This window comes from Phaeovulum sp. (assembly GCF_030684035.1).
GTDB lineage: Bacteria > Pseudomonadota > Alphaproteobacteria > Rhodobacterales > Rhodobacteraceae > UBA6213.
Map to the genome: position 1 here is coordinate 1 of NZ_JAUXPI010000062.1, position 89,498 is coordinate 89,498.

General features: G+C 64.9%; 93 protein-coding genes, 6 tRNA genes and 1 other RNA gene. 36 read left to right on the plus strand and 64 right to left on the minus strand.

Features of this window, described 5'->3' with window-relative positions; all coding sequences use genetic code 11:
• Window positions 1-402: 402 nt before the first annotated feature.
• The 3 genes from Q8J98_RS13935 to Q8J98_RS13945 form a co-directional block, all read right to left on the minus strand.
• Complete coding sequence (locus Q8J98_RS13935; protein WP_305294906.1) at window positions 403-1,167, minus strand: phosphatidylcholine/phosphatidylserine synthase; 765 nt, start codon at window positions 1,165-1,167, stop codon at window positions 403-405.
• Window positions 1,168-1,177: 10 nt separating this feature from the next.
• Window positions 1,178-1,876 carry a phosphatidylserine decarboxylase gene (locus tag Q8J98_RS13940; protein WP_305294907.1) on the minus strand — a complete coding sequence of 233 codons (699 nt, stop codon included), beginning with the start codon at window positions 1,874-1,876 and terminating at the stop codon, window positions 1,178-1,180.
• Window positions 1,877-2,045: 169 nt separating this feature from the next.
• On the minus strand, window positions 2,046-2,873 hold the full coding sequence (locus Q8J98_RS13945) for a hypothetical protein (protein ID WP_305294908.1): 828 nt from the start codon (window positions 2,871-2,873) through the stop codon (window positions 2,046-2,048).
• A gap of 145 nt (window positions 2,874-3,018) precedes the next feature.
• On the opposite strand from Q8J98_RS13945, the gene Q8J98_RS13950 reads away from it, so the two are divergent.
• Window positions 3,019-3,996: an NAD-dependent epimerase/dehydratase family protein gene (locus tag Q8J98_RS13950; protein ID WP_305294909.1), complete on the plus strand. Its 978-nt coding sequence runs from the start codon at window positions 3,019-3,021 to the stop codon at window positions 3,994-3,996.
• Window positions 3,997-4,023: 27 nt separating this feature from the next.
• Here Q8J98_RS13950 and Q8J98_RS13955 read toward each other — a convergent pair whose 3' ends face one another.
• Together Q8J98_RS13955 and Q8J98_RS13960 are read right to left on the minus strand one after the other, a co-directional pair.
• The gene (locus tag Q8J98_RS13955) at window positions 4,024-4,620 is read right to left on the minus strand and encodes a methyltransferase domain-containing protein (RefSeq protein ID WP_305294910.1); all 597 of its coding nucleotides are present in this window, start codon (window positions 4,618-4,620) and stop codon (window positions 4,024-4,026) included.
• The gene (locus Q8J98_RS13960; RefSeq protein ID WP_305294911.1) at window positions 4,617-5,288 is read right to left on the minus strand and encodes a class I SAM-dependent methyltransferase; all 672 of its coding nucleotides are present in this window, start codon (window positions 5,286-5,288) and stop codon (window positions 4,617-4,619) included. The genes Q8J98_RS13955 and Q8J98_RS13960 overlap by 4 nt, the downstream gene beginning before the upstream one ends.
• 365 nt (window positions 5,289-5,653) lie before the next feature.
• Here Q8J98_RS13960 and Q8J98_RS13965 point away from each other — a divergent pair, with 365 nt between their 5' ends.
• The 6 genes from Q8J98_RS13965 to Q8J98_RS13990 are packed head-to-tail and all read left to right on the plus strand — an operon-like array spanning window position 5,654 to window position 11,855.
• Complete coding sequence (locus Q8J98_RS13965) at window positions 5,654-7,246, plus strand: ABC transporter substrate-binding protein (RefSeq protein ID WP_305294912.1); 1,593 nt, start codon at window positions 5,654-5,656, stop codon at window positions 7,244-7,246.
• Complete coding sequence (locus Q8J98_RS13970; RefSeq protein WP_370868020.1) at window positions 7,243-8,304, plus strand: ABC transporter permease; 1,062 nt, start codon at window positions 7,243-7,245, stop codon at window positions 8,302-8,304. Before Q8J98_RS13965 ends, Q8J98_RS13970 begins: the two co-directional genes overlap by 4 nt.
• Window positions 8,301-9,203 (plus strand): ABC transporter permease, encoded by a 903-nt coding sequence (locus Q8J98_RS13975; protein ID WP_305294913.1) that lies wholly within the window; start codon window positions 8,301-8,303, stop codon window positions 9,201-9,203. The genes Q8J98_RS13970 and Q8J98_RS13975 overlap by 4 nt, the downstream gene beginning before the upstream one ends.
• Window positions 9,200-10,027, plus strand: a complete 828-nt coding sequence (locus Q8J98_RS13980) for an ABC transporter ATP-binding protein (RefSeq protein ID WP_305294914.1) — start codon at window positions 9,200-9,202, stop codon at window positions 10,025-10,027. Before Q8J98_RS13975 ends, Q8J98_RS13980 begins: the two co-directional genes overlap by 4 nt.
• Window positions 10,027-10,776: an ABC transporter ATP-binding protein gene (locus Q8J98_RS13985; RefSeq protein ID WP_305294915.1), complete on the plus strand. Its 750-nt coding sequence runs from the start codon at window positions 10,027-10,029 to the stop codon at window positions 10,774-10,776. The genes Q8J98_RS13980 and Q8J98_RS13985 overlap by 1 nt, the downstream gene beginning before the upstream one ends.
• An 8-nt stretch (window positions 10,777-10,784) precedes the next feature.
• Window positions 10,785-11,855, plus strand: a complete 1,071-nt coding sequence (locus Q8J98_RS13990; protein ID WP_370868096.1) for a dipeptidase — start codon at window positions 10,785-10,787, stop codon at window positions 11,853-11,855.
• An 8-nt stretch (window positions 11,856-11,863) separates the two neighbouring features.
• On the opposite strand, the gene Q8J98_RS13995 is transcribed toward Q8J98_RS13990, so the two are convergent.
• From Q8J98_RS13995 to ccmI, 18 genes are all read right to left on the minus strand, one after another.
• Window positions 11,864-14,542, minus strand: a complete 2,679-nt coding sequence (locus tag Q8J98_RS13995; RefSeq protein WP_305294916.1) for an ATP-binding protein — start codon at window positions 14,540-14,542, stop codon at window positions 11,864-11,866.
• Between the two features lie 3 nt (window positions 14,543-14,545).
• The gene (locus Q8J98_RS14000) at window positions 14,546-14,854 is read right to left on the minus strand and encodes a hypothetical protein (RefSeq protein WP_370868021.1); all 309 of its coding nucleotides are present in this window, start codon (window positions 14,852-14,854) and stop codon (window positions 14,546-14,548) included.
• On the minus strand, window positions 14,851-15,228 hold the full coding sequence (locus tag Q8J98_RS14005; protein ID WP_305294917.1) for a response regulator transcription factor: 378 nt from the start codon (window positions 15,226-15,228) through the stop codon (window positions 14,851-14,853). Before Q8J98_RS14005 ends, Q8J98_RS14000 begins: the two co-directional genes overlap by 4 nt.
• A gap of 89 nt (window positions 15,229-15,317) precedes the next feature.
• A complete protein-coding gene (locus Q8J98_RS14010) occupies window positions 15,318-16,619 on the minus strand; it encodes an XRE family transcriptional regulator (protein ID WP_305294918.1) in 1,302 nt (433 codons plus the stop codon).
• Between the two features lie 413 nt (window positions 16,620-17,032).
• A complete protein-coding gene (locus tag Q8J98_RS14015; protein ID WP_305185721.1) occupies window positions 17,033-18,016 on the minus strand; it encodes an ABC transporter substrate-binding protein in 984 nt (327 codons plus the stop codon).
• A 50-nt stretch (window positions 18,017-18,066) separates the two neighbouring features.
• Window positions 18,067-18,915 (minus strand): ABC transporter permease, encoded by an 849-nt coding sequence (locus tag Q8J98_RS14020; RefSeq protein ID WP_305185722.1) that lies wholly within the window; start codon window positions 18,913-18,915, stop codon window positions 18,067-18,069.
• Window positions 18,912-19,808 carry an ABC transporter permease gene (locus tag Q8J98_RS14025; protein ID WP_305185723.1) on the minus strand — a complete coding sequence of 299 codons (897 nt, stop codon included), beginning with the start codon at window positions 19,806-19,808 and terminating at the stop codon, window positions 18,912-18,914. Before Q8J98_RS14025 ends, Q8J98_RS14020 begins: the two co-directional genes overlap by 4 nt.
• A gap of 24 nt (window positions 19,809-19,832) precedes the next feature.
• Window positions 19,833-20,624, minus strand: coding sequence for an ABC transporter ATP-binding protein (locus Q8J98_RS14030; protein WP_305294919.1), 792 nt, complete (start codon window positions 20,622-20,624; stop codon window positions 19,833-19,835).
• Window position 20,625: 1 nt separating this feature from the next.
• Window positions 20,626-22,077, minus strand: a complete 1,452-nt coding sequence (hydA, locus tag Q8J98_RS14035; protein ID WP_305294920.1) for a dihydropyrimidinase — start codon at window positions 22,075-22,077, stop codon at window positions 20,626-20,628.
• A gap of 85 nt (window positions 22,078-22,162) precedes the next feature.
• Window positions 22,163-23,413 (minus strand): Zn-dependent hydrolase, encoded by a 1,251-nt coding sequence (locus Q8J98_RS14040; RefSeq protein ID WP_305294921.1) that lies wholly within the window; start codon window positions 23,411-23,413, stop codon window positions 22,163-22,165.
• 191 nt (window positions 23,414-23,604) lie between these two features.
• Window positions 23,605-25,239, minus strand: a complete 1,635-nt coding sequence (locus Q8J98_RS14045) for an NAD(P)-binding protein (protein WP_305294922.1) — start codon at window positions 25,237-25,239, stop codon at window positions 23,605-23,607.
• On the minus strand, window positions 25,236-26,255 hold the full coding sequence (locus tag Q8J98_RS14050; RefSeq protein WP_305185729.1) for a thiamine pyrophosphate-dependent enzyme: 1,020 nt from the start codon (window positions 26,253-26,255) through the stop codon (window positions 25,236-25,238). The genes Q8J98_RS14045 and Q8J98_RS14050 overlap by 4 nt, the downstream gene beginning before the upstream one ends.
• Window positions 26,252-27,523 (minus strand): transketolase C-terminal domain-containing protein, encoded by a 1,272-nt coding sequence (locus Q8J98_RS14055; protein ID WP_305294923.1) that lies wholly within the window; start codon window positions 27,521-27,523, stop codon window positions 26,252-26,254. Before Q8J98_RS14055 ends, Q8J98_RS14050 begins: the two co-directional genes overlap by 4 nt.
• Complete coding sequence (locus Q8J98_RS14060) at window positions 27,520-28,113, minus strand: 2-oxoacid:acceptor oxidoreductase family protein (RefSeq protein ID WP_305294924.1); 594 nt, start codon at window positions 28,111-28,113, stop codon at window positions 27,520-27,522. Before Q8J98_RS14060 ends, Q8J98_RS14055 begins: the two co-directional genes overlap by 4 nt.
• Before the next feature lie 422 nt (window positions 28,114-28,535).
• A tRNA-Arg gene (locus Q8J98_RS14065) sits at window positions 28,536-28,612 on the minus strand.
• 69 nt (window positions 28,613-28,681) lie between these two features.
• Window positions 28,682-28,915, minus strand: coding sequence for a DUF1289 domain-containing protein (locus Q8J98_RS14070; protein ID WP_305294925.1), 234 nt, complete (start codon window positions 28,913-28,915; stop codon window positions 28,682-28,684).
• Complete coding sequence (gene ruvX, locus Q8J98_RS14075; protein WP_305294926.1) at window positions 28,912-29,388, minus strand: Holliday junction resolvase RuvX; 477 nt, start codon at window positions 29,386-29,388, stop codon at window positions 28,912-28,914. Before ruvX ends, Q8J98_RS14070 begins: the two co-directional genes overlap by 4 nt.
• The gene (gene ccmI / locus Q8J98_RS14080; protein WP_305294927.1) at window positions 29,385-30,902 is read right to left on the minus strand and encodes a c-type cytochrome biogenesis protein CcmI; all 1,518 of its coding nucleotides are present in this window, start codon (window positions 30,900-30,902) and stop codon (window positions 29,385-29,387) included. Before ccmI ends, ruvX begins: the two co-directional genes overlap by 4 nt.
• Before the next feature lie 219 nt (window positions 30,903-31,121).
• Between ccmI and Q8J98_RS14085 the strand changes: the two genes are divergently transcribed.
• The 10 genes from Q8J98_RS14085 to Q8J98_RS14130 all read left to right on the plus strand — a co-directional run bounded on the left by Q8J98_RS14085 (window position 31,122) and on the right by Q8J98_RS14130 (window position 41,689).
• Window positions 31,122-32,369 (plus strand): sarcosine oxidase subunit beta family protein, encoded by a 1,248-nt coding sequence (locus Q8J98_RS14085; protein ID WP_305294928.1) that lies wholly within the window; start codon window positions 31,122-31,124, stop codon window positions 32,367-32,369.
• A gap of 127 nt (window positions 32,370-32,496) precedes the next feature.
• Entirely contained in the window at window positions 32,497-32,655 is a 159-nt protein-coding gene (locus tag Q8J98_RS14090) for a hypothetical protein (protein ID WP_305185736.1), read from the plus strand.
• 75 nt (window positions 32,656-32,730) lie between these two features.
• On the plus strand, window positions 32,731-33,054 hold the full coding sequence (locus tag Q8J98_RS14095; protein WP_305294929.1) for a sarcosine oxidase subunit delta: 324 nt from the start codon (window positions 32,731-32,733) through the stop codon (window positions 33,052-33,054).
• Window positions 33,051-36,032, plus strand: a complete 2,982-nt coding sequence (locus Q8J98_RS14100; protein ID WP_305294930.1) for a sarcosine oxidase subunit alpha family protein — start codon at window positions 33,051-33,053, stop codon at window positions 36,030-36,032. Before Q8J98_RS14095 ends, Q8J98_RS14100 begins: the two co-directional genes overlap by 4 nt.
• The gene (locus tag Q8J98_RS14105) at window positions 36,025-36,585 is read left to right on the plus strand and encodes a sarcosine oxidase subunit gamma (protein ID WP_305294931.1); all 561 of its coding nucleotides are present in this window, start codon (window positions 36,025-36,027) and stop codon (window positions 36,583-36,585) included. The genes Q8J98_RS14100 and Q8J98_RS14105 overlap by 8 nt, the downstream gene beginning before the upstream one ends.
• A gap of 129 nt (window positions 36,586-36,714) precedes the next feature.
• Window positions 36,715-38,379, plus strand: a complete 1,665-nt coding sequence (locus Q8J98_RS14110; RefSeq protein ID WP_305294932.1) for a putative transporter — start codon at window positions 36,715-36,717, stop codon at window positions 38,377-38,379.
• 85 nt (window positions 38,380-38,464) lie between these two features.
• On the plus strand, window positions 38,465-39,544 hold the full coding sequence (locus tag Q8J98_RS14115; RefSeq protein WP_305294933.1) for an FAD-binding oxidoreductase: 1,080 nt from the start codon (window positions 38,465-38,467) through the stop codon (window positions 39,542-39,544).
• Window positions 39,545-39,605: 61 nt separating this feature from the next.
• Window positions 39,606-39,950, plus strand: a complete 345-nt coding sequence (locus tag Q8J98_RS14120; protein ID WP_305185742.1) for a carboxymuconolactone decarboxylase family protein — start codon at window positions 39,606-39,608, stop codon at window positions 39,948-39,950.
• A gap of 234 nt (window positions 39,951-40,184) precedes the next feature.
• On the plus strand, window positions 40,185-40,718 hold the full coding sequence (locus Q8J98_RS14125) for a hypothetical protein (protein ID WP_305294934.1): 534 nt from the start codon (window positions 40,185-40,187) through the stop codon (window positions 40,716-40,718).
• 236 nt (window positions 40,719-40,954) lie between these two features.
• Window positions 40,955-41,689 carry a hypothetical protein gene (locus tag Q8J98_RS14130; protein ID WP_305294935.1) on the plus strand — a complete coding sequence of 245 codons (735 nt, stop codon included), beginning with the start codon at window positions 40,955-40,957 and terminating at the stop codon, window positions 41,687-41,689.
• 55 nt (window positions 41,690-41,744) lie between these two features.
• Here the strand turns inward: Q8J98_RS14130 and Q8J98_RS14135 are convergent, their stop codons facing one another.
• From Q8J98_RS14135 to Q8J98_RS14145, 3 genes are all read right to left on the minus strand, one after another.
• Window positions 41,745-44,231, minus strand: coding sequence for an FAD-dependent oxidoreductase (locus tag Q8J98_RS14135; protein ID WP_305294936.1), 2,487 nt, complete (start codon window positions 44,229-44,231; stop codon window positions 41,745-41,747).
• Window positions 44,232-44,359: 128 nt separating this feature from the next.
• On the minus strand, window positions 44,360-45,031 hold the full coding sequence (locus Q8J98_RS14140) for a DUF4157 domain-containing protein (RefSeq protein WP_305294937.1): 672 nt from the start codon (window positions 45,029-45,031) through the stop codon (window positions 44,360-44,362).
• Complete coding sequence (locus Q8J98_RS14145) at window positions 45,028-46,014, minus strand: D-glycerate dehydrogenase (RefSeq protein WP_305294938.1); 987 nt, start codon at window positions 46,012-46,014, stop codon at window positions 45,028-45,030. Before Q8J98_RS14145 ends, Q8J98_RS14140 begins: the two co-directional genes overlap by 4 nt.
• A 137-nt stretch (window positions 46,015-46,151) precedes the next feature.
• Here Q8J98_RS14145 and Q8J98_RS14150 point away from each other — a divergent pair, with 137 nt between their 5' ends.
• Window positions 46,152-46,688: an SH3 domain-containing protein gene (locus tag Q8J98_RS14150; protein ID WP_305294939.1), complete on the plus strand. Its 537-nt coding sequence runs from the start codon at window positions 46,152-46,154 to the stop codon at window positions 46,686-46,688.
• A 105-nt stretch (window positions 46,689-46,793) separates the two neighbouring features.
• The gene (locus Q8J98_RS14155; RefSeq protein ID WP_305294940.1) at window positions 46,794-47,675 is read left to right on the plus strand and encodes a cation diffusion facilitator family transporter; all 882 of its coding nucleotides are present in this window, start codon (window positions 46,794-46,796) and stop codon (window positions 47,673-47,675) included.
• 284 nt (window positions 47,676-47,959) lie between these two features.
• On the opposite strand, the gene Q8J98_RS14160 is transcribed toward Q8J98_RS14155, so the two are convergent.
• From Q8J98_RS14160 to Q8J98_RS14175, 4 genes are read right to left on the minus strand one after another with little or no spacing between them, the layout of a single operon-like run.
• Window positions 47,960-49,012: a molybdopterin-synthase adenylyltransferase MoeB gene (locus Q8J98_RS14160; protein ID WP_305294941.1), complete on the minus strand. Its 1,053-nt coding sequence runs from the start codon at window positions 49,010-49,012 to the stop codon at window positions 47,960-47,962.
• A 12-nt stretch (window positions 49,013-49,024) separates the two neighbouring features.
• Window positions 49,025-49,489: a dUTP diphosphatase gene (gene dut / locus Q8J98_RS14165; protein ID WP_305294942.1), complete on the minus strand. Its 465-nt coding sequence runs from the start codon at window positions 49,487-49,489 to the stop codon at window positions 49,025-49,027.
• Window positions 49,490-49,491: 2 nt separating this feature from the next.
• Complete coding sequence (locus Q8J98_RS14170) at window positions 49,492-50,187, minus strand: phosphoribosyltransferase (RefSeq protein ID WP_305294943.1); 696 nt, start codon at window positions 50,185-50,187, stop codon at window positions 49,492-49,494.
• Window positions 50,188-50,190: 3 nt separating this feature from the next.
• On the minus strand, window positions 50,191-51,360 hold the full coding sequence (locus tag Q8J98_RS14175; protein ID WP_305294944.1) for a nucleoside hydrolase: 1,170 nt from the start codon (window positions 51,358-51,360) through the stop codon (window positions 50,191-50,193).
• Window positions 51,361-51,440: 80 nt separating this feature from the next.
• Here Q8J98_RS14175 and Q8J98_RS14180 point away from each other — a divergent pair, with 80 nt between their 5' ends.
• Entirely contained in the window at window positions 51,441-53,303 is a 1,863-nt protein-coding gene (locus Q8J98_RS14180; RefSeq protein ID WP_305294945.1) for an adenine deaminase, read from the plus strand.
• A 43-nt stretch (window positions 53,304-53,346) separates the two neighbouring features.
• Here the strand turns inward: Q8J98_RS14180 and Q8J98_RS14185 are convergent, their stop codons facing one another.
• From Q8J98_RS14185 to Q8J98_RS14220, 8 genes are all read right to left on the minus strand, one after another.
• The gene (locus tag Q8J98_RS14185; protein ID WP_305294946.1) at window positions 53,347-54,729 is read right to left on the minus strand and encodes a dipeptidase; all 1,383 of its coding nucleotides are present in this window, start codon (window positions 54,727-54,729) and stop codon (window positions 53,347-53,349) included.
• Entirely contained in the window at window positions 54,726-56,057 is a 1,332-nt protein-coding gene (locus Q8J98_RS14190) for an amidohydrolase (RefSeq protein ID WP_305294947.1), read from the minus strand. Before Q8J98_RS14190 ends, Q8J98_RS14185 begins: the two co-directional genes overlap by 4 nt.
• Window positions 56,057-57,115 carry an ABC transporter ATP-binding protein gene (locus Q8J98_RS14195; protein ID WP_305294948.1) on the minus strand — a complete coding sequence of 353 codons (1,059 nt, stop codon included), beginning with the start codon at window positions 57,113-57,115 and terminating at the stop codon, window positions 56,057-56,059. Before Q8J98_RS14195 ends, Q8J98_RS14190 begins: the two co-directional genes overlap by 1 nt.
• Window positions 57,116-57,121: 6 nt before the next feature.
• A complete protein-coding gene (locus Q8J98_RS14200; protein WP_305294949.1) occupies window positions 57,122-57,910 on the minus strand; it encodes an ABC transporter permease in 789 nt (262 codons plus the stop codon).
• On the minus strand, window positions 57,910-58,737 hold the full coding sequence (locus tag Q8J98_RS14205; RefSeq protein ID WP_305294950.1) for an ABC transporter permease: 828 nt from the start codon (window positions 58,735-58,737) through the stop codon (window positions 57,910-57,912). Before Q8J98_RS14205 ends, Q8J98_RS14200 begins: the two co-directional genes overlap by 1 nt.
• A 76-nt stretch (window positions 58,738-58,813) precedes the next feature.
• A complete protein-coding gene (locus tag Q8J98_RS14210) occupies window positions 58,814-59,854 on the minus strand; it encodes an ABC transporter substrate-binding protein (protein ID WP_305185759.1) in 1,041 nt (346 codons plus the stop codon).
• Window positions 59,855-59,976: 122 nt separating this feature from the next.
• Entirely contained in the window at window positions 59,977-60,867 is an 891-nt protein-coding gene (locus tag Q8J98_RS14215) for an IS1 family transposase (RefSeq protein WP_305294951.1), read from the minus strand.
• Window positions 60,868-60,968: 101 nt separating this feature from the next.
• Window positions 60,969-61,044: transfer RNA gene (locus tag Q8J98_RS14220), tRNA-Ser, on the minus strand.
• Window positions 61,045-61,344: 300 nt separating this feature from the next.
• Between Q8J98_RS14220 and Q8J98_RS14225 the strand changes: the two genes are divergently transcribed.
• Window positions 61,345-62,127: a hypothetical protein gene (locus tag Q8J98_RS14225; protein ID WP_305294952.1), complete on the plus strand. Its 783-nt coding sequence runs from the start codon at window positions 61,345-61,347 to the stop codon at window positions 62,125-62,127.
• Window positions 62,128-62,337: 210 nt separating this feature from the next.
• Here Q8J98_RS14225 and Q8J98_RS14230 read toward each other — a convergent pair whose 3' ends face one another.
• The 6 genes from Q8J98_RS14230 to Q8J98_RS14255 form a co-directional block, all read right to left on the minus strand.
• Window positions 62,338-62,511, minus strand: coding sequence for a hypothetical protein (locus Q8J98_RS14230; RefSeq protein ID WP_305294953.1), 174 nt, complete (start codon window positions 62,509-62,511; stop codon window positions 62,338-62,340).
• A 118-nt stretch (window positions 62,512-62,629) separates the two neighbouring features.
• Window positions 62,630-63,622 (minus strand): oligopeptide/dipeptide ABC transporter ATP-binding protein, encoded by a 993-nt coding sequence (locus Q8J98_RS14235; protein ID WP_305294954.1) that lies wholly within the window; start codon window positions 63,620-63,622, stop codon window positions 62,630-62,632.
• Window positions 63,619-64,587 carry an oligopeptide/dipeptide ABC transporter ATP-binding protein gene (locus Q8J98_RS14240; RefSeq protein ID WP_305294955.1) on the minus strand — a complete coding sequence of 323 codons (969 nt, stop codon included), beginning with the start codon at window positions 64,585-64,587 and terminating at the stop codon, window positions 63,619-63,621. The genes Q8J98_RS14235 and Q8J98_RS14240 overlap by 4 nt, the downstream gene beginning before the upstream one ends.
• A 1-nt stretch (window position 64,588) precedes the next feature.
• Entirely contained in the window at window positions 64,589-65,515 is a 927-nt protein-coding gene (locus Q8J98_RS14245; protein ID WP_305294956.1) for an ABC transporter permease subunit, read from the minus strand.
• Window positions 65,516-65,518: 3 nt separating this feature from the next.
• Window positions 65,519-66,442, minus strand: a complete 924-nt coding sequence (gene oppB, locus Q8J98_RS14250; RefSeq protein WP_305185763.1) for an oligopeptide ABC transporter permease OppB — start codon at window positions 66,440-66,442, stop codon at window positions 65,519-65,521.
• Window positions 66,443-66,508: 66 nt separating this feature from the next.
• A complete protein-coding gene (locus Q8J98_RS14255; protein WP_305294957.1) occupies window positions 66,509-68,122 on the minus strand; it encodes a peptide ABC transporter substrate-binding protein in 1,614 nt (537 codons plus the stop codon).
• A gap of 256 nt (window positions 68,123-68,378) precedes the next feature.
• Between Q8J98_RS14255 and Q8J98_RS14260 the strand changes: the two genes are divergently transcribed.
• A complete protein-coding gene (locus Q8J98_RS14260; protein ID WP_305294958.1) occupies window positions 68,379-70,529 on the plus strand; it encodes an RND family transporter in 2,151 nt (716 codons plus the stop codon).
• Window positions 70,526-71,008, plus strand: a complete 483-nt coding sequence (locus Q8J98_RS14265; protein WP_305294959.1) for a hypothetical protein — start codon at window positions 70,526-70,528, stop codon at window positions 71,006-71,008. Before Q8J98_RS14260 ends, Q8J98_RS14265 begins: the two co-directional genes overlap by 4 nt.
• Before the next feature lie 8 nt (window positions 71,009-71,016).
• On the opposite strand, the gene Q8J98_RS14270 is transcribed toward Q8J98_RS14265, so the two are convergent.
• The 3 genes from Q8J98_RS14270 to Q8J98_RS14280 all read right to left on the minus strand — a co-directional run bounded on the left by Q8J98_RS14270 (window position 71,017) and on the right by Q8J98_RS14280 (window position 72,010).
• Window positions 71,017-71,379: a diacylglycerol kinase gene (locus tag Q8J98_RS14270; protein WP_305185767.1), complete on the minus strand. Its 363-nt coding sequence runs from the start codon at window positions 71,377-71,379 to the stop codon at window positions 71,017-71,019.
• Between the two features lie 86 nt (window positions 71,380-71,465).
• Window positions 71,466-71,729, minus strand: coding sequence for a DUF6455 family protein (locus Q8J98_RS14275; RefSeq protein ID WP_305294960.1), 264 nt, complete (start codon window positions 71,727-71,729; stop codon window positions 71,466-71,468).
• Entirely contained in the window at window positions 71,726-72,010 is a 285-nt protein-coding gene (locus Q8J98_RS14280; protein ID WP_305294961.1) for a DUF6455 family protein, read from the minus strand. Before Q8J98_RS14280 ends, Q8J98_RS14275 begins: the two co-directional genes overlap by 4 nt.
• A gap of 180 nt (window positions 72,011-72,190) precedes the next feature.
• Here Q8J98_RS14280 and Q8J98_RS14285 point away from each other — a divergent pair, with 180 nt between their 5' ends.
• Window positions 72,191-72,451 (plus strand): hypothetical protein, encoded by a 261-nt coding sequence (locus Q8J98_RS14285; RefSeq protein ID WP_305185770.1) that lies wholly within the window; start codon window positions 72,191-72,193, stop codon window positions 72,449-72,451.
• Window position 72,452: 1 nt separating this feature from the next.
• Here Q8J98_RS14285 and Q8J98_RS14290 read toward each other — a convergent pair whose 3' ends face one another.
• Window positions 72,453-72,701: a DUF167 domain-containing protein gene (locus tag Q8J98_RS14290; RefSeq protein WP_305185771.1), complete on the minus strand. Its 249-nt coding sequence runs from the start codon at window positions 72,699-72,701 to the stop codon at window positions 72,453-72,455.
• 66 nt (window positions 72,702-72,767) lie between these two features.
• On the opposite strand from Q8J98_RS14290, the gene Q8J98_RS14295 reads away from it, so the two are divergent.
• The gene (locus tag Q8J98_RS14295) at window positions 72,768-73,865 is read left to right on the plus strand and encodes a class II histone deacetylase (protein ID WP_305294962.1); all 1,098 of its coding nucleotides are present in this window, start codon (window positions 72,768-72,770) and stop codon (window positions 73,863-73,865) included.
• A gap of 98 nt (window positions 73,866-73,963) precedes the next feature.
• Here the strand turns inward: Q8J98_RS14295 and Q8J98_RS14300 are convergent, their stop codons facing one another.
• The 6 genes from Q8J98_RS14300 to Q8J98_RS14325 all read right to left on the minus strand — a co-directional run bounded on the left by Q8J98_RS14300 (window position 73,964) and on the right by Q8J98_RS14325 (window position 76,388).
• Complete coding sequence (locus Q8J98_RS14300; RefSeq protein WP_305185178.1) at window positions 73,964-74,392, minus strand: tail fiber domain-containing protein; 429 nt, start codon at window positions 74,390-74,392, stop codon at window positions 73,964-73,966.
• 161 nt (window positions 74,393-74,553) lie between these two features.
• On the minus strand, window positions 74,554-74,784 hold the full coding sequence (locus Q8J98_RS14305) for a hypothetical protein (RefSeq protein WP_305294963.1): 231 nt from the start codon (window positions 74,782-74,784) through the stop codon (window positions 74,554-74,556).
• Window positions 74,785-74,948: 164 nt separating this feature from the next.
• Window positions 74,949-75,164: a hypothetical protein gene (locus Q8J98_RS14310; protein ID WP_305294964.1), complete on the minus strand. Its 216-nt coding sequence runs from the start codon at window positions 75,162-75,164 to the stop codon at window positions 74,949-74,951.
• 163 nt (window positions 75,165-75,327) lie between these two features.
• Entirely contained in the window at window positions 75,328-75,531 is a 204-nt protein-coding gene (locus Q8J98_RS14315; protein WP_305294965.1) for a hypothetical protein, read from the minus strand.
• Between the two features lie 217 nt (window positions 75,532-75,748).
• On the minus strand, window positions 75,749-75,949 hold the full coding sequence (locus tag Q8J98_RS14320; RefSeq protein ID WP_305294966.1) for a hypothetical protein: 201 nt from the start codon (window positions 75,947-75,949) through the stop codon (window positions 75,749-75,751).
• A 241-nt stretch (window positions 75,950-76,190) separates the two neighbouring features.
• Entirely contained in the window at window positions 76,191-76,388 is a 198-nt protein-coding gene (locus Q8J98_RS14325) for a hypothetical protein (protein WP_305294967.1), read from the minus strand.
• 201 nt (window positions 76,389-76,589) lie between these two features.
• Here Q8J98_RS14325 and Q8J98_RS14330 point away from each other — a divergent pair, with 201 nt between their 5' ends.
• From Q8J98_RS14330 to Q8J98_RS14340, 3 genes are all read left to right on the plus strand, one after another.
• Entirely contained in the window at window positions 76,590-77,114 is a 525-nt protein-coding gene (locus tag Q8J98_RS14330) for an HU family DNA-binding protein (RefSeq protein ID WP_305185171.1), read from the plus strand.
• Between the two features lie 19 nt (window positions 77,115-77,133).
• Window positions 77,134-77,208, plus strand: a tRNA-Val gene (locus Q8J98_RS14335).
• Window positions 77,209-77,234: 26 nt separating this feature from the next.
• Window positions 77,235-77,309, plus strand: a tRNA-Val gene (locus Q8J98_RS14340).
• 15 nt (window positions 77,310-77,324) lie between these two features.
• Here Q8J98_RS14340 and Q8J98_RS14345 read toward each other — a convergent pair.
• A complete protein-coding gene (locus tag Q8J98_RS14345; RefSeq protein WP_305294968.1) occupies window positions 77,325-78,131 on the minus strand; it encodes a polysaccharide deacetylase family protein in 807 nt (268 codons plus the stop codon).
• A gap of 210 nt (window positions 78,132-78,341) precedes the next feature.
• On the opposite strand from Q8J98_RS14345, the gene Q8J98_RS14350 reads away from it, so the two are divergent.
• The 4 genes from Q8J98_RS14350 (at window position 78,342) to Q8J98_RS14365 (ending at window position 80,076) form a co-directional block, all read left to right on the plus strand.
• Window positions 78,342-78,418 (plus strand) — tRNA-Asp (locus Q8J98_RS14350).
• Between the two features lie 26 nt (window positions 78,419-78,444).
• Window positions 78,445-78,521, plus strand: a tRNA-Asp gene (locus Q8J98_RS14355).
• A gap of 18 nt (window positions 78,522-78,539) precedes the next feature.
• Window positions 78,540-78,761: an RND transporter gene (locus Q8J98_RS14360; protein ID WP_305294969.1), complete on the plus strand. Its 222-nt coding sequence runs from the start codon at window positions 78,540-78,542 to the stop codon at window positions 78,759-78,761.
• Window positions 78,762-78,810: 49 nt separating this feature from the next.
• The gene (locus tag Q8J98_RS14365; protein ID WP_305185168.1) at window positions 78,811-80,076 is read left to right on the plus strand and encodes a glutamate-5-semialdehyde dehydrogenase; all 1,266 of its coding nucleotides are present in this window, start codon (window positions 78,811-78,813) and stop codon (window positions 80,074-80,076) included.
• Between the two features lie 51 nt (window positions 80,077-80,127).
• Here the strand turns inward: Q8J98_RS14365 and Q8J98_RS14370 are convergent, their stop codons facing one another.
• Window positions 80,128-80,739 carry a histidine phosphotransferase family protein gene (locus Q8J98_RS14370; RefSeq protein ID WP_305294970.1) on the minus strand — a complete coding sequence of 204 codons (612 nt, stop codon included), beginning with the start codon at window positions 80,737-80,739 and terminating at the stop codon, window positions 80,128-80,130.
• Between Q8J98_RS14370 and Q8J98_RS14375 the strand changes: the two genes are divergently transcribed.
• The 3 genes from Q8J98_RS14375 (at window position 80,738) to Q8J98_RS14385 (ending at window position 82,664) form a co-directional block, all read left to right on the plus strand.
• Window positions 80,738-80,941 carry a DUF3553 domain-containing protein gene (locus Q8J98_RS14375; protein WP_305185166.1) on the plus strand — a complete coding sequence of 68 codons (204 nt, stop codon included), beginning with the start codon at window positions 80,738-80,740 and terminating at the stop codon, window positions 80,939-80,941. The two genes, Q8J98_RS14370 and Q8J98_RS14375, sit on opposite strands and share 2 nt — an antisense overlap.
• A gap of 122 nt (window positions 80,942-81,063) precedes the next feature.
• Window positions 81,064-81,849, plus strand: a complete 786-nt coding sequence (locus Q8J98_RS14380) for a GNAT family N-acetyltransferase (RefSeq protein ID WP_305294980.1) — start codon at window positions 81,064-81,066, stop codon at window positions 81,847-81,849.
• Window positions 81,846-82,664 carry a lysophospholipid acyltransferase family protein gene (locus Q8J98_RS14385; protein WP_370868107.1) on the plus strand — a complete coding sequence of 273 codons (819 nt, stop codon included), beginning with the start codon at window positions 81,846-81,848 and terminating at the stop codon, window positions 82,662-82,664. Before Q8J98_RS14380 ends, Q8J98_RS14385 begins: the two co-directional genes overlap by 4 nt.
• Before the next feature lie 52 nt (window positions 82,665-82,716).
• On the opposite strand, the gene Q8J98_RS14390 is transcribed toward Q8J98_RS14385, so the two are convergent.
• The 8 genes from Q8J98_RS14390 to ssrA form a co-directional block, all read right to left on the minus strand.
• Complete coding sequence (locus Q8J98_RS14390) at window positions 82,717-82,932, minus strand: ribbon-helix-helix domain-containing protein (protein ID WP_305294971.1); 216 nt, start codon at window positions 82,930-82,932, stop codon at window positions 82,717-82,719.
• On the minus strand, window positions 82,929-83,171 hold the full coding sequence (locus Q8J98_RS14395) for a DUF4169 family protein (protein WP_370868108.1): 243 nt from the start codon (window positions 83,169-83,171) through the stop codon (window positions 82,929-82,931). Before Q8J98_RS14395 ends, Q8J98_RS14390 begins: the two co-directional genes overlap by 4 nt.
• The gene (gene fumC / locus Q8J98_RS14400) at window positions 83,107-84,501 is read right to left on the minus strand and encodes a class II fumarate hydratase (protein WP_305294973.1); all 1,395 of its coding nucleotides are present in this window, start codon (window positions 84,499-84,501) and stop codon (window positions 83,107-83,109) included. Before fumC ends, Q8J98_RS14395 begins: the two co-directional genes overlap by 65 nt.
• 80 nt (window positions 84,502-84,581) lie before the next feature.
• A complete protein-coding gene (locus tag Q8J98_RS14405; RefSeq protein ID WP_305294974.1) occupies window positions 84,582-85,031 on the minus strand; it encodes an SspB family protein in 450 nt (149 codons plus the stop codon).
• 64 nt (window positions 85,032-85,095) lie between these two features.
• Window positions 85,096-86,349, minus strand: a complete 1,254-nt coding sequence (gene chrA / locus Q8J98_RS14410) for a chromate efflux transporter (protein ID WP_305294975.1) — start codon at window positions 86,347-86,349, stop codon at window positions 85,096-85,098.
• Complete coding sequence (locus tag Q8J98_RS14415) at window positions 86,346-87,161, minus strand: sulfurtransferase/chromate resistance protein (RefSeq protein WP_305294976.1); 816 nt, start codon at window positions 87,159-87,161, stop codon at window positions 86,346-86,348. Before Q8J98_RS14415 ends, chrA begins: the two co-directional genes overlap by 4 nt.
• Before the next feature lie 125 nt (window positions 87,162-87,286).
• Window positions 87,287-87,940, minus strand: a complete 654-nt coding sequence (locus Q8J98_RS14420) for a DUF1194 domain-containing protein (protein WP_305294977.1) — start codon at window positions 87,938-87,940, stop codon at window positions 87,287-87,289.
• A gap of 63 nt (window positions 87,941-88,003) precedes the next feature.
• Window positions 88,004-88,361: a transfer-messenger RNA gene (gene ssrA / locus Q8J98_RS14425) on the minus strand.
• A gap of 93 nt (window positions 88,362-88,454) precedes the next feature.
• Here ssrA and Q8J98_RS14430 point away from each other — a divergent pair.
• Complete coding sequence (locus tag Q8J98_RS14430; RefSeq protein ID WP_305294978.1) at window positions 88,455-89,471, plus strand: LCCL domain-containing protein; 1,017 nt, start codon at window positions 88,455-88,457, stop codon at window positions 89,469-89,471.
• Window positions 89,472-89,498 lie beyond the last annotated feature (27 nt).

The following is an 89,498-nucleotide window of genomic DNA, read 5'->3' on the forward strand; positions in this document are numbered from 1 at the left end:
ACATCATCGAGCTCGCGCCCTAGTAGGCCGATATGCAAACGTCCAGTCATCGATACGACCCAAACCGCCCACATATCTCTTCAGTAAAATCTAGTTGTCAAAGAGCATGAAGACAAAACACACAGCCAGCGCAGTATTGCAGCGCTACCCGCCATTTCGCCTCTGGTAGTCTGCCGTGGTCCCGTCTGGCACCAGCAGCACACCGCCACAACCTGCGCTGCGTCGGTGAAGGGCTTTCTACGGAGACTGGCGGCGCTGCGCAAGAGGCAATATGCGCGCGCCAGCCGATTTGTGGCACAGCTTTGTAACCATTGTGTATTTCAGCAAGCGCAATGGTCCGTTCCAGCGCTGCGCCGCGCGCGGGCGCGAGAATCGGCCAGCCGCTGCCTCGCTTGCGGCCGATCAGCCGAGGTCGCGGCCCCTGCGGCGGACCACGGTTTGCAGAATCATCGCGGCATAGACGAGGTCGATCACCACCATGGTCAGCCAGAATCGGGTAAAGAGCATGCCCACCAGAATCGCCGTGCCGACCAGCACCAGCCCGACCCTGCCCTGCTCGACACGCAGGCTTTTCGGCGAGAAGGTCGGAATCCGGCTGATCATCAGCGCCCCCACCAGCCCCAGCCAGAGTGCCGGGATGACCGGCTGCGCAGTGGCATCGAGAATGCCGGCGCGATCGGCAAACAGCGGCAGCAGCGCGAGTATCGCACCCGCCGGCGAAGGCACACCGGTAAAGAACGGCTTGCCGCCGGTCGGCGGTGCCGCGCGGGCGACATTGAAGCGCGCCAGCCGCAGGCAGGCACAGCTGACATAGACCAGCGCCAGCACCCAGCCGAAGCCTGCCCCCAGCCCTTCGCCCTTGGTGCCAAGGGTGAATTCGTAGATCAGCAACCCCGGAACCACGCCGAAGTTGAGAAAATCGGCGAGGCTGTCAAGCTCGGCACCGAAATTCGAGGTTGCCCGCAGCCGCCGCGCGATCAGCCCGTCAAGCCCGTCAATCGCCGCCGCGAGCAAGATCAGAACTGCCGCCGCCTCAAACCGCCCGGCAAAGGCAAAGCGCAGCGCGGTGAGGCCAAGGCACATGCCCGCCATGGTGACGAGGTTCGGCAACAACAGCAGAAACGGCATCGGCTCGGCCCTGCTGCGGCGGTCCTCCGGGTCGCGCATCTCTGCCCCCCTATCGCTGCGCGCCAAGGCGCGGGTTTGCGTTTCCGGCAAGATCTGCCAGCACCGTCTCGCCCGCGATCATGCTTTGGCCAATTGCCACCAGCGGTGCCACGCCTTCGGGCAGATAGACATCAAGCCGCGAACCGAAACGGATCAGGCCAAAGCGTTCGCCCGCGGCAAGCACCTGCCCCGGTGCCACGAAGCACAGGATCCGCCGCGCCACCAGGCCGGCGATCTGCACGACGCCAATGCGTCGGCCATCGGCCATTTCCACGGTTACGCCGTTGCGCTCGTTATCGACGCTGGCCTTGTCGAGCGAGGCGTTGAGGAACTTGCCCGGCGTATAGGCCACCACGGCAATCCGCCCGGCCACCGGCAGGCGGTTCACATGGCAATTGAACACGTTCATGAATATCGAGATTCGGGTCAGCGGCGCGCTGCCAAGCGCCAGCTCCCCGGGTGGAATGGCGGGTTCAAGCAGGCTGACCACGCCATCGGCGGGGCTGATCACCAGGCTCTCGCCCAGCGGCGTGATGCGGGGCGGATCGCGGAAGAAGTAATAGACCCAGACCGTAACCCCCAGCCCCAGCCAACCAAGCGGCGTCCAAAGCCACCAGAGCACCACCGCCGCCGCCGCCGAAATCGCCACAAACCGCCGCCCTTCGGGGTGCATCGGCTTGAGAAAGGTGGAAACCATGCTGACAGCCATTGGCCAAGTCCTTCAAGAAGTGCTGCCGATGCTTAACCGATCCGCTTCCGGGTGCAAAGGGTGATGGAAGGCTCACCCCGCCCGGCAGCGGCCTTGGAAAGGCGCGGCAGGCAAGACCCTCCGGCGTAGCAGGTGGCAGGGTGAGGTGTCAGCGGCAACGCGTCCGCGTTCACCAGACAATCACTTCTGGCGGGTTCGCCACCATCACCTCGACAGGAATGCCGCCAAGCTTGCCGGCAGCGTGCGAAAAGGTCGAGGCAAAACTGCCGAGCACCCGCTGCGTTGCCGCAAGCGCATAAAGATCGACCACTGCGCCTTCGATGCCTTCGCGTGCGTCGCGGGCAAGGCTTCGCGGTGCCGCGCGACGGATACGTCCGGGAAATGCCGCCTCAAGCCGCGCCATCTCGTCAGCGGCATCGGTGGCCACAAAAAACGTGGTGTCCAGGTCTTCCTCGACCAGTTGCCGCATCCGCGCCAGAAACAGTTCGGTCGGGCTATGTGCGATCGATGGCTTGTGATCGGAGCGGCGGATATGCACGCCGACGGTTGTTGAAAAGCCTTCGGTCAGCGCCGCGACGCGCGCGGCCAGGTGCGGCACCGGGCGGAACGGGTAAAAATTGCCCTCGCCGGGGTAGAAAAGGCTCCATGACCGGATCGCTATATGTTTTTGTCGCCCGAGACTGCGAAAGTTGAAGCCTGCGGCGATCATCGCTTCAACCTCGCGCGGCTGTAGCGCGCCCAGAATCGGCGGCCGCTGCGTCAGGCGCATCCAGTTTTCCGCAAGGCGTTTGCCGGTGCTGCGGTGCAGCCGATCAGAGCTGAAAATCTGCGCAACCTCGGGCGGAACCTCGATCACGTCTTCCAGCCGGCACCCGAACTCGGGGCCAAACCGCCAGAACACCCGCAGCGGCCGGCCCAGATCGGCGCTGAGCCGGATCGCGCTGTGCAGCGCATAAAGGCGGTTGCAGAGCCCGCCCCCTGGCATGATTGTCAACATCGCATGTCCGGTCCGCGCCGATCGCGGTTACGCCAGAGCTATCGCTGCGCCGCGCCCTGCACAACCGCACCTTGACCGATGCCGTTTGAACTTCGGGCCTCGCCCGTGCAGGATGTCCCTGGGGCAACCCGGGCGGAGAACATCCATGAAAACGGCTTTGGTCTGCGGCGCTGGCGGCTTCATCGGCGGGCATCTGGTCAAGCGGCTGAAGCGCGAGGGCTTCTGGGTGCGCGGCGTCGATCTGAAGCTGCACGAGCACGCCCCGAGCCAGGCAGACGATTTCGTGCTGGGCGATCTGCGCGACCAGATCCTGGTGCGCGCGGTGATCGACCGCAACTTCGACGAGGTTTATCAACTGGCTGCCGACATGGGCGGGGCGGGCTATGTGTTCACCGGCGCGCATGACGCGGATATTCTGCACAACTCGGCGATGATAAACCTCAATGTGCTCGATACCTGCCGGGCCCGCGGGGTCGGGCGGATATTCTATTCCTCCTCCGCCTGCATCTACCCAGAGCACAATCAGCTTGACCCCGATAACCCCGATTGCACCGAGGCCAGCGCCTACCCCGCCAACCCCGATAGCGATTATGGCTGGGAAAAGCTGTTTTCCGAACGCCTCTACCTCGCCTACCGGCGCAACCACGGTGTCGAATGCCGGATCGCCCGTTTTCACAACATCTTCGGCCCGGAAGGCAGTTGGGAGGGCGGCAAGGAAAAGGCCCCGGCCGCACTTTGCCGCAAGGTAGCCCTTTGCCCCGATGGAGGCGAGATCGAGGTTTGGGGCGATGGTTTGCAGACCCGGTCATTCCTTTACATTGACGCCTGCATCGAGGCGATGGTGCGCCTGATGCGGTCGGATTTCGTCGGCCCGGTCAACATCGGCTCGGAAGAGATGATCACCATCAACGATCTGGCACGCATGGCGGTGGCCATTTCGGGCAAGTCGCTCGCTATCCGCAATACCCCCGGCCCGGTCGGGGTGCGCGGGCGCAATTCCGACAACCGGCTGATCCGCGCGAAGCTTGGCTGGGAGCCGAAAGCGCCGCTGCGCGAAGGTATGGAACGGCTTTATCGCTGGATCGCCGCAGAAATCGCGCGCCGCCACAATCAGGTTGGATAGCCGCTGCCGCTGACGCTGACGCTGACGCTAGAGGGCGCGAAAAACCGCCATCTGGCTTGCGCCCCCAAGCTCTGGGTGGCCGCCGCCGAGATCGCGGCGGCTGACACTGTAACCGCTCCGCTCCGCCACACCCTGCGCCCAGCGCCCGAACCTTTCGCGCGACCATTCGAAACGGTGATCGGGGCGGCGGAAGCGGTGTGCCGGCACCCCCAGCAGCGGGTTGAATTCGGCATTTGGCGTGGTCACCACAACCAGCCGTGGGCGCATACCGCCAAAGACTGCCCGTTCAAGCATCGACAGGCTCTCGGGCTCCAGATGTTCGATCGTCTCGATCAGCACCGCGCAATCAAAGCCCCCGAAGCGCCGCTCGTACCGGGTCATCGAGGCGAGATGCAGCTCGATGCTGCAAGCCGTGGGGGCTTCGGATTTCAGCCTCTCGCGCAACCGCGCAAGCGCTTCCGGGCTGAGGTCGATTCCGACCAACCGCGTGATCTGCGGCTCTCTGGCAAGGCGAATGAAAAGATCGCCGTCGCCGCAACCAAGGTCAAGCACGCTGCTGGCACCCGATCCGACGACAACCGCCTGTGCCGCCGCCAGCCGCTCTTCGTGCAGCCAGCTTGTCATTCCCGCGCCCCCTGCCCCAGCGGTCTTTGCATCAGCACCACGTCTTTGACCGGCACCTCGCAAGCCCACCCCCAGCGATGGGCAAGCAGGCGAAATGTAGCTTCGCGGTAAAACACCACATGGGTCGGGTCCTTGCGGTAGTGCCAGGCCGCAAAGCGGAAGTCGTCAGTTTGAAAGCAGGTCATCAGCGCCAGCCGGCCGCCGGGCCGGACCAGCGCCCGCAGCCGCGCGAATTCCGCCGCCGGGTGGTGAAAATGCTCGGCCACCTCGGTGCAGGTGACAAAATCATAGGTCGCGGCCAAAGCTGCCGGGTCGGGCGCAAAGAACGGGTCATAAAGCGCCACCGCATGCCCCGCCTCGCGCAGCATCGCCGCCAGCGCAGGCCCCGGTCCGCATCCATAGTCAAGCCCGCTTGAGCGGTGCCCGAGGCGCGCCAGCAGCGGATCGGCCAGTTTCGACAGAAACCGGCGATAGCGCGCATCCGACGGGTCGTTTTCATGGTGCAGATAGTGCGCCAGTTCCGCCTCGCGCGATGGCAGCGCGGCAGGGTCGAGAAAGCGCGCCGCGCAAACCGGGCACCGCCAATAGGCGCGCCCTTCCACGGCCAGCAAAGGCTCTGCCGCCTTTGCTTCACAGACCGGACAGGGCTGCGGCAATTCAACCGTCATCGTGTCACGCAACAAGGGGGGGGTAACATGCTCCGCATCGCCTGACCGGTTCCCTGCCACTTTCGCCTGACCCTCGCAAAGTTCCGCCTTATCCGCGCTTCCCCGACAAAATTCAATGCTTGGGCGGGGCGCGCTTTGTTTGTGCCACCCGACGGTTGGCAAGGTGCCCGAAACTGGCACCTGCCGCACGAAAACACGGCTGACGAAAAGGCATGTCGGCTGCCTGCCGGACACCGCCTCGCGGATCGGTGCTGGCGTCTTGACAATTCCGGGTCTGACAGCGCTAACCTGTGGCATGGACAGCTCCGACCGCGCCCCGCGCGGTCGGGATTCAGAATGAACGTCCAACAACACGGGAGTTATCCATGAAACATCTTCCAAAACTGGTCGGTGCCGCGCTCATTGCGTCGCTGGGCCTGTTCGCGCCCGCGGCCCGCGCCGCGACGCCGCCCGATACGCTGATTCAAGCCTGGGCGATTGACGACATCATCAGCCTCGACCCTGCCGAAGTGTTCGAGTTCACCGCTTCCGAAATTCTCGGCAACTCCTATCAGGGGCTGATCGGCTATGACGTGAAGGACGTGTCGAACATTTTCGGCGTGGTCGCCGAGAAATGGGACATCTCGGCCGACGGCAAGACCTATACCTTCACCATCCGCGACGGTCTGAAATTCGCCTCGGGCAACCCGATCACCGCGTCTGATGCGGTGTTCTCGCTGCGCCGCGCGGTCAAGCTCGACAAATCGCCCGCCTTCATCCTCACCCAGTTCGGCTTCACCGCCGACAACGTTGATGCGATGATTCGCCAAACCGGGCCGATGACCTTCGAATACGAAATCGACAAGGCCTATGCGCCGACGCTGGTTCTTTACTGCCTGACCGCCACCGTGGGTTTCATCGTTGACGAAAAACTGGCGATGGAACATGCAGTTGATGGCGACTTTGGCTACAACTGGCTGAAAACCGGCTATGCCGGGTCGGGGGCCTTCACCATCCGCGAATGGCGCGCCAACGAAGTCGTGGTGCTCGAGCGCAACGACAATTACTCGGGCCCGACCCCGGCGATGGCCCGCACGATCTACCGGCACATACCGGAGGCGGCAACGCAGCGGCTGCTGCTGGAACAGGGCGACATCGACATTGCCCGCAACGTTTCAGCCGACAGCATCGACGTTCTGGCCGCGAACCCCGGTCTAGCGGTTGATTCGGGTGTCAAAGGCTCGATCTACTACCTCGGGCTGAACCAGAAAAACCCGATCCTCGCCATTCCGGAAGTCCGACAGGCGATGAAATACCTGATCGACTACGCCACCATCGCCGACACCATCATGAAAGGCCGCGTCACCGTGCATCAGGCTTTCCTGCCGCGCGGCTTCCTCGGCGCTCTGGAAGACACGCCGTTTGCGCTCAATGTCGTCAAGGCCAAGGAACTTCTGGCGGCGGCGGGCTATCCGAACGGCTTTACCGTCACGATGGATACCCGCAACACCGATGAAATCACCTCCATCGGCACCGCTATCCAGCAAACCATGGCACTTGCCGGGATCACCGTTGAAATCATCCCAGGCGACGGCCAGCAGACGCTGACCAAATACCGCGCGCGCAACCATGATATCTATATCGGTCGTTGGGGCCCCGACTATCAGGACCCGCACACCAACGCCGACACCTTCGCGCGCAACCCCAACAACGCCGACGACGCGACCTCCAAACCGCTCGCCTGGCGCAACGCCTGGAACATTCCGGAAATGACCGCAAGAACCGACGCGGCAGTGCTGGAAGCCGATGCCGGCAAACGCGCCCAGATGTATCTGGACCTGCAGGCCGAACATCAGCAGACTTCGCCCTTCATCATCATGTTCCAGGAAATCGAGGTCATGGCGCGACGCGCCAATGTGCAAGGCTATGTGGTCGGGCCGTCGTTCAACGACAACTCGTTCCGGGCCGTGACCAAATAATGGTCGACACGACTTCAGGGGAAGGGCACCGCGGTGCCCTTCCCGCACTCGCCTGGAAGCTGGTCAAGATCTTCGCCAGCGTGGCGCTGACCTTTCTTGGGCTTTTGCTCGTCACCTTCCTTATCGGGCGCGTGGTGCCGGTGGACCCGGTGCTTGCGGTCATCGGCGACCGCGCCTCGCAATCGGTATATGACCGGGTTTTCATCGAGCTCGGGCTCGACAAGCCGCTATACGAACAATTCTGGATCTACCTGCAAAAGATCCTCTCGGGCGACCTCGGCACCAGTTTCCTTACCAAGAAGCCGATCATTGATGATATCGCCCGGGTATTCCCGGCGACGCTGGAACTGGCCACGGTCGCCATTCTCATCGGTACCTCCTTCGGCATCCCGCTTGGCGTGCTCGCCGCGGTGCGGCAGGGTCGGCTCAGCGATCAGATCGTGCGCGTGGTCGGGCTGATCGGCTATTCCGCGCCGATCTTCTGGCTCGGCCTGCTGGGCCTGCTGGTGTTCTACGCCCGCCTGCACTGGGTGGCTGGGCCGGGGCGGATCGACATCGGTTTTGAGTATTCCATCACCTCGCGCTCCGGCCTGATGCTGCTCGACAGCGCCATGCAGGGCCAGTGGGGTGCCTTCCGCAACGCCTTCTCGCATATCATCCTGCCCGCCTCGCTTCTGGGCTATTACTCGCTCGCCTATATCAGCCGGATGACCCGCAGCTTCATGCTGGCAGAGCTTGCGCAGGAATATGTCATCACCGCCCGGGTGAAGGGCGTGGCCGAATGGCGCATCATCTGGGTGCATGCCCTGCGCAACGCCGCGGTGCCGCTGGTGACCGTGGTGGCGCTTTCCTATGCCGGACTGCTGGAAGGATCGGTGCTGACCGAAACCGTCTTCGCCTGGCCAGGCCTCGGGCAGTATCTGACCAACAGCCTGCAAAATGCCGACATGAACGCGGTGCTGGGCGGCACGCTGGTGATCGGCGCTATCTTCGTCGGGCTGAACCTGCTTTCAGACCTGCTTTATACACTGCTTGATCCGAGGGTGCGCCGCAGATGAGCACGCGCGAATGGCTTTTGACCGAACAGCCCGCCTCGCGCCGTCAGGCGCGGCTTGGGCAAAGCTACCGCACCTGGCTTGCCTTCCGGCGCAACCGGCTGGCGATGATCGGGCTTGGCATCGTGCTGGCGCTGGTGGCGGTGGCGCTGCTGGCACCGTTCATATCTCCCTATAACCCGATCGTCGGCGGCGATCTGCGCACCGAGCGGCTGCTTTCGCCCTCGTGGCAGCACCTGTTGGGCACCGACGACCAGGCCCGCGACATTCTTAGCCGCATCCTCCACGGCTCGCGGATCACGCTTCTGGTAGTGGCGCTGGTGGCGGTCATCGCCACGCCGATCGGGCTTCTGGTCGGCACCACGGCGGGCTACTACGGCGGCTGGGTCGATACGGTGCTGATGCGGCTAACCGACATCTTCCTTGCCTTCCCCCGCCTGATCCTGGCGCTGGCCTTTGTGGCCGCACTCGGCCCGGGCATCGAGAACGCGATCATCGCCATCGCCATCACCTCCTGGCCACCCTATGCGCGGCTTGCGCGCGCCGAGACCCTGACCATCCGCAACGCCGACCACATCGACGCGATCCGCCTGCAAGGCGCGCATTCCGCGCGCATCATCTGGGGGCATGTGGTGCCCTTGTGCCTTTCCTCGGTGATCGTGCGGGTCACGCTCGACATGGCAGGGATCATTCTCACCGCCGCCGGGCTCGGCTTCCTCGGCCTTGGCGCGCAACCGCCGCAGCCCGAATGGGGCGCAATGATCGCTGGCGGTCGGCGCTTCATTCTCGACCATTGGTGGGTCGCCACGATGCCGGGGCTTGCCATCTTCGTGGTCTCGCTCGGCTTCAACTTCCTTGGCGACGGCCTTCGCGATGTCCTTGACCCGAAGGCGCAGAAATGACCCTGCTCAACGTCGAAAACCTCTCCGTCACCTTCCCCTCGCGGCACGGCCCGCAGCGCGTGGTGCGCGATGTGAGCTTCCGGCTCGGGCGCGAACGGCTTGGCATCGTCGGCGAAAGCGGCTCGGGCAAAAGCCAGACCGGGCGCGCCATTCTCGGGCTGACGCCCACCAGCGGAACCGCCACCGCCGACCGGCTGGAATTTGACGGCATCGATTTGCGAAACGCCAGCCACGCGCAATGGCGCAAATTGCGCGGTGCCCGCATGTCAATGGTGATGCAGGACCCCAAATTCAGCCTGAACCCGGTGATGACCATTGACCGGCAACTGGTTGAAGCGGCGCGGCGCATTACCCCAAACCGCGCCGAGGCCCGCGACAAATCACTGGCGATGCTGGAAGCGGTGCAGATCCGCGATCCCGCCCGCGTCATGGCCGCCTATCCGCACGAACTTTCGGGCGGCATGGGCCAGCGCGCGATGATCGCCATGATGCTGATCACCGAGCCCGACCTGTTGATTGCCGATGAACCGACCTCGGCGCTTGATGTGACCGTGCAGATCGAGGTGCTGCGCATTCTCGACGACCTGGTGACCTCGCGCGGCATGGGGCTGATCTTCATCAGCCACGATCTGCGGCTGGTATCGAGCTTCTGCGACAGGGTGCTGGTGATGTATGCGGGCCGGGTGGTCGAGGAACTGCGTGCCGCCGAGCTTTCTCAGGCCAAGCACCCCTATACGCGCGGGTTGATGGGGTGCCTGCCGCGCATCGACGGCGGCACCCGCCCGCTGCCAACCTTGCAACGAGACGAGGCCTGGGCGCGCTGATGCCACTCATCGACATAACAGACCTGCATGTGCGCTTCGGCCCGGTTCACGCGGTGCGCGGGGTCTCGCTTTCGGTTACCGAAGGCGAGGCATTCGGCATCGTCGGTGAAAGCGGCTCGGGCAAATCAACGGTGTTGCGCGCGATCTGCGGCCTTGCCCCCACCTCGGCGGGCAGCATCCGCATTGACGGGCAAACCCTCACCGCCCCACGCCGACCGGCTTTCTACCGCCGCGCCCAGATGGTGTTTCAAGACCCCTATGCCTCGCTGCACCCGCGCCACACGGTTGACAAGGTGCTGTCGGAACCGCTTGCCATTCACGGCTTTTCCGACCGCGAGGCGCGGGTGGAACGTGCGCTCAATGATGTCGGTCTCGGCCACGGCTTCCGCTTCCGCTTTCCGCACCAGCTTTCCGGCGGCCAGCGCCAGCGGGTTGCCGTGGCGCGGGCGCTGATCCTCGAACCCGAGATCCTGCTGCTCGACGAGCCGACTTCGGCGCTCGATGCCTCGATTCAGGCCGAGGTGCTGAACCTGCTCGACCGCCTGCGCAGCGAACGCGGCCTGACCTACATTCTGGTCAGCCACGACCTTGCCGTGGTCTCGCACATGTGTGAGAGGCTGATGGTGATGCAGCACGGACAGGCGGTGGAAGAACTTGCCCGCGCCGATCTGCAGGCGCACCGCGCGAGCCAAGACTATACCCGCAACCTGCTCGCGGCCTCTGAAGGTTTCAGCCGCGCCGCGCCCTGAGGATTTCCATGCCCTACCCCGTATTCGATGGCCACAACGACTTTCTGCTGCGCCTGCTGCGCGCGCCCGACAAGCGCGCCGAGGTCTGGCTTAGCGGCGACGGCGATGGCCACCTTGATCTGCCACGGATGCGCAAGGCAGGCTTTGCGGGTGGTTTTTTCGCCATTTATGTCCCCTCGCCCGAAGCCCATGATTCACCCGATTTCGAGGCGCTGATGGACGCACCGCCCTACGATCTGCCGCTGCCCGAACTGATCGGGCACGAGGCAGCACAACCGGTGGCGCTGGCGATGGCCGGGCATCTGATGTGGATGGAGCGCGCCGCCAAGGGTGCTTTCAAGATCTGCCGCTCGGCGGCAGAGGTGCGCGCCTGCCTGGCGCAGGGCACGATTGCCGCGATCATGCACATGGAGGGGGCCGAGGCGATCGACCCGGCGCTCGACGCGCTGCACAGCTTCCACGCCATCGGGTTGCGCAGCATCGGCCCGGTCTGGTCGCGCCCGACAATCTTTGGCCACGGCGTGCCCTTCCGCTTTCCGGGGATGCCCGATACCGGCCCCGGCCTGACCGAGGCAGGCAAGCGGCTGGTGCGCGAATGCAACGCGCTCGGCATCATGCTCGATCTGTCGCACCTCAACGAATCGGGCTTCAACGACGTCGCGGCGCTTTCGACCGCGCCGCTGGTGGCAACCCATTCCAACGCCCATGCGGTAACCCCGAGCACGCGCAACCTCACCGACCGGCAACTGGCGATGATCGCCGAAAGCGACGGCATGGTGGGCCTGAACTTCGCTACCGTGTTCCTGCGCCCCGACGGGCGCAAGTCGAACCAGATGACACTGGAACCGCTGCTGCGCCACCTTGACCATCTGATTTCGAAGCTTGGCGAAAATCGCGTCGGTTTCGGCTCCGATTTCGACGGTGCCACCACGCCGCGCGACATCGGCGGCGTCGAGGGGCTGCTGCCGCTGCAAGCCGCACTTGAAGCGCATGGCATCAACGGCCCGCTGATGCGCAAACTCTGCCATGAAAACTGGCTTGCAGCACTTGACCGCAGCCTTGTCGCGCGCCCCGGCTAAGGGCGCGCTCAGCCGGACCGCTTCAGCGGCAGCCGCACCCTGAAGGCGGCCCCGCCCTGGCCGGGGATATAGTCGATGCTGCCGCCCAGATTGGCCATGATCTCGCGGCAGATCGCCAGCCCAAGCCCGGCACCGCCTGCGTGGCTGGTATCGGTCAGGCGGGCGAATTTCTCGAAGATCAGCGCTTGCGAGGTTTTCGGAATCCCGGCCCCGTTGTCGATGAAATCGACCTCCACAAAGCCACCGCGCTTTTTCACCTCGATGCGCAGCACCGCGCGCTCGGCGTCGCAGTACTTGCGCGCATTCGACACCAGATTGATGAACACCTGCAACAGCCTGTCAGTGTCGGTGAACACCGGCATATGCTCGGCGCTGGCGTCGCGCTGCACCACGAAAACCCGCTCTGGCCGGGTGTTCGAGGCAGAGGTGACTGCCTTGGTGATGATGTCATGCAGGTTGGCAACGCCGATTGTCAGCTGCACCTTGCGGTTTTCCAGCACCGAGAGGTCGAGCAGGTCATCTAGCAGCCGGGTCAGCCGCCGGGTCTCGTCATGAATGATGCCCGCGTATTTGCTGCGCATCTCGTCGGGCAGATCGGTTTCCATCAATATCTCGGAAAATGCCCGGATCGAGGTCATCGGGGTGCGCAATTCGTGGCTGATCTGGCTCAGAAACGCATCTTTCTGCACGCTCAGCCCGGTCAGCTTGTCGTTCGCCTCGCGCAGCGCCCGCGCGGTTCGCGCCAGTTCTTCCGACTTGGCCTCAAGCTGCGCCGAGTATTCCTTGATCTGCTGGGCTTCGCCTGCAACCGCAATCAGGTCCTGCACCGAAACCGTAGCACCGCCAGATAGCTGCGAAATCATCGCATGCGCGGTGGCCGCACCCACCGATCCGGCAAGCTGACGCTCCAGCCGAGCGATGAAATCGGGCGTCGGGTCGGGCAGATAGCCAAGCTTGCCCTGCGCCGCTGCCTGCGCCTGAAAAAACCTTTGCGCCTCTTCAGGCCCCAGAATCCGCTGCGACATCGACAAGAGGTCTTCCGCCTCTGCGGCCGAACGCGCCCAGCCACCCGGCCCGCTTGTCTGATCAAAGATGTTGACGAAGGCGACCCCTTGCAGCCGCTCCATCGGGCCGGGAAAACTTGCCAGCGACCCGATCAGAAACGCCGCCGTGTTGAGCAGCATCGACCACAAAAGCGCATGCAACAGCGGGTCAAGCCCGGTAATGCCGAACAGCGCATGCGGGCGCAGCCAGTAAATGCCGAACAGCCCATCGGCCATCACCCGCGCTGAAATCAGCCCGCCTTCGCCAAACGAGGGCAGGAACAAACAATAAAGCCAGATCGAGAAGCCGGTAATCAGCCCCAGCGCCGCCCCGATATGGGTGGCCCCGCGCCAGTAGATGCCGCCGACCATGGCAGGCAGCACCTGCGCGACCCCGACAAAGGAAATCAGCCCGATCGCCGCCAGCGCCGCCGACCCGCCCGACAGGTGATAATAGGTGTAGCCAAGCGCCAGCACCGCCCCGATCGAAAGCCGCCGCGACATCAGCACAAGGCCGCGCACATCGCCCGGTGCGCGCGCGCTGCCAACCCGAAGCGCCAGCCAGAGCGGCGTTACGATATGGTTGGAAACCATGGTCGAAAGCGCAATGGCAGCGACGATCACCATCGAGGTCGCCGAGGAAAAGCCGCCCAGAAACGCCAGCAGCGCCAGCTTTCCCGCCCCTTGCGACAAGGGGATGGTCAGCACGAAAAGGTCGGGGTTCGACCCCAGCGGCATGATCCCCAGCCCCACCACCGCAATCGGCACCACGAAAAGGCTCATCAGCATGAGGTAAAGCGGAAACGCCCAGCTTGCGGTGGCCACATGCCGCTCGTCGGCGTTTTCCACCACCATCACCTGAAACATCCGCGGCAGGGTCAGAATCGCGGCGGCGGAAACAAAGGTCAGCCCCGCCCAGCGCCCCGGCTTCAGCGGCCAGTCGGCAATCGGCGAGGCCCCGATCCGCGCCAGAATATCGGCCACCCCGCCGGCGACGCCCCAGACCACGAATATGCCCACTGCCAGCAGCGCAATCAGCTTCACCACGGCCTCAACCGCAATCGCCATGACAATACCGTGGTGGCGTTCGTTGGCATCGAGGTTGCGGGTGCCGAACAGAATGGTGAAAAGCGCAAGCCCGGCGGCAACCCATAGCGCGGTGGCACCTTGGTCGGGCAGCGCCCAACCCTCGGGCGTGTCCGAGGCGAAAACCCCGAACGACAGCGTGACCGACTGCAATTGCAGCGCAATATAGGGCGTTGCGGCCAACACCGCCATCACCGTCACGACTACACCAAGAAAGTTCGATTTGCCGTAGCGGCTTGAAATCAGGTCAGCAATCGAGGTGACCCGCTGTGCCCGCCCGATCCGCACCAGTTTGCGCAAAATCCACCACCAGCCGACAAAAACCAGCGTCGGGCCAAGGTAGATGGTCAGGAACTCCAGCCCCGAACGCGCCGCATAGCCGACCGCGCCATAAAACGTCCAGGCGGTGCAATAGATTGACAGCGACAGCGTATAGACCAGCGGCGTGCGCAGCCAGACCGCGCTGCCGCCCCGTGCCCGCCGTTCGGCCACAAATGCGACGCCGAACAGCAACCCGACATAGAGCAAGGATACCGCGACAAGGACATTGAAGGGCATCGCTCAGCCTGCCTCGCCGCTGTTTTCGCCCGGCTCGCCCGCCTCGGGGCTGACCGGTTCCTCGGGCACCAGCAAAGCCGGGGCCAGCCCGCGCGACAAGGCGAAAGCCGCTGCGATCAACAGCACCCAGACCGCAAAGAGATAGACGAGACCCTCTGCCGTGTCGGGTTCGGGCGTTTCGGCGGTGCGCCAGAGCAGCGGCAACATGATCAGCACCGCGCCAAAGCCGGGCAGAAGCCGCACCGCATCCATCATCCGCCGCCGCCGATAGGAACGCCGCGCCAAAAACAGCGGTTGCGTATGCGGCATCAGGCACCCCCCATGGTCAGGGCGCGCACCGCCGACAGAAGATCGGAATTGGCGAAAGGCTTGGCCAGAAAGGCATTGGCACCCGCCCGCTCGGCAGCCTCGCGGTCGCGGCTCTGGCCGCGCGCGGTAAGCATCAGCACCGGCAACGCCGCAAGCGCCGGTTCGGCGCGCAGATCGGCCAGAATATCAAGGCCGGAGCGATCGGGCAGCATCAGATCGAGCACCAGCACATCGGGTGGCTCGGCAGCCAGCACCGCCACCGCGTCCGCGCCGGTGGCAAGATGCGTTACCCGCGCGCCGACACGCGCCAATATGAATCTGATCGCCTCGGCGATATTTGGCTCGTCCTCGATCAAGACCACATGTTTGCCGTGCATCCCGGACCGTGCCTCCCCGCCCGACCGAATGGCCCGACTATCACGGCACCGGGCGCGAAAGTCAAAACCCGAAGCGCAGGCAAGACGCATCAGGCAACAATCGAGGGCTCGCGCCGCGCCGAACAGGCGATACGCGGGCAGATCCGGCAGGCGACACCCACCGGGCGCGCGGGCTGGCTCCGCTCGGCGGGGGCAGGCAACACCAGCATGGTTGCCTCAAGCACCAGTGGCCGGTCGAATTCGCCTGGCACCACCGGCTGGCAGATTGCGTAGGTCAGAAACCGTTGTGGCACCCGCCCGGCCATTTCGATTACGGCGCGAATTGGCTGCATCGGTCGGCTCAGCGCCTCGTAAAGCGGCCAGAGCGGGCAGCCCGCACCAAATCGCGGCACGGCAAATCCGGGCATCGGGCGGCGAAAGGTGAAACTGCCCGAGCCATCGCACACCACCAGCCCCACCGGCGAAGGCCCCGCGGCAACTGGCAGACTTGCCAGCCTGCGAAACACCTGCGGCAAGGGCACGCCAAAACGCGCGGCAAGGCGGGCCGGCTCTGCCCCGTCCTCCCCAAGCGCATGCAGGAATGGCTTGAGCGGCAGCGCCTGCGCATCGGCTTGAGCGCGCGCGATATGCCCGGCAGCCAGTTTGCGCGCCGCCGAACTGGCAAGCTCGGCCACCCCGGCAATCAACGCTGCGGGTTCGGGCGGGCGCGCTGTTTCCAGCGCCGCAAGATGAAACCCCAGGGCCGCCAGCCAGGCCTCGACTTCTTCTTGCGGCGATGACAGCCCCGATTCCGCCTCATCCAGCGTGTCGAGATACCCCACCAGCGCCTCGGCGGTATTCGATAATCGCAGGCTCTCCTCATGGATGGTGCGGTGAAAACGGCTGCGCCAGGCGGGGTCTATGGCATCGCTTTCCACCAGAATTGCTGCGGTCGAGCGCAGCGAGGTTATCGCCGAGAGCACCTCGTGCAGCGTGGTGGCCAGAAACGGGTCCTGCGCCATCCGGTCGGAAAACCCCTCGACCGTGCGTTCCAGCGCCGCCACCCGCGCCTGCCGGTCGGCAAGCAGCGCGGCCCAGCCCGGAAACCGGCCGACGAATTCCTCAATGCGTTCGGTTTCGGCCGCGGTTGCGGCGCGGCCCTGCGCGCTTGCCGCCTCGCGCAGCCAATCAAAAAGCGCCGCCTCTGCGCCTTCCGAAAGCGTTTCCAGATCAAGCCCCAGCGCCGCCGCGATCCGCACCAGCAGCGCCTCGCCGACACGGCGGCGGTTGTGTTCGATCAGGTTGAGATAGGCGGGCGATATGCCCGACGCCCGCGCCAGATCCGCCTGCCGCACCGCCAGCGCGGTGCGCCGCTCCCGAATCCGGGTGCCGGTCAGTGGTGTGCGGGCCAAGGCGGTCTCCTTCGCCCGCGAATTTACAGAATTATCAGCCGAGATCAAAGCACTTCACGACAGCACCATTACCGCAGCGCCGCCTGCCCCGGTCAGCCTTCGCCATTGCGCCCAAGCCGACCACACGCGCCGAAGCGCGTGCAGCCGCCTGCGGCACGGGGCCGTCAGATTTTCAGATCACGCCGCAGCCCGATACGCTGACCGCCAACGCGATCACCGTCGCCACACGCAGCACACGCCCAACCATGTGGGAACCAAACAGTTTCGTCATGCCTTCCCTCCCTTGTCGTGGTCCCGCTTGTCGGGGACAAGCGAAGTCTAGCACAGCTTTTTGTCTGGCGCACGAATTTGCACCAGAGTGCAAAAGGCGCGCGCCCTGCGGCGCGCGCCTGAGGCTTTCGTGGCACCAAAGCTTATTTCAGCGCCAGATCGGTAATCATGTGGGTCCAGGCCCCGACCGGCAGCGCGGTAATCACCGGGTCCGAGCCGCCCGCCATCAGCGTGGCCACGGTGCGGTCGAAATCGGCCGGATCAAGCGCCCCGTTCGAGCCCGCCGTCAGCCGCGCCACCTCGGCCATCATCCGTTTCTGGTGGGCTTCGGTCTGCGCGCCGGTCTCGTCATTGTCGAGCACGATCATCGCCGCCTCATCCGGGTTCGCCTCGGCGTATTTCCAGCCCAGCATCGAAGCCCGAACAAAACGCACCATCTTGTCGACGAAAGCCGGGTCGGCAAGGTTCGCCTCCATCACATAAAGCCCGTCCTCCAGCGTCGCCACGCCCTGATCTTCGTATTTGAAGGTCACCAGCTGATCGGGCGCGATACCCGCATCGATCACCTGCCAGTATTCGTTATAGGTCATGGTCGAAATGCAGTCCGCCTGCTTTTGCAGCAGAGGATCGACGTTGAAACCCTGCTTGAGCACGGTCACGCCATCGGCCCCGCCCGCAGTCGAAAGCCCGAGCGTGCTCATCCAGCTGAGGAACGGGTATTCGTTGCCAAAGAACCACACGCCAAGCGTATGCCCCTTGAAATCTGCCGGTGCCGTGATGCCGGTCTCGGCAAGGCAGGTCAGCATCATCCCCGAGGATTTGAAGGGCTGCGCGATGTTCACCAGCGGCAGGCCCTTTTCGCGCGCCGCAAGCGCCGGCGGCATCCAGTCGATCACCACATCGGCACCGCCACCGGCGATAACCTGGGTTGGCGCGATGTCGGGGCCACCTGCCATGATCGTGACATTCAGCCCCTCGGCCTCGTAGAAGCCCTTTTCAAGCGCCACATAATAACCCGCGAACTGCGCTTGCGTCACCCACTTCAATTGCAGCTTCACATCATCCGCCGCTTGCGCCGCACCGGCCATCACGGTCAGTGCCAGCGCGCTTGTCATCAGTCTATTCATTCTAGTCTCCCTGGTTGATGCGCCGGGGTTTGCCCCGGCCTTCGGTTATTTCACGCCCGCCCCCGTTGCGAGGGGTGCCAGAAGGTGACCCCCTTCTCTATCAATGCCACCAGCCCGTAGAAAGCCGAACCGGCAAGCGCCGCCACCGCAATCTCGGCCCAGACGAGCGGCAGATCAAGCTGCCCGACGGCGGTCGATATGCGAAACCCCATGCCGCGTGTCGGGCTGCCGAAAAACTCGGCAACGATAGCGCCGATCAGCGCCAAAGTGGTCGCAATTTTCAGCCCGTTGAAAAGAAACGGCATCGCCGCCGGAAACCGCATCTTGGCCAGCCCCTGCCAGTAGCTTGCCGACCAGGTCGCCATCTGGTCGCGCTGCAGCACATCGGTCGCCTTCAGCCCGGCGACCATGTTTACCAGCACCGGAAAGAACACCATCACCACCACCACGGCGGATTTCGATTGCCAGTCAAAGCCGAACCACATGACCAGAATTGGCGCGATCCCAACGATCGGCAAGGCCGCCACGAAATTGCCCACCGGCAACAACCCGCGTTGCAGAAACGGGCTGCGGTCGATCAGCACCGCCACTGCCACCGCAGCACCACAGCCGATGAGGTAGCCCGAAAGCGCGCCCTTGAGGATGGTCTGGCTGAAATCGACCCATAGCACCGGCAGGCTTTCGGCAATGCGCGAACCAATCATCGATGGTGGCGGCAGGATCACCGGGCTTACCCCAAGGCCGCGCACCATGCCCTCCCAGATCAAGAGCAGCGTGACCCCGAAGAGCGCCGGAATGAACAGCCGCACCGCGCGGTTGCGGCCATGGTTCTGCGCCAGCCAGCCGTTGACCAGCGTCGCCGCAAGCCAGAATGCCAATGCGCCCCAGGCCCAGATCATGCCCGCATCCCCATCCGCCCCAACACCACGCGCTCGACCGCCCCGACGATCATCACCAACCCCGCCGCCAATGTTGCCGCCGCCAGCAGTGCCGCCCAGATCTGGATCGTCTGCCCGTAATAGCTGCCCGAAAGCAGCCGCGCCCCAAGCCCGGCAGAAGCCCCCGCAGGCAGTTCACCAACAATCGTGCCGACCAGCGCCGCCGCAATGCCGACCTTCAGCGAGGCAAAAAGATAGGGCACCGACGAGGGCAGCCGCAGCCGCCAGAAGGTGCCGACCCGGCTTGCGTTATAGGTTTTCAACAGGTCAAGCTGCATCGCATCCGGCGCGCGAAAGCCCTTGACCATGCCCACAAGCACCGGAAAGAAGCTCAGGTAAGCCGCGATGATCGCCTTTGGAATCAACCCCTTGATGCCGATTGAGGCCAGCACCACAATAACCATTGGCGCAATTGCAAGTATCGGCACCGTCTGGCTGGCAATCGCCCAGGGCATCACGCTCAGGTCCATCGCCTTCGAATGCACGATGCCGACGGCAAGCAGAATGCCAAGCCCGGTGCCAAAGGCAAAACCGAGCATTGTGGCGCTCAACGTCACCCAGCCATGGTAGATCAGGCTGCGGTTCGAAAGCGTCCCGCTCTGCACGATACCGCGCCGGCCGTAGACCTCTTCCATCCAGGTGCTCTGCCACAACTCCGCCACCACCTGATGCGGCGCGGGCAGCTTCGGGCGGGTCTGGGAAAGCGTATCGCGCAGAATCTCGGAGAATCCCACCTCCACCCCTGCCCGCGCCGCCTGATCGCGCGTCCACTGCGCATTGAGCAGAACCGTCGCGCCATACCAAAGCACCACGAGCGCCATCAGCACGGTCAGAATCGGCAGCACGGATTTCATCGCCGCGGCCCCCGCTTGTTGCGCTCAGTCATAGGCATGCCCCGCGCGCAAGCCTTCGCGCACCCGATGCGCAATCGCCAGAAACTCGGGCGAATCGCGAATGTCGAGTGGGCGCACACGCGGCAGCGTGCTTTCGATCACATCGGTAATGCGCCCCGGTCGGGGCGACATCACCACGATCTTCGTCGAAAGATACACCGCCTCGGGGATCGAATGGGTGACAAAGCCGATGGTCTTGCCGGTTTCCGCCCAAAGCTTCAGCAACTCCTCATTGAGCCTGTCGCGCACGATCTCATCCAGCGCGCCAAAGGGTTCGTCCATCAACAGGATGTCGGCATCAAAGGCGAGCGCGCGGGCAATGCTGGCGCGCTGCTGCATGCCACCAGACAATTGCCATGGAAACTTCTTGCCGAAGCCGTCAAGGTCCACCAGCTTCAGCACCCGCGCCACCCGCTCGGCCCGCTCGGCGCGCGAAAACCCGATGATTTCCAGCGGCAGTTGCACGTTTCCGGCAATCGTGCGCCAGGGGTAAAGCCCCGCCGCCTGAAACACATAGCCATAGGCGCGCTTCCGCCGGGCCTCGTCCGGTGCCATGCCGTTCACCGTCAGGCTGCCCGCGGTCGGGTGTTCCAGCGCCGCGATGGCGCGCAGAAACGTGGTCTTGCCGCAGCCCGAAGGCCCGATGAAGCTGACAAATTCGCCCCGCCCGATCTTCAGGCTGATACCCTTGAGCGCCTCAACTGGCCCGTCATCGGTCTGGAACACCAGCCCGACGCCCTTCGCCTCGATCACCGTCTCTGCGCTCAGGTCTTTCAATTCAAACCCCGCTCGCCGGAATGCCGCCACGCTGCACCGGCCTCGGTGCTGTCAGTTCCTTCCAGGTCGACAGCGCGGCATTCACCGCCTGCCCCGGCGCGCGCGGCACGAATGCGCCATGGCCTTCCTCGGTCTGCACCTTGCCCTCGCTCACCGCCAGCTTGCCGCGGGTCAGCGTGTAGCGCGGCAGGCCCGTCACCTCTTTGCCCTCGAACACGTTGTAATCGATCGACGATTGCTGCGTCTTGGCACTGATGGTCTTGCTCGCCGCAGGGTCCCAGACCACGATATCGGCATCTGCCCCCACCAGAATCGCGCCCTTCTGCGGGTAGCAGTTGAGGATCTTGGCGATGTTGGTCGAGGTCACCGCCACGAATTCGTTCATGGTGATCCGCCCGGTGCGCACCCCATGCGTCCAGAGCATCGGCATCCGGTCCTCAAGGCCGCCGGTGCCGTTCGGGATCTTGGTGAAATCGCCCTTGCCGAACCGCTTTTGCTCGGTGGTAAAGGCGCAGTGATCGGTCGCCACCACCGAGAGGCTGCCCGATTGCAGCCCTGCCCAGAGGCTGTCCTGATGGTGTTTGGAACGGAACGGCGGCGACATCACGCGCCGCGCCGCATGGTCCCAATCGGCGTTGAAATATTCGCTTTCATCGAGTGTGAGGTGCTGAATCAGCGGCTCGCCCCAAACCCGCTTGCCCTGCTGGCGGGCGCGGCGAATGGCCTCGTGGCTGTCCTCGCACGAGGTATGCACCACATAAAGCGGCACCCCGGCCATGTCGGCTATCATGATCGCGCGGTTGGTCGCCTCGCCTTCCACCTGCGGCGGGCGGGAATAGGCATGCGCCTCGGGGCCGGTATTGCCTGCGGCCAGCAATTGCGCAGAAAGTTCCGCCACCACATCGCCGTTTTCGGCATGCACCAGCGGCAGCGCGCCGAGGGCGGCGCAACGGCGGAAGCTCGCGTAAAGCTCATCGTCGTTGACCATCAAGGCACCCTTGTAGGCAAGGAAATGCTTGAAGGTGGTGATGCCGCGGTCCACCACCTCGGCCATCTCGTCGAACACCTGCTGCCCCCACCATGTCACCGCCATGTGGAAGGAATAATCGCAATTGGCCCGCGTGGACTTGTTGTCCCACATCTTCAGCGCGTCCATCAGCCCCTGACCGGGCGAGGGCAGCGCGAAATCCACCACCATCGTGGTGCCCCCCGCCAAGGCCGCGCGGGTGCCGGATTCGAAATCATCGCTCGAATAGGTGCCCATGAACGGCATTTCGAGGTGCGTATGCGGATCGATCCCGCCCGGCATGACATAGCAACCCGTGGCGTCGAGCACCTTTGCCCCTGTGAGCCCCTGCCCGATCGCGGCAATCCGCCCGGCCTCGATCAGCACATCGGCTTTGTAGGTGAGGTCAGCGGTGACGATGGTTCCGTTCTTGATGACAGTCGACATCGGCTTCTCCCTGTTCGCAGCCTGCGCTGCTTCTTCTTCGTCCAAATACCCCGGGGGTCCGGGGGCAGCGCCCCCCGGCCTCGCCTCAGGAAACAACCTCCGCCGTCTCCAGCACCGCGTGCAGCAGCACATCGACGCTTTTCGACGCCCAGTCCGGGCTGATCTCTTCCGCCTCGTTGTGGCTCAGCCCATCGACGCAGGGGCTCATGATCATCGTGGTCGGATAGACGCGGTTGATCCAGCAGGCGTCGTGGCCTGCGCCCGAGATGATGTCCATGTGGCTGTAGCCGAGCTTTTCCGCCGCCGCGCGCACGCGGCCGACCAGTACCGGATCGAAGGCCGGCGGGTTGAACTGGCCGACGATTTCACTTTCAAAGCTCAGCCCCAAGGCCTCGCAAATGCCCGGCGCGCGGGCGTTCAATTCGGCCACCATGCCCTCGAGCGTGTCCAACTCGTGGCTGCGGAAGTCGATGGTGAACACCACCTTTTCGGCGATGATGTTGCGCGAGTTGGGGTAGACGTCGATATGCCCGATGGCGCCCACCGCGTTTGGCTGGTGCTTCATGGCGATCTCGTGCACGAGTTCGGTGATCTGCGCGAGGCCCCGCCCCGCGTTGCGGCGCATCCGCATTGGCGTGCTGCCGGTGTGCTGGCCCTTGCCCACCACCGTGCATTCGATCCAGCGCAGCCCCTGCCCGTGGGTGACCACGCCGATCTCCTTGCCCTCGGCTTCAAGGATCGGCCCCTGTTCGATGTGCAGCTCGAACATTGCATGCATCTTGCGCGCACCAACCTTTTCGCTGCCGACCCAGCCGATGCGCTTCAGCTCGTCGCCAAAGCTCAGGCCCTTGGCATCCTTGCGGGAATAGGCGAAGTCCTGATCGATCACCCCGGCAAACACCCCCGAGGCGAGCATGGCGGGGGCAAAGCGGGTGCCCTCTTCGTTGGTCCAGTTGGTCACCACGATCGGGTGGCGGGTCTTGATGTTCAGATCATTGAGCGTGCGGATCACCTCGAGCCCGCCAAGCACCCCAAGCACGCCGTCATATTTGCCGCCGGTCGGCTGGGTGTCGAGGTGGCTGCCGACATAGACCGGCAGCGCATCGGGGTCGGTGCCTTCGCGGCGGGCGAACATTGTGCCCATCTCGTCCACACCCATGCGCAGCCCCGCCGCTTCGCACCAGCGTTGAAACAGCGCGCGACCCTCGGCGTCGGCGTCGGTCAGGGTCTGGCGGTTGTTGCCTCCGGCGATGCCGGGGCCGATCTTCGCCATTTCCATCAGGCTGTCCCAGAGGCGCGCGCCATCGATCCGCAGGTTTTCACCCGGTGCTGTCATAGCCGATCTCCCTGTTGCGCGGAGGTCTCGGTGCCCCCTGTCGCGAATCTTTTTCTGACCGTATGGTCAAGATGCAGCGCAGCACAATGGCAGCGCCCGGTCAACGGAATTCTGGGCAGGCCCGGCCACCGCGCAGACTGCGCCCAGAGGTGCCGCAGCGCCAAGAAAAACCGCCCGAAACGCGGGCGGTCTCAGCCTTCTTCGCGCACCATCTCGATCGCGCCGCAAGGGCATTCCGAGGCGCAGATGCCGCAGCCCTTGCAATAGTCGAGGTTGATCTCGAAGCGCAGTCCGGGGCCAAGCTTGATCACCGCGTTGTCGGGGCAGACGCCATAGCAGTTGTCGCATTCAAAGCAGTTGCCGCAGCTCAGGCAACGGCGCGCCTCGAAAAGCGCGGTCGCCTCGGTCAATCCGCCCTGCACCTCGTCAAAGCTCGAAGTGCGCCGGGCGATGTCAAGCTGCGGACGCAGGGTCTTTGGCGCGTCGGAGTAATACCAGGGGTTCAGCCGTTCAAAGCCTGCAAGTGGTTTTGCCACCTTCGGGGCCAGCACCTCGCCCTTCAGCCAGGCGTTGATATTGCGCGCGGCGCGCTTGCCGTGACCAATTGCCACGGTCACGTTGCGCGTTCCCGGTGCCATGTCGCCGCCCGCGAACAGCCCCGGGTAGCCGGTCATCTGCGTTGCGGGATCGACCTGCACCACGCCATCCTCGGCCACCAGCCCCGGCACGCCTTGCAGCAGCGACATGTCCACATCCTGCCCGAGCGCCAGCACCAGGCTGTCGGTATCGAGCGTTTCGAACTCGCCGGTCGGTTGCGGCATGCCGTCGGCATCGAGCACCATCTTCTCGATCGTCAGCTTGCCGCCCTCGGCCCCGGTGATGGTCGAAAGCCATTTCACCTTGACGCCTTCCTCCAGCGCCTCCTCCAGTTCGAAGTCATGCGCGGGCATCCGCTCGCGGGTGCGGCGATACACGATGATCGCCTCGGTCGCGCCAAGGCGGCGGGCGGTGCGCGCCACATCAATCGCGGTATTGCCGCCGCCATAGACGACCACGCGCCGCCCCAGCATCGGCGGTTCGGCCCCTTCCATCGAGCGCAGCACCGCGACCGCATCGAGAATATGCGCCGAATCCTTGGCCGGAATGAAGGCGCGCTTGGCGATATGCGCGCCGATTGCCAGATAGGCGGCATCGGCCGCGACATCGCGCATGCTGGCCAGAATGTCGGAGACCTTTTCGCCATAGCGAAATGCCACGCCGAGTGCCGCGATCCGCGCCACCTCGGCATCCAGCACATCGCGCGGCAGCCGGTATTTCGGAATGCCGAAACGCATCATCCCGCCCGGGGCCTCGCCAGCCTCGATCACCGTGACGCGGTGCCCCATGCGGCGCAGATGAAAGGCGGCCGAAAGACCCGAAGGCCCTGCCCCGACCACCAGCACATGCTTGCCGCTTTCGGCCCCGGGCGCGGCAAATTGCCAGCCCTGTTTCAAGGCCTCGTCGCCCAGGAACCGCTCGACCGAGTTGATGCCCACGGCGGCGTCAAGCTTGCCGCGGTTGCACACCCCTTCGCAGGTATGATAGCAGACCCGCCCCATGATCGCGGGAAACGGGTTTTCGCGCGCAAGGTGCCGCCAGGCGGTTTCGTAATCGCCGCCCTCGGCGTGAAAAAGCCAGCCCTGAATATCCTCGCCCGCAGGGCATTCGGCATTGCAGGGCGGCAGATGGTCCACATAGACCGGGCGCTCGGTGCGCCATGCCCCGGTCTTGTTGGCCAGCGACGAGCCGGGGTCGAGCGTGATCGCAAAAGGCTTTTTCATGCTCATGCCGCACTCTCCTCGGCCAGAAGGCCGAACCGCTTGATGTTCTTGTCGGCCATCGCCTGTATGCGGGCGATGGTTTCAGGGTGGCCGCCTGCCCCGAACAGATGCGCGAAGCGTTTCTGCAACCGCAGATATTCGTCCACCGGCACCGGGCGGCGGATCTTGGTAACCGAGGTGATTTCGCCGTTCTCCGCCTCGAAGACCGGGAAGAGCCCGGTCTCGCGCGCCAGTCGTGCCAGCCGGATGGTATCGCAGCTTGCCGCGCCCCAGCCCAGCGGGCAGGGCACGAACACATGCAGATAGCGCGCGCCATGCAGGCGCATCGCCTTTTCGACCTTGGCTTCCAGATCGTGCAGGTCCGCCACGGTGGCGGTGGCGACGTAGGGAATTTCATGCGCCACCGCGATCAGCGGCACGTTCTTGCCCTTGCCGAATTCCGCGCCCGGCTCTGGTCCAAGCGGCTGCGTGGTGGCGGTGCGCGCGGCAGGTGGCGTCGCCGATGACCGCTGCACACCGGTGTTCATGTAGCCTTCGTTGTCGTAGCAGATGTAGAGCACGTCATCGTTGCGCTCGAACATGCCGCTCAGGCAGCCAAAGCCGATGTCGGTAGTGCCGCCGTCGCCGCCCTGCGCGATCACCCGCGTGGTGGCCTGCCCCTGCCCGGCCTTCAGCGCCTTGACCTTCAGGGCTGCCGCAATGCCCGATCCGACCGCAGCGGCGTTGCCAAAGAGCGAATGCAGCCAGGGCAGTTGCCACGAGGTTTCTGGGTACGGCGTCGAAAACACCTCAAGGCAGCCGGTCGCGTTGGCGGCGATAAGCTGGCCGTCGGTCGCGCGCATCGCCGCATCGACCACATAGCGCGCGCCCAGCGCCTCGCCGCAGCCCTGACAGGCGCGGTGGCCGGAGTTGAGCGAGTTGTCGCGCGCCTCGGAACTTTGCACGCTGCGCTGGCCTTCCGGCAGCAGCCGGTTGCCCACGGTGAATGTGCCGGTCTGATAGAACTTGATCGGTTGCGTCATGGCTGGGCCTTTCCAGCGGTTGTGGGGCGTGCGCCGGAGCCGATGTCGCGCAGGAGGTTCTCGGCAATCGGCCCCGAGCGGCGGGTAGCGGCCTCGCGGGCAAGGTGCCGGTTGACGATGTCCCAGTCGAGATCGAGAAAGGTGAGGTTTTTCAGCTCGTCAGCCACGGCCAGCCGCAGCACGCGCAAGAGCGAGTCCTGCGTGATCGGCCTGCCGCCAAGACCCGCGACCACGGTGTAGCCACGCACATGAATGCGCACCATCGCCAGCCGCACGTCGGTTGAAACGATGCCGCCAAGCCCGACCGCGAAGCTTTTTTCCAGCACCACCACCCGCGCCGTGCGCGCCAGTGCCGCGCGCACCGCCGCCATCGGGAACGGCCGGAAGCAGCGGATCGAGAGCACGCCGATCTTCACCCCCTCGGCGCGCATCGTGTCGATGGTTTCCTCCAGCGTGCCCACCACCGAGCCGAGTGCGACCACGATGGTTTCGGCATCCTCGATGCGGTAGCCGCGCACCAGCCCGCCGGCATCGCGGCCGAACGCCTCCTTGAATTCGGCGGCTATCTCGGGAATGCGGTCAAGCGCCATGGTCTGCTTGGCATGGGCGAGGTAGCGCACTTCCATGAACGCTTCCGGCCCCACCATCGCGCCAATCGAGACCGGCTCGGCGGGGTCAAGCACCTGGCGCGGTTCATAGGGCGGCAAAAACGCATCGACCTGCGCCTGATCGGGCATATCGACCTGCTCATAAGCGTGGGTCAGGATGAAGCCATCCATGCACACCATCACCGGCATCGACATCTCCTCGGCCAGCTTGAAGGCCTGGATGTGCAGATCCAGCGCCTCCTGATTGCTTTCGGCAAAAAGCTGGATCCAGCCGCAATCGCGCTGGCTCATCGAATCACTGTGGTCGTTCCAGATGTTGATCGGCGCGCCGATGGCCCGGTTCGCCACCGTCATCACGATCGGCAGGCCAAGGCCCGAGGCGTTGTAAACCGCCTCGACCATGAACAGAAGGCCCTGGCTTGCGGTCGCGGTATAGGTGCGCGCGCCCGCGGCCGAGGAACCGATTGCCACGCTCATCGCGGCAAATTCGCTTTCGACATTGAGAAACTCGCAAGGGGCAAGATCGCCCGCCTTCACCAGTGCCCCCAGCCCTTCGACGATATGCGTCTGCGGCGAGATCGGATAGGCGCAGATCACCTCGGGGCGGCACAGCGCCACCGCTTCGGCTACCGCTTGCGAGCCTTCGGTTTGCTTGATCATGCCCCCGCCTCCTTGGCTGCCGCCAGCAGCGCATGGGCCTCGGTTGCGGCGGCGATGTTGCGCGCCGCCACCTCGCCCTTGAACTTGTGGCCGATGGCATGCACCACCGCTTCCAGCGAAATCATCCCCGTCATCGCCGCAAAGCCGCCCAGCAGCACCGCATTCGGCAGCGGTCGGTGCAGGTGCTTCATTGCGATCTCGGTGGCGGGCAGCGTGACCAGATGCCCAGCAGGCAGCCGCGCCGCCATTTCGCCCAGGCCCATCTCTTCGGCGCTCTTGCGGCTGTTGATCAGCACATGGCCATCCGGCTTCAGCCCCAAAAACACGTCGATCTGTTGCAAGAGATGCGCATCTTGCACGATCAGCACATCCGGCGCGAGGATCGGCTCGCGCAGCCTGATCGGCTTGTCGTCGATACGGCAGAAGGCCACCACCGGCGCGCCGGTGCGCTCGGAGCCGAACGAGGGGAAGGCCTGCGCATAGCGGCCCTGCTCGAACGCCGCGATCGAGAGCATTTCGGCGGCCGTAACCACCCCCTGCCCGCCGCGGCCATGAATGCGAATCTGTAGAATGGGACTGTCCCCCGTCATGTTAGCGCCCATCAGCGCGCGCCCGAGAGAGATTGCGCAGGATGGTTTTCGGCACCTTGACATGGATCATTTGGCATCCATTCGGTCGCCGGCGCATCATTTTGCTTGCCTGCCCGGCCCCACCCGCCACGCCGCCCACAGCAACGCACGCACATCGCCAGCCCGTGGCCCGCAGCCCCAGATCGGACGGCGTGGCAGCACGACTCAGCGCCCGCGAATCCCCGATCAGCGGATGCGCACCGAGCAACGGTCCTCGTCACCACTGCCCGGAAGCTATTGCTGCCGCAAATGATCCCGGCATGCGACCAGGCCGGAACGCCGCGCCACTTCCATTCCTCCACAACCTCGAAGGCGGCCTCGCAGATCGTCGCGGCGCACGGCAGGTGGGCGACCAGAACCGCGCCGATGATCTTGGGGGAAACTGGTGCACCCGGCGCGATTCGAACGCGCGGCCTCTGCCTTCGGAGGGCAGCACTCTATCCAGCTGAGCTACGGGTGCCTCGGCGCTGCTATAGCCAAATCACGCGCCGCCTGCAACACGGCACCGTGCGAAAACGCTGGCGGCGGTTCAGCCTTTTGCGACCCTGCCGGCGCTGCCGCCCTGCCGCCGGGTCAGTCGCGGTGCGCGGGCGGGCAGATCGGCCAGCACCGCGCGCCGCGCGTCGGGCGAAAGCTGCGACCACGAGGCAATCTCGGCAAGGCTGCGCAGGCAGCCGATGCAAAGCCCCTCGGTCGGATGCATCACGCAGGTTTTCACGCAGGGGCTCTGCGGTTCGTCGCGGGCCCAGACATCATCGCTCATGCCGCACCTGCGATATTGCGCAGCCGGTCAAGCGCGCCTTGCAGGATGTAGCCCGCGGCAACATGGTCGATCACCTCGGCGCGGCGCTTGCGCGAGGTGTCGGCCTCCAGCAGCGCGCGCTCGGCGGCAACGGTCGAAAGCCGCTCGTCCCAATAGCCGATCGGCAGATCGGTCAACCGAGAAAGGTTGCGCGCAAAGGCGCGGGTCGATTGGCAGCGCGGGCCTTCGCTTCCGTCCATGTTCAGCGGCAGGCCGAGGATGATGCCCTTCAACTCGCGCTCGGCCACCAGCCGCAGCAAGGCCGCCGCATCAAGGGTAAACTTCTCGCGCCGGATCGTGGTCAGCGGCGAGGCAACCTGACGCAGCCCGTCGGAAACCGCGAAACCGATGGTCTTGGTGCCGAGGTCCAACCCCGCCAGCCCGCCCGCGCGCGGCAGGGCGGCGGCGAAATCGGCCAGCGTTTCGCAGATCATTCGGCAACCCCGGCGGCCACGGCGGCGGCGCGGATGGCGGCCAGATCATCGGGCTTGTCGCCATAGGCGGCCCCGGCCAGAGCCCACTTCGCCCGCGCCTCTTCGGTGCGGCCCAGCGTTCCCAGCGCGCGGATCAATTGCGCCCATTCGGCGGCCGAGCCGCCCTGGGCGTCCAGCCGCTCGGAAAGCCGCCCCACCATGGCGTCGATGAAACCTGCCTGCTCGTCGGGCGAAAGCGAAGCCGCGTTGGCAATGTCGCCCGCTGTCGGTCCCCGAGGTGCCGCAACGCCCCCCGGCAAGCCTGCTCCTGCCGCCGCATCGGAAACCAGCGCCAGATCGGCGGGCCGGTCGGCAAAGACCCGTTGCGCTTCTTCCCAGATCGCTGCCGCGCGCGCGCTGTCGCCCAAAAGCCCCTGCGCCGCGATCAGCCGCGCCCATTCGTCGGCGGTGCCGCCGCTTGCCGCCATCTGCGCCATCAGCGCCTCGGTCGGCCCGCGCAACAGCGCCACCCGCGCATCGGGTGCCAGCGCCGCCGCCGCCGCAAGCATCTCGGCGCTCGGGCCAGCCATGACCGGGTCGGGAGCCACATAGCCGGTCTCGCCCGCAAGCCAGGCGAGGTCGTTGATGGAGCGGCGGATCGGCGCGATCCAGGGTGCCGTCTCGGGGCCGCGCGCCAAGAGCGCCGACCAGATCACGAAGGTCCGGTCGGGGCGGTCAAGCTGCGCCATCATCAGCCCCATGTAATAAAGCGCGATGCCGTTGCCCGGGTCATTCGCCAAGATGTCGCCCAGCAATTCCTCGATCTCGGGGGTTATGGTGCCGGCGGCCGCGCCGATCATCATCTCTGCCAGGGCCACATGGTCCTCGACCGTCGCCGTCTCGCCCTTGAGCGCGATCAGGCGGCGCTGCAAGGTCCAGGCTTCGTGGTAATTGCCCAGCAACGCCTCGTTGCGCGCCAGCAGTTCCAGGCCGACCGGATCATCGGGGCGCTCCTGCACGGCGGCGCGCAACCGCTCCATCAATGCCACGAACTGCGCATCGGGCGCGGGTGCCGCGCCGTGCCGCGCGGCTGCCGCCGCTTCGGCTTCCGCCTGCGAGGGGCGCGAGTCATAGGCCAGTTCGGCAGCCTCGAGCCGCGCCTTCAGCGGCAGGTCCGGGTAGCCCGGCGCACCAAAGCTCTGATATACCCCGAACGCTGCCGCCAGCACCACGACTACCGCAACCGCGCCGCCAAGGGTCGCCGCAATCGGCGCGCTGCCTGCCGTAACGCTGCCCCGCGCCGCACGGTCCGCCTCCAGCAACCGCCGCGAAATCTCCAGCCGCAGCCGCTCGGCCTCATCGGTGCCTATCACGCCCCGCGCCAGTTCGGCCTCAACCCCGCGCAACTGATCGCGGTAAACGCCAAGGTCCTGCGCCGCACCCGTCTGCGATGCCGCGCCACCACGCCAGAGCGCCAGCAGCATGAGCAGCGCGATAGCGGCCACCAGCGTGGCAGTCAGAATCCAGAACAGCATCAGGTGGTCCTTTCGGTTGGGCACCATTTAGGGCGAGATCGCGGCAAGCAAAACCCCCCAGCCGCGCCCGGGCACCATGCCGCAGCCGCGATGTCGCATTTTTCCCCATTATGCCGCTTGAGCGCGGCTTGCGCTGGCTGAATCGGTCCATCAGATTCGCAACGACCGGGTGCCGGGCGAGAATCGCCTTGGTCCCCATGGGCCACGGGAGTACGCGGCATGAGACGCTATTCGGTTTTCGCCGTGGCCCGCGAGGCACTGCGTTTTCATGCGGGCTGGGGCCGCGCCTGGGCCGCGCCGGAACCGAAACGGAAATACGACGTGATCGTGGTCGGCGCGGGTGGCCACGGGCTTGCCACCGCCTATTACCTCGGCCGCAACTTCGGCATCCGCAATGTCGCGGTGCTTGAAAAGGGCTGGCTCGGCGGCGGCAACACCGGGCGCAACACCACCATCATCCGCTCGAACTACCTGCAAGACCCCTCGGCGGCGATCTACGAAAAGGCCCGCTCGCTTTTTGAAACCCTGAGCCAGGAGCTGAACTACAACGTCATGTTCAGCCCGCGCGGGCTTTTGATGCTGGCGCAGACCGAACATGAGGCGCGCGGCTACAAACGCACCGTGCATGCCAACGCGCTGCAAGGCGTGCAAACCGAATACATCGATGCCGCCCGCGTCAAGGCACTGGTGCCGATCATCAATATCGAAGGCCCTCGCTACCCGGTCCTGGGCGCGCTCTATCAGGCTCGCGGCGGCACCGCGCGCCACGATGCCGTGGCCTGGGCCTATGCCCGCGCCTGTTCCGACATGGGCATGGACATCATCCAGAACTGCGAAGTCACCGGCGTGCGCTCGGCTGGCGGCAAGGTGCAGGGGGTTGATACCTCGCGCGGTTCCATCGATTGCGACAAGCTCGCCATCGTGGTGGCGGGCAATTCCTCGGTGCTGGCCGAAATGGCGGGCTTCCGGCTGCCGATCGAAAGCCTCGCGCTGCAAGCCCTGGTGTCGGAACCGATCAAGCCGGCGATCGACGTGGTGGTGATGGCCAACACCGTGCACGGCTACATGAGCCAAAGCGACAAGGGCGAGTTGGTGATCGGCGGCGGCACCGACGGCTTCAACAACTACACCCAGCGCGGATCGTGGCACCATGTCGAGGAAACCGTGCGGGCACTGGTGGAAACCTTCCCGATCATCTCGCGCCTCAAGATGATGCGAAGCTGGGGCGGCATTGTGGACATGACCGGCGACCGCTCGCCGATTCTCTCGGCCACCCCCTTGGGCAACTGCTTCGTCAACTGTGGGTGGGGCACCGGCGGCTTCAAGTCGATCCCCGGTTCCGGCTGGGCAATGGCGGAACTCATTGCCAAGGGCGCGCCCGGCCCGCTGGCCGCCGAATTCGGCCTCAACCGCTTCCGCGAGGGGCGGTTCATTGATGAGAGCGTGGCGGCGGGGGTGGCGCATTGACCCGCATGGCGCTTCTTCTTTGCGCAAATACCCCGGGGGTCCAGGGGCAGCGCCCTCGGCCTTGCGGGAACCAAATCCGGCCTTCGCGTGTTGTGCTGTCGTACACAACAGCAGCGGAGAGCGCATCATGGCATTCGACACTTCCAACAAGACGGCAACCGGCTTCATCCTCGGTGCCATCGCCGTGGTTTTGGGCGGCGTGGTCTGGTATCTCGTCACCGACGGCGATCTCTTTGGCCGCAACGAGGCGACCATCACCATTCAGGTGCCCGACGTGCTTCGCTAGCACCCGCCGCGCCGTAGCAATCCCGCCAGCCGGGGGCCTTGCCGCCCTCGGCCTTGGCATGTCCGGAGCCATTCCATGCTGACCCTCACCTGCCCCTGTTGCGGCGTGGCTGCCGAGGAAACCGAACTCGCCCCCGGCGGCGAGGCGCATCTGAAACGTTTCGGCCCCGGCGCATCCGACGAAGATTTCGAAGGCTACCTCTTCGCCCGCAAGAACCCCAAAGGCGTTCACTTCGAACGCTGGCGCCACGCCATGGGCTGCGGCAAGTGGTTTCTCGCGGCGCGCTGCACCGCCACGCTTGAGGTGTTCGGCACCTACAAGGCGCAATCGCCGGAACCACCGCCCGAAATCATCGCCGCGATCAAGGCCAGACGCCCCGACTGGAAGGGTTATTCATGAGCACCCGTCTTGCCACCGGCGGCCGCCTGATCGACCGCTCAAAGCCGTTGAGTTTTACCTTTGACGGCCGCAGCCTCGGCGGCTTCGCGGGCGACACGCTTGCTGCGGCACTTCTGGCCAATGACCAGATGCTGATCGGCCGCAGCTTCAAATACCACCGCCCGCGCGGCATTCTCGCCTCGGGTGTCGAGGAACCGAACGCGCTTGTCGGCCTCGGACAGGGGCCGCGTTTCGAGCCGGACCAACGCACCACCACCACCGAGCTTTTTGCCGGTGCCGCGACGGTCAGCCAGAATGCCTGGCCAAACCTCGATCTCGATATCGGCGCGCTCAACAACCTCGCCTACCGCTTTCTGCCCGCAGGATTTTACTACAAGACCTTCATGTTTCCGCGGTTCGCTTGGAAGCACCTCTTTGAACCGGTGGTGCGGCTTTCCGCAGGTATTGGCCGGGTGCCGAAAGACCGCGATGCCGACCGCTACGAACAGGCCTATGATTTCACCGATGTGCTGGTTGTCGGTGGTGGTGTCGCGGGCCTTGCGGCAGCACTTGCCGCAGCAAAGGGTGGCCAGCGCGTGCTGGTGCTGGAACAGACAGCGCATTGGGGCGGCCGCGCCCCGGTCGATGGCATCGCCATAAACGGCATGCCTGCCGATGCCTGGGTCGCCGAGACCGTCGCCAGCCTCGCCGCGCTGCCCAATGTCACTTTGCGCCGCCGCACCATGGCAGCGGGGGTCTATGACCACGGTTATGTCGTGGCGCAGGAAGCGGTTGCCGACCACCTGCCCGGCGCCGATCTGCCGCGCCACCGGCTTTGGCGCATCCGCGCCGGTCGCATCATCGCCGCCACCGGCGCGATCGAGCGCCCGCTGGCCTTTGCCGGAAACGATATCCCCGGCGTCATGCTCGCCAGCGCCGCGCGCGATTATGTGGTGAACTGGGCGGTAAGCCCCGGCGACCGCACCGTGATCGTCACCAACAACGACGATGCCTACCGCACCGCGCTTGCCCTGCATGATGCGGGCCTCGTGGTGCCCGCCATTCTCGATGCCCGCGCCAAAGCTGCGGGCGAACTGCCCGCATTGGCCCGCGCCCGCGGCATCCGCGTGCTCGAAGGCCGCGGCATCGCCAGGGTCAAGGGCGGCAAACGGGTGAAGGCGGTCGAGGTCTGCGCCCAGGCGGGCGAAGGCGCGGTGTTGGAAACCATCGCCTGCGATTGCGTGGCAATGTCGGGGGGCTTTTCGCCGGTCGTGCATCTTTATTCGCAACCGGGCGGCAAGCTCGTTTGGGATGCCGCAAACGGCATGTTCACCCCCGACCCCGCCCGGGCACCTACCGGAGCCGATGGCAAGCCCTTCGTCACCTGCGCCGGGGCCGCTTCGGGGGCCTTGCAGGCCGCCGATGCCCTCGCCGATGCGCATGCCGCAGGCGGCGGCGAGGCGGCGCAAGCACCACGGGCCGAGGCCGCGGCCGAGGCCCCGATGCAACCGGTCTGGATGATGCCGCAGGGCGCACCGGCCAAACTGCGCTTCAAGATGTGGCTCGATTTCCAGAACGACGTGAAGGTTTCCGACGTTCAGCTTGCCGCCCGCGAAGGGTATGAAAGCGTGGAGCATACCAAGCGCTACACCACGCTCGGCATGGCCTCGGACCAGGGCAAGATGAGCAATATCAACGGCCTCGCCATTCTTTCCGATGCGCTTGGCCAGCCGATACCGGCGACCGGCACCACCACCTTCCGCCCGCCCTATGCGCCGATCTCGTTCGGGGCCATCGCCGCCGAGGCGCGCGGCGAGATTTTCCAGCCGCTCCGCCGCACCCCGATGCACGACTGGCACGCGGCCGCGGGCGCGCATTGGGAACCCGTCGGCCTCTGGCGGCGGCCCTACTGCTACCCGCGCGGTGGCGAAAGCCACAGCCAGGCAGTTAACCGCGAGGTCACCAACACCCGCCAGAACCTTGGCCTGCTCGATGCCTCGACGCTCGGCAAAATTCTCGTCAAGGGCCCCGATGCCGGGCGCTTTCTCGACATGCTCTATACCGGCGTCATGTCCAGCCTGCCGGTGGGTAAATGCCGCTATGGCCTGATGTGTTCGGAAAACGGCTTCCTTATCGATGACGGCGTGGTGGTGCGGCTGGCCGACGACGCATGGCTTTGCCACACCACTTCGGGCGGGGCCGACCGCATCCACGCGCATATGGAAGACTGGCTGCAATGCGAATGGTGGGATTGGCAGGTTTACACCGCGAACCTCACCGAGCAATTCGCGCAAGTCGCCGTGGTCGGGCCCAATGCCCGCAAGCTTCTGGAACGGCTCGGCGGCATCGATGTCTCGAAAGAGGCGCTGCCGTTCATGGCTTTTACCGAAGGTACACTTGCTGGCATTCCCGCCCGCATCTTCCGCATCTCCTTTTCCGGCGAGCTTAGCTACGAGGTTGCGATTCCCGCCAGCCACGGCCTTGCCTTCTGGAAGGCCTGCCTTGCCGCCGGGGCCGATCTTGGCCTGATGCCCTACGGCACCGAGGCGCTGCATGTGATGCGGGCCGAAAAGGGCTTCATCATGATCGGCGATGAAACCGACGGCACGGTGATCCCGCAAGACCTCGGGCTTGGCTGGGCGATCTCGAAGAAAATGCCCGACTACCTCGGCAAGCGCGCGCAGGAACGCAGCCATATGACCAACCCGGAGCGCTGGAAGCTGGTCGGCCTCGAAACCCTTGATGGCTCGGTGCTGCCCGATGGAGTGCTCGCACCCGCGCCGGGGGCAAACCCCAACGGCCAGCGGGCAACGCAGGGCCGGGTCACCTCCACCTATTTCTCGCCAACTCTGGGCTGCGGCATCGCCATGGGCCTGGTCCGGCGCGGCCCGGAGCGGATTGGCGAGGTGCTCGAATTCGTGGCGGCGGGCAAGTCCATTCCGGCGCGCATCTGCGATCAGGTCTTCTACGACAAGAGCGGGGAAAAACAGAATGTCTGAACCGATCAGCGCTCTTGCCGGAAAAAACGCAGAAGGCTTTGCGCGTGTCAGCGAAGCGGGTCTTCAGGGTATGATAACCCTGCGAGGCAATCTGGCCTCGGCCGCGCTCGCGGCGGCGGTAAAGGCCGCCACCGGCTGCGCCCTGCCCGGCAACCGCGGCATTCACACCAAGGCTGGCAAGGCTGCCGCCTGGATGAGCCCTGACGAGCTGCTGTTGCTGGTGCCATACGGAGAAGCCGAGGCCACCGCCGCCGCGCTGGAGGCGGCGCTCGCCGGCGAGCACGCGCTTGCGGCCAATGTCTCCGACGCCCGCGCGCTGTTTCGCGTTTCCGGGGCCAAGGCCGATCAGGTGGCAATGAAGCTCTGCCCCGTCGATTTCGCGCGCCTGCCGCAGGGCGAGATCCGCCGCACCCGCGCCGCGCAGGTGGCCGCCGCGCTCTGGCGCTCTGCCCCGGACGAAATCAGCCTCGTCTGCTTTCGCTCGGTCGCGGGCTATGTGTTCGACCTGCTGGCAATCTCGGCGCGGACCGGCAGCGAACTCGCCCCCGCCTGACCCCGGACGGGGCAAAACCTGCCTGCCCCGGCAACAGCGCCAGAATTGTTGCGCGCCACCATCAGAGCATTTGTTTTTCGCCGCCCCGGGGTTTAACAGAGGGGCCGGGGGGGCTGAGCGAGACGGCCCATGAGCGATATCGGTTTTTCCATCCTTCTGCTTTCGCTTGTTGCCGTTCTCGGCCTGATGATCGGCGCGCTGCGCATCAGGGGTGTCGGCCTCGGCATCGGCGGCGTGCTTTTCGGCGGAATTCTGGTCGGTCACTTCGTCGCGCAGGGCGGCTGGGAGATCAACCAGAGCGCGCTGCATTTCATCAAGGAATTCGGCCTGATCCTGTTCGTCTATTCGATCGGCAATCAGGTCGGCCCGGGTTTTTTCGCCTCGCTGCGCCGCGCCGGGCTTCGGCTCAACGCGCTGGCGGCTATGATCGTGCTCCTCGGCGGGCTGACGACGCTGGCGCTGCATTTCGGCTTCGGGGTCGCGCCCGAAATTCTGCTCGGGGTCTATTCAGGGGCGGTCACCAACACCCCCTCGCTTGCCGCCGGACAGCAGATCCTTGCCGAGCTTGGCCAACCCGCGACCAGCACCAGCACCCTAGGGCTTGGCTATGCCATGGCCTATCCCTTTGGCATTCTTGGCATTCTGCTTTCAATGTGGCTTTTGCGCATTGGCTTTGGCATTCTCGTTCCAGCCGAAGCGGCGGCCTATGAGAGCGACAGCGGGGCCGGGCATGGCGGGCTGCTTTCGGCCAATGTGGCGGTGCAGAATGCCAATATCGACGGCATCACCTGCGCCGAACTGGCCGGGCTGATCGGCAGCGAGGTGATCTGTTCGCGGCTGAAATCTGGCGGCGCGCTGCGGGTGCCCGGCCCCGAGGTTCGCCTCGCGGCGGGCGATGTGCTGCATCTGGTCGGCTCCAACGCCGCAGCGCTGCACCGGGCGACGCTGATCGTCGGTGCAGAGGTGGCGGAATCGCTTTCCACCAAAGGCACCGGCTTTCGTTCGGAGCGCGTGGTGGTCACCAGCGAGGCGGTGCTTGGCAGGCGGCTTGCCGATCTGCTGCTGGAAGCGCATGGAAATGTGGTGATCTCGCGGCTGCACCGCGCCGGGGTGGACCTTGTGGCGCGGCCGGGGTCGGTGGTGCAATTCGGTGACATCCTCAATATCGTCGGGCCGGGGGACGAGATCGACCGGATGGCGGCACGGCTTGGCAACGCCTCGGCCAAGCTCAATCAGGTGCAGATGTTGCCGATCTTCATCGGCATCGGGCTTGGCGTTCTGCTGGGCTCGCTGCCGATCCCGTTTCCGAACCTGCCCGCGCCGCTGCGGCTCGGGCTTGCGGGGGGGCCGCTGATCGCGGCAATCCTGTTGGCGCGGCTTGGCAGTTTCGGGCGGCTTTACTGGTTCATGCCGCCAAGCGCCAACCTGGCGCTGCGTGAAATCGGCATCGTGCTTTTTCTCGCGGTGGTCGGGCTCGATTCGGGCGCAGGCTTTGTTGCCACGCTGACCGGCGGCAGCGGCCTTGCCTGGATCGGCTATGGTGCCGCGATCACCCTGATCCCGCTGCTCAGCGTCGGCTATTTCGCGCGCCGGGTGCTGCGGATGAACTACCTGACGCTTTGCGGCCTCATGGCAGGCTCGATGACCGACCCGCCCGCACTGGCCTTTGCCAATGGCGTTTACCCCGGATCGGGCGCGCCTGCGCTTGCCTATGTCACGGTCTATCCGGCGGTAATGTTCCTGCGCATACTCTCGCCGCAGATCATGGCGATCATCCTTCTGTTCGGCATCTGAGCGCGCGCTAATCCGGTGCCGGGTCTGCAAGGGAAGGCCCGAACGCCCCTTTCGCCCGCCGCGCGGCCGTGCCAATCTTGCGCCCATGACACAGGATTTTCTCATCATCGGCGGCGGTATAGCCGGGGTTTCGGCGGCGGCGCGGCTGGCGCATCTGGGCCGCGTCACGCTTCTCGAGGCCGAGCCGCATCTGGCCCACCACGCCTCGGGTCGCTCAGCGGCGCTGTTTGAGCCGCGCTATGGTCTGGCCCCGGTGGTGGCGCTTTCCTTTGCCTCCGAAGACCATCATCGCCACGCGAACGGCGGCGTGCTCAGCCCGCGCGGGTTGATGATTGTCGCCAAGGCCGACGAGGCGGAAACCTTTCGCGCCGATGTTGCGGCCATGGGCCTTGCCCGGATTTCGCCTGCCGAGGCGCGGGCGCTGGTGCCGATCCTCAACCCCGAGACCCTGGCCTTCGCCGCCCATGCCGACCACGCCTGGGACATTGACACCGACCTGCTGATCCAGAATTTCGCCCGCGAGGCGCGCGGCCTGGGTGCCGAAATCCTGACCGGCGCGCGGGTCACCGGCATTACCCGCACCGCTTCGGGCTGGGAGGTTGCCACCGCGAAGGGCCAGCATGCGGCGCGGATACTGGTCAATGCCGCCGGTGCCTGGGTCGATGAGGTGGCAGCAATGGCCGGGCTCGCCCCGCTTGGCTTCACCCCCTTCCGCCGCTCGATGGCGCGCATTCCGGCCCCGGGCGGGCAGGATGTCGCGCGCTGGCCGATACTGTTTGGCTGTGGCGAGGCCTGGTATGCCAAGCCCGACGCGGGCGCGCTGATCGTCTCGCCCGCCGAAGAGCATCTGATGGCCCCGCACGACGCCTGGGCTGACGACATGGTGCTTGCCGAGGGCCTCGCGCGCTATGAGGAAATGGTGACAGAACCGGTGACGCGGGTGCTTGCCAACTGGGCGGGGCTGCGCACCTTTGCCCCCGACCGGGTGCTGGTGATCGGCCCCGATCCGCGCGACCCCGGCTTTTTCTGGCTCGCCGGGCAAGGCGGCTATGGTTTTCAGACCGCCCCGGCCGCCAGCCAGCTTGCCGCCGACCTGATCGCAGGCAGCCCCACCGCGCTTGACGCCGCGACCGTCGCCGCGCTTTCACCGGCGCGGCTTGTATAAACATTCATACTCCTGCATATAACGGCGAGACTCATCCGAACCTCGCTGGCAGGAGAATGCGATGGAATACCAAGGCGAACTTGATGCGCTGCGCGCCGAACTGCGCGTGCTCTACAAACTGATCCCCGAACCGACCAAGGGCTTTGGCGCGCTTTCAAAGGCGGTCAAGGAAGGCGGCGCGCTCGGCATCAAGGAAAAGGAATACGTCGCCCTTGGCATCGCGGTGGCGCAGCGCTGCCAGCCCTGCATCAACCTGCATGTTGAAGCGTTGATGAAATACGGTGCCAGCCGCGAAGAACTTGGCGATGTGCTTGCCATGGCGTTGCAGATGGGCGGCGGACCGGCGCTGATGTATGCCGCCCACGCGCTCGCCTGCTGGGATGAGCTTGCCGCCAAGGCGGCCTGATTGCACTTTGCGGCACCCCAAACACCCTCGCCAAGGTCTTGCGCGGGGGTGTTCACCTGAATGTGCATTTCTCGGGCGCATTTGACACAATCCTGTTTGTGCAATATTTGCAAGGGCTTATCTCATTTTGCAGGCCGCAAGGGAATTTTGCCCGCCGCGACGGATCGCGGCTTCCATGCCGTTTCATGCATGTGTGAGGCACAATGCCCCACGCCAGAAACCGGGATCACAATCATGAAACGCATCACCACCCTCACCGCCATTCTCGCCCTGACTGCCAGCGCCGCGCTCGCGCAAGAGCCCTTTGTTGCGGGGGCCGAGTTCATGCTCAACTGGGATATGGACGGCGACGGTCAGGTTACCCTGGCCGAAGCCACCGAGCGGCGCGAGTCGATCTTCTACATGTTCGACCTTGACGGCAACGGCGTGTATTCCGCCGACGAACTGGCCGGGATCGACGAACACAAGGCGCTTGAGGCCGAGCTTGGCAAGGGTGCCGGGCAAGCAGGCAATGCCGCTGCGGCAGGCCATGTGCCTGGACAGGGCGCGGGGCAGAACGCGGGCCAGACGGTCGGCGGCGGGCAGGCCGCAAAGGGAACTTCCACCGAGCTGACCGGCACCGCGGCCGAGATCCTGATGTTTGACGCGGACGCAAACGGCGTCATCACGATGGAGGAATTCCTCGCGGGAACCGGCATGTGGCTGGCGCAACGCGACCTCAATGGCGATGCGGTAATCACTCTGGCGGATTTCGGGCCGGGTCTGTGATTCCACCTGGACCGAAGGGCAAGGGGGCGGTGCCTGGGCACCGCCCCCTTCGCTTTGGGCAGGGGTTCACAAAGCTGTGTCGAAAATACTGATATTTTGCGATTTTCACCTAACTTATTGTTTTACGGTATTTTTTTCAATTTCCGCATTTGAAATGTGGTTTTCGGCACGCAACGGAAATCGGGTCGTATGCCGTTTCATGGATGTAACCAACCACCAACCGAAGGGATCCTGAAATGAAACGCTTCGTCACCCTCACCGCCATCGTCGCACTCGCCTCTGGCATGGCTTTCGCGCAAGATGCGACCACGGCAGTCTTTACCCCCGGGCAAGATTTCATGCTCAACTGGGATCTGGACGGCGACGGTCAGGTGACCCTTGCCGAGGCCACCGAACGGCGCGAGTCGATCTTCTACATGTTCGACCTTGACGGCAACGGCATGTATTCCGCCGACGAATTGATCGGCATCGACGAACACAAGGCGCTTGAGGCCGAGCTTGGCCGCGGGGTTGGCCAAGGCCGCAACGGGCAGGCGCGGGCGTCGATGCAGACGAACACGCAACTGCCTGGCCAGCTTCCGGCCCGCGGCGGGCGTCAGGGGGGCGGGCGCGGCTACAGCCAGACCATGCAGCAGCCAGGCGTTGCTGGCCAGCAGCCGGGCGTGATGGGCCGCGGCGGCTATGCGCAGCGGCCGGGCGTGGTCGGGCAGGTGCCAGGCGTGATTGACCCAACCCTGCGCCATCAGCCCGGCACGCAAGGCATTGCGACAGCGGGCGGCGCGCGCGGTGCCAACCTGACCGACCTCGCGACAATCGGCACCGCGAAGGAGATCCTGATGTTTGACGCCGATTTCAACGGCATCATCACCCAGACGGAATTCCTCAACGGCACCCCCGCGTGGTTCGCGCAGCGCGACCGCAACGCCGATAGGGTGATCACCACCGCCGATTTCGGTAACGGCCGCTTCTGATTGATCTGCCAGAATACCCACGGGCGGTGCCTCGGCACCGCCCTTTTCATTGGCCCTACCCGTCAGCCCGGATACGCGCGTTTTCAGGGTCGTGCGGGCTGTCTTCGGTGACCACCGCATCCCATTCCCGCCGCAGGATCTTCACCTTTAGCCGGGTGCCGGGGGCGGCGAGGTCGGGGCGCACATAGCCCATGCCGATCTGGCGCCCGAATGCCACCGAATACCCGCCCGAGGTCAGCCGCCCGACCTTTTCACCGTTCAGAAGCAACGCCTCCTTGCCCCAGGGATCGGTATCCTCCGGCCCATCGATCAGCAGCGTCACGCATTTTGCGCGAATGCCGGTGGCAAGCATCGCCGCCTTGCCCTGAAACCCCTTGCCAAGGTCCACAAAGCGGTCAAGCCCCGCCTCAAGCGGTGTCGCATCGCGCCCAAGCTCGGTGCCAAAGGCGCGGTAGCTTTTTTCCTGCCGGAGCCAGTTCTGCGCCCGCGCTCCGACAAGCTTCAGCCCATGCGCCTCGCCTGCCTGCATGAGCAGGTCAAAGAGGTAATTCTGCATCTCTACGGGGTGGTGCAATTCCCATCCCAGCTCGCCCGTATAGGCCACCCGGATCGCCCGCACCGGGCACATGCCAAGCTCGATGTTGCGCATCGACAGCCACGGGAAACGCTTGTTGCGCAGCACCGTGTCGGGGTCGGCATCTTTCACCACCTCGCGCAAGATCGCCCGCGCCTTTGGCCCGGCGAGTGCGAAAACACCCCATTGCGTGGTGACATCGTGAATGTCGATGTGGCCGAACTCGGCGGCCTTGTCCTCGGCGCATTTTGTCAGGTAGTCGCCATCGTAGGCGGTCCATGCCCCGGCAGAGATGATGTAGTATTCATCGGCCCCGAGCCGCACGATGGTGTATTCGGTGCGCGTCGTGCCGGTGGGCGTCAGCGCATAGGTCAGGTTGATGCGGCCCACGGCGGGCAGTTTGTTGGTGGTGAACCAGTCAAGAAACGCGGTCGCGCCGGGGCCGCGCACCAGGTGCTTGGTGAAGGCGGTGGCATCGATCAGGCCTGCGGTCTCGCGGATGGCCTTTGCCTCGGCAACCGCATATTGCCACCATCCGCCACGCCGGAAACTGCGTGAAGAATGATCGTCAAACCCAAGTGGCGCATAGTAATTCGGCCTGTCCCATCCGTTCACCTGACCAAACTGCGCGCCCCGCGCCTTCTGGCGGTCATAGGCGGGCGAGGTGCGCAGCGGGCGGCAGGCGGGGCGCTCCTCGTCGGGGTGGTGCAACACGAAGACATGCTCATAGCATTCCTCGTTCTTGCGCGCCGCATATTCGGTGGTCATCCAGGACCCGTAGCGTTTGGGGTCAAGGCTGGCCATGTCGATCTCGGCCTCGCCCGCGACCATCATCTGCGCGAGGTAATGGCCGGTGCCCCCGGCGGCGGTGATGCCGAACGAAAACCCTTCCGCCAGCCACATGTTGCGCAGGCCCGGTGCAGGGCCGACCAGCGGGTTTCCATCCGGCGTGTAGCAGATCGGGCCGTTGAAATCGTCCTTCAACCCGACGCTTTCCGACGAGGGCAGGCGGTGGATCATGCTCAGGTATTCCGTCTCGATCCGCTCCAGATCGAGCGGAAAGAGATCGGCGCGGAAACTGTCGGGCACGCCATAGGCAAACCGCGCCGGTGCACCGCGCTCATAAGGCCCGAGTATCCAGCCGCCGCGTTCCTCGCGCACATACCATTTCGCATCGGCGTCGCGCAGCACCGGGTGCTCCGGGTTCGCCTTGCGCCATTCGACCAGCATCGGGTCAGGCTCGGTGACGATGAACTGATGCTCGACCGGAATCGCCGGGATCTTGATCCCCAAGAGCCGCGCCGTGCGCTGCGCGTGGTTGCCGGTGGCGGTCACCACATGCTCTGCCCTGATCTCGAAGGTTTCGGGCGTTTCCACCAGGTTGCCGCCCTTTTCCGCCATGTGGCAGAGCGTCACCAGCCATTCCGACCCGGTCCAGCGGTAACCTTGCACCTGCACCTTGCGCAGGATCTCGGCCCCATGCTGGCGCGCGCCCTTGGCCATTGCCTGGGTCACGTCAGCGGGGTTGATGTAGCCATCCTGCGGGTGAAAGAGCGCGCCCAGAAGGTCATCCGTGCGCACCAGCGGCCAGCGCGCCCTGATCTCGGCGGGGGTCAGAAACTCGTGATAGACCCCGGCGGTTTCAGCCACCGACGAATAGAGCATGTATTCGTCCATCCGCGCAGCGGTCTGCGCCATGCGCAGGTTGCCCACCACCGCGAAACCAGCGTTAAGCCCGGTTTCCGCCTCCAGCGCCTTGTAGAAATCGACCGAGTATTTGTGAATATGCGTGGTCGCATAGCCCATGTTGAACAGGGGCAGCAGCCCGGCCGCGTGCCAGGTCGAGCCCGAGGTCAGCTCATCCCGCTCAACCAGCAGCGTTTCCCACCCGGCTTTCGCCAGATGGTAGGCAATGCCGCAGCCAACAGCGCCGCCGCCGACGACCAGGGCTTTCACATGCGTCTTCATCGCGTCGACTCCTTGCGCAACCTTGCAGCCGCACTTTGCCGCAAGCTGCCCGCGCTGGGTAGAACCAGCCGACCCCTGATCGCCCGAAAGCGACGTTGCGACGCAGGGCCGAGACCTAGCCCTCGGCCTCAGCGCGCGGCGGCAAGCCCGGCCAGGAACCGGTCCACCGGCAACACCGGGCGCAGCAGCGCCGCAAGCTCCGCAAGCTTGGGGTCACGCCGGTCGAAAAACGCGTAGCAGGCGAAATCCTCGATGATTGCAGCCTGTTGCTCGAAGCCGAAGCGGAGAAACGCCCGCCCCTCCTCAGTGAGCCACCAGTAGGGGTCAACCCGCGCCACGCTCTCGCCCGCTGCCCGACCTGCCGAATAGCCGGTCTGCGCCCGGTTCTGCCATTGCCAGACATGCACAAGCTCGTGCATCAGCAACAGCGAGGCCGGCAGCGGCAGCGACCTTGGGTAGCCGCGCGCGGCATCGGGCGCGTAGTAGCGCGGGTTGAAATAGATCCGGTTGCCAAGCGTGAAGGCGGCGGGCCACGCCAGCACGCGCCGCGGCGATTGCTGGCGCAGGCAGGGGTTTTCCGGCGGCTGGCGCGGCGATGCGGGCAGAGCGGCTTCATCCGGCTGCGGCAAGGGCGCAAGCCCCACCCCCGCAAGCACCCGCACCGCCCCGGGATCAAGCGATGCGCCAAAGAGCGCCCGCGCCACCTCGGTTTCGGCGGGCGTCAACCCGCGCGCGCAGGCAGCAACGAGCACGAGCGAGGCCAGCGCGATGCGCCAGCTTCTTCCGAAGCTCCGGCTCACAGCGTCCCCGGCACCACGAGGTCCGGCGGGCGGTGGCCATCGGCAAAGGTCTTGATGTTGACAATCACCTTCTCGCCCATCTCGATGCGGCCTTCCAGCGTTGCCGACCCCATATGCGGCAACAGCACCACATTGGCGAGTTCGCGCAGGCGCGGGTTGATCTCGTGACCATGCTCGAACACGTCAAGCCCGGCCCCGGCAATCTCGCCCGACCGCAACATCCGGGTCAGCGCGTTCTCGTCAATCACCTCGCCGCGCGAGGTGTTGACGATCACTGCCGTGGGTTTCATCAGCTTCAGCCGCCGCGCGTTCATCAGATGGAAGGTCGAAGGCGTGTGCGGGCAGTTGACCGAGAGAATGTCCATCCGCGCCACCATCTGGTCGAGGCTGTCCCAATAGGTCGCCTCCAGTTCCGCCTCGATCTCGGGGCGCAGCCGCTTGCGGTTGTGGTAATGCACCTGCATGCCGAAGGCGCGGGCGCGCCGCGCCACCGCCTGCCCGATCCGCCCCATGCCCAGAATGCCCAGCCGCTTGCCGCCCACCCGCGTGCCCATGAATGCGGTGGGCGACCAGCCCTGCCAATCCCCGGCCTGCATCACCGCCAGACCTTCGGGCATGCGCCGCATGACGGCAAGGATCAACGCCAGCACCATGTCGGCAGTGTCATCGGTCATCACCCCGGGGGTGTTGGAAATCAGCACCCCGCGCTGGCGCGCCGAGGTGATGTCGATATGGTCCACCCCGGCCCCATAATTGGCGATCAGCTTGAGCTTCTGCCCGGCCTGCGCCAGCATCGCGGCATCGATATGGTCGGTGATGCAGGGCACCAGCACATCGGCCCGCCGCATCGCCGCGCTCAGTTCCTCGCGGTCCATGCGGGTATCGGTTTCGCGCAACTCGACATCGAACAATTCCTTCATCCGGGTCTCGACAACCTCGGGCAACCGTCGCGTCACGACAACACTCAGCCGCGGTGCAGGCATGACGACCCTCCTCTTGCTATGCAAATCCTTGCCCTTGGTGCAAAGTGACGCGCAAAGGGGCAAGGCACAAGGCCCCGCGCGCGCGGCAAAACGGGCGAAGCGCAACATCGAGCGAGGCGACGGGCAGTTTGCGGAGAATGACCATGGCGAAAGGTTACTTCGGCGCGGCGGCGCTGGCGTTGTGCTGCGCGTTGCCGCCAGCACCGGCGGTGGCGCAGGAGGCCGCGCCCATCGCAGCCGCAGCCTCGCGTGGCCCGGTAACCAACCTGCCGCTGCCGCGCTATGTCTCGCTCAAGAGTTCCGAAGGCAACGCCAGGCGCGGCCCGTCGCTGTCGCATCGCATCGACTGGGTGTTTCGCCATAACGGCATGCCGCTGCGGGTGACCGCCGAATACGGCAACTGGCGCCGCGTCGAAGACCGCGAAGGCGCGGGCGGCTGGGTGCATTACGCGCTTCTCTCGGGCGTGCGGACCGTCATCATCACCCCCGATGCCGCCGATCTGCATGCCCGTCCCGATGTCACAGCAACGGTTCTGGCAAGGGCAGAGGCCGGGGCGCAGGCGCGGCTGGGCGCATGCCTGCCAGACTGGTGCCGCGTCGCGGCACCCGGGGCGCAAGGCTGGGTGCCGAAGTCCGCGATCTGGGGGGTGGACGCGGACGAGCTGCGCGAATAGCGGCGATCCGGCTCTGGCCAAATCCCGCGCCGCAGCCTATGGGGTGGCGCGACGCGCGAGCGCGCGGTCGGCGCGATTCAGGCACCCGGTTGGGCGGAGGGGCAGATGGCAGTGAAAACGCACAGGCTGCTCAACCTTTCCTCGGGTCTGGCATCGGTTTCGGTGGCGCTCACCCTTGTCGGGCTGAAACTCTGGGCACTCGGCCAGACCGGCTCGCTTGCCATCGCCGCCTCGCTCACCGATTCCGCCATGGATCTGCTGGTCTCGCTCGGCGGTCTGGTCGCCATCATCTACGCATCGCGCCCCCCCGATGATGACCACGCCTTTGGCCATAGTTCGGCCGAAGACCTTGCAGCACTAGCACAATCGCTGATCATTCTCGTCTCGGCCTCGGCAATCGGCTGGGTGGCGGCAACCCGGCTCCTGTCGCCAGATCCCGCGCCGCTCGCCGCCGAAGCCCGCGGTATCGCGGTCATGCTCGCCTCGGTAGTGCTGACTGCGGCACTTGTCGGCTGGCAGCGCCATGTCGCGCGGCGCACCGGCAACCGCGTCGTGGCCGCCGATTCGCTGCACTATATCGGCGACCTCTTGCCAACGCTTGGCGCCATCCTGGCGCTTGCCGTTTCGGCGCGCTGGGGTCTTGGCGGTATCGACAGCATCATTGCCCTCGCCGCCGCGCTCTACATGGCCTATGGCGCGCTGCGCATCGGCAGTGCGGCATGGGATGCGCTGATGGACCGCACCGCCGACCCGGCGCTGGTCGATGGCATCGCCGCCATTGCCCGCAACTGGCCCGGTGTGCGCGGCTTTCACGACCTCAAGACCCGCACCGCCGGCAGCCGGATTTTCGTCCACCTCCACATCGAGCTTGATGGCGGGCAGTCCTTGCGTGAAGCCCATGCAATCAGCGCCGCACTGAAGCGGCAGATCCTCATCAGCTACCCGCAGGCCGATGTCATCATCCATCAGGATGTGGCAGCGGGCTAGCCCTCCGACATGCCCCGGATCGGTACTCCCGACCGAGGCAGGCCCGCCCGGCCGATGGCACGCAGGGCCAGACCGGAACAGCGCAAGCGGGTACCCCGACATCGCACCTGCTTCAGGCCAAATATCCCCGCCGGAGGCACCTTCCGCTGCCCGCAGCGCTCTTGCCGCCCACTGCCGAGAGGCGACAAGGGCGGGACCCCGCCAATCAGAACGGACCGCGCCAGCGGTTTCCGACCTCAGCAAAGACACGACCCGGCCACCGGTATCGCCCGACCGCCGCGGGTTCAGGTGTCTGCTGCGTCTCCGCCGCCCCGCCCCGCGCCGCACTGCGGGCAATCGGGGTTCCGGGCGACCGCGATCACCCGGCTTTCGCCCCAGAGCGCGTCATGAAGGACCAGCCGCCCGCGCAGGCTCTGCCCCGCGCCGGTGATCTCCTTGATCGCCTCGGTCGCCATCATCGCCCCCACCACCCCCGGCAAGGCACCCATCACCCCGGCCTCGGCACAGGCGGGTGCAAGACCGGCGGCGGGGGCCTCGGGAAAGACGCAGGCATAGCAGGGCGCGCCGCGGGCGGGGTCATAAAGGCTCAACTGCCCCTCCCACTGGGTGATCGCGCCGGAAAGCAGCGGCTTGCGCGCCGCAATGCAGGCGGTGTTCAGCAGATATCGGGTGGCGAAATTGTCCGAGCCATCAAGGATCAGGTCATACTCGGCCACCAGCCCTGCCACGTTCCCGGCGCTCACCCGCAGCGGATGCAGCCGCAGCTCGATGAAGGGGTTGAGCGCCTTCAGCGCAATCTCTGCCGAACGCACCTTTTCCATGCCGATCCGCGCATCGGTATGGATCACCTGCCGCTGCAGGTTCGAATTCGAGACGCGGTCATCATCGGCCACGCCGATCATGCCCACCCCTGCCGCCGCGAGGTAGAGCAGCACCGGAGAGCCAAGCCCCCCCGCCCCCACCACCAGCACCCGCGCCGCCTTGAGCCGCGCCTGACCTGGCCCGCCGATCTCGCGCAGCACGATATGGCGCGCATAGCGCTCCAGTTCCGTGGCGGAAAACCCGCCCGCCGCAGGCGCGGGCGCGGGCCTTGCCCGCGCCTTCAGCCACAAGAGGGCCGCGCGATAGCCCAGCACCAGCGCCACCGCGCCGCCAAGCACCAGCCAGCCCGCCAGACTGCCGCCGATCCGGGCCAGAAGCGGATTGCCCGGTGCCAGCACCAGATGCGCCAGCACCACCGCCAGCCACAGCCCCGCCAGAAGCCCGCCAATGCGGCGCGCCGAAAACCGCAGCACCAGCCCGAATGCGACAAGCGCGATCGCCAGCAGCAGCACCATGCCCTTCTCCCCTCAACCCGTCCCGGTCGAGCCAAAACCGCCCGCGCCGCGCGCGGTTTCAGCCAATGCCCCGACCACGTCGAAACCCGCCTGCACCACCGCCGCCACCACCATTTGCGCGATCCGCGCGCCATGGCCAACCACAAACGGCTCCGCCCCGAGATTGACCAGAATCACCCCCAGCGGCCCGCGATAATCGCTGTCGATGGTGCCGGGGGCGTTGGCAAGCGTGACCCCGTGTTTCAGCGCCAGCCCCGAACGCGGGCGCAGTTGCACCTCGTAGCCTTCCGGTATGGCAAGGCGCAGCCCGGTCGGCACCAGCAGGCGCTGCATCGGTTCCAGCCGCAGGCCCGCGGCGCGCACGGCCTCGGGCAGGTTGGCGCGCAGGTCGGCCCCCGCCGCGCCCGCCGTTTCATAACCGGGCAGCGGCACTGCCGCATCGGCCCAAGCCTCTCGCATGACTGCTATTCTTGCCATCCTCATCCCTCCACCGCGCGCCAGTGCCCGTCCGCGCCAAGCGCGAGCCGGGGCGTTGTCATTGCGCCGCGCACCGCAAGCAGCGGCATGGGCGAGGCGGCCACCGCCGCGCGCCAGCCCTCGCCTTGCAGCATCGCGAAGGCCGCCACTTCGGGCACGATCCCGGCCCGCGCCAGAAGCCGCAGCACCGCCGCCAAAGTCCGCCCAGAGCTTGCCACATCATCCACCAACGCCACCCGGCGGCCCGCAAAAAGCGGCAGCATTCGTGGGTCAAGATAGACCCGCTTTGCCTGATCGGGGCTGGTGATCGAGGTCATCGGCTCGCTCAGGGCCTCGTCATACCAGAACTTGCGCGAGGTGCCCAAGGCCACCATCCGGGCGTGGCCAAGCGCCCGCGCCACGCCTGCGGCTAGGGTCAGACCAAGCGTCGGAACACCCACCACCACTTCGGGGTCGAACCGGCGCAACGCCTCGGCCATCGCCGCCACCAGCGCCGCCTCGACCGCGAAGCTCGCCTGATTGACGATCAGCGAAGCCACCGCCTGCTGCCCGTCGCCCGGCAGCACCCGAATCGGCAGCGCGATCTGGCGGCCATCGGGCAGGGTTCCGGGAAAGACCCTGTCCCAGCCGCCCGCGACCGGGGCGAAATGGCCCGGAGGGTAGAGTTCCTGCCAGAAACCATGCGGATGCTCGATCATCGCCTACTGCCCACCAAGCCGGGCGGCAAGCAGCGCCAGTGCCGCCGCGCCATCGACCCGCAGCGCCACCTGCACCGGCGGGGCGGCCGGGTCGGGGGTCAGCGTGCCCGCGTCGCGGCTTTGCGCCAGATCGACCGCAAGGCCCATCGGGGTGCAGCCGAAAAGCTCTGGCCGCTCGGCCAGCAGCATCACGCAGGGGTCATGCAACGGGCGACTTGTGGCCAGCAGCATCGCGGCTTGATCCACCTCATGGCGCGGCACCCTGCCCGCCCCGATACTGCCCACCGAAGGAGGTGCGTCATGGCTGAAAGAACCATCCGCGTGCAAAACGAGTTCGGCCTGCTGTGGTTTGCGGGCTGGCTGTTCACCCTCGGCTACCTTGGGCTGGGGTTCTGGAAGGGGGTCCTCGCGCTTGTCGTCTGGCCCTACTTCATCGGCGTCGCGCTGACCGCCGCCGGGGCGGGGTGAAGGCGGCAGCGAAACCGTGGTGCTTTCGAAATAGGCCTGAATGAGCGCCGCCACCGCCACCGCCGCCTTGGTTCCCGAAGCCCGCAATCCGTCGAGATAGGCTGCATCGGCGCGCACCTGCCGCGTCGCGTCCAGCGGAATGAGCCAGATCGGCAGCCCGGCACCAAGCACGATTGCTGCCGCCTCGGGGTCGGCGGCGATGTTGAACTCGGCCCGCGGCCCCACATTGCCCGCCTCGTAAATCACCCCGCCCATGGCGATCAGGCGGCAGATGCGCGCCGCCGCCGCCGGGTGATCGGTCACCAGCCGTGCGAGGTTGGTCAGCGGCCCGAGCGCCAGCACATCGATGCTGGCGGCAGGTTCGCGCATGAGCAGCGCCGCCAGCCATTCGACCGCGCCCTGCCCCGCTGGTTGCAGCGGATCGGGAAAGCGCACCCCGCCCAGGCCGTCGTTGCCGTGGATTTCGGAGCTGTCGAACCCCTTGCGCGCCAGCGGTTCCGATGCCCCCGCCACCACCGGCACATCCGCCCGGCCGATCAGCGCCAGAAGCCTTCCGGCGTTGCGGGTGGTGGTGGCAATGCCGATATTGCCCGCCACCGTGGTAATGCCCAGCACCTCGAAGGCGGGCGATGAGAGCGCGTAGAGAATTGCCACCGCATCATCAATGCCCGGATCGGTGTCGATCACCGCGCGTATGATTGCCATGCCTGCGCCCCCTTGCCTCTCCCTCCCCTTTCATAGTGAATCGGCACGCAGCCACAAGAGAGGGGTGCAAGGGAGCCATGATGACCGACCTGCCCGACGATCTCATTCTCGATGCCACCGATGAGGTGGTGCTGCGCCAGGATCTGGTGCAGGTGGCGCTGGGGCGGCGGCAGGCAGACCGCATCCTGCGGGTTGGGCGCATGCTTGATGTCGGCAGCGGCACCTGGGCGGACGATGTCGAAATCGTCATCCGTGGCCGCCGCATCGCCTTTGTCGGGCCGCGCGGCAGCTACACCGGCAGCGCCGCCGAGGTGGTGGAGCGGCCCGGCCTTGCCGCCGTGCCGGGTTTTGGCGAGGTCCACAAGCACATCGAAAGCTCGCATCTCACGCCCGAACATGAGGCCGCACTGGTGCTGCCGCGCGGCTGCACCTGGACCTGCGAGGCGAGCCACGAGTTTTCCAACGTCAACGGCGCGCGCAATCTGGAATTCTGGCTGATGGCGCGGGCGGCGGGGAGCCCGGCGAAAATCTTTCCGCTGCCCGGCTCGGCGGTGCCGCCGACCGCCTACGAGGGCGGCGGCGGCTGGTTCGGCGCTGCCGAGCAGGCGGAATTCATGGCACACCCGATGGTCGCGGGCCTCGATGAGGTGATGGATTGGCCGGCGCTGACGCGCCCCGAAAACCCCTCGCATGGGCGGCTTTGGGGCATGATCGGGGCCACGCTGGCGGCGCGCGGCGTGGTCGAGGGCCACGGCGCGGGGCTGCGCGATCTGCCCGCAATCAACGCCTTTGCCGCGGCGGGGCTTGCCTCGGACCACGAAGCCTGGACGGCCGAGGAAGCGTGGGACAAGCTTACCCATGGCATCTTCCTGCAAATCCGCGCGCATTCGATGCCCGAGATCCTCAAGGGCCTCATGGCGCGCGGTCTGCGGGACTGGAGCCAGGTCGCCTTCGCCACCGACGACCGCCCGGCGCAAGATACGCTCGCGATCGGTGCCACCGACCATAACCTGCGGCTGGCGATTGCCAACGGCCTTGCGCCCGAGGCCGCAATTCAATGCGTGACGCTCAACCCCGCGCGGCACATGCGGCTGACGCCATGGGTGGGCAGCATTGCGCCCGGTCGTTATGCCGACATCGTGCTTTTGTCCGACCTGGCTGCGGTAACAATTGCCGAAGTCTGGGCCGACGGGCGGCAGGCAAGCGAAGGCAGCCGCTACATCGGCCCCCTGCCGCGGATCACCTGGCCGGAATGGGCAACCCGCACGGTGAACCTGCCGCGCCCGCTAGAGGCCGCGGATTTCGCCATTGCCGCCGCACCGGGCCGCGCCAGCATGCAGGCGGCGGTGCTGCGCCCGTTCCACTGGACGGCCGATTTCCTGACCGAGGAACTGCCCGTATTGGGCGGCGAGGTGCAGCGCGACCCCGCCCGCGCGATCACCAAATTCGCTGTGGTGGACCGCTATTCAGGAAAATGTGGCGTCGCGCGGATGTTCTGGCGCGGCTGCGGCCCGGCCACGCCCGACACCGCTCTTGCCTGCTCGGTGGCGCATGACCAGCACAACATCTGGGTGGTGGGGTCTTCCGACGCGGCGATGGCGCTGGCGGTGAACCGGATCCGCGAAAATCAGGGTGGCTGGGCGCTGGCCTCGGACGGGCGCATTCTGGCCGACCTCGCCTATGAGGTCGGCGGGTTGATGAGCGCGCGGCCCGCCGAGGCGGTGGCAGCGGGTTACGCGGCGCTTGAGGCGGCGGCGGCGCGGATCGACTGGCTTTATGAGCCAAGCTTCAGCCCGCGCTGGTTCCCCGGTTTTCCGCACCGTCTGCAATTCGCCACGCTGACCTGTGCGCCCTGGGCCTGGGTGCTGGTCGCACCCACGGCGGCAGTCCCCGAGGGGTTGGTGAACGTGCAGACGGGGGCAAGCCATAAGGTGGTGTGGTAGCGCATGGGCCTTGCCCGGCACCAAGGCAGCGGGCAAGACCACCCTACCCCGCAAACGCCGCCAGTATCCTCACCCAGCTTCGGATACCGTGGTGAAACGAGCTCAGATCGTATTTCTCGTTCGGCGCATGCACCCGGTTGTCAAAGCGCCCGAACCCCACCAGCAGCGCATCCATGCCCAGCCGGTCGCGAAACGCATTGAGAATCGGGATCGAACCGCCGGTTCCCGCCACCGCCGCCTCGCGGCCCCATTCTTCGCCCAGCGCAACCAGCGCCTTGCGCAGCAAGACCCCGTCAAGCGGCATCACCGTGGCGGGGCTGCCGCCGTGCGGGGTAAAGCGCACCGTGCAATCGGCGGGCAGGTGTGCGCGCACATGGGCGCGAAAGGCGGCGCGCACCGCCTCGGGGTCTTGCCCGGCCACCAGCCGGAAGGAAACCTTGGCATGTGCCTTGGCCGGGATCACGGTCTTGAAGCCCTCGCCGGTGAAGCCGCCCCAGACCCCGTGCACCTCGAACGAAGGCCGCGCCCAGCATTGCTCAAGCACCGATCGGCCCGCTTCGCCCGCAGGGACGCTCAGGCCCACGTCACCCAGAAACCCCGCCGCGTCAAACGGCAGCCGCGCCCATTGCGCCGCGACCTCGCCCGGCAACTCCCGCACCCCGTCATAAAACCCCGAAAGCGCAACCGACCCGTCGGCGGCGCGCAAGCTGGCCAGCACCTCCGCCAGCACTTGCAAGGCATTGCGTGCGGCGTTGCCGAAAATGCCCGAATGCAGATCGCGATTGGCGGCGGTGATCTCGATTTCCTCACCCACGAGGCCGCGCATCATGGTGGTGATCGCGGGGATATCGCGGTCCCACATGTCGGTATCGCAAACCAGCACCACATCGGCCCGAAGTTCCTCGGCCGCCTCTGCCAGAAACGGCGCGAGCGAGGGTGACGAGATTTCCTCTTCGCCCTCGAACAGCATCGAAACCCGGATCGGCAGGCCGCCGGTAACCGCCTTCCAGGCCCGACAGGCCTCGATGAAGGTCAGAAGCTGGCCCTTGTCGTCAGAGGCCCCGCGCGCGGCTATCCATGTATCGCCATCGGGGCGCGCGATCAGGGTCGGCTCGAAGGGCGGTGTCTGCCAAAGCTCCAGCGGGTCGGCGGGCTGCACATCGTAATGGCCGTAAAAGAGCACATGCGGGCCGGGGCCAGCCGCATGCGCCACCACCATCGGGTGCCGCGCGGTCGGGCGCACCGAGGCATCGAACCCGAGCGCTGCCAGTTCCGCCGCCAGCCATTCCGCCGCGCGGCGGCAATCTGCGGCATGCGCCGGGTCGGTTGAAACCGACGGAATGCGGATCAGATCAGCGAGCCGGTTGACCGAAGCATCAAGCCCGTCGGTTGCCGCCGCCAGCACCTTTTCAAGCAAGTCGTTCATTGGTTTTTCCGTTCCTTGTCTATGAGTTGCATCTCGGCCTTGAAGTGCGCCGCAAGCTGCAACACGTCGCGCAGTACCTTTCTGCGCTCAAGGCTCAGCACCTCGCGCCCCCGCATCAGCCACCGGCCCGCGACCATCACATCGCGCACATCGCTGGCCAGGCTGGCGAAAACAAGCGTCGAATACACGTCATAGACCGGCTGCTGGCGCGCCGCGCCAAGGCTGACCCGGATCAGATCTGCCTCCTTGCCCGGCTCAAGCGAACCGATCCGGGCAGCAAGCCCCAGCACCTTTGCCCCCTCGATGGTCGCCATCCGGATCACCTCGCGCGCGGGCATGCAGGCGCGGCTGTGGCCCAAGAGCTTCTGGAACATTGCCACCGGCGCAAATTGCGCGAACAAATCCAATGTGTTGCCGCTCATTGCTCCATCGGTGGCAATACCGACCGGCACGCCCGCCGCCCGCATCGCCTCCACCGGTGCGATCCCGCGCCCGGCCTTGGCGTTCGAGCGCGCGTTATGCGCAACGCCCACCCCTGCGGCGGCCATCTGCGCAATCTCATCAGGCGAGACGTGCAGGCAATGCGCCGCGATCAGCCCCGGCCGCAACAATCCCGCCCGCGCCACCACTTCGACCGGGCGGCAGCCATGCGTGCGGGCGGCCCAGTCCATTTCGCTGTCCATTTCAGCCAGATGGATCTGCACCGGCACGCCCGGGTTGGCCTCGGCAAAGCCCGCGACACGCGCCAGCACCGGAATGTCGGTCGAATAGGGCGCGTGCGGGGCGATGCTGGGGGTAATGCGCGCATGCCCCGAGAATTCCGCCACAAGCCGCTCGGCAAGCGCGAAACCCTCGTCGATGCTGGCGTGATCGGGCGGCGCGAAATTGGCGATGGTCTGGCCCACCACGCCGCGCAGACCCGCACGGTCGAGCACCCGGCCCACCTCGGTCTCGTGGTAATACATGTCGGCGATGGTGGTAACGCCGCCTTCGATGCTTTCGAAGGCGGCCAGCGCGGTGCCGACGGCGACCATTTCTGGGGTCACGAAGCGCCGTTCCAGCGGCAGGATGTAGCGCACCAGCCGGTCATCGACATCTTCGCCAAGGCCGCGAAAGAGCGCCATTGCCAAGTGGCAATGCGGGTTGACCATGCCGGGCATCACCACATCGCCGCCCGCGTCGATCACCTCGGCACCGGGCACAATCGGTGCCGGGCCGGCGCCAAGGGCCAGAATGCGGGTGCCCTCGATCTGCACCCAGCCGCCTGCAATCACCTCCATGCCTAGGGTGCAGGGCAGGAGGGTGGCGTTATGGATCAGCGTTGCCATTACTCGGGCGCGAGAATGCAGCACTGCGCCGCCAGCGGCTGCAACCGCGCCGCCGCCGCCGGCATCTGCGGCGCACCAAGCGGGCCTTGTGCGGTCAGCGGCCCCGCCGGGGTCGCGCAGAGATACTGATAGGCGCGCCCGAGATAGCTGCGCAAGCCCAGGGTGGCGGGCAACCCCGGTGCCTCCGGCGGCAACACCAGCAGCCCCTCGGCCCGCGCCCCAAGCACGAAAGCATCGGGAATGGCACCATATTCGGCCTGCGACAGCGAAAGCCGCGCGCCGCCTTCGGCCTCGGCCTCAACGCTCTCGCCCTCGCGGGCAACCACCCGCATCGGGATCAGGTTCTCGAACCCCACAAACCGCGCCACAAAGGCGTTTGCCGGGCGCTGATAAAGCGTCTCGGGCGTGTCGAACTGCATGATCCGCCCCGCCTGCATGATCGCCACCCGGTCCGAGATCGAAAACGCCTCTTCCTGATCGTGGGTGACGAAAACCGAGGTGGTGCCATTGGCGCGCTGCATCTGGCGGATTTCGGCGCGCATGCCGACCCGCAGCTTGGCGTCGAGGTTGGAAAGCGGCTCGTCGAACATCAGCAAGGGCGGCTCGATCACCAGCGCGCGCGCCAGCGCCACGCGCTGGCGCTGGCCGCCAGAAAGCGCGCCGGGCAGGCGGCTGGCCAGGTCGGTCAACTCGACCCGTTCCAGCATCGCCGCAACCCGTGCGGCCCTCTCGGCCCCGCCAATGCCGCGCTGCTTGAGCCCGAAGCCGACATTCTCTGCCACCGTCAGATGCGGAAAAAGCGCGTAGTTCTGAAACACCAGCCCGATGTTGCGCCGGTGCGCGGGAAGCCGCGTCAGGTCCTGATCGCCGAGGCGAATGCGCCCCGATGTCGGCTCCAGAAACCCCGCGATGAGCCGCAAGGTCGTGGTCTTGCCGCAGCCCGAGGCCCCAAGCAGCGAAACCAGTTCGCCCGCCGCGATCTGCAACGAGAAATCCTCGAGCACCTGCACCTTGCCGTAATGCGCCGAGAGGTCTTCAATGGTCAGCGGCTCTGTCATGTCAGCTCATTTCGCAAGAAAGGTCAGGCCCAGCGTCAGCTCGACCACCGCCATCACGCCCACGGTCAGGAGCATCAGCAGCACCGAGACGGAGGCGATGACGGGGTCGAAGAACTGCTCGACATGGGCAAGAATCTGGATCGGCAGGGTGGAAACGCCGGGGCCGGTGAGGAACAGCGACACCGAGACATCGTTGATCGAGGTGATGAAGGCGAGGATGAAGGCGGCGATCACCGCCGAGCGCACATTGGGCAGAACGATGGTGAAGAAGGTCTTGAGCGGCGGGCTGCCAAGCGAAACTGCCGCCTCTTCCATCGAGAAATCGAAGGCGGAAAGGCTGGCCGAGATCACCCGCACCGCATAGGGCAGTACGATCAGCGTATGGCCGATGACCAGCGTCGAGAACACCGGCAGATCGGCCGCCACCTGCACCGATTTCAGCAGCGAAAAGCCCAGCACGATCTCGGGCACCAGAATCGGCAGCACGAAGACGGTCGAAAGCCAGTGCGGCAACTGGATGCGAAAACGGTTGAGCGCATAGGCGGCGGGCAGGCCGATCAGCAGCGCGAACCCGGTGGCAAGGAAAGCGATCTGCAGGCTGGTCACGATGGTGCGCCGAAACGCCGCCATCTCGAAGACCTTCACGAACCAGCGCCCCGAAATGCCGCGCGGCGGAAAGGTGAGGAAGGTGGTATCCGATACCGCCGCCCCGAGGATGATGACCAAGGGCGCGACAAGAAAGAAAAAGACCACAACCGCGAAGGCGATCAGCAGGGGGTGCAGGGGTTGTTTCATCAGGTGCTCATCGGGTTCAGGCGGCGGGCGATGCGGGTCATGCCAAGCACCACGGCAACGGTGACCACCACCATGATCGCCGCCACGGTCGATGCCCCCTGCCAGTCAAAGGCCACCATCGCGCGCTGATAGAGAAGCGTGCCCATGACCATCTGCCGCTCGCCACCCAGAAGCTGCGGCGTGGCGTAAGAGGTGAACGAGCCGGTGAACACCAGCACCGCCCCGACGATCAGCCCGGGCACCGCCAGCGGAAACACCACCTGCCGGAAGGTCGCCGAAGGGGTTGCGCCAAGCGAGGCGGATGCTTGCAGCAAATCATCCGGAATCCCCTCAAGCACCCCCACAAGGGTCAGGATCATCAGCGGCACGAACAGATAGACCATCGCCACGATCACCGAACCCTCGGTGTAAAGCATGGTCAGCGGCTTTTCGGTAACCCCAAGCCACAGCAGGAAATTGTTCAGGATGCCGTTCTTGCCCAGAATGATGAGCCAGGCAAAGCTGCGCACCACCACCCCGGTCAGAAGCGGAAACACCGCCGCGATGATCAGGATGCTTTTCAACCGCCCCGGCGCGCGCGACACCACGAAAGCTGTCAGAAACCCGACAAAAAGCGCAATGACCGTGGTGATCGAAGCGATCTCGACGGTGCGCCACAATACCGCGCGGCGAAAGCTCGAGGTGAAGAAATCGACATAGGGCGCAAACGGCCCGCGCGGGTCGCCGAAGGTGGTGGCAATCGTCGCGGCGACCGGCACGATCAGCAGCAGCACCACCAAAAGCGTGGCCGGGGTGCTCATCAGCCAGCCTGCAAACCGCTTCAGCATCGGCAAGCGCCCTTTCTCCGGCCCGGCGGCTGCCGGGTGCAGGCGGAGCAGCCTTCGCCGCTCCGCCGGTTCGCGATCACATGCCGAACACTTCGTTCCAGCGGTCGATCCAGCCCGCCTTGGCGGCGTTCATCGCGGCGTAGTCGATGCGCTTGAGCCCGGCGATCATTTCGGCACCATAGGTCCATTTGGCTGCGGCCTCGGGGCTCAGCACCACGTTCCTGCCCGATGGCGCATCAACCCCCTGCTCGCCGAGCACCACTTGCAGCGCCGGATCGAGAATGAAGTTGATGAATTGATGCGCAAGCTCGACGTTTTCCGCACCCTTGGGAATGTTGACCGTGTTCAGCGTCGCATAGTCGCCATCTTCCAGCTTGGCCCAGACCACCGTCGGCACCGCTGCCTGCAACTGGCCAAGGCTGAAATCCTGCGCCAGCGAAACGGTGATTTCGCCGGTCGAGAACAGGTTGATCATCTCGGAGCCGGTATTGTAGTTCTTCACCACATTCGGTTTCAGCGCCGCCACTTCGGCCCATGCCGGTGCCGGGTCGGCAAAGACCGAGGTGCCCGCCTTGTCGCCTGCCAGCATCACCACCATCGGACCGGCGGTCGTGGTGATCCCCGGCAGCGAGATCGAGGCGGCAAGATCGGCGCGCCAGAGGTCGTTCCAGTGGGTGATCGGCGGCGTCACCTTGGCGGAGTCATAAACAATGCCAACCCGGCCAATCGTATAGGCGGGGCCATAGGCACCCTGCGGTGCCTGCGCGATGTCATGCAGCCCGGCGATATTGGGGGCCAGCGCGCGGTCAACCGGCTGGAACAGGCCTTCTTCGATGCCGATCTGGCTGAAGCTGTCGGTCAGGTAGATGACATCAACGCCCTTGCCATCACGCACCCGCAGCTTGTTCAACCGGTCGGCGTTGTTGCCGGTTTCGAAAACCAGCTCGCAACCGCACAAAATCTGGAACGGTTGCACGATGAACTCGTTGAGCTTGTCACCGTTGAACCCCCACCACGAAATGGTGAGCGTCTTGGCCGAAACGAGTTGCGGCATCGCGGCCGCGGTCAGTGTCAGAAGTGCCGCGCCTGACAGGCGCTTGAGCGAATGCAGGGACATGTGTGACCTCGTGTTGGAGAAGGTGAGCGATCTGGCAGCGGCGGGGTTCGCCCGCTCTGGTGCCGCAAACGCTACTTTCACGCTTCGCCAGTTGCAATGCCCTTTCCCGGCACGGTAGTGTCTCAGTTTGAATTTACTTTTTTCCGGTAAGGCCCGCGCGGCTTGGGTGCAGGTGCGGCGGCGTCGACCAGTGCAACCAGCCATTCCATATCGTGCAGGGTCTTGCTCACGCCAGCAGCCATTGCCGGGGTGCATTTCAGCGTCTTGTGGATGCGCACAAAATTGTAGTGGACGAAGTAGAGCGAGAGCATGTGCAGGTGGTTCGCCACTTTCTTGCTGAAGCCGTTAGTCAGGCGGGTGAACCGACGCATCCCCATGCGCATGGTCAGATTCTGGCGCTCAACGTGCGAGGTGCTGATCATCGCCGGATCGGGCTTGCCAAAGATCGGTTCCTTGATCGCGCCAGTGCATTCGGCGGGGGAATACTTGCGCTCGTGGCCCTTCGCGCCCGTAGGCTCGCCATAGAGTTTGACCAGCATTGCATAGTCGATATCGGCGGCGAAAGCATCTCCCACGGCCTTGAGGTAAGCCCCGTGCCCATCCGTGGTCAGTTGAACCCGGTTCGCCAGACGGTCGGCCAGATCGAACATGAACTCGCGCGCGGTTGCAGCCGAACGGTCGCCAACCTCAAAGGCGACGATCATCTTGCTGTCGCGGTCAATCGCGGTCCACGTCCACACGTCACCAGCGCCATCTGGGGCAGCTTTGGCCTCCGCAACATTCTTGTCCTTGGCATAGACGAAGGACCAGATTTCGTCGCACTGGACCTGAGCCGCTTTAACGTTGCGCACGGTCACGTCATGGTAGGCTGCGCAAGCCCGGCCAGCGTCCTCAAGCAGCTTGGTCACGGTGTTAATAGAGACGCCCGTAATGCGGCTGATCGACCGCATGGACGATCCCTCAACCAGCATGCTGAGGATGGTGACGCGGGCTTTGATGTCGAGCTTGTTCATACCTATATGATATGAACTTTTATGCTTATCGTCAAGCACAATGTTTCCGATTCACATGGCAAGCTTCGTGTGCTAAGCATCAACACACGAAGCTCTGTTGATGGCGCGCCCGGTCAGAATCAAACTGACGACCTGGAGAGTAGCAATCACCCGCTCTATTCGCTGAGCTACGGACGCAAAGTGGTCAGCCCGAAAGCTGACCACCCCTTTCCGACCTAGGGCCGCTGCCATACCTTCCAAGGGATTGGGCAGCGGCCTTTCTATTTTCCTTGGCCCCGGTAGCGGGTCGGCTTCACGCCGAGGCCGTGAACCCTCCTGATCATGGCAAGCCTCCTTTGCATGCCGGTGACTATGAGTGCGCGCAACCTCACTGTCAATGCGAAAAACGAAAGACTCGCATTTTACCGTTGCTGGTCGCAGCGTTTTAGGTTAAGCTATCTATATCGATGTCCTCACGCGTGGATAGGAGCCAGCCAAATGAACGGACAGCCTGAAACCATCCCGGCGGACGACAAGGCGAAACGAGAGCGCTCGACTATCGGCTTTCCGTATATGGACCTGAAGTCAGCGGCATCACTAGCCGAAGCGATTCACGGAAATGTTGGAAGCGGCGAATGTGCTGATGATCAGCTTGCCGCATGGAGCGGCCAAAGTCCAAAAAGCTCGACTTTTCGGGTTCAAGTCTCTTCCGCGCGAATGTTCGGCCTCCTTGGCGGCGACAACACTCGCCATCGGCTGACTGACCTTGGGCGGCAGCTTGTAGACCCTAATCAGGCTCGCGCAGCAAAGGTCAAAGCGTTCCTCAGCGTTCCTCTCTACAATGCCATATACGAAAAATATAAAGGTGGAGTCATTCCGCCGACAGCTGCACTTGAGCGCGACATGGCTCATCTCGGCGTGTCTCAGAAACAGAAGGATCGCGCTCGGCAAGCATTCGAGCGCTCAGCGGAGCAAGCTGGATTCTTCGAGCAGGGGCGCAACCGGTTAGTTCAGCCTGGGGTAAATCAGGGCGCGGCCCTCCCAAAGATGGACACACCAGCCCCCCAAAATGGGCACGGAGACGGCGGCGGTGGTGGCGGCGGGAATACAAAAGACCCGCTAATTTCCGCGCTTATCCAGAAGCTACCAGACACAGGCCCGTGGGGGGCGGAGCAACGGGTAGCTTGGCTAAATTTGATGAAAATGGCCTTTCAGTTGTCCTATGGCCCGGCATCTGAAATCAGTATCAGCGTGGCTTCGGACTCGAAGCCCACCGCTTAGCCGCCGCTGTCTTAGCAATCTCGGCCCTCCGCTCTGGTGTCATGCTGGACGCGCGGGCCTTGCCGCCCTTGCGCCCGAGCGCCTGCGCGGCCTTGTCCTTGCCATCATTATCCGGCGTGTCCTCAACCTCGCCCGTGGCGATCTTACCGATCAGCACAGCTAAGCCCACCGCGTCGGCGGGGCGCTTCTCTCCGTTCGGACCTTTTGGCATTACTCAACTAACCTCACCTTGACATCCCACGATTGCGCCTCAGTGACCCGATGATCATTCTTGAGGTCACCGATGGCCTCATAGAGCGCTTCTTCCCAGGTCTGCGCTTCTTCGTTGAAGACGATAGTAACGTCGCTATCCGGCGGGCTTACTGTGATTTGGTATATTGGCATGGTTCGCCTCCTATGCTTCACGCTTAGCATATAGGAACACGCGGCGCTGGGCGATACCCCTGTCAACCCCGTCAGATTTCAAACTGAGACACTACCCCCGGCACTTCCTGTCGCCAGATCAGACCTCGGCCGGACCGGGAAAATGGCAGGCCACCAGATGCTCGCCCTCAGTCGGTTGCGGCACCGCTTCGGCGCAAATCGCCTCTGCGCGCGAACAGCGGGTGCGAAACACGCAGCCCGAAGGCGGTGCCAGCGGCGAGGGCAGATCGCCGACCAGCGGGATGACCACCTTCTGCCGCTCCAGCACCGGGTCGGGGATCGGCACCGCCGACAAGAGCGCCTGCGTATAGGGATGCTGCGGCGCGCCATAAAGCGCTTGCCCCGATGCCATTTCCATCATCTGCCCCAGATAGAGCACCATCACCCGGTTCGAGATGTGCTTCACCACGCTCAGATCATGGGCGATGAAAATCAGCGTCAGGCCAAGGTCGCGCTGCAATTCCATCAAAAGGTTGATGACCTGCGCCTGGATCGAAACATCCAGCGCCGAAACCGGTTCATCGCAGATCACCAGCTTGGGGCCGACCACCAGCGCGCGGGCAATGCCGATGCGCTGGCACTGGCCACCGGAAAATTCGTGCGGATAGCGGTTGATCTGGTTCGCCAGCAGCCCCACCCGGTCCATGATCGCCTTGACCCGCGCCTTCACCTCGTCGCGCCCAAGTTCGGGGTGATGGGTGCGCAACGGCTCGGCGATGATCTCGCCCACGGTCATGCGCGGGTTGAGGCTGGCGAGCGGGTCCTGGAATACCATCTGGATATCGGCGCGGTATTTCAGCATCGCATGGCGTGAAAGCGGCAGAAGGTCGGTCTTGCCCTGCCAGATGGCGCGGCCGGTGGCGGGCACCATCTGGATCAGGGCGCGCGCCAGCGTGGATTTGCCACAGCCGGATTCGCCGACGATCCCCAGCACCTCGCCCTCGGCCAGATCGAAGCTGACGCCGTTGACCGCCTGCAGCTTGCGCGGCGGGGTCCAGGGCCAGTCGCCCTCGCGGCGCAGGGTGAAGGCAACGTGAAGGTCTTCGACCCGAAGCAGAGGCGCGCCGGTCATGCCATGCCCTCCAGGCTGCGGTTGCAGGCGCGCCAGCGCCCCGGCGCGTATTCGACAAGCGGCGCGAGGGTTTCGGCGCAATCTTCGCCGGCAAATTCGCAGCGCGGAGCGAACGGGCAACCCTGCTGGTCGCGGGTCATGTTGGGCGGGCTGCCGGGAATGCTGTCAAGCTCGCCGCCCTCATGGTCCACCCGCGGAATCGCGCGCAGCAGGCCGCGCGTATAGGGATGCGCGGGCTCGGCAAACAGCGGATAAACCGAAGCCTCTTCCATCACCCGGCCGCCATAAAGCACGATCACCCGTTCGCAGAACCCGGCGATCACCCCAAGGTCATGGGTGATGAGAATGGTGGCCATGCCGAACTCGCGCTGCAACTCGGCCAAGAGCTGCATGATCTGCGCCTGCACGGTCACATCGAGCGCGGTCGTCGGCTCATCGGCGATCAGAAGGTCGGGGCGGCACAGAAGCGACATGGCGATCATTACCCTTTGCCGCATGCCGCCTGAAAACTCGTGCGGATAAAGCCGGATGCGGCCCTTCGCATCGGGAATTTTCACCGCATCGAGCATGCGCACGCACTCGGCCAGCGCCTCCCGCCTGCTCATGCCCTTGTGGTGCACCAGCACCTCGGCCATCTGCTCGGAAACCCGCAAATAGGGGTTGAGCGAGGTCATCGGATCCTGAAACACCATGGCAATGTGGTTGGCGCGGATCGGGTTGATGATCGCGGGCGGGGCGTTGAGAATCTCCTGCCCGTCGAACTTCACCGAGCCGCGTGCCCGCCCGTTCTGCGCCAGCAGGCCCATGATCGCGAAGGCGAGCTGGCTTTTGCCCGAGCCGCTTTCGCCGACTATCCCCAGCGTCTCGCCGCGCGCCAGCGTCAGGTTGACGCCGTTCACCGCATTCACCGTGCCGTCATTGGTGGCGAAGGATACGCCGAGGTCTTTCACGTCCAGCAGGGCCATTTCAGCGGTCCTTCGGATCAAGCGCATCGCGCAACCCGTCGCCGACAAAGAAGAAGGCGAAAAGCGTGATGACGAAGAAGAACAGCGGAAACGCCAGTTGCCAGAGCGTGCCGTAGTTGATGGTACCCGAGCCTTCGGAAATCAGCGCGCCCCAGCTTGTCAGCGGCTCCTGTACGCCAAGCCCGAGAAACGAGATGAAGCTTTCGGTCAGGATCATCAGCGGTACCAGCAAGGTTGCATAAACCGCAACCACGCCCAGCAGGTTCGGCACGATATGGCGGCGGATGATGGTCAGCCGCGAAACCCCGGTGGCCTCGGCCGCCTCGATGAATTCCTTGTGCTTGAGGCTCAGCGTCTGGCCGCGCACGATCCGGCTCATGTCGAGCCAGCTTATCAGCCCGATGCCCATGAACAGCATGATGATCGAACGGCCGAAGACAACCAGCAGCAGGATCAGCACGAACATGTAGGGGATCGACATCAGGATATCGACCAGCCGCATCATCACGTTGTCGGTGCGCCCGCCGACATAGCCCGCGAAAGCCCCGTAAAAGGTGCCGACCAGCACCGCGATGGCAGAGCCCACGATGCCCACCGCAAGGCTGATCTGGGTGCCCTGCACGGTGCGCGCGAACAGATCGCGGCCAAGGTCATCGGTGCCGAAATAATGGCCGTTGGAAAGCGATGGCCCGCCCTTTTCGGCGATCTGCCCCATCACCGAGAAATCGAGCGTCTCGTTCGAATAGGCCGCGATCATGTTGCCAAACACAGCGAAGGCGAGCACGAGCAAAAGCACGACCAACCCGCTGACCGCCGCCTTGTTCTTCAAGAACCGCTTGCGCGCATCAGCCCAGAGCGAGCGGCCCTTGACCTCGTCGCCTGCCAGCCTGTCGGCAAGGCTTTTCATTCGGGTGCTGTCAATGACCATGATCTAGTACCGGATCTTTGGGTCGATCCAGGCGTAGAGGATATCGACCAGAAGGTTGAAGAGAATGGTGAGCGCGCCGACCAGAATCGTTACCCCCATCATCACCGCATAGTCGCGGTTGAGCGCGCTATCGACGAAAGCCTTGCCGATGCCGCCGGTGGAAAAATACATGTCCACCACCACCGAGCCGGTGATCATCGTCACGAAGGCGGGGCCGAGGTAAGAGACCACCGGCAACATCGCAGGCTTCAAGGCGTGGCGCACGATCACCTTGTGCATCGGCAGGCCCTTGGCCTTGGCGGTGCGGATGTGGTTGGAGTTCATCACCTCCAGCATCGATGAACGGGTGATCCGGGCGATCGAAGCCATGAACGAGGTGGAAAGCGCCACCACCGGCATGATCAGGTATTGCCACTGCCCGCCCTCCCAGCCGCCTCCCGGCAGCCATCCGAGCCAGAGCGTGAACACCAGCACCAGAATCGGTGCCATCACGAAGTTCGGCAGCACCTGCGCGCCAATCGAAATGCCGACCGCGAGGTAATCGAGCCAGGAATTGTGCCAGATCGCCGCCGCGACGCCGAGGCTTACCCCGACCACCACCGCCACCACGAAGGAAATCGCGCCATAGGTCAGCGTCACCGGAAAACCCTGCGCGATGATCGCGTTGACCGTGCGGTCCTTGTAGATGAACGAGGGGCCGAAATCGAAATCCGACACGATCCCCCAGACATAGGTCAGCATCTGCCGCCACATCGGCTGATCGAGCCCGTATTTGGCGTTGAGGTTGGCCAGCACCTGCGGCGGCAACCCGCGTTCCGACGTAAACGGGCCGCCGGGGGCGGCATGCATGAGCAGGAACGAAAACACGATGAGCAGCAGCAGGGTTGGCACGGCAATGGCCAACCGCCTTGCAATATAGGCGAACATGGGTCTGATCCCCGACCTGAAAAGGGTCGGGGGCGCGCGGAACCCGCGCACCCCCGGTTGCCTTTGTTACTTGGCGACGCGGTAAAGGTCGCGCGCGTACCAGGTCTGCATCACGTTGGCGGTCGGAATGCCCTTGATGTCGGCGGCAATCATGTCGACCTTGGCGTAATGGTAGATCGGGATCACCGGCATTTCGTCGGCGAGGATCTGTTCGGCGGCCGTGTACATCGGCTGCGGATCAGCGGCGGTCTTCGATTCCTTCATCAGCCGGTCGTATTCTTCCGAGAAGAACTTGCCGTTGTTGTGGCCCGAATACGAGGTGAAGAGGTCGAGGTAGGTCGAGGCTTCGTTATAGTCGCCGCACCAGGCGTAGCGGGCCATCTCGAAGTCCTGGTTCTGCATCTTGTCGGTGTGAACCTGCCATTCCATGTTGTTGAGCGTCAGCTCGACGCCCAGCGGTTTCCAGAATTGCGCAATGGCGATGGCGATTTTCTTGTGCGCTTCCGAGGTGTTGTAGTTGAGCGTGATCTTCAGCGGGTTGGCGGCACTGTAGCCCGCCGCCGCCAGCAGCTCTTTCGCCTTGGCATCGCGCGCGGCCTGGGCCCAGCCCGCGTATTCGATACTGGGCAAGGTGAAGCCCGCGGTCGCCCAGTGGGTCCAGTTGTAGGCCGGGCGCTGGCCGCCCTGCAGCACGGCATCCACGACGATGTCGCGGTTGACCGCATAGGAAAGCGCGCGGCGCACGTTTATGTCTTGCAAGGCCGGGTTGCCCTTGTCGGACAGGTTCATCATGTAGATGTAGGAGCACGAATAGGCCGACGAGGTTGCCACGTCCGGGTATTCGGCCTTAAGCCGCGGGAACTGCCCGGCGGGCACGCCGGTGCGGTCAAGCTCGCCCGCGAGGAACCGGGTCAGCGCCTGGTTTTCGTCGTTGATGGTCAGCGCGGTGACGGTTTCCAGAATCGTGTTGGCGTCATCCCAATAGATCGGGTTGCGTGTCAGCACGACCTTTTCGCCGTGGATATGTTGGCTGAGCGTATAGGCACCGTTGCCTACCAGCTTGCCCGGCTGGGTCCATTCGTTGCCGTATTGCTCCACCGTCGCCTGATGCACCGGGAAGGTCGAGCCATGCACCGTCATCGCCGGGAAGTAGGGCAAGGGCGCGAGGATTTTCACTTCAAAGGTCAGGTCATCGACGGCGCGCACACCGAGCGTATCGACCGCGGCGGTGCCTGCGGTGATTTCCGAGGCGTTCACCACCTGCATCAGTTCCATGTACCAGGCATATTCCGAGGCGGTCGCGGGGTCCGCAAGCCGCTTCCAGGAATAGACGAAGTCATTCGCGGTGACCGGATCACCGTTCGACCATTTCGCATCGGCGCGCAGATGGAAGGTGTAGGTGGTCTTGTCGTCCGAAAGGTCAAAGCCCGTCGCCACGCCCGGCTCCAACTCGCCGGTGGGGCCTTCGTTGAAGAGGCCTTCAAAGAGCGAGCGCACCACGTCGGAACCTTCAACATCGGTGTTGATCTGCGGGTCAAGCGACTTGATCGCATCCAAGAGCCAGTAGGTATAATTCTGGTTGGCAGAAAGCTCTTCGCCGGTAACCGGATGGGTCGCGGCCCATGCGGGCAGCGAAAGCGCCAGCCCGAGAATGGTCGAAAGCAAAAGTTTCGTCTTCATGTCTGTCCTCCGTTTGTGGGGGTTGCCCCCTAACTTGTGTTCCGCAAGGCGCGGAAAGTGGGGGCACATTAGGCGGAGCCGTTGCATTGGTCCATTACGAAATGGGAGCGCAACCAGTTCCGCAGCGTCGCCCGCGTGGCCGAGGCAGCGGCGATCTCACCGCTTGAACCCGCAGCCGATTTCCTCTTACCTGCCGCTGCCCGCGATCCCGCAGGGCTTTGGCCCGCCGTGAAGGCGCAGGGCTTGGGAGAACTGGATGCGGCTTCCCGATCTGGCGCGACTGCTGCGAGCCTGGCAGGCGCATCGGCGCATCGCCATTCTAGCACTCGCGCTTGTCACCCTTGCCGCCGCCTTTGGTGCCATCCGGGTGCGTGCCGAGATCGACATGGCAGCGCTTTTGCACGGCAATTCGCCCAATTACATGGCCTGGAGCGAGGTCGAGCGCCGCTTCGCGCCGTTTTCGCGCGACGAGGTCTATGTGGTGGCCGCCGACAAAGGCACGCTGGCCGAAGGTGACCGGCTTGCGGCGCTGGAAGACCTGCTGATCGAGCTGAACCTCAGCCCCGGCGTTGCCGCAACGCTCAGCATCTTTTCGATGCCCGATGCCACCGATCCTGGCCGCGCCTGGCTCAAATCCGCCACCGCGCGCGGGCTTGATGTGGCCGAGCGCCTTGCCACGCTGCGCGCAGAAAACCCGACCGCCGCCGAAATGATCTCGGTTGACCTTGCGGCAACGCTGGTGCTGGTGATGCCTGCTTCCGGGTACAGCAACGCCAAGGTGGCGGCGGCCATCGCACCCATGGTCGCCCTGCCGCCGCAGGGGCTGACGCTGCGCCCGGCGGGGCTTGGCGAGATGCAGCGCACCATCGCCTTCGGCCTGATCCGCGACCAGATCTGGCTCACCCCCGCCTCGGTCACCATTTGCCTGCTGATCACCTTCTGGCTTTTCGGCTCGTGGCGCGCGGCGGTGATCTGCGGCCTGCCGCCACTTGTCGGGCTGAGCTGGTTCTTCGGCTGGATCGGCTGGGCGGGCATTGCGATGGACCAGTTCATGGCGGTGGTGCCGACGGTGCTCATCGTCTTGTCGTTTTCCGATTGCATCCACCTTTACCATGCCTCGGTCGCCGCCGAGACCGGGCGCGACGATGCCGAGGCGGTGGTGCAGGCGCAGGCGCAGACCTTGCCCGCGGCCTTCATGACCAGCCTGACCACCGCGGTCGCTTTCCTGAGCCTGCTGGTGGTGCAGGCCCCGGCGCTTTCCAACCTGTCGATGGCGGGCGCGGTCGGCATGGCGCTCACCTTCGTTGCGGTAGCGCTGGCGTTTCCGCTGCTCTTCGCCGCGCTTGGTACCCGGCATGGAGAATTGCGCCGCACGTTGCCGCGCTTTGCGCTGGCGCTCGGCGCGGCAAAGGCGGCGGCCGGGCATCCGCGCCGGGTGGTGCTGGCAACGCTGGTGCTTGCCGCCGCCTTGCTGGCAATGGAATCCCGCATCACCACCAGTTTCAGCCTGACCGAATACCTGCCGCGCAAGACCGATGTCGGGCTGACGCTCGACGACTTGGGAAGGCTTGGGCTGGCCAGCGACAGCCTGCAGGTAATCATCGATGACACCGATGGTGTGGCGGGCATATCCGCCGCCGACAAGGCACTGCTGGCGAGTGTCGCGGCCGAGCTCTACGGGCCGGGTGCCGGCAATGCCGATGCGCTCGCCGCCTGGGCGGAAAGCGGCGCGGGCACGCCGCTCCTGCGCCGCTTCGTCGCCGAAGACCGGCTTTCCTATGCGCTGCCGCTGGCAATGGCGGTGGAAAGCGATGGCGGCGCGCAACTGAAGGCAACGCATGCCCGGCTGAGCGCCCGCTTTGCCGAGCTTGGCCTTGCCGACAAGGTGGCGGTGCGCGGTTTCAGCCTGGTGATGATCGAGGAACTGCCGGGGCTGATCGGCAAGCTTCGGCTCGGCTTCTACCTGTCGATCCTTGCCATAACCGGGCTGATCTGGCTGCTGCTCGGCTCAGCGCGGCTGGCGCTGGTGTCGGTGCTGCCGAACGTCATACCCATCCTTTGCGTTGATGCCTGGCTCTACCTTTCCGGCCAGCAGGTATCGCTGACCTCGGCCATCGCCACCACGGTTGCTTTCGGCATCGCGGTGGACAACAGCATCCATCTGCTCAACCGCTTCCGCCTTGCGCCGCCCGGCCCGCTTGCCGCAAGGGTGACATTGGCGCTTGCCCATGCGGCACCGCCGATCATCACCACCACGGTGCTGCTGCTGGGTGGGTTTTCGGTGGTGCTCTTGTCGTCGATGCCCTCGGTGGCCACCTTTGGCATACTGGTGGGGCTGGCGCTGGTGCTGGCTATGGTTTCGTCGGTGTTCCTACTGCCCGGCCTCGTGCGATGGAGCCTCAAATGACCCGTTTTCACCGCCTCGCGCTGGCGCTTGCGCTTTCTGCCCTTGCCGGGGTCGCCGCCGCAGGTGACGTGCTGCGGCTTGGCGATCTGACCGGCGATTGGCAAGGCAGCGGCACCTTCACCCGCGGCGATACCGAGCCGGGCCGGATCCGCTGCAAGATCGGTTTTGCCAGCACGGCGCGCGGCACCACCGTGGTTGACGGGCGCTGCGCCAGTTCCGAAGGCTCTGACGTGTTCGGGCTGGAAATCAGTGCCGGTGCGGGCAGCGCGATCAGCGCGGCAAACCGCATGGAGCCGCCCGCCACCCTTCCCCCGCTGCTCATCGGCACGCTGGAACCTGATGGCCTGCAATTGCAGGGCGAAGGCATCGCCACGCTTGCGTTGCGCCGCGATGGCGAAGCGCTGATGCTTACCATCGTCTCGGGTCTGGCCGAAAAGCCGGGGCGCATGGACGTGCGCCTGCTGCGCGCCCTGCCCTGAGCCTGCGCTCAGCCGATCAGCACCACCAGCCACGCCGCCCCGCCCGCGATCGCGCTCAGCGCCACCGCTGCCGAGCCGCAGTCTTTCGCCTTCTTGGCGCGCGGATCGGTCTTGGTGGACAAATAATCCACCACTTCCTCAAGGCCGGTATTCATCAGTTCCGCCGCAAGCAGCACAAAGCCGAGCCCGATGATCACCGCGCGCTCGGCGGTCTCGATGTCGAGCAGGCAGGCAAGCAGCACCGAGATCACATGCACCGCCGTCCATTGCCGCAGCGACTTCTCGCTTGCCCAGGCAGCCGCCCAGCCCTGCCAGGACCAGACGAAGGTATTGCGCAACCGCCACACCTCGGCACCGAGCCATTTCAACATATCGCCCCCCAGACTTTGCTGCTTGCAAGCCTAAGCGAGGGCGCTTCGCCGCGCCAGATGCCGTGTTGGGCGCATTCAGTCCCCGGTCAGCTGATCGCGCGCAGTTCCGCCAAAAGCTGCGCGTTGCGGCACCAGTCGGGTGCAGCGGAGGCGCGATCAGGGTGCTCCGAAAGAAACGCAAGGCAACCCTGCATGCCGTTGCAGTTGCGGCAGCGTGCCACCATCTCGGCCACGTCGCCCCGCGTCAGCACCCCGTCGCTCAGCATCTCGTTAAGGCTGATGCCCTGCCGCCGCGCCATGCCAAGGGTAATCCAGAAATGCAGATCGGCATCGCCCGCGCGGTTCATCATTTGCCGTCTCCGGCCACGGTTTCGCGCCGCAGCGTATCGAACAGGCCAGCGTTGCGGCACATCTCGGGTGCCGTGGGCAGCGGTGCGGCGCTGTCGAACCCGGCAAGCCAGGCAAGGCAGGCTTCGGGGTCTTCGCAACTGGTGCAGCGCAGCACCGCATTGCGCCAGTCCTCGCCTGCGAGCACTCCCTGCATCAGCGCCTCGCTCAGATCGAGACCGAGGCTTTCCGCCATGCGGCTGAGCAACGCGGCGTGACGGTGAAGGGTTCGCGAAGCAGGCAAGTTTTCACTCCGTGGCGACGGCTATGGGAACAGGATCGGTGTAAACAGCGCCGCAGCGCCATGATTCAGATCAAGGTTGCGGCGGCGGCGGCAAGCACTTGGTCCTTCGCGCTGCTTTTGGTGGCGATCCTTGCCCCGCCACGGGTTCCCATTGCCGCGAAATCGCTTTAGCTTCGCGGCATGTTCACCATCGAGCACGAATTCGACGCCACCGTCATCACCCTCATCGACGAGGGCGACCGCCCCGAAGAGGGGCTGAATGAAGATGTCATCATCCGCGCCTATGAGGATTGCGTGACCATCGAACAGCTCGACCCCGAGACCGGCGAGGAACTGGTGGTGGTGCTGAGCGAGGCACAGCTGCGCGAGCTCGCGGCGGCACTCAACCTGCCCGAAGGGGCATATCGGTTGCGGCCCGACGGCTCGCCCAAATCCGAATAGGTCAGTCGAGCCGGAACAGCTTGTCGCGCGAGGTTTCACCGCGCAGCAGCGTCAACCGGGTTTTTGCCACGCCAAGCGCCTTGGCCAGCAGCTTGACCACCGCCGCCGTCGCCTTGCCATCCTCGGGCACCACGGTCACATAAACCCGGATCACCCCGGCCTCGGCGACCACCGCATTGCGCGACGCTTTCGGCGTCACCCGCACCGCAAACTCGGTCCCTGGTTGCGCAAGATGGGCTAGCTCGGCCATCGCATCTCCTCTGGCGGCCTCTTTAGCGCGCCGCTAGTCTTGCCGCCAGAGCCAAGGGAGCGCCCAATGACCACCGCGTTTTTCCATGATGAGCGCTGCCTCTGGCATGGCGGCGGCAATTATGCCTTTTTGCTGCCGGTGGGCGGGCTGGTGCAGCCGGGCGGCGGCTTGCCCGAAAGCCCGGAAACCAAGCGGCGGCTGGTGAACCTCTTGCGCGTCACCGGCCTGCTGGCGGAGCTTGCCGAACAGAGCGCGCCCGAGGCAAGCCGCGCCGATCTCTTGCGGGTTCACCCGGCAAGCTATCTCGACAGTTTCAAGGCGGCCTCCGATGCGGGCGGCGGCGAGATGGGGCCACGCGCGCCCTTTGGCGCGGGCGGCTATGAAATTGCAGCACTTTCGGCCGGTCTGGCGAAGGCGGCGCTGATTGCGGTGCTTGAGGGGCGCGCGGCCAACGCCTATGCCCTCTCGCGCCCGCCCGGTCACCACTGCCTGCCTGCCCAGCCGATGGGGTTTTGCCTGCTCAACAACATAGCCGTGGCCATCCGCGCAGCGCAGGCCGCAGGCCTCGCGCGGCGCATCGCGGTGGTTGACTGGGATGTGCACCACGGCAACGGCACCGAAGCGGTCTTTTACGATGACCCGCAGGTGCTGACCATCTCGCTGCATCAGGAGCGCAACTTTCCGCTCGATACCGGCGGTGCCGAGGCGCGGGGTGCCGGTGCCGGGCTTGGGGCCAACCTCAACATTCCGCTGCCGCCCGGCTCTGGCCACGCAAGCTATCTTGAAGCGATCGAGCGGCTGGTGCTGCCCGCGCTGGAGGCTTTCCACCCCGAGGCGATCATCATCGCCTGCGGCTATGATGCCTCGGCGGTGGATCCGCTGGGCCGAATGCTCGCCACTTCCGAAACCTTCAGGCTGATGACCCGGGCGCTCTTGGACGCGGCAGACCGGCTATGCGCGGGGCGGCTCGTGGCGGTGCACGAGGGCGGCTATGCCGAGGTGCATGTGCCGTTTTGTGGCCATGCGGTGCTTGAGGAAATGTCGGGAACTGCTGTTCGCGCCGCCGACCCCCTTGCCGCCACCCTTGCCGCGCGGCAACCGGGGCCGGACTGGGTGTCGCATGTCAGCGCCCACATCGGGCGGCTGGCAGCGGCGCTCCGCTAGAGCCTGTCCGACAAAAGTGGGCACCGGTTTTGTCGCAAGACAGGCGCAAATCAAGAAGCGAGAGTCTGTCTGGCGCGTCTATCTGCGCCAGACAGACTCTAGTGGACGATCTTCATTTCAAGCCCGAGCATTCCGTAGTTGACCGCCAGTATCCCGCCGGGCCGCGTTACCACCGCTTCGGGGAAATGCTGCAACACGTCCTGCGCCATCACGCCTTCATAGACCGTCGGCAGGCCGCGATAGCGAAAATGGTAAAGCGGCAGCCCGTTTGCCGCAGTGCCAACGCGGGTGATGTCGGTCTTCAGGCGAATGTCGCTGTCTTGCGGCTGCGCATCATCATTCCTGTGGTGCGAAACAGCGAGGCCGATCAGCACCAGAATCGCGATCGGAATCCAGATGCCCGAGCTTGACGAGCTTTTCTGAACGACCACCGGGGCGGGTTCGACCACCGGGGCAACATAGCCGCCCGCGAGTGCGGTGGTGGCGGTAAGGGCTGCGAGTGTGGTGGCAAGAAGCAGGTTGCGCATCGTGTTACCTCGTGAACGGGCCAGATGGTGCAGCGTCGCGCGACCGCTCGCTTGGGTCAAGCAGGAATTCGCACGGTGGTAATGTCGAAAGCAAACGGTCGCACCCGGAGAGGGCGCGCCCGAAAGTCATTCTGCAAACGGCACCGAATTTGGTGTTCGGATTACACGGGCGGTCCATCGTACGTGTTATTCGGCTCACCATCATGCCCGTGGTGCGAAACGGCGAGGCCGATCAGCACCAGAATCGCGATCGGAATCCAGATGCTCGAGCTTGACGAGCTTTTGGCCACGACGATCGGGGCGGCTTCGACGACGGGGGCAACATAGCCGCCCGCCAGCGCCGAGGTAGAGGTCAGCGCGGCGACGGTAGCCGCAAGAAACAGGTTACGCATGGGTTTCCTCACAATTGACGAATGCTGGAGTTTCCCGCATGGGCAATCGCCAGGTCAAGTGGACAGGGCAGGAGCAGCGCCTGTTGCAACAAAAAAGGCACACCCCGAAGGGGTGCGCCCTATTTTGGACTGGTTCTGTAGCTCAAAATGCCAATCGGCTCAGATCAGGGGCCAGTCTGCAAGGGCTCATCATCATGCCCGTGGTGCGAAACGGCGAGACCGATCAGCACGAGGATCGCGATCGGGATCCAGATGCTCGAGCTCGACGAGCTTTTCTGAACGACCACCGGGGCGGGTTCGACCACCGGGGCAACGTAGCCGCCGGCGAGCGCCGAGGTGGCGAAGGCCGAAAGGGCGGTGGCGATAAGCAGTTTGCGCATGGGTTTCTCCGTCATGGCTGATGCATGAGTGGAGGTATTCACAACGGCTCCGCCCGGTCAAGCTGTGCTGCCAGTGTCAGGGCATTTGTCAGGCGTTTTTGGCAAAAAGGGCGCGCTTTGCAGCACGCCCCGTTTTCAGTTGGACGCTCAAGCGAACCTTGGCTCAGCCCCGATTCTCGTCGTGGCCGTGGTGCGAAACGGCGAGACCGATCAGCACGAGGATCGCTATCGGGATCCAGATGCCCGAGCTCGACGAGCTTTTGGCGACAACGACCGGGGCCGCTTCGACGACCGGGGCAACGTAGCCGCCGGCGAGCGCCGAGGTGGCGAAGGCCGAAAGGGCGGTGGCGATAAGCAGTTTGCGCATGGGTTTTCTCCGATTACCAAGCAAGAACACGGGGGTATTCTCGCACCGCGCTGGGTTAACCGTCAATCATGCTCGCCTCTGCCAATTCGAGCCGTGCCGAGTGTTGCGACAATGCCATGAATCTGGCGCAGCGATTGCCCGGGGCCATTCAGCCAGCAAGAAAAACGGCGCGCCCCAAGGGCGCGCCGCATTCATACCCGCCCGAAAGCTGGTAGGATCAATACTCGCCTTTGTCGCCGTGGTGCGAAACGGCGAGGCCGATCAGCACGAGGATCGCGATCGGGATCCAGATGCTCGAGCTCGACGAGCTCTTCTGAACGACCACCGGGGCGGGTTCGACCACCGGGGCGACATAGCCACCGGCGGCGGCGGTGGTGGCGGTGCCCGCCAGAATGAGAGCAGAAAGCAGTTTGCGCATGGGATTCTCCTGAGGTTGATTTGCGACTTGCCGGAAGCGTTACCATGCCCTTGCTATAGGTCAACGCCAAAGTATTGATCGGCAAAAATGGCAGCCAATTGTGGCGGGTTTCACACGCCTGGGCCAAAACGGGCAGGATCGCGCCCAGAACAACCCGAAGCAACCGCCCTTGCCCAGGTCGGCTCGACAAGGCCGAGCCAGGAACTGGCGAGCGCGGGCAGTCACCCGCGCCGTGAAATTGTTATTTGTTGCCGCGTGAAGACGTGGCGTAGACCAGGCCGACAAGCACCAGCACAATCACCGGGAACACCGACGGGTTGGAGGTCGGCGAGGCCACAACAACCGGCTTCGCCTCGACAACCGGGGCGACATAGCCGCCAGCCAGGGCGGCGGAGGCGGTGGTGGCAAGCACGCAGGCGGCGAGCATCAGGTTGCGCATGAATTAGCTCCCAGGCGGAATGAAGAATGACCGTGGGACCCTGCACCGCGCGCTGAAGTGCGTCAATAGTCACAGAGTCGCAACCAGCAGGGATCATGGCATTTTCGCCACGCTTGCCGCGCCGATGCGCAGCAGTTTGCGGTGGATTGTTAAAGGTATCGGGCCTAGTTTGTTGCCAGAACAGAAACAACGGATAGCAATATGAGCAAAGCACCGAAACCGGCCAGCCCCGGCGCAACCCCCGCCGCGAAACCGGCCAAACCAAAATCTGCGGCAAAGCCCCGAGTTCGCGCAGCTGCTGGCAAACCCGCTGTCACCGCCAAGGCCACCACCGCGCCGCGGGTTTCAGCCGTCGCAGCGGTTTCCGCGGCACCGAAAGCAGTGATTGCCGCCGTGCCCAAGCCCGCGCCGAAACCCGGTCGCGACAAGCGCGACGATGCGCCCACGCTTCGCCGAAAGGATTTCCTGGCGAGGGTTTTGCTGGCCTCGGGGGTGAAAAAGAAAGATGCGCAGTCGGTGGTCGATGCCACGCTGAAAACGCTCGGCGAGGCGCTTTCCAAGGGCGAATCGCTGGCGCTTCCGCCTTTTGGCCGGGCCCGCGTCAGCCGCCAGGTGGATCAGAGCGACGGCGAACTGCTGGTGATCAAGCTGCATCGGGGCGGATCGCCCAAGCCCGGAAAGGGCAAGAAATCGGCAGACGAATCCCTTGCGGATACCGACGACTGAGGCTATTACGCCGCCCACCGGGTGATTAGCTCAGCGGTAGAGCGCTTCGTTCACATCGAAGATGTCAGGGGTTCAAATCCCTTATCACCCACCAGATTTCCTGCGCGCCTGGGGCGGCACGGGTGATTAGCTCAGTGGTAGAGCGCCTCGTTTACACCGAGGATGTCGGGAGTTCGACCCTCTCATCACCCACCAGGCAGCCGCGCAGGGTCAGTCGTCCTGGTCGGGCCACTCGGGTTCATCAAGCGCGGCCATCTGCACCTTGCCCCATTTGCCCCAACCCAGCAGCGATGACATGCTGGCAAAACTGAAGCCGCGTTCGCGCAACCCGTCAATGGTGGCGGGCATGGCGTCGACGGTGGGGCCATGAATGTCATGCGCCAGCACGATCGCACCACTGCGTGCCTTGGTGATGATCCGGCTGGCCACAACGTCGGGCCCGGGTCGCCTGTAGTCGCTGGGGTCCACCGACCACATCACCGTGGGCAACAGGCGCGTATCATGCAGCATCCGGCTTTGGTAGCGGGTGATCGCGCCGTAGGGCGGGCGCATGGTAACCGGAAGCAGCCCGACAGTGCGCCAGATCACCTCGTTGGTTCGGTCAATTTCGCGCAACACATCATAGTCCCCAAGGCCCCATAACTCCGGATGCGACCAGGTGTGATTGCCGATCTCGTGGCCTTCGGCGGCAATGCGACGGGCCACATCGGGGAATGCGCGAACACTTCTGCCGATCAGATAAAACGTGGCGATGACCCCGCGTTCCTTGAGAATATCGAGCAGGCGCGGCGTGTGCACCGGGTGCGGGCCGTCATCAAAGGTAAGCGCCACCAGCGGTTGTTCAATACTGACGCTGTTGACCGCGATGATGTCATGCTGGCGCGTCAGCACGGGTACCGGCGGCGGCACTACGCTTGAGTCTGCGGCCCGCGCGGTCTGCGGCGAAAGGCCGAAACCCGTCGACACTGCCCAGAGCATGGCCCCCGACATGAGACTCCGCCGCGAATGCAGCACCATTTCGGCCCCTTTCGATGAGCGCGCCCAGACGCTAAACCTTCGGCGGATACCCGCCAAGTGTCTGCACGCCCTGTTGCCAGGATGCCGCCGACACTGTGGCCCGGAGGCAGCATTTCCGGCGCAGATTTCGCGCCGCATTCCGCTTGACGCCGCAAATCACCGCAAGTAAGACCGCTGCACGCCGGAACGAGGGTTTCTGCGGGCATATGCGCGGTTGTAGCTCAGTTGGTTAGAGTACCGGCCTGTCACGCCGGGGGTCGCGGGTTCGAGCCCCGTCAACCGCGCCATTTCCCCGTCTCCTCGCGGCCATCGCGCGGTTGTAGCTCAGTTGGTTAGAGTACCGGCCTGTCACGCCGGGGGTCGCGGGTTCGAGCCCCGTCAACCGCGCCAGATCACTCCGGAGATTTCGTGCTTCGTCGCCTCTACGCCAGGATTTCGGTTCTCGAAGCGCTGATCGTGGCGCTGACGCTTGGTCTCGCACCCTTCGTGCCAATGCCGCATGTCTGGGAAAAACTCCAGATGCTGGCCGCTGGAACGCTTTCCCAGCCGCTGGACATGTTCGATTTGCTGATGCACGGCGCGCCCTGGCTTCTACTTGCCGTGAAGCTATGGGAAAAGCGCGGCACCTGAGGCTTTCGCACAGATGCCGCCCGCGCTATAGCGGGGCCGAGGTGCCAAGATGACCGATACGACCGACATTCCCGACCTGATCGCCCGGATGGGGGCAGATGCCCGCGCGGCTGCGGCCGAACTGGCCTTTGCCAGCGACGAACGCAAGCACGCGGCGCTGATCGGTGCCGCCGATGCGATCAGCTCTCGGCGCGACGCGATCTTCGAGGCCAACTGCGAAGATCAGGTCTATGCCGAGGCCAAGGGCCTCTCGCCCGCGATGATGGACCGACTGCGGCTTGATGAGCGGCGTATCCTTGCCATGGCCGAGGGGCTGCGCAGCGTCGCCGCGCAAACCGATCCGGTAGGGCAGGTCATGGCCGAATGGGACATGCCTTCGGGCCTGCATATCCAGCGCGTGCGCACCCCGCTTGGGGTGATTGGCGTGATCTACGAATCGCGCCCCAATGTCACCGCCGATGCCGGGGCGCTTTGCCTCAAGGCGGGCAACGCCGTGATCCTGCGCGCCGGGTCAGAGGCGTTTCATTCCGCGCGGACGATCCATGCCTGCCTGCTTGAGGGGTTGCGGCAGGCGGGTTTGCCTGAAGCGGCGATCCAGCTGGTGCCGACACGCGACCGCGCGGCGGTGGCCGAATTGCTGCGCGCAACCAGGTATATCGACGTCATCGTGCCACGCGGGGGCAAAGGCCTTGTGGGGCTGGTGCAGGCAGAGGCGCGGGTGCCGGTCTTTGCCCATCTCGAAGGCATCTGCCACGTCTATGTCGACCGTGACGCCGAGCTTGAAATGGCCCGCCGCGTGGTGCTGAACGCCAAGACCCGCCGCACCGGCATTTGCGGTGCCGCCGAATGCCTGCTGATCGATTGGCAGTTCTACACGAAGCACGGCGGGGTGCTGATCGACGATCTGCTGAAAGCGGGGGTCGAAGTGCGCACGACAGGCGAATTGCTGAAAATTCCCGGCACCGTGCAGGCGGCCCCGGATGATTTCGGCCGCGAATTCCTCGACATGATCATTGCCGCGAAACTTGTCGACGGGGTTGATGAAGCGATAGCCCACATCCGCCGCTATGGATCGAGCCACACCGAATCGATCGTGACCGGAAACGATGCCACCGCCGAGCGCTTTTTCACCCGACTCGATTCCGCGATCCTGATGCGCAACGCCTCGACCCAATTTGCCGATGGCGGCGAGTTTGGCATGGGGGCCGAGATTGGCATCGCCACCGGCAAGCTGCACGCGCGCGGGCCGGTGGGTGCCGAGCAGTTGACCAGTTTCAAATATCTGGTCACCGGAAATGGCACGATCCGCCGCTGATTTCTTCTTTGCCTTTAATACCCCGGGGGTGCGGGGGCTGGCCCCCGCGGCTCAGAAGCCGATCGCTGCGCCGGTCTCCAATATCTCCCAGCGCGCCTTGCGCCCCGTTCGCGCCAATTCGATCGCCAGCAGCGCAAACTGGACCTGCGCGGGTGCAAGCGCGCCGCCGCCCGTCCCTTCCAGATGCGCCCAGAGCTCCGGGTCGGGCTTGCTGCGCCGCGCGCTGGCCTGCATCGTCCAGCCGCCGCCGGCCGAGGTGATCGCGATCGTGCCACCCCAGGGCAGCGCCGTCTCGAGGCAGAGCAGCGCAAGAAACACCAGCTTGACTTCGCGCCGCGCCTGATCGCCCTCTGCCTGCCAGTCGCAACTCAGCCTTCCGCTGCGGGCCAGATCCGCCAGGAGCGCCACGATCTCGGGTCGCCCAAGCCGCTGCTCCGCGCCCGCCTGGCCAAAAGCGACGCGGAAAAACTTCAGCTTTGCATTGGCGGCGGCCGCGCTTTCCCCGATCAGTTGCAATTCCGGGCTGGCGCAAGCGCCGCTCGACATCATGAGAAGCTCTACCCCGTTGCCGATTGCCCCAAGCGGGCTGATAAGGTCGTGGCAGAGCCGCGATCCGACAAGCGCGGCAAGATCGACGGGCAGGGGAGCGGAATCGTCAGCCATGAGCGGCCTTTCAAAGCAAGGTTTGAGCGCCATTCTGCACCCCGGCATGCTGGTGCGCCACCCCGACCGCCCCGACTGGGGACTGGGTCAGGTGCAGTCGGCGATCAACGGCAAGGTTACGGTCAATTTCGAACACGCGGGCAAACAGGTGCTGGATGCAAAGGTAGTGACGCTTCAACTCGTCTTCGGGCCTCAAGGTTAACAAATTGTTACGCTCGTGCGCGAGCTTCGCCCCCGGGCAGCGACATTTCCAGTTGCGGCACCTCCCTTGCAATACACCGCCCCCGACCCTAGAAGCAGGTTACCCCGATGGCACACGGCGACATGTCCCCCGAAACCACCCATCTCCAGCTTCGTCTTGCGCGCGATCCGGTCGATCTCGCGGCGGCGCAGCGGCTGCGTTACATGGTGTTTGTGGAAGAGCTGGGCGCGACCGCGTCCGATGCCGACCGCGCTGACCGGCTGGAGCGCGACAGCTTTGATGCGGTCTGCGACCATCTGGTGCTGGTCGATGACCGCCGCGATGCCGCGGCACTTGACCATGTGGTGGGTGCCTATCGGCTGTTGCCGGGCGACCGCGCCGAGGCTTTCGGGCGTTTCTATTGCGACGCCGAATACGATCTTGCGCCGCTGCGGGAAAGCGGGCGGCGGCTGCTGGAGCTTGGGCGTTCCTGCGTGCATGCCGACTATCGCGGCAGTGCCGCAATGTACCTGCTCTGGAACGGGCTTTCGGAATATGTTCTCGATCAGGAAATCGAGGTGATGTTCGGTGTGGCGAGTTTCCACGGCACCGATGCGGCGGCGCTTGCCGAACCGCTCGCCTGGCTTCACCACCACCACCTTGCGCCAGCCGAATTGCGCGCCCACGCGCTTCCGGAGCATTTTCAGCGGATGGACCTCATGCCGCCCGAAGCGCTGGATCGCGCAACGGCGCTGGCGCAGATGCCCGCGCTCATCAAGGCCTATCTGCGGCTTGGCGGCTGCGTCGGCGAGGGTGCCTTTGTCGATACCGAGTTCAATACCATCGACGTGCTGTTGATGATGGACACCGCCGCAATGAGCAAACGCCACCACAGCTTCTATGCGCGCAGGCGCGAGGCGCGCGCGTGAATACATGGCGCGACGCTTCGCAGCCGCCGTTTCTGCGGCTGAGTCTGGCGGCGCGCCTGTTCGGGCTTTTGCGCGGCTTGCTGCTCGGCACCGTGGTTTTTGGCGGTCTTGCGGTGCTCTTGGTGGTGCGGCTTCTGGAGCGCCCGGTTTTCGGCCTCGCCCGCCCGCTGACGCCCTGGATCACCCAAGGCGTTTGCCGCGCGGCGCTGGTCATACTCGGGATCCGCTATCGCGTGTCCGGTCGCGCGCTGGTGCGGATCGGGGCAGTGGTCGCCAACCATTCCTCGTGGCTTGACATATTCGCGCTCAATGCCTGCCAGCGGGTGTATTTCGTCGCCAAATCCGAGGTGGCGGGCTGGGCGGGTATCGGCTGGCTGGCGCGCGCCACCGGCACGGTGTTCATCCGCCGCGATCCTCGCGAGGCTCGGGCGCAGAAGGCCTTGTTTGAAACCAGGCTCCGCGCCGGGCACCACCTTCTGTTCTTTCCAGAAGGAACCTCGACCGACGGTCGCCGGGTTCTGCCTTTCAAATCAACGCTTTTCAGTGCATTCTTCAGCGCCAGCCCAGGCCGTGAAATGTGGGTGCTGCCGATCAGCCTGATTTACCGCGCCCCGGAGGGCGCAGACCCGCGGTTTTATGGCTGGTGGGCCGACATGGAGCTTGCGCCACATCTCATGCAGGTATTGGCGCGCTGGCGGCAGGGCGAAATCGAGGTGGTGTTTCACGAAGCCGTGCGGGTGGAGGCATTTGAAAGCCGCAAGGCGCTGGCGGCGCATTGTGAGCGCGCGGTGCGCAGCGCGCTGCCCTTCGCCTGAGCCCGCTTTCGCGGGCCGCCTGCGGCGGGCGGATATTTGGACCAAAGCAGGATCAGGGTTTGCGCAATTCTGCGAGGATGTGCAGCCGGATTGCCGAGGCAAGCCCGGTGCTAGTGTCGCGTGCCGCATCAATTTCAGCGGCGAGCGCGTTGATACCTTTGCCGGATTTCGTAGCGATCTCACGAAAGGCAGCCCAGAATTCGGGTTCGAGCGAAACACTGGTTCGGTGCCCCGCGAGGGTGAGCGAGTGCTTTTCGGGGCGGCTCATGGGTCGCGCCGATGCCCATCGAGCGCGGCCTTGGCGCGGGCCGCCTCGGCCTTCGCAAGCCGCACCTCGGCCTTCGTCCGGCCAAATTTCACAGCGTTGCTCTCGCCCCGCGCGGCGTTCTTTGCGCGCGCAAAGCGCTTTTTCGCGGTCCGAAGGTTCACCACCTCGGCCATTTCAGTCCTCGGGGCCGACCATCTGTTCGGGGCGCACGATGCGGTCGAACGTGTCGCCATCGACATAGCCAAGTGCAATCGCCTCTTCGCGCAAAGTGGTGCCGTTCTTGTGGGCGGTCTTGGCGACCTTGGTGGCGGCGTCGTAGCCAATGGTCGGTGCCAGAGCCGTGACCAGCATCAGCGATTCCCTCATCAGCTTTTCGATCCGCACGGTGTTGGCCTTGGTGCCCACAACCATGTTGTCGGTGAAAGACCCCGCCGCATCGCCCAGAAGCTGCATCGACTGGAGCACATTGTAGGCCATCATCGGGTTATAGACGTTCAGCTCGAAATGGCCTTGCGATCCGGCGAAACCTACCGCCGCATCATTGCCCATGACATGCGCGCAGACCATGGTCAGCGCCTCGGCCTGCGTCGGGTTGACCTTGCCCGGCATGATCGACGATCCCGGCTCGTTTTCCGGCAGGATCAACTCGCCAAGCCCCGAGCGCGGGCCCGAACCCAAGAGCCGCAGGTCGTTGGCGATCTTGAACAGGCTTGCAGCGACGGTTTTCAACGCGCCCGAGAACATCACCATGGCGTCATGCGCTGCCAGCGCCTCGAACTTGTTGGGGGCGGTGACGAAGGGCAAGTCGGTGATTTCGGCGATCTTCGCGGCAATCGCCAGATCCCATCCCTTCTTGGTGTTGAGCCCGGTGCCGACCGCGGTTCCACCCTGCGCAAGCTCGTAGATCTCGGGCAGGATCTTTTTCACCCGCATGATCCCCTGCGCCACCTGATGCGCATAGCCCGAAAACTCCTGACCAAGCGTGAGCGGAGTCGCGTCCTGCGTGTGGGTTCTACCGATCTTGATGATGTCCTTGAACTCGACCGATTTTGCGGCGAGTGCGGCGTGCAGCTTTTCGAGGCCGGGCAGCAGCACGTCGCGCGCCATCATGCCGATTGCCACATGCATCGCGGTAGGGAAGGTGTCGTTCGACGATTGCCCCATGTTCACGTGGTCATTCGGGTGCACCGGCTTCTTGGAACCCCGCACCCCGTCCAGCATCTCGATGGCGCGGTTCGAGATCACCTCGTTGGCGTTCATGTTCGACTGCGTGCCCGAGCCGGTTTGCCAGACCACCAGCGGAAAGTTGTCATCAAACTTGCCGGCCATCACCTCGGAAGCCGCTGCCGAAATTGCCATGCCGAGTTTCGCATCGATCGCACCTGTGGCCATATTGACCTCGGCGCAGGCCTTCTTGATCACCCCGAGCGCGCGCACGATTGCTATGGGCTGCCGTTCCCACCCGATCGGAAAGTTCTGGATCGAGCGCTGCGTTTGCGCCCCCCAGTATTTGTCGGCGGGCACTTGGAGCGGGCCGAAGCTGTCGGTTTCGGTGCGGGTAGCAGACATATGCGCCTCCTGAATGCGGTCAGGGGTTCATACGGCGGCGGTGGGGCGTTGTAAATCAGTATGCGGCGGTATACCGGGCGCTACTTGCGCCATTTATCAAGCGAGACCACCTCGGCATTGCCGCGCGAGGCACCGGCCTCGTCTGCCTCGTCGTCTTCCTCTTCGCCGTCATCGCTCTCTTGCGTTTCGAAACGCAGGCCGAACTCTACCGAGGGGTCAACAAAGGTGCGCACCGCGTCGAAGGGAATGTAGAGCGGCTCCGGGTTGTCGCCGAAGTTGAGCGTGATCGCAAAGCCCTCAGGCTCCACCACCAGATTTTCAAACCAGTGCTGGATCACGATGGTCATTTCCGCCGGGTAGCGGGCGCGCAGCCAGTTTGCCAGCTTCGCATCCGGGTGGCGGGTATCGAATGTGATGAAAAAGTGGTGTTCGCCCGGCAGGCCCTGCGCCCCGACATCTTCCAGCACTTCCTGAATGAGCCCGCGCATCGCCCGGTGCATCAGGTTGCCGTAATCGATGCTGCGCGTCATGGGGGCCTCTGGGTCTGTCTCGGGTTTGCCGCAGCATAAGGGATTCGCTTGCGATTGGAAGGGCTCAGGCGGCGAGAACTGCACCCGCGATGGCCGACAGCGCAAGCACCAGTGTCATGGGCCAACGCAACCGCAACAACATCACCGCCGCCGCAACGCCAAGCGCCAGCGCGCGCAAATCGAGGCTCGCAAAGTCGGGCATCGGCAGCCGCAGCGGCCCGGCCACAAATGGCGCGGTCGGCCCGAACAACACGGCGAGCGCGAACCAGAGCGCGAGGTTGGCCACCACGCCCACCACCGCCGCCGTGATGCCCCGCAGTGCCGCCCCCAGCCGTGGGCGCGCGGCGATGCGGTCGATGGCGGGCGCGAAGGTGAAAATCCACACAAAACAGGGCACGAACGTAACCCAAAGCGTCAGCGCAGCCGCTGCCACACCAAGTGCCGCGCCCCCCGCCCCGTGGCCCGCCAGAAAGCCCACGAATTCGGTGACCAGTATCAGCGGTCCCGGGGTTGTCTCGGCCATCCCCAATGCGTCAATCATCTGCCCGGTGGTGACCCAGCCATACTGCTGCACCACGGTCTGGGTCATGTACCCCAGCACCGCATAAGCGCCGCCAAAGGTAACCACCGCGAGCTTCGAGAAATAGAGGCCAATTTCGACCAGCAGTGTTTGCCCGGCAAGCGCCAGCACCGCCAGCGGCGCGAACCAGATCGCCAGGCCCGTACCAAGGATGCCGAGCGTTTTGGCCCCGCCTTGGCGGCGGCGGCTGGTTTCGGGAACAGGGGTGTGGGCGTGACCACCCATCGCCGCCCCGATCAGCGCCGCAATCACGATGATCGCCGGGAAGGGCACCGCAAAGGCGAAAATTGCCACCAAAGCGGCAAGGGCCAGCGCGCGGTCGGTGCTTGCCCGTAACGCGCGCCGCGACATCCGCAGCAGGGCTTCGATCACGATCACCGCGACGCAGGCTTTAACGCCGAAAAACAACCCGGCAACCAGCGGCACGCTGCCAAAGGCCACATAGGCCGCCGCCAGCGCGAGGATGAGCGCGGCACCGGGAAGCACGAACAGCCCGCCCGCAATCAACCCACCGGTCCTGCCGCGCTGTTGCCAGCCCGCGTAGGTTGCCAGTTGCATTGCCTCGGGCCCCGGCAACAACATGCAAAACGACAGCGCGCGCAGAAATTCGGCTTCGCTCAACCAGCGCTTCTCATCGACCAGCACGCGGTGCATCACCGCGATCTGCGCCGCCGGGCCGCCAAAGGAGTTGACGCCGATCTTGCCGAAAGTCGCGAATAGCTCCGGCAGCGCCGTCATGCGGAACGCCCGGCCGGCCAATCGTGCCCCTCGTCAAAACCATCGCGCGCCCAACGGTAAAGCGCGTCGTAGAGCGCGATTCCGGCCTGCAGCTGCGCGGTGTCGTCGCGGTATTGGCGTGACAGCCCGACGGAGATGGCCAACAGCCCCGCCGCCGCGGGGTGCAGATCGTGCCGATCGGTATCGGCCCCGCGAATGACCAGCGCCAACCGGGCCAACGCGGGCGAAGACAGGGCAAACTCGGCCAGCATCGTGTCGAACGTGCAGGTCTCGCCGCGGTGGCTGAAATGCACGCCCTCGACGTCGAAGGGGGTGGCACCAAAACGCTTGGCCACGCCAACCACCTCGGCGGGCGCTACGAACAGGAATCGCGCGCCGGGGTCGATGAAGCGACGGATCAGCCAGGGGCAGGCGATGCGATCGATCTTTGGCCGGTGTCGGGTCACCCAGAGCGTCGCGCCGCCGATCGGCGCGGGGATTACTGCGGCAGGTACGCGCAGCGATCCGGGGGTATCGCGCCACGCAAACATCCCGCCCGACAGGTAGTGCGCCGAAATCCCTTCGGCGCGCAACCAGGCGACCAGCCCCTGACTGAGCTTGCGCCCTTGTTGGCAACTGGCGACGACAGGCTGCCCGCCCAGCCGGGCAACAAGTGCCTGTGGTTCTGAGTGCGGGTGGCGAAACGCGCCGGGGATCAGGAACGGGTCGGCCGCAAAATCGGCGTCGGTCGATACATCGACAATGGCCGGGCAATTGGGGGTTCCGATCAACCGGTCAAGCTGCGCAACGGTCATTTCGTCGGGGGCAGGCATGGCTGCATCCTTTCTGAGTACATTTCAGTGGATGCGACGCTTGGGCCTTGGCCTCACGGGGTGCTGTCGCCTACCCCATGCGCCAGCGATAGCAAGACCCGGTCCGCAGGTCAAGGCAGCCGCATTCAGCCCATCGGCTTTTCAAGCTCGCGCAGCAGTTTGGCGCGGATCGCGCGGGGGTAATCGCGCAGGCCGCGCGCGGTCATCACGAACCCGCCGCGGCTAATGACCCAACGCTGGTAAAAGGCGGTGATCGGAGCCGAGGCACCAAAATCCTCGATCGCGATGGCGTTGATCTCGATGCCCTGGGCGATGGCGTAGGCGCGGGCGGCGGTGACGGTGAACCCCGCGTTTTCGGGACCGTCGCCGGAGATGTCGATCACCCGGCGCTGGCAATCGGGCACCTCGGAAAATTGCGCGGTCGCAAAGGCCAGTGCGCCGCCCACCGCGGTATCAGAAGCGGCGAAGATGCGCGGCAGCGTTCTGGTTTCGGCGGCAAAACGCGCGATTTCGCCCGTGTCGAACATCCGTCGCCACGGCAGAACCATTGCCTGCTGGTCAACTCCAGACCATTGCATGACCGAAACCGCCACCTGACCCGCCAACAGCGCCTCGCGCACACGCGGATCGGCCAGCGCATCGGCAAGGCCCTGCACCTGTAGCGCATATTCAGCACTGTCGATCGAGCCGGAGATGTCGATCGCCAGCAGCAACGCCGTATCACAGCCGCGCGCCGGGGCGGCCAGAAACGTCAGGGCGATGGCGAGGGCGCGCAGCATGACCCCAAGCCTGCGCCGCAGGTCTGGTTCGGGCAAATGAAATTGCAGCGAGGGGAAGGGGAAGGTGCAGGCTTCTGTTGCCAGGTGCCTGCGGACCCCGCCTTACGCTGCTAGGCGCAAGGGCTTAGTTTCGGCGACCCGAACTGCTTACGCAGCCAGAGCCATTGCCGGAGCACGGTTGTCATTGGCAACTGTACTTTTGCACCGATAACGGTGGTAGCTCACCGAGACAAAGCATAACCCCTTTAGACGTTCGTCGATCCTGTTTCGGCCCCCTCCGCCCCCAATGAGGGAGTATCTGGTGGAGCCGCCGGGTACCGCCCCCGGGTCCGATCCGCGTATTACGAGCGCGTTTATGTCCATAGTCCGGGTTGCCCCGGACCTGCCCAATATAGGGGCGGGCGGGCGGCCACGCAAGCATGCTTGGCGGCGCGAATTTCTCTTTCCCAAAAGCCGGGTTGCGGCGTAGCATCGCGCCGGTCACGCGGAAGCGCATTGATGGAGGAGATTTGACATGTTCGCCCGCATCACTTTAACAACACACCGAATTCCGGCCATGCTCGCTGGGGCGCTGGTGCTGATCCTCGGGGTGTTCGCCTCGGCGCAAATGGCAGCGGCGCAGGCCCTGCCAGAATGCAATTACAGTTATCCGTCGGGGCAGACGGAGTATAGCTGCTTTTGCCCGCCGGGCCGCGGCGACGGTTCGATCTGGGGCACCGGGCTTTATACTTCCGACAGCGACCTGTGCACCGCCGCAAAACACGCGGGCATGATCGGCAAGGCTGGCGGCAATATTCGTGCTGTCGTACAGCCCGGGCAGGCAAACTACCCATCGACCGCACAGAACGGCATTACCTCGAGCGAGTGGGGATCGTATTCGGAAAGCATCGAATTCTATCTGCCGGGGCAGGCGGTCATCGCGCGGCTGCCGGGATGCGACTACTATTTCCCGTCGGACAAGGTCGAATACGCCTGCTCCTGCGCGCCGGGCGATTTCGACGGCGCGGTCTGGGGCAGCGGCACCTATACCTCCGACAGTGATCTTTGCACCGCGGCGCGCCATGCCGGGGTGATCGGGGCGGGCGGCGGCGATATCTTTGCCGTGGCGCGTCCGGGGCTGGAAAAATACCCGTCCACCACCCAGAATGGCATCACCTCGAGCGACTGGGGTTCCTATTCCTCGTCGATCGAGTTCGTGGTGAACCTGGCCGTCGAACCGGTTCCGGTGCCGCTTGCTTCAGGTCCGGTCTGCGGCAAGTTTCCGGTGGGTGCCACCACGCATGATTGTGTCTGTGCCGCCACCGGTGCGGCAGCGGTCGGGCCGGTCTGGGGTTCAAACCCCTATGTCACCGACAGCGACATCTGCGAGGCGGCGCGCCACGCGGGCGTGATTGGTGCCGCGGGTGGTGCGGTGCGGCTTTTCGGGCTGCCGGGGCTTGCCGCCTATGCGGGCAGCGCACGCAATGGCGTGACCAGCTACGACTGGGCGGCCTATGGGGCCTCTTTCAGCTTCGACGGCAATCTGCGCTGAGCGCGCAGGCGGGGAGGGGCCTCTGCC

Coding starts and splice junctions, on each gene's coding strand:
- Q8J98_RS14050 (WP_305185729.1), bottom strand. CDS start 26,255: ATGACGCAACCGATCAAGTTCTATCAGACCGGCACATTCACCGTGGGC.
- Q8J98_RS14415 (WP_305294976.1), bottom strand. CDS start 87,161: ATGCCTGCCCCCGACGAAATGACCGTTGCGCAGCTTGACCGGTTGATC.
- Q8J98_RS13985 (WP_305294915.1), top strand. CDS start 10,027: ATGCCACTCATCGACATAACAGACCTGCATGTGCGCTTCGGCCCGGTT.
- Q8J98_RS14225 (WP_305294952.1), top strand. CDS start 61,345: ATGAACGGACAGCCTGAAACCATCCCGGCGGACGACAAGGCGAAACGA.
- Q8J98_RS14210 (WP_305185759.1), bottom strand. CDS start 59,854: ATGTCCCTGCATTCGCTCAAGCGCCTGTCAGGCGCGGCACTTCTGACA.
- Q8J98_RS14115 (WP_305294933.1), top strand. CDS start 38,465: ATGACACAGGATTTTCTCATCATCGGCGGCGGTATAGCCGGGGTTTCG.
- Q8J98_RS14380 (WP_305294980.1), top strand. CDS start 81,064: ATGTCCCCCGAAACCACCCATCTCCAGCTTCGTCTTGCGCGCGATCCG.
- fumC (WP_305294973.1), bottom strand. CDS start 84,501: ATGTCTGCTACCCGCACCGAAACCGACAGCTTCGGCCCGCTCCAAGTG.
- chrA (WP_305294975.1), bottom strand. CDS start 86,349: ATGACGGCGCTGCCGGAGCTATTCGCGACTTTCGGCAAGATCGGCGTC.
- Q8J98_RS14025 (WP_305185723.1), bottom strand. CDS start 19,808: ATGAAATCCGTGCTGCCGATTCTGACCGTGCTGATGGCGCTCGTGGTG.
- Q8J98_RS14330 (WP_305185171.1), top strand. CDS start 76,590: ATGAGCAAAGCACCGAAACCGGCCAGCCCCGGCGCAACCCCCGCCGCG.
- Q8J98_RS14325 (WP_305294967.1), bottom strand. CDS start 76,388: ATGCGCAACCTGATGCTCGCCGCCTGCGTGCTTGCCACCACCGCCTCC.
- Q8J98_RS14055 (WP_305294923.1), bottom strand. CDS start 27,523: ATGATCAAGCAAACCGAAGGCTCGCAAGCGGTAGCCGAAGCGGTGGCG.
- Q8J98_RS14015 (WP_305185721.1), bottom strand. CDS start 18,016: ATGAATAGACTGATGACAAGCGCGCTGGCACTGACCGTGATGGCCGGT.
- ruvX (WP_305294926.1), bottom strand. CDS start 29,388: ATGATCTGCGAAACGCTGGCCGATTTCGCCGCCGCCCTGCCGCGCGCG.
- Q8J98_RS14085 (WP_305294928.1), top strand. CDS start 31,122: ATGAGACGCTATTCGGTTTTCGCCGTGGCCCGCGAGGCACTGCGTTTT.
- Q8J98_RS14060 (WP_305294924.1), bottom strand. CDS start 28,113: ATGACGGGGGACAGTCCCATTCTACAGATTCGCATTCATGGCCGCGGC.
- Q8J98_RS14245 (WP_305294956.1), bottom strand. CDS start 65,515: ATGGTCATTGACAGCACCCGAATGAAAAGCCTTGCCGACAGGCTGGCA.
- dut (WP_305294942.1), bottom strand. CDS start 49,489: ATGGCAAGAATAGCAGTCATGCGAGAGGCTTGGGCCGATGCGGCAGTG.
- Q8J98_RS14260 (WP_305294958.1), top strand. CDS start 68,379: ATGCGGCTTCCCGATCTGGCGCGACTGCTGCGAGCCTGGCAGGCGCAT.
- Q8J98_RS13950 (WP_305294909.1), top strand. CDS start 3,019: ATGAAAACGGCTTTGGTCTGCGGCGCTGGCGGCTTCATCGGCGGGCAT.
- Q8J98_RS14005 (WP_305294917.1), bottom strand. CDS start 15,228: ATGCACGGCAAACATGTGGTCTTGATCGAGGACGAGCCAAATATCGCC.
- Q8J98_RS14155 (WP_305294940.1), top strand. CDS start 46,794: ATGGCAGTGAAAACGCACAGGCTGCTCAACCTTTCCTCGGGTCTGGCA.
- Q8J98_RS14395 (WP_370868108.1), bottom strand. CDS start 83,171: ATGTCGATGGCGACACGTTCGACCGCATCGTGCGCCCCGAACAGATGG.
- Q8J98_RS13955 (WP_305294910.1), bottom strand. CDS start 4,620: ATGACAAGCTGGCTGCACGAAGAGCGGCTGGCGGCGGCACAGGCGGTT.
- Q8J98_RS13980 (WP_305294914.1), top strand. CDS start 9,200: ATGACCCTGCTCAACGTCGAAAACCTCTCCGTCACCTTCCCCTCGCGG.
- Q8J98_RS14270 (WP_305185767.1), bottom strand. CDS start 71,379: ATGTTGAAATGGCTCGGTGCCGAGGTGTGGCGGTTGCGCAATACCTTC.
- Q8J98_RS14205 (WP_305294950.1), bottom strand. CDS start 58,737: ATGCTGAAGCGGTTTGCAGGCTGGCTGATGAGCACCCCGGCCACGCTT.
- Q8J98_RS14110 (WP_305294932.1), top strand. CDS start 36,715: ATGAGCGATATCGGTTTTTCCATCCTTCTGCTTTCGCTTGTTGCCGTT.
- Q8J98_RS14420 (WP_305294977.1), bottom strand. CDS start 87,940: ATGCTGCGCGCCCTCGCCATCGCCCTGACGTTTCTGGCCGCCCCGGCG.
- Q8J98_RS14020 (WP_305185722.1), bottom strand. CDS start 18,915: ATGATCTGGGCCTGGGGCGCATTGGCATTCTGGCTTGCGGCGACGCTG.
- Q8J98_RS14215 (WP_305294951.1), bottom strand. CDS start 60,867: ATGAACAAGCTCGACATCAAAGCCCGCGTCACCATCCTCAGCATGCTG.
- Q8J98_RS14175 (WP_305294944.1), bottom strand. CDS start 51,360: ATGGCAATCATACGCGCGGTGATCGACACCGATCCGGGCATTGATGAT.
- Q8J98_RS14090 (WP_305185736.1), top strand. CDS start 32,497: ATGGCATTCGACACTTCCAACAAGACGGCAACCGGCTTCATCCTCGGT.
- Q8J98_RS13935 (WP_305294906.1), bottom strand. CDS start 1,167: ATGCGCGACCCGGAGGACCGCCGCAGCAGGGCCGAGCCGATGCCGTTT.
- Q8J98_RS14290 (WP_305185771.1), bottom strand. CDS start 72,701: ATGGCCGAGCTAGCCCATCTTGCGCAACCAGGGACCGAGTTTGCGGTG.
- Q8J98_RS14345 (WP_305294968.1), bottom strand. CDS start 78,131: ATGGTGCTGCATTCGCGGCGGAGTCTCATGTCGGGGGCCATGCTCTGG.
- Q8J98_RS14105 (WP_305294931.1), top strand. CDS start 36,025: ATGTCTGAACCGATCAGCGCTCTTGCCGGAAAAAACGCAGAAGGCTTT.
- Q8J98_RS14240 (WP_305294955.1), bottom strand. CDS start 64,587: ATGGCCCTGCTGGACGTGAAAGACCTCGGCGTATCCTTCGCCACCAAT.
- Q8J98_RS14125 (WP_305294934.1), top strand. CDS start 40,185: ATGAAACGCATCACCACCCTCACCGCCATTCTCGCCCTGACTGCCAGC.
- Q8J98_RS14235 (WP_305294954.1), bottom strand. CDS start 63,622: ATGACCGGCGCGCCTCTGCTTCGGGTCGAAGACCTTCACGTTGCCTTC.
- Q8J98_RS14100 (WP_305294930.1), top strand. CDS start 33,051: ATGAGCACCCGTCTTGCCACCGGCGGCCGCCTGATCGACCGCTCAAAG.
- Q8J98_RS13990 (WP_370868096.1), top strand. CDS start 10,785: ATGCCCTACCCCGTATTCGATGGCCACAACGACTTTCTGCTGCGCCTG.
- Q8J98_RS14255 (WP_305294957.1), bottom strand. CDS start 68,122: ATGAAGACGAAACTTTTGCTTTCGACCATTCTCGGGCTGGCGCTTTCG.
- Q8J98_RS14190 (WP_305294947.1), bottom strand. CDS start 56,057: ATGGCAACGCTGATCCATAACGCCACCCTCCTGCCCTGCACCCTAGGC.
- Q8J98_RS14310 (WP_305294964.1), bottom strand. CDS start 75,164: ATGCGCAAACTGCTTATCGCCACCGCCCTTTCGGCCTTCGCCACCTCG.
- hydA (WP_305294920.1), bottom strand. CDS start 22,077: ATGTCGACTGTCATCAAGAACGGAACCATCGTCACCGCTGACCTCACC.
- Q8J98_RS14045 (WP_305294922.1), bottom strand. CDS start 25,239: ATGAGCATGAAAAAGCCTTTTGCGATCACGCTCGACCCCGGCTCGTCG.
- ccmI (WP_305294927.1), bottom strand. CDS start 30,902: ATGCTGTTCTGGATTCTGACTGCCACGCTGGTGGCCGCTATCGCGCTG.
- Q8J98_RS14150 (WP_305294939.1), top strand. CDS start 46,152: ATGACCATGGCGAAAGGTTACTTCGGCGCGGCGGCGCTGGCGTTGTGC.
- Q8J98_RS14430 (WP_305294978.1), top strand. CDS start 88,455: ATGTTCGCCCGCATCACTTTAACAACACACCGAATTCCGGCCATGCTC.
- Q8J98_RS14405 (WP_305294974.1), bottom strand. CDS start 85,031: ATGACGCGCAGCATCGATTACGGCAACCTGATGCACCGGGCGATGCGC.
- Q8J98_RS14130 (WP_305294935.1), top strand. CDS start 40,955: ATGAAACGCTTCGTCACCCTCACCGCCATCGTCGCACTCGCCTCTGGC.
- Q8J98_RS14300 (WP_305185178.1), bottom strand. CDS start 74,392: ATGCGCAACCTGCTTCTTGCCACCACACTCGCAGCCCTTACCGCCACC.
- Q8J98_RS13975 (WP_305294913.1), top strand. CDS start 8,301: ATGAGCACGCGCGAATGGCTTTTGACCGAACAGCCCGCCTCGCGCCGT.
- Q8J98_RS14180 (WP_305294945.1), top strand. CDS start 51,441: ATGACCGACCTGCCCGACGATCTCATTCTCGATGCCACCGATGAGGTG.
- Q8J98_RS14070 (WP_305294925.1), bottom strand. CDS start 28,915: ATGAGCGATGATGTCTGGGCCCGCGACGAACCGCAGAGCCCCTGCGTG.
- Q8J98_RS14275 (WP_305294960.1), bottom strand. CDS start 71,729: ATGATGAACCGCGCGGGCGATGCCGATCTGCATTTCTGGATTACCCTT.
- Q8J98_RS14200 (WP_305294949.1), bottom strand. CDS start 57,910: ATGAAACAACCCCTGCACCCCCTGCTGATCGCCTTCGCGGTTGTGGTC.
- Q8J98_RS13965 (WP_305294912.1), top strand. CDS start 5,654: ATGAAACATCTTCCAAAACTGGTCGGTGCCGCGCTCATTGCGTCGCTG.
- Q8J98_RS14295 (WP_305294962.1), top strand. CDS start 72,768: ATGACCACCGCGTTTTTCCATGATGAGCGCTGCCTCTGGCATGGCGGC.
- Q8J98_RS14390 (WP_305294971.1), bottom strand. CDS start 82,932: ATGAGCCGCCCCGAAAAGCACTCGCTCACCCTCGCGGGGCACCGAACC.
- Q8J98_RS13995 (WP_305294916.1), bottom strand. CDS start 14,542: ATGCCCTTCAATGTCCTTGTCGCGGTATCCTTGCTCTATGTCGGGTTG.
- Q8J98_RS14160 (WP_305294941.1), bottom strand. CDS start 49,012: ATGGTGCTGCTGCTGGCGATCGCGCTTGTCGCATTCGGGCTGGTGCTG.
- Q8J98_RS14195 (WP_305294948.1), bottom strand. CDS start 57,115: ATGACAGAGCCGCTGACCATTGAAGACCTCTCGGCGCATTACGGCAAG.
- Q8J98_RS14040 (WP_305294921.1), bottom strand. CDS start 23,413: ATGACAGCACCGGGTGAAAACCTGCGGATCGATGGCGCGCGCCTCTGG.
- Q8J98_RS13940 (WP_305294907.1), bottom strand. CDS start 1,876: ATGGCTGTCAGCATGGTTTCCACCTTTCTCAAGCCGATGCACCCCGAA.
- Q8J98_RS14120 (WP_305185742.1), top strand. CDS start 39,606: ATGGAATACCAAGGCGAACTTGATGCGCTGCGCGCCGAACTGCGCGTG.
- Q8J98_RS14285 (WP_305185770.1), top strand. CDS start 72,191: ATGTTCACCATCGAGCACGAATTCGACGCCACCGTCATCACCCTCATC.
- Q8J98_RS14305 (WP_305294963.1), bottom strand. CDS start 74,784: ATGCGTAACCTGTTTCTTGCGGCTACCGTCGCCGCGCTGACCTCTACC.
- Q8J98_RS14365 (WP_305185168.1), top strand. CDS start 78,811: ATGACCGATACGACCGACATTCCCGACCTGATCGCCCGGATGGGGGCA.
- Q8J98_RS14145 (WP_305294938.1), bottom strand. CDS start 46,014: ATGCCTGCACCGCGGCTGAGTGTTGTCGTGACGCGACGGTTGCCCGAG.
- Q8J98_RS14135 (WP_305294936.1), bottom strand. CDS start 44,231: ATGAAGACGCATGTGAAAGCCCTGGTCGTCGGCGGCGGCGCTGTTGGC.
- Q8J98_RS14370 (WP_305294970.1), bottom strand. CDS start 80,739: ATGGCTGACGATTCCGCTCCCCTGCCCGTCGATCTTGCCGCGCTTGTC.
- oppB (WP_305185763.1), bottom strand. CDS start 66,442: ATGTTCGCCTATATTGCAAGGCGGTTGGCCATTGCCGTGCCAACCCTG.
- Q8J98_RS14170 (WP_305294943.1), bottom strand. CDS start 50,187: ATGATCGAGCATCCGCATGGTTTCTGGCAGGAACTCTACCCTCCGGGC.
- Q8J98_RS14375 (WP_305185166.1), top strand. CDS start 80,738: ATGAGCGGCCTTTCAAAGCAAGGTTTGAGCGCCATTCTGCACCCCGGC.
- Q8J98_RS14320 (WP_305294966.1), bottom strand. CDS start 75,949: ATGCGCAAACTGCTTTCTGCTCTCATTCTGGCGGGCACCGCCACCACC.
- Q8J98_RS13945 (WP_305294908.1), bottom strand. CDS start 2,873: ATGTTGACAATCATGCCAGGGGGCGGGCTCTGCAACCGCCTTTATGCG.
- Q8J98_RS14185 (WP_305294946.1), bottom strand. CDS start 54,729: ATGAACGACTTGCTTGAAAAGGTGCTGGCGGCGGCAACCGACGGGCTT.
- Q8J98_RS14230 (WP_305294953.1), bottom strand. CDS start 62,511: ATGCCAATATACCAAATCACAGTAAGCCCGCCGGATAGCGACGTTACT.
- Q8J98_RS14315 (WP_305294965.1), bottom strand. CDS start 75,531: ATGCGCAAACTGCTTATCGCCACCGCCCTTTCGGCCTTCGCCACCTCG.
- Q8J98_RS14095 (WP_305294929.1), top strand. CDS start 32,731: ATGCTGACCCTCACCTGCCCCTGTTGCGGCGTGGCTGCCGAGGAAACC.
- Q8J98_RS14265 (WP_305294959.1), top strand. CDS start 70,526: ATGACCCGTTTTCACCGCCTCGCGCTGGCGCTTGCGCTTTCTGCCCTT.
- Q8J98_RS13960 (WP_305294911.1), bottom strand. CDS start 5,288: ATGACGGTTGAATTGCCGCAGCCCTGTCCGGTCTGTGAAGCAAAGGCG.